This window comes from Chlorogloeopsis fritschii PCC 6912 (genome assembly GCF_000317285.1).
Taxonomy (GTDB): domain Bacteria; phylum Cyanobacteriota; class Cyanobacteriia; order Cyanobacteriales; family Nostocaceae; genus Chlorogloeopsis; species Chlorogloeopsis fritschii.
In genome coordinates, this window is sequence record NZ_AJLN01000051.1 from 1 (window position 1) to 115,343 (window position 115,343).

The window sequence follows — 115,343 nt, forward strand, 5'->3', positions numbered from 1 at the left end:
ACTACTCTAAAAATTTGGTGAGCTGTTTTCGAGGTACACAAGTAGTAAAATTATGCTAAAATCAACGAGTTGTAACCAGGGTTGGCCGAGCGGTTGAGGCAGCGAACTCATAATTCGCCCTAGGCAGGTTCAACTCCTGCACCCTGGATTGATTTTTCATGAACTATAAAAAATACTAAATCAAGTTTATATCTACAAATATAGTCCGGAATTTATGGAAGAGTTGAATAATCGCAAGGGTTTCACCATAATTGACGAAAACTCTTTGATTAATCAACCCCTTAACCAGCTTATTTTTAAAACCAAAGCAGTAAAATCTGTTCAACAGTAAACTATTGACTGTTTTTCCTGACTTCTCTTAGTCGGATTTGAGGCGAGATTGCATCTCCTCAAAACGATACTCGGTTCCTACTTTCAGTTGATTAGCATTCAAACGGGGAGACATTAACAGCGAAGTGTTATAAGGATTTGGTAAATCTGGTGTACGAAGATAAGGATCGCTACTAACCTGTTGGTAGAGGACGTCTTGATAGACAATGTTGATTAATTCAGCATCTCGTGCAATTTTATTTTCTGGGAAGGAGTTTCGCAACAACGAACCAGGGCCGAGTATCAAGTCTATGTCGCTTTTAAAGTTGTTACCGTTGTGGAAATTGGGGGAATTTTCAAAAAAGGCTCGGTCAATTACTTCTGCGGGTATTTCATATTCATAATTGGGTGTTTGCGTCTCCTGTGCCACCACAGATGGGGCAGCGATCGCGCTAGCACACATAACCAATAAACCACCCAAGGCTTTTAATTTTAAAGCCATGTTTATTACTCCTCTTTGTTGGTACGAATTTTAACTTATGCTTATTCTCAGAACTCTTGGTAAGGCTGGTGCAAACAAAGTATGATTTACTGTCGGGCTTTATGTCCTACTGTGATGAGAAACATCACGCACAGAACATCTGAGTGCCTATAGCGATAACTAACTACTTATAGCTAGCTATCATCATAGTGATTTTTTTGTTACACCCTCTTACTTAGTAGTTCAACCTTTGGTTTAACACAATTTTTAAACTTTTGTAATGACTTATCAAGCCAAAACCCTTACTCAGTCTGATTTTTGGGCAGATACTACCGATTTGAAAACCCTGCGTCACAAATTACTAGATTTATTTTGCCAACTGGCATATCAAGAGGGCGATTTTGTTCTCTCTTCCGGACAACCTAGCTCCTATTACATCAATGGCAAGCAGGTAACGCTTCATCCCCAAGGCGCTTTGGCAATTGGTCGTATTCTTTTTTCGCTCTTACCACCTGATACCCAAGCAGTAGCGGGATTGACATTGGGGGCAGATCCGATCGTCAGTGCTGTGAGTGTGGTTTCTGCTTACGAACATCGCCCAATCCCAGCGTTGATTATTCGCAAAGAAGCTAAAGGACATGGGACAAAGGCATATATAGAAGGGCCGAATTTGCCAGAAGGTGCAAAAGTAGTGGTTTTGGAAGATGTTGTCACTACCGGACAATCTGCGATGAAAGCAGTTGAACGACTAAGAGCGGCAAATTATACTGTGAATCGGGTAATTTCACTGGTAGACCGCCAACAAGGTGGAGCAGAGTTTTACCAGTCGGTAGGGTTAGAATTTCAGACAGTGTTTACGATTGAGGAAATACAAGAGCGATACAAACAGCTTTAAGTAGATGGTAACTACTCAAAACTAAACTGCAAACTCATTCAAGATCCGATTAGCCTCCCTTAGCCCGGAGAGATAAGCGCCATGTACAGTAGATGGATACTGCTCTGAAGTTGCTTCTCCGGCGAATAAGAGGCGGTTTGCCACAGGTGCGGCTAGAGTAGCGCGATCGCTTGCTTTAGCGCCTATAGGCATTGTTAAATAGGAACCACAAGCAAAAGGATCGGCAGCCCATTGGGTTCTGATTACTATTTCTGGATTGGGTATATTATTCCCGTACATTCGACGCAGCACTTTCATTACCCGCTCTCCAACTTCTTCCTCAGATAAAGTCTCCAGACTGCGGGCAAATCTTCCGCCAGTTAAAGCCACTAACACAGGGACTTTAATATATCGGCTTAAATTCAAAAAGTCCGAGAAATCATTTGCCATCTGGCTAGCGTAGCCGATCGCGTCATAATTTTGTAACCAAAAAACTTTCGAGAACTTCAAAACTACCTTATTCAAAACTCCCATATCCAGGCGATCGATAGCTGCAAGTTTGCTTTCAGGTAGGGGAGGAGAAAAAGTTACACTAGCAGATTTCAGTACTCCTAAAGGCAAAGTAATCACAACTGCATCAGCTGAAAAAGTTCCAGAATCCGTTTTTACTGATACACTTTTATCGTCATATTTAATCTCAATTACTTTTTGTTGTAGCCGAATGTCAATACCTTTTGCCAATCGCTGGATAATTTCTTCATATCCGTTAGTAATTAGGTAATTACCACCTGAAAAAGTTGCGTATTCATCCCATTCCCAAAGCGAGTAACTGTCTAAATCTGTTCCTTCTTGTACTTCTCGCCCAGTAAAAAACCATTTCATTAGAGTTTTTTGTAGGGGAGAAAATTCTTTTTCTATTAATATACGTTGTATTGCTTCAGCGACTGAAATATCTTGTTTTAAATTCTTACCTAAAGCTTTAGCTTGCCCAAAAATTTGCTTGTACAGTAAACGAGCCTTTTCTAACTCTTTTACTTCCACAAGTTCACCATTGCTGCCGTAAACAGGAATATTTTCAAAGTCAGTATGCTGAATGCGAACTTTAAAATCTTGCGCTAGTTGAGTAATCGGATTTTTATTGATTCCATGAATCCAAGAAGCACCTAAATCGACAGGAAAACCAAATTTTTTATTAGTATAAATTCTACCGCCAATACGATTTCGAGCTTCTAAAATTGTGACTGAAAAACCATGAGAATAAAGTTCGCGAGCAACTGCTAAACCAGCGATACCTGCACCAATTATTAAAATATTTGTCATGCTCAATCTCACCCTTAAAAACGCAGAGGTTAACAGAGAAATTCTCCCTATCCCTCTACGTTATTTACAGCGTTTTTCAAATGATTAGACAACAAATCGTAGGGTGGGCATTGTCGTTAAAGCCCATGTGGTAAACATTGGAGATATTGGTAAGCAATGCCCACCTTACAGAAAACTGCTGTAAAAGGTTAACTTTGGGTTACAGTTTCTTTCGCCAAGAACTTTTCTAGTTCTGTCAGTGCATCAGCATCAACTTTGGTTTGCATGGGGCAGAATTTGGGGCCGCACATCGAACAAAATTCAGCAGTTTTATAGATATCTGCTGGCAGAGTTTCGTCGTGGTATTCCCTAGCTCTTTCAGGATCGAGTGCTAATTCAAACTGCCGATTCCAGTTGAAGTTGTAACGAGCATGGGAGAGTTCATCATCTCTGTCTCTTGCCCCAGGGCGATGTCTGGCAATATCGGCTGCATGAGCTGCAATTTTATAGGCGATTAATCCATTGCGCACATCTTCAGGATTAGGTAAACCCAAGTGTTCTTTTGGTGTTACATAGCACAGCATTGCGGTACCGTACCATCCAGCCATCGCTGCGCCAATAGCGGAGGTGATATGGTCATAACCAGGAGCGATGTCTGTCACCAATGGCCCCAGCACGTAGAAAGGTGCTTCTGAACACTCTTCCATTTGCTTTTTGACATTAAACTCAATTTGATCCATTGGCACGTGTCCAGGGCCTTCGACCATCACTTGTACATCATATTCCCAGGCTTTGCGGGTCAATTGTCCAAGAGTTTTGAGTTCGGCTAACTGTGCTTCATCGGAAGCATCGTGAGTACAACCAGGACGCAGTGAGTCACCTAAACTAAATGAGACATCATACTTCTGGAAAATCTCAATGATGTCGCGCAAGTGAGTATAAAGTGGGTTTTGCTTGTGGTGATGTAGCATCCACTTTGCCAAAATGCCACCGCCACGAGAAACAATGCCAGTGATGCGGTTTCTTACTAAGGGTAAGTGTTCAATCAAAATCCCAGCATGGATAGTCATGTAATCTACACCTTGCTGGGCGTGCTTCTCAATCACATGGAGAAAATCATCAGGAGTGAGATTTTCAACCTTGCCATGAACGCTTTCTAAAGCTTGGTAGACTGGCACTGTGCCAATGGGAACGGGGGAAGCATTGATGATGGCGGTACGAATTTCGTCCAAATTACCGCCGCCCGTAGAAAGATCCATCACGGTGTCAGCACCGTATTTCACTGCCAGTCTCAGTTTTGCCAGTTCTTCTTCTATGTTAGAAGAATTGGGAGAAGCACCAATATTAGCATTGACTTTACACTTGGAGGCAATGCCGATACACATTGGCTCTAAGTTGGTGTGATTGATATTCGCAGGAATAATCATCCGTCCCCGCGCTACTTCATCTCTAATTAGCTCAACGGGAAGATTTTCCCGCTGGGCTACATAGTGCATTTCTTCGGTAATCACACCTTGACGGGCATAGTGCATTTGACTGACATTGCTCTGCCCGCGCCGCTTGGCGACCCATTCTGTCCGCATATTTGCTTTCCTCAATATACAGCTTCCCTTCGCCGGTATTACCCGGATTCAGGTTCTAAGGGTGTAATCTCAGCCTCTAAATGCAGGAGGCACCCCTAGCATGGTAGTGATTGTACCACTTTGTTTATGGCTGGGCGCAAGGATGTTAACAAATTATTAAGAGGTGATGATGGGAGCACCAAGCTTTTTTACTACAAAAGCGATCGCTTTTCTATTTAACCACCAGGTACTACAGGGCGCTGACCTCTCTGAAACCTTTCCCATGACTGCCGCAGGGCTGTAGGGGCTGGATGCTTGGCATCATAAACTACGATCACATTTGTCAGACGGCGTTTAGCAGGAATCAAAATTTTACCACTGGCGGCTAAAGCTCTAGATGTTCCTCCATCTAAGTTCATCGCTTCATAACAACCAATTGCTCTCATTGCTCTTGCTTCTTGCTCTAAAGTAATTGGCTTCTCGAAATGTACTAATATCAATTTTTTTCCACTAGCCGGAAATCCGATCGCTGCACGTGTAGCTATACCTAAAACATGGGGATCTTTGAAACCCTCTAATTTTGGTTTCACCCAGATTTTTCCGCGTCTTAGCAATCGAGGGCCACAAGTGATAGAAAACCAATGTTCTTTCCATTTGGGTTTGCCATCAACCCGTGCTGTTACCATTTCCGGTTTATTTCCTACTCGTAAGCCCAAAGTCGTGCCAAAATTTTCCCACTTACTATACTTAAGAAATCTTCCTCCCGCCACCATGTTGCCCATGACAGTTTTACGGGAGCTTTTAGCAAAAAATGTACCATTAGCAACAACCGCAGCACGAGAGCGAGCTACCATTCGACTAAACTCCTCGTCACCATTACTACGTTGTGCTGAATTAGCAAAAGTTGCATTATTAGCTAAACCAATAGTAATAAAGGTTTTGGGATCGGTGAGGTCAATAATCACTCGATAAAAAGAGATACCATTAATCTTTCCCTTATTTACTTGTATAGTTTTAGCAGCCGCTGGCTGTAACATTGTGAAACCTTTAGCCAAACCAGCACCTGCTAACAACAGGAAAGACCGACGGCACATCTTGGAAATTGCCATAATATAAATTCTCACTCGATTGTCTTAATTGAAATACCTAAACCCTTGCTAATTCTGTCAATGTGGAAGCAAGATGACAGCAATGGGGAGAGGGGGGAGTGGGAGAGGGGACAGGGAACAGGGTACAGGGAACAGGGAACAGGGGACAGGGGGACAAGGAGAGGGGGAGAAATTTTACAGACGCGATTAATTGCGTCTCTACCCAATGACAAATGACCAATGACCAATGACTAACCACTATCGATACATTCTCTTCTACAAACCTTATGGCGTCCTTAGCCAATTTACTCAAGACACTCCGACTCGTAGGACGTTAAAAGACTATATCCAAGTTCCAGATGTGTATCCTGTGGGGCGTTTGGACTGGGATAGTGAGGGTTTGCTGCTGCTGACAAACCACGGACAATTGCAACATCGCCTTTGCGATCCTCGGTTTGGACATGAACGTACTTATTTGGTACAAGTTGAACGAATTCCCGATCAAGCTGCTCTCAAACAGTTAGAAGCAGGTGTGTTAATTAAAGATTACCGCACTCGACCCGCAAAGGTGCGACTTTTGAGCGAAGAACCTTCCTTAAGCGATCGCGATCCGCCAATTAGATTTCGCAAAACTGTACCGACAGCATGGTTGGAGATGAAATTGACAGAGGGGAAAAATCGGCAAGTGCGGCGGATGACCGCAGTTGTGGGATTTCCAACCTTAAGACTTGTGCGGGTAGCGATCGCTCACTTACAAATAGATGGCCTCCAACCAGGACAATGGCGTGACCTCACCTCCAGAGAATCACAATTGTTACAGAATTTGATGTTTTCAGGTCACTTGTTAAAAAAGCATAAATACTGATAGTAAAAGTTATAAAGTTAACTATTCTTTTTTTAAATTCAAAATCAATGCAATTTGTCAAATACCTGAAATCTAATGTTTGGAGTTACTAGTTAGAGCAGTTTACAGGAAATAAGAGATTATGTTCGTTACATAAATTTTTATTCATGATTTTGCCCAAAAATTACGCTATAAGCAGTATAATGATTTTCTCTTTTTTTTGCCTAGTTAACACCAGCGCTTGGGTGCAAGTTTAAGTCTTATGAGCCTTAATCAGCCATCTAGCTGGCATCATTCCTGCCAAGAACAACATAATATAGTGCCTGTACCACCTGCACGCTTGGAACTTGTACCTGAACGAGCCTCCGATGTAGAACTTTGCACAGCAGAAATTTGGCGTCGCACTCAAGAGGAACTCTTCTGGTATCGGAATTTGTATGAAAATATTCCTTGCGTATACTTAACTTTGGATCGAACAGGGATAATTTTATCTGTGAACAAGCTGGGTGCAAACAGCCTCGGTTATTCCCCAGAAGAACTAATACAAAAGCCTGTTTTTAACTTATTCGCTCAGTCTGAACAACAGAGGTTATTTCATGCTTTGATGGGATTGTTTAAGGGAGCGCCAGAGAGTGAAGCTAATTGGGAATTTCGGTTGAACTGTCCTGCCAGTAAAATGCAATGGGCAAAAGTGGTAGCGCGGATATTAGATTCTGGAAAGGATAATCAACAGATCCTAATGTTATTTGAAGACATCACTGCTGAGAAAATTTTTGATCGTGGCTGCCAAGAAAATGAACACCACCTGCACGTCATAGCCAATACATTACCAGTAATGTTGTGGGTGGCTGGCTGTGAAGGTGTATGCAATTTTTTAAATCAATCATGGATAGACTTCACCGGAATTAGCAAACAGCAACAAGAATTTAGCTGGTTAGAGCAAGTTCATCCTGAAGATAAAGACTTTTGTAAGCAAACTTTTGAATCTGCATTTAATAAACGTGCAAAATTTCATATAGAACATCGCTTAAAGCATATAGATGGAGAGTATCGTTGGATTTTAAATACAGGTGTTCCATGGTTTACTTCCAGTGGTAATTTTATCGGTTACATAGGGTCTGCAATTGATATCACAGAACGTAAGTTAGCAGAAATTTCTTTGAAAGAAAGCCAAAAAGCAGCACAAAAACAATTAGAAGAAATAGAAAAATTCAATCGTCTTAAAGATGAATTTCTTAGTACAGTTTCCCACGAATTACGTACACCTCTAACTAACATGAAAATGGCGATCCAAATGATGGGAATTGCACTAGATAAAGAACATAATTTATTATTAGAAATGGCAAAGCCATATGCTGAACGCTCAAAATTTGCTCGTTATTTCCAAATTTTAAATAATGAATGCGAACGAGAAATCAATTTAATTAATAACTTTCTAGATTTACAGCGTCTAGATACCACCACTAAACCTTTAGTGTTGGAAAAAATTCAAGTCAATGAGTGGTTGGAGCGAGTAGTGGAGCTATATAAAGCACGTAACCGCAATAGCTGTAAACACAATTTAAACCTGAAGATTGCTTCCAATCTTCCTCCCTTACTGTGCGATCCATTTAGTCTAGAACGCATTTTGATAGAATTACTGACTAATGCTTGTAAATTCAGTCCACCAGATGCAGAAATCATCGTTGCTGCCCAAGCAAAATTCAATAGCATTCAACTACAAGTAAGCAATTATGGTGTAGAAATACCTGCATCTGAATTACCGCGTATTTTTGAAAAGTTTTACCGCATTCCCAGTAATGACCCTTGGAAACAGGGAGGAACAGGATTAGGACTAGCATTGGTACAAAAGCTTACTAAGTATTTAGGAGGAACAATAGAGGTTCAAAGTGGGTCAAACTGTACCTGTCTAACTGTGCAACTACCACTTTGAGGTGAGAATCCAATAGGAGCGGAAGCTTTTAAAAAATAAAGCCTCACCAATAAATATTACAATCCAGTCCCAAACTCCAGAGGTGGTTACAATTATCGGTAAGAACTTGTCTAGTCTAAATCTAACTAGACTATGCGTAAAAATTAAGACTGCCACAAAAACCTACTTATGAAACTACAATCATTTGTAGATCTACGACAAGTAGTAGTGTCAACTGTGGCACCTTAGATTGTAGTGGTTAAAAGCACCTTGGAGCGGGAATTAAGGAACTTCCACAATGCTGATTTGCCCTCAGTGTAAATTTGAAAACCCCAATACTAACAAATTTTGTCAAAACTGTGGGGCGTCCCTAACCCACAAGGTCTGTCCTGAATGCAATGCTGATGTACCTTTGAATGCACAAACTTGTCATAACTGCGGTGCAGAATGTGGCACAATTTGGTGGGCTATTATTGCCAAAGTTGAGAATTTTGTCATCGGGGAAGCAGATTTTGATAATATCGAGAAACAAAGACAAGATGAGCCAGAATCTTCGCTTTTTGCGCTCGATGGCATTCACGAAGCGTGTCCGGAGAACGTAGATTCAGAAAGTATTTCCCCCGTGGGAGATGGGAAACAGCTTCTGCAGCCAGAGAGTGGCGGGCAAGTAATGAAGCCGGAGGAAGAACTGGAGAGTGAAAATGTTCCCACCTTACCTACTCCCCCCGTCTCGGTGTCTACTTCAGCCTCATCTTCTTTCCCAGAAGGTTCTTACTTAGATTTACAGCAACGCTATAAATTGCTAGAACTGCTACCAAATTTGGAGGAAATGCCTGCTAATACTCAGTGGTGTGTACGGGTATTAGACTGTCAGCCTTATCAAATTTCACTCCTAGAGGCAATGGCAACAAATCAGTATCAGGAACTAGCAACGTCATCACAATCGGCTGTTAGTCTTCCTTACCTTGCTAAAGCTTATGTTGCCCTCCAACCCTACACAAACCAAGGTATACCCCCAATTCACGATGCATGGCAGCAGGGGGATATACAGGTAGTACTGCTCGAAGATCGCGATCGCTGGTTGTATCTACTCGACTTGTGGCGCGATGACAAAACGAGTTCTTTGCAGCTCGTTAACTATTTGTATCAGATGACCCGACTCTGGGCATTACTAGAACCATTTAATTGCCGTCAAAGTCTTTTGGAGTTGCCGAATCTGCGGTTAGATGAAGACCAAGCACTAGCATTACAAATGTTGTATGTGGAGCCATTAAAAAATACCCCAGCAACTCCATTAACAAACACCACATCTGGAGAAGATTTCAGCATCCAAACTTTAGGGCGTGTTTGGCAGAAACTCTTTAAAGAGTCTCAACGTACTCAATTTGGCTCTTTATTAGAACTTTTAGGAGATTTAGAGATTGGCAATATTCAGACCTTGCTAGAATTACAATCACGTTTGCAGGCGATCGCTTCTGAACTGCAAACTCCCTCTAGTACAAACAAACCAAATATGACATCTGCGGCAAATCAAGATCATGACTCACCGCCAATTCTGCAATTAAATGAACAAGAAGAGGATACTGCCACAAAACTTATTGATGACTTGCCAACGGTGGTACTGCCAATGCAGTTAATCAGCCTGGAACACGCTGGACTTACCGATGTTGGAAGGCAAAGACATCACAACGAAGACTACTTTGGCATCGACACCAAAATTGCCAAGCTAGAATTGCCCAATACTCGCAATTTACAAGCACGTGCTTTGTACATTCTTTGCGATGGGATGGGAGGGCACGCTGGTGGCGAGGTAGCCAGTGCTTTAGCAGTAAACACCGTGCGCCAATACTTTAAAACTAATTGGATTGCTAGCGAATTGCCTACAGAAGACCAAATCCGCGAGGCAATACGACAAGCTAACCAGGCAATTTACGATGTCAACCAACAAGATGCCCGCTCTGGTATCGGACGCATGGGTACTACTTTAATCATGCTCTTAATCCAAAATACTCAAGCAGCGGTGGCTCATGTTGGTGATAGCCGCCTCTACTGCGTAACTCGCAAAAGAGGTTTAGAACAATTAACCGTGGATCACGAAGTAGGTCAACGGGAGATTTCCCGCGGGGTAGAACCTAACGTGGCTTATGCTCGTCCAGATGCTTACCAGCTTACCCAAGCTCTTGGGCCGCGAGATGAAAACTTTATCATTCCTGATGTTAAATTTTTTGAAATCTCTGAAGATAGTTTGTTTGTCCTGGCTTCAGACGGTTTGTCGGATAATGATTTACTAGAAACTAATTGGCAGAATCATCTACTTCCCTTGCTTAGTTCGGGTGTGAATTTAGAGGATGGCATCCGAGATTTAATTAATGTGGCAAACGATTACAATGGTCATGATAACATCACCGTTGTGCTTGTACGGGCCAAAGTACGCCCCGCTCTGGAAAGTCAAAAGGAAATAGTTACTGGTTAATCGTGAATGGTAAGCAAGGTAAAGCAGGAAGAAAGCCACTGCACAAGTGCCATGCACGTGATGGGGGCAGCCATATGATCAGGCAGTCGCCCTTGGAGAGCCAATACTGCCCTCCTCTAAGGGCGACTGCGTTCAGCACAAGGGTTCAAGGAAGAGTAGCCGTAAACGCACGTAGCCTTGCTTTTCATAGGGTTAGTGATGTTGCTAACTACTATCCTCTAAGTACGGGCGGGTTGAGAAGATAATTGGTTTTAACCCAAAGATCGTCAACAACACCCACACACCAGTTGCTACAACGCGGGAAACCCGCAAGGACGCACTGGCTCCCCTACTATCTACTAAGTACTATCTACTAACAATTCTCAGTAATGTGGTTATTCTCACCCTGCTAGAACCGCAAAAAAAAACGCCTCTCAAACAATGGCACTTTGAGAACGAACCTGTCATCCGAGTTGGTCGTTCTATGGATAATGATGTTGTTTTAAATGATACTCTAGTGTCTCGTCACCATCTAGAGATCAGACAATTCGGCTCTACCCAAAATGGTGGTTCGTGGCAGGTAATTAGTAAAGGTACAAATGGAACTTTTCTGAATGAGGTTTTGGTAGTTCAAAGTCCTTTATCGAATAATTCCTTACTACAGCTGGCGCGGGGAGGCCCAATTTTAAAATTTCAAATTGAGCAGGAAACATCTCCAAACCAAACAAATACTTCATCCGACAGTTGCACTCACGAAGGAAACTCTCCCAACAATCTATTTTGTATCCATTGCGGTCAACCCATATCTGTGCAACAGACAATCCGCAACTATCAGGTGTTACGAACGCTAGGACAGGGAGGTATGGGTACAACCTATTTAGCTTGGGATAAGACAGGAGAAATCGCCGGACATCCGCAGTTGCTGGTTTTAAAGCAAATGAATGCTGATATGGCTAAAATTGCCAAAGCCCGCGAATTATTTGAGCGGGAGGCGCACACCCTCAAATCTCTTCACCATCCAGGCATTCCTTTGTACTACGATTTCTTTGTAGAAGGCGGAAAGAAGTATCTAGCAATGGAATTAGTTCATGGACAGGACTTAGAAAAATTGATTTTGCTCAAAGGCCCTGTCATCCCATCTGTTGCGATCGCTTGGATGATCCAAACCTGTGACATCTTAGATTATCTGCACAGTCAAGATCCTCCACTCATCCACCGCGATATTAAACCCGCTAACCTTATGGTACGAAATTCTAACAATCGCATAGTTGTGTTAGATTTTGGGGCAGTCAAAGAAATTGGTACTGCACCTGGTACTCGTATTGGTGCAGAAGGTTATTGTGCACCCGAACAAGAAAGGGGGCAGCCCTTAACGCAATCAGATTTGTATGCCATCGGCCCAACACTAATTTATCTACTAACTGGCGAAAATCCTTTTAAGTTTTATCGCCAACGAGGACGCAACTTCCGATTTGATTTGACGAAAGTCCCCACCATTACTCCCGAACTACGAGAGGTAATAGAACGCGTCACAGAACCACTGCCACGCGATCGCTATCAAACTGCTAAAGAGCTAGCAGCAGCATTAGCAGGTTGTCAATAGTCATTGGCCATTTGTTAACGGTTAGTAGTTGGTTGTTTAATTCATGAGTGGGTCTAGTTATTCTTCAGTAGACATCATAGATCTAAAAATCCAGTTAAACTCACACCTTGGATACTACAACCAGGGAAACACGATACCGTTTGCGATAACCGAGCAAAGCCAGAAAATGCTGAAGTTGAGATAAACTTCTAAGTGCGCGCTGGCTTTGCTAACAACTACTATCTACTCTTACTCTTCGTCCCAAGCTTCTACTGCCAATAACTCACTAACTGGATCTTGCATACTAAACCCAAAATCTAATAATTCCTGTTTCCAGTGTTGCCATTCATTGCCGTAAAGCAAAGCTATTTTCCAGATACTGTCAGTTGGCTTGATAATTTTTGAGTCTACGAGTGATTGCACGTTACGCTGCAATTTCACCATTGGGTGAATCACTTGCTGATTCATAACTTCGATTTAATTCAGATTTGGTTTCCTAAAATACTTAATCAAAACTGCTTTCCGCGTGGAAGTTATCGCTTATGCGTAGAGTAGATTACTTTGGTAAAGCAAGTCTTAACCACTTTACTATATCATAACCAACTCTACTTAGTTGCTCTCAAATTCGGTTTTGTACGGTAATCACCACCAAAACTTTCAAATTGGGTCTACCTGTCTTTACAGGTACTCATCAAAAATGGTCATGAGTGATAAAGAAGGTAGCTATAGGCAAGTGAGCAAAAGAGCATAGGCAAGAGAGGGGAGAATCGTTAATTACGTTATCCCGTACATCTGAAGCTTTTGTGTCTTCTGTCTCATTCCTTCTGAGTGCTGATGAAGTCGCTGCTCACAAAATATATTATGTTTTCGGCATAACTTGCAAAATATTGCTTGTGTTTTTTCCTGCATTGGTGCTTTATCTGACAAACCCATAGTTTGAAAGAGGGCTTGATAAAAGGTGGTTAAGATAAAAATAAACTCTGCAAGCTAGAGATACCACTATCTCTAGCAAATTGCTATATAGAATATCGCAAACATCTGAAATATGATGAAAAAAACTGCCATTTTTATAAAAATTTAATGATTCCCGCTACAAGTAATATCTAAAAGAAACAGGCAGATAGCATTTTTTTACTTAGATGGTACGGTTAATGTTTATCTGTTGCGCAAGCAAAACTTTTAAGATGTCAAGTTATATTTTGGCAGCACATAAATAAAATACCCAGCAGTTAGAAAGCTAATATAGTCACGTTATTTTTGACGTAAGTGTGTTACTAAGTGTTGTATAAAAAAATTAAAACCAATTTTATATTTCAATTAGTTATGGTATTTATATTCATGTAGAATTGATGCACGTGATATGAAGATAAAAAGATGATTAGTTTTTCTTACTGTTTTAACAAACAGGACTGATGAATCATGTTTTCTCTCATGTCCAGCAGAACAAAAATAATTTGTATAGATAATTATTATCGGTTGATTTGCTTCCCAACAGGAAAATCTGTACAAATCCTGAGCGTGGCTGGTGCTACTTCACTAACAAATAGCCAATCAACCCCACAATAACAGTAGAATTGCTTAAGTATTAGAATTATTGAAAAATTTGAACTGCGAGCAGCCATAGGGCACTCTCACTTGCAAGGGACGCACGAGGAAAAAGCGTGAAAGTTTTAGTTGTAGGTAATGGAGGGCGGGAACACGCCCTTGCTTGGAAGCTATTGCAATCAAAGCAAATTGAGCAAGTTATATGTGTGCCAGGTAATGGCGGTACAGCAACTATGTCAAGTTGCCGTAACTTGTTGTTAGCAGTAGATGACTTTGAAGGAATCAGCCAATTTGCCAAACAGGAAGGAATTTCTCTGGTGGTAGTAGGGCCAGAAGTGCCTTTAGCTAGGGGAATTTCAGATTATCTCCAAAATAGTGATCTTAGAGTTTTTGGCCCAAGCAAAGCAGGAGCGCAAATTGAGGCGAGTAAGACATGGGCAAAAACTTTGATGCAAGAAGCAAAAATTCCTACTGCTCATGCTACGGTATTTACGCAAGCAACAGCGGCAAAATCCTACGTCAAAGAACATGGGGCACCGATTGTTGTCAAAGCGGATGGATTAGCAGCAGGTAAGGGTGTTACGGTTGCCCAAACAGTGGATGAAGCGATCGCCGCAATCGAGGCGATTTTTGAAGGGCAGTTTGGCAGTGCTGGGAATTTTGTTGTCATTGAAGAATGTTTGAAGGGGCAAGAAGTTTCTGTTCTCGCTTTAACCGATGGGTTAACAATTCGTCCGTTGTTGCCAGCGCAAGATCACAAGCGTATCGGTGAAGGCGACACAGGAGAAAATACTGGCGGCATGGGAGCTTATGCTCCAGCACCGATCGCGACTCCAGAATTGATGGAACGCGTGCAAAAAGATGTATTAGAAAAAGCGATCACGGCTTTAAGAAATAGGGAAATTGACTACCGAGGCGTACTTTATGCCGGATTGATGATTACTCCCGATGGCAATTTTAAAGTTCTAGAATTTAACTGTCGGTTTGGCGATCCAGAAACGCAGGTAATTCTACCTTTGTTGGAAACTCCTTTAGAGGAATTACTGCTTGCCTGCGTAGAGCAGCGTTTAGCAGCAATGCCACCCATTACCTGGAAACCAGGAGCAGCTGCCACTGTTGTTGCTGCCTCAGGAGGTTACCCTGGAGTTTATGAAAATGGTATGGTAATTACAGGAATTCCAGAAGCTGAAGCTTCAGGAGCAATTGTATTTCATGCAGGTACTAAACTAGAGGGGCAACAGTTGCTCACAAATGGTGGTAGAGTACTAAATGTTACAGGAACAGGGGAAAACTTTGAGCAAGCGCTAGCCCAAGCCTATGCCGGAATTGAGCGCATTCATTTTGAGGGAATATACTACCGAAGAGACATTGGGCATCGAGTCAAGGCATTTAGAAATGGTTAGTAGTTAGTCAATAGTCATTGGTCATTAGTTATTGGTAGGGGCGGGTTTGCCGATGATCTTTGGGTTTAAACAGATAACTTATCTTCTAAACCCGCCTGTACTGGTTTATCTAAATAGAATACTTTGCGGGTAGACACGTAGACGAACGTAGTCCGGCTTCTCGTAGAGTAGTGGATAAGCGAAAGTAGCCGCTGTTACGTCTACAGAAGCCAGAAGCCAGAATATTCTGTATTCTTCTTCAATACTCCCCTTGTCTTGTTGTTCCCCTTTCTCCCCATCTCCTGGTGCCCCTAAAGTCCCCTGCTCTCCTTGACGGGGCGATTTTAATCCTTAAATTTGGAGTTGAATGAAAATCCTACAGGTTTTGAGCTTTACCTTATCTTTAGGGCGGGTGTTTGGTAAATTGTACACTATATACTTTGACTTTACTTACTTAAACAAATTCGTACTTGATGCCAACGACTACCGCCATAACAACCTTTTATTAAAATGCTGGCTCCTTTAAAAACAATCCGAGAAGCGATCGCTAATTGGTGGTCAGAGTTTACCCTCCAGACTAAGCTTTTGGCTGCCGTAACCTTGGTGGTATCATTGGTGATGAGCGGTCTGACCTTCTGGGCTGTAAATACAATTCAGCAGGATGCACGTCTGAATGATACTCGCTTCGGTCGTGACTTGGGGCTGCTGCTTGCAGCCAACGTTGCCCCACTTATTGCCGATCATAATCTGACTGAGGTGGCACAATTCTCCCAACGCTTCTACAGCAGCACTTCGAGCGTGCGTTATATGCTCTATGCTGATGAAACTGGGAAAATATTTTTCGGCATTCCCTTTTGGGAACCAGAAGTGGAAACTTCACTAACAATTAAACGGCGGATACAACTGCCAGATGATTATGCCAGTGATGCCGACAAGCCGATGGTACGGCAACATCTATCTCCAGACGGCATAGTCACCGATGTATTTGTGCCTTTAACGGTTGATAAAAAGTATCTGGGGGTTTTGGCGATCGGTATCAACCCCAATCCAGCCGCGGTAATTTCTACAAATTTCACCCGTGATGTCACTATTGCTGTATTTATCTCAATTTGGGTAATGGTGATTTTGGGGGGGGTAATTAACGCTTTGACAATTACTAAGCCAATTAAAGAACTTTTACTAGGGGTTAAGCAGATTGCAGCTGGGAATTTTAAGCAGCGTATTGACTTGCCATTTGGAGGTGAACTCAAAGAATTAATTTTCAGCTTTAATGAGATGGCAGAGCGTCTAGAGCGGTATGAAGAACAAAATATAGAAGAGCTGACTGCCGAAAAAGCCAAGTTGGAAACCTTGGTTTCTACGATCGCTGATGGTGCAGTTTTAATCGATAATAATATGCAGGTGATTTTAGTCAACCCGACAGCGCGGCGCATTTTTGGCTGGGAAGGAGTTGATGTAGTGGGCGAGAATGTTTTGCACCACTTGCCGTCAGCGGTGCAAGCTGAAATCACCCGTCCTTTGTACCAAATGGCAACAGGAGATTGTGAAAGCGCGGAGTTTCGCATTCACCTCACCCAAGGGATTCATCGCACGATCCGCATTCTCCTGACAACAGTACTCGATCAGCAAAGGGAAAATGTCAAAGGCATTGCCATTACTGTGCAAGATATTACCCGCGAAGTAGAATTAAACGAGGCAAAAAGCCAATTTATTAGTAACGTTTCCCACGAACTGCGCACACCTTTGTTTAACATCAAATCTTTTATCGAGACTTTGCACGACTACGGTGAAGAACTCAGTGTAGATCAAAGGCAGGAATTCTTAGCAACTGTCAATCACGAAGCTGATCGCCTAGCCCGCTTGGTGAACGATGTTTTAGATTTGTCTAGGCTAGAATCTGGGCGGCGCTACAACTTAGATGCAGTAGATCTAGGACAAGCAATTGAACAAACTTTACGTACTTACCAACTCAATGCCAAAGATAAGGGTATTGAAATCATTCAGGAAGTAGAACCAAAATTGCCTCTAGTAGTAGGCCATTATGACTTATTACTGCAAGTTCTAGCTAATTTGGTTGGTAATGCCCTCAAATTTACCAAAGCAGGGGGCAAAGTTGCGATTCGTGCCTATAAGCTCACACCGCATTCCCACAAAAGCGATCGCCCGGATCGTGTCCGTGTAGAAATCTCCGATACAGGCATTGGCATTGCCCCAGAGGATCAAAAAGCTATTTTTGACCGTTTTTTCCGCGTAGAAAATCGCGTTCACACCTTAGAAGGCACTGGTTTAGGGCTATCAATCGTCAGAAATATTATTGAAGACAAACATCATAGTAAAGTCCATTTGGTGAGTGAAGTCGGTGTAGGTACAACATTTTGGTTTGATTTGGCAGTTTTTGAAGAAGAAACAGCAGTGCCAGAAAAACTGACTGTTGTTGAATCTGTTACGGAAACACACACTATTTCGGCAAGTTAAAGGTTGAAGTTATTAGATATTTAGTCTTCAGTTATCAGCCTTCTATGATTGATAACTGATAACTTTTCACTACTAACTGAAATTTAACAGAGTAATCAGCAAACACACCAAGAATAAAGCAAGTAGTAGAACCAAGGTCTGATTGCGTCTAATCCAAGTTTTTACAGATGTATTAAAGCTTTTCGCTTCTCGAATCTGCTGCAAATCTAACCTGCTCTGTTCTATATTTTGATACAGCGTACACTCTTTAGCATAGGGGCGCTGAGGAAAATTGCAAGTGTCGTCAGCATGGTAAGTACAACTGTCACAAAGATATTCGTCTTTGCCAGCGCGGTGCAGAGGAATACCAGGATGTCCGTAAGCTTTTAGCTGAGTACGACAATAGGGACAGGTGATAGCCTGCGGGCTAACTTTTTGATGACAGCGAGGGCAAGTAGCAGTATCCACAGCCTAGATGTCAAGAAATGAACATTATGATTTTAGCTATTTACTAGAAGAATGGTTGACACTTCCCAAATTTAGAAAGAAGGCTTTACACCAGAGCGCTGCAGATGGGATTGGTATGTGTAACCGCGAATTCTCTTTATTCACATCTTGCACCAGTTGTTTGATTGCGATTTTTGTAAGGTGGGCATTGCCTGTAACGTCAAAATAAGGTTTTGAGTCAAATCGAAGCAATGCCCACCCTACGGTGATTGAGAAAGGTGCAAGATCTCTGTTTACCAGCCTGCCTCCTCTAGAAATTGGTAGTCAAATATTGTTAAGTAATGTAACAATAAAGATGAGATATATTTTTCTAAACAAAAGTTCAGGCTACAATCACGAGTTCGCTCATAAAGATTGACAAAAATAAGCAATCTACTTGAGTAGACTTGAGCTATCAGCCAGGAAATCCATTTCTTGGTTAAATTTTGCTGATGAGAAAACATCAAAATTAACTGGCATCTGCTGTGAAAGTATTTCGCACATTTGATACCCAACTGCAGCATAACCTGCTGATTTTATTTGCAGCAGGTTTATTATTCTGGGCTAGTTTGTCTTCTTTGTTGCCTACTTTACCGCTTTATTTGGAAAATGTGGGTGCAAGTAAGCAACAAATCGGGGTAGTCATGGGCAGTTTTGCCATTGGAATGTTAGTGTTCCGTCCGTGGCTAGGGCAATTAGCAGACAAACGTAGTCGTAAACTTGTATTGCTGATTGGTATTTTAGTAGAAGCGATCGCTCCTATTGGTTACGAGCTAGTCACATCCATCCCTCTGTTAATGGTGCTGCGTGCTTTTCATGGCATCAGTATCGCTGCCTTTGCCACTGGCTACATGGCACTCATAGCAGACTTAGCGCCTCCCAAGCATCGCGGTGAAATCATTGGCTACATGACTCTAGTAAATCCGATCGGTTTGGCGATTGGGCCTGCTTTAGGCGGTTATTTACAAGCTATGGTTGATTATACTGCTGTTTTTTTATTAGCTGCGGGATTGGGTGCGTTGGGGGCACTATGTGTTGTCCCGATAGTTAATCCACCAGTTCAAACATATCAACCAGCCGAAATTCAAAGTACTAATTTTTGGCGTATATTAATCAGTCCACGAGTGAGAGTACCAGCTTTAGTAATGTTAGTGGTTGGTTTGGCTGTGGGAACTTTGCATACTTTTGCGCCCTTATTCATCAAATCAACCGAAGTTGACTTGAATGTTGGATTGTTTTATACAGTTGCAGCAATTTCAAGTTTTAGTGGCAGGGTATTTATTGGTCGTGCAAGCGATCGCTTCGGTCGGGGATTATTTGTCACCATTGGCTTAATTTTGTACTCTGTATCAATGGCATTGATGTGGCTAGCAAACGATAGCACTACTTTTTTAATAGCTGCCTTGATTGAAGGTGCAGGAGGTGGTACGCTGATTCCCATGATTTCTACTATGATGGCAGACCGCTCTTTTCCTCAAGAAAGAGGGCGAATTTTTGCTGTTTGCATAGCTGGATTCGATTTGGGAATAGCGATCGCCGGGCCTGTTCTTGGTTCTTTTGCCGAACAAGTCGGTTACCGCAATATGTTTGGTATTACCGCAGGTTTAACCGCACTTGGCATTCTCATCTTTGTTACTAAATCCAGCAAAGACTTAGTCACCTCAATCCGCTTTGCCTTCGGGCGTGCTCAAGATGCTTACGCCTTAAACAAAATCTAAAGATAAAAAATACAAAGACGCGCAACTGCGCGTCTCTATAAATAACGGGCGAGGAGGGATTCGAACCCCCGACACCGTGGTCCGTAGCCACGTGCTCTAGTCCACTGAGCTACACGCCCTTATCGGTCACAAGAGTCTATATTAACATAACATTACCAAATGACACAAGAAAATTCTCACATTTTATCTGCCAATCTCACTCACTTAGATCGCGAGGGGCAAGCTCAAATGGTGGATGTTTCTGAAAAAACACCCACAGTTCGACAAGCTGTAGCTGCTGCCCAAGTGCGGATGTTGCCAGAAACCTTTGCAGCCATCCAAGCAGGTAATGCCCCCAAAGGCGATGTATTGGGAACGGCAAGACTAGCGGGAATCATGGCAGCTAAACAAACGGCTAATTTAATTCCCCTATGCCATCCCTTGCCATTACAAAAAGTAGAAGTGCTTTTAACACCGGATGCCCAGCTACCTGGTTATCAAATTCAGGCTACAGTCAAAACCAAAGCCGAAACTGGTGTGGAAATGGAGGCTTTAACCGCTGTTTCTGTTGCCGCCCTTACCTTATACGATATGGCAAAAGCCTTAGAAAAGTCGATTCAAATAGAATCAATTCAATTAATCAGTAAAACTGGGGGTAAATCAGGAGATTATTATCAATAAGGAGTCAGAATTCAGAAGTCAGAATCCAGAATTTGAGAATATTCTGAGTTCTGACATATTATAGACGCCAAAGGCAGTTTCCCGCAGTGTATTCTGAGTTTTTTAGTAGTTTTTTGGCAAAACACTACTAAAACTTATTCAATATCACCTACAGCTTCACTAACATCAGTTGGAGCTTGATACTCGCGATCAGGAATCTGCTGCAAGACAGAGATAGCATTCTCATCAGCGCCTTGCTGTTGTGCGCGTTCAATTAACTGTTGTTTGTTAGCCGGATAATCAACGCCTTTCAAATGTTTTTGTAGTTGAATCGGATTTACTTTAGCCATTTTACCTACCTCTAACCTTCCACCTTTATAAGTCATTTCCATATTTACAACCCGATAGATTTATGACCTCTGTCAAATAGATTAAGCACAAAGATTCAGCAGTTTTAATTATTGAAAACAAAGGTCATCCATTTGGCTGATGAGGAGACTTTATCCCTTTGATAGGTTGAAATTGAAGCAAGAGAATTATAAATCTTGCATTGGATAGATATCGGAGGGTAGAAGTATGGTGATGTCGCGTTGGGATCCATTCCGAGAAATGGAACGTTGGGATCCTTTTCGAGAAATTTCTGGCTTGCAACGCGAAATGAATCGCCTGTTTGATCGCATGATGACTACTAGCGGCGAGAGTGGCGAAATGACTGGTTATGCTTTTATACCAGCAGCAGAAATGCATGAAAATCCCGATCGCATAGAACTGCGAGTTGAACTTCCTGGTATGGAAGCAAAAGACTTAGATGTAAAAGTTACAGCCGAAGCTGTTTCAATCACTGGAGAGCGTAGATCTGAAACTAGTGCTGAAGAAAAAGGAATGAGACGTTCGGAATTTCGTTATGGCAGATTCCAACGGATAATTCCTTTACCGACTAGAATCCAAAATGATAAGGTGCAAGCAGAATTTAAGAATGGCGTTTTGTGCCTGACAATGCCTAAAGCTGAGGAAGAAAAAAATAAAGTTGTAACTGTTAACCTCGGCGGACAACAAACTCAGGCGATCGCTGGAGATTACGACAGACAAACTCAACAGCAATTACAATCCAACCAACAATCACAATCTGGGCAACAATTACAATCTCCAACCAGTTAATTTAATTAAATTTTGTAATTGCTGAAGTTTATGTCTAGCTGTTATTTCTGGTGATTAAACTAGTAATAGCATCAGAACAATTAAAAGCAGGATTGACAGGACAATCTCTACAAAAAATTGTGCTGTCAGTCCTATTTTTGCTTGCTCAAAATGATAGGAGTTGAGCATTATGGCAAAAGTAGTTGGAATTGATTTAGGAACAACAAACTCTTGTGTTGCTGTGATGGAAGGTGGACAACCCGTTGTCATTCCCAATGCTGAAGGGCAACGCGTTACTCCTTCTGTTGTAGCTTATACGAAAACAGGTGACCGTTTGGTTGGTCAAATTGCCCGACGCCAAGCAGTCATGAACCCAGAAAACACTTTTTACTCGGTCAAACGCTTTATCGGGCGCAAGTATGATGAAGTTACCAGAGAACTCACAGAAGTTTCTTACAAAGTTCTGCGCGACAGTAATGGTAACGTGAAGCTTGATTGTCCAACTGCACGCAAACAATTTGCCCCTGAAGAAGTTTCTGCTCAAATCCTGCGGAAGTTAGCAGATGATGCTAGCAAATATTTGGGAGAAAGAGTTACTCAAGCTGTGATTACAGTTCCCGCCTACTTCAACGACTCTCAACGCCAAGCTACCAAAGATGCTGGCAAAATAGCAGGTTTAGAAGTTCTCCGTATTATTAATGAACCCACCGCAGCAGCTTTAGCCTACGGTTTAGACAAAAAGACTAACGAAACCATTCTCGTTTTTGACCTTGGTGGTGGAACCTTCGACGTTTCCATTTTAGATGTGGGTGAAGGTGTTTTTGAAGTCCGAGCTACCAGTGGCGATACTCACTTGGGTGGTGATGACTTTGATAAAAAGATTGTAGATTGGATTGCTAACGAATTTCAGCGCAGCGAAGGCGTAGACTTGCGTAAAGACAGGCAAGCACTGCAAAGACTCACCGAAGCAGCCGAAAAAGCCAAAATTGAACTTTCTAGCGCTACTCAAACTAATATTAACCTGCCATTCATCACCGCCACTCATGAAGGGCCGAAACACATTGACACAACCTTGACGCGGGCAAAGTTTGAAGAAATGTGTGGGGATTTGTTGGATCGCTGCCGCATCCCTGTGGAACAAGCTCTCGGCGATGCCAAATTGAGCAATGCAGATATCGATGAAGTAATATTAGTGGGTGGTTCTACCCGGATGCCTGCCGTCCAACAACTAGTACGACGCATGACGGGTAAAGAGCCTCATCAGGGTGTCAACCCCGACGAAGTGGTAGCAGTAGGAGCGGCGATCCAAGCAGGTGTTTTGGCTGGGGAAGTCAAAGATATTCTCCTATTGGATGTTACACCTTTATCTTTGGGCGTGGAAACTCTCGGCGGTGTAATGACCAAAATTATTCCCCGCAATACTACTATCCCCGTCAAGAAATCGGAAATCTTCTCCACCGCCGCTGACGGACAGACGAACGTAGAAGTTCATGTCTTGCAAGGCGAGCGAGAAATGGCAAGCTATAACAAGAGCTTGGGAAATTTCCGCTTGGATGGTATTCCCCCTGCTCCCAGAGGCGTACCGCAAATCGAAGTTACCTTTGATATCGACGCCAACGGCATTCTCTCTGTCACTGCCAAAGACAAGGCTACAGGTAAAGAACAATCAATTTCGATTACTGGCGCTTCTACTCTCGATAAGCAGGATGTAGAGCGCATGGTGCGGGATGCAGAAATTCACGCTGAAGAAGATAAAAGACGCCGCGAGCAAATTGATACCAAGAATAACGCTGACTCCTTAGCATATCAAGCCGAAAAGCAATTGCGAGACTTGGGTGATACAGTTCCTGCTGCTGACAAAAGCCGGGCAGAAGCGCTGATTAGAGATTTGCGTGAAGCCATCAATCAAGAAAATTATGATCGGATGCGATCGCTAACTCAAGACTTGCAACAGGCAATGATGCAAATTGGTAGCGCTATTTATGCCCAAGCTGGTGGTGGTACAACTGGAACTACCGGAACTACTGGTACTACTGGTACGCGTGACGACGGTGAAGATGTAATTGATGCCGATTTTGTGGGGTGAAAATCTGTTTGAGGGTAGGTAAGCTGAAAAACATTTAGTTTGCATATTGACATGAGACTAAACTCTTGTGGGTGGACAAGATGTCCACCCATTTTATGGCAGTGTCACTAACGGTACTGCGTGGCGATTTCTTCAATTAATAGAGCAAACTGTCACTATTGATTTAACAGATTATCTCCTTCCTCCAGTAGATTTAATATTAGGAATTTTAGTGTGGATGGTATCTTTTGCTCAATAAAGCGATCGCATTTACCAACTCTCTGACAAATTGATAATGCCATACTGACGACAGATTATTACCAGCCATACTTTAATTAAACTAAAGTCAGGTTTTTCGATTCAGCAATAAAACAGCTATGCCAGCGGCAAGCGACTTCAAGGACTATTACCAAATTCTAGGGGTGAGCAAAAATGCCACACCGGAGGAGATTAAGAAAGCCTACCGCAAGCTGGCACGTAAGTATCACCCCGATATCAACCCTGGAAATAAAGAAGCGGAGGAACGCTTCAAAGAAATCAATGAAGCTAATGAAGTACTTTCCGATCCAGAAAAACGCCAAAAATACGATGCTTTTGGACAATATTGGCAGCAAGCAGCGACAACTGGAGCAGCACCGCGCAGTCGGGGTACAAGAGTAGATGTTGGCGGCTTTGATTTCGATCAATACGGTAGTTTTGATGATTTTATCAACGAGCTGCTAGGTCGTTTTGGTGGCGCTGGTAGAGGTGGCAGAACTTACAGTTATCGCACTTATACAGACGCTCAACCTGGGTTTGGCGATTTTTATGAAAATGTTGCCACTGAAGCACCTGCTCCGGATACAGAAGCAGCGATCGCCCTTAGTTTCTCTGAAGCGTTTCACGGCACGCAGAAGCGGTTGCAAATCGATGGGGAAACGGTTACTGTGCGCATTCCTCCTGGTGCTAAACCCGGAAGTCGCCTCCGCATCAAGGGCAAAGGGCGTACCAGCCCGTTTTCTCAACAACGGGGAGATTTATATTTAACAATTGAAGTTTTGCCCCATCCATTCTTTCGATTTGAAGGCGATAATATCACTTGTGAGGTTCCAATTCGACCGGATGAAGCCGTATTGGGAGCAGAAATTAAAGTACCTACGCCCGATGGTAGCGTCACGATGAAAATTCCTGCGGGCGTGCGTTCTGGACAATCTTTGCGGTTGCGCGGTAAAGGATGGAAACAGCCCAAAAACGGGCGCACTGATTTAATTATCAAACTACAGATTGTATCTCCTAAAGATTTGAGCCAGGTGGAACGCGAGTGCTATGAAAAAATTCGCGACACTAGCAGTTTCGATCCGCGTGCAGCTCTACAAGAGGTGAAATTATGAATTCAGCTGGGCTATCACGGGTGGTTGTCTCCGAAGAAGGCGATCGCCTCTACACATTTGAATATGCGGCTTTAGTTACACAAACATCAACTGTGCTGATCGAACGCTTTGCCACACTAGGATTGATTTCACCAATTAATTCCATGTTGCGATCGCGCGATATTGCTCGGATTAGTCAAATTTTGCGTTTGCGCCGAGATTTAGGACTCAATTTAGTGGGAGCCGCAATGGTATTAGATATGGCTGAAGAAATCGCCCAACTGCGGGCGCAATTGCAAGCCTACCAATCACGCTCATCTTAAAGGCTCAGAGGCTCTTTGGCAGATGGGAATTTGAATCACAAACTCAGTTCCCTCACCAAGAGTGGAAAAACATTCCAACCTGCCCTTGTGGTTTTTGGTAATAATTTGATAGCTGATAGACAAACCCATACCTGTTCCCTTGCCTACAGGTTTTGTTGTGAAGAACGGATCGAACACGCGTTTGCAAACTTCTTCCGTCATTCCTTGCCCGTTATCAGCGATGTGGATCGATACAAAATTTCCTTGCATTTCAGTCTGAATGCTAATTTGGGGATTAAGTACTGGGAATTGGGGATTGGGAAAAGTTCTTCCTAGTCCCCAGTCCCTAGTCCCTAGCGCCTCTTCCAAAGCATCAATCGCATTAGCCAAAATATTCATAAATACCTGGTTTAAACTACCAGGATAGCACTCTATTAGTGGTAGGTTGCCATAATTTTTTATCACTTCAATTTGCGAGCAGCCTGGTTGATGAAGACGATTTTGTAGAATTAATAATGTACTGTCAATCCCCTCATGAATATTAGCTTCCTTTATTTCAGCCTCATCCAAGCGGGAGAAATTTCTCAGGGATTTGACGATTTCTCTAATTCGTTCTGTGCCAACTTTCATTGATGAAAGTAACTTCAGCAAATCTTCACTCATAAAAGCCAGATCGAATTCTGCTATTTTGTCTTTTATTGTGGATATAGGATGAGGGTATTGAGATTGATAGAGTTGTATTATTTCTAAAAGATTCTGAGTATACCCATCTAAATGGGCAACATTGCCATGAATAAAATTAATAGGATTATTAATTTCATGAGCCACACCAGCCACTAGTTGTCCTAGTGATGACATCTTTTCAGTTTGAATAAGTTGAGTTTGAGTCGTTTTAAGTTCATTTAGAGCATTCTCTAACGCTGCTGTTCGTTCCGCAACCTTTTGCTCTAGATGGGCATGAGAGTCTGCAAGCGTATCTGACATATGATTGAAGACTTTCGCCATTGTGCCAATCTCATCAGCAGAACTATCGATAATTCTAAGATTTGAATTGGGATTCAACCCGATTTGACGCATAATAATTGCGACTTTACGAATCCGGCGATTCACCAATTTCTCGAACAGAATAGAGATTAACCCAAGCAAAATAATTGTCAAACCCAAAAATACGATCAACACAGTTACCCACATTGCCCTTTGATGAATTCGCAGATCTTGAGTGGGAATATAGATGATCAAAGCACTAATAATATCTCCCACACGCCAATGATAGCCTTGTGTTTTTCCATAGCGCTCTACAACTTCTTTTGGAGCAGTTTCAGGATTACTGTGACATTTTAAACAACTTGCTTCTACCTTAATTGGTCGAGCAACATAAAACTGTTCTTGATTATTTATCTTTCTATAGCCAACCAAGTCTTTAATATTTTGAGAATCTCTAAACTTATTAATAAGTTGAATTTCTAACTCATCAGCTTGATTATGAGGATTCAAAGGATTGAGACTGGGTTGTTTGTAAATATATTTTGGAAATCGGTTGTTAAAATACTTAAATATATTATTGGTTGCGAAAGCGGCAGACATTGCCTCTAAAACAAATTCCTTGGTATATTTTTGAACTGATGGGCGTAATTGTTCATTAACATAAAGGCGATTTGCTTCTCCAAATTGAAGAACTAATTCGCTGCGGGTTCGTGCTTCCTGCTCAAAGATTTGAGTTTGGAGATGGTTTATGTAACCCGCACCTATACTCATAAAAATAACTAAACTAATCGCAATCGATATGATAAATTTTATCTGGAGAGATAAACCTCTATTTTTTAATAAAATCATAATCTTACATATTAATATTCAGTCATGGATGTATCCACACCGCAGATGAGATGAGCTAATTATTAACTCTCTTGATTTGCAGATGTTTCAAAATAGCTTTGATTGAGTGTATTGAAGCCTGATTTCAGTATTCCCCAGCCAAACTATATTTTCATCACTATGAGCAGAATTTTGGAGTAAGTATAGTAACGCACCCAGAAATGCAGTGCCTTAAAGCAATGCTGAAGTAGGTGAACATAATTAAACGTAAATAAACGTAAAATGCCTATGCCCAGTAACTAGATAATATAAACTTTTTTCCTTCTGCCTACCTTTGGAAGCCACTACCTTTGGAAGCCGCTAGCTAACGCAACGCCTTACGGCGAACGCGTCTACGTGTCTACTGCCCTCTGCTCTCTGCCTTATACTTAACAACTCTACAAGTTGAGGTTTAGTTTATAAATTATTTCTAAGTTCGGATATGGCTAATATGCGGCTATATCATTGATGAAGTGAAAATAGCTTCTCCAGTTCACATTTTATGACTTTGGTTCACACCGATACAAATCTGAGACTCTTACAAAATCTATGTTCAAAATAATTGAATTGCTATAGATTCATTCGTCTGATGAGATTGAATGCAAACAAATAAAAAAAGGGATAGGTGATTAACCTATCCCAAGGCAATAGCCTTAGAAAACCTAGTTCTAGCTTAAGCTTTTATCCTATTGCCGTAATTAAATTCTCGGTAAAGATTAGGTGCCAGAAGTCCAAGAGTTCATGTACTCGATTTGCTCTGGCGTCAGGGTGTCAACTTTAATTCCCATTGCCTGCAATTTCAAGCGTGCAATTTCTTGATCTACTTCTGTAGGAATTGCATGAATACCGGGTTCCAACTTACCCTTATTCTTAATTAGGTATTCGCAACCAAGAGCTTGGTTAGCAAAGCTCATATCCATTACTGCACTAGGATGTCCTTCTGCAGCAGCAAGGTTAATCAAGCGTCCTTCACCCAGAACTACAACTGATTTACCATTTTGCAGGCGATATTCTTCAGTAAAAGGACGTACTGTTTTTACTTCCTTAGCTTTATCACCCAGAGCCACAAGGTCGATTTCGATATCAAAGTGGCCGGAGTTACAGACAATTGCACCGTCTTTCATTACGTCGAAGTGCTCGCCGCGAATAACGTGCTTGTTGCCTGTAACGGTGATAAATAAATCACCCAGAGGTGCTGCTTCTGCCATTGGTAGGACGCGGAAACCATCCATCACTGCTTCAATTGCTTTGATGGGGTCAATTTCGGTGACAATCACATTAGCGCCGAGTCCCCGTGCGCGCAGGGCAGTACCTTTACCGCACCAGCCGTAACCAACAACAACAACTGTTTTACCAGCCAGTAGGATATTCGTAGCGCGGATAATCCCATCGAGTGTAGATTGTCCTGTACCGTAGCGGTTGTCAAAGAAGTGCTTGGTATCAGCGTCGTTGACGTTAATAGCCGGGAAGGTGAGGACGCCATCTTTGAACATGGCACGTAGCCGGACAATTCCCGTAGTGGTTTCTTCGGTGGTGCCGATGATGTCAGCAAGTTGCTGCTGGCGTTCTTTGACTAGGGTAGCAACCACATCACAACCGTCATCAATAATGATGTTGGGACGGTGATCTAGAGCAATTTGAACATGACGGCTGTAAGTTTCGTTATCTTCACCTTTGATGGCAAAGACAGGAATTTCATAATCAGTGACGAGACAAGCAGCGACGTCATCTTGAGTGGAAAGGGGATTGCTGGCAATTAATACAGCGTCTGCACCACCAGCTTTAAGAGCAATTGCTAAATTTGCTGTTTCTGTTGTGACATGACAGCAAGCAACAAGACGAATACCCGCAAAGGGTTTTTCTTGAGCAAAGCGATCGCGAATTTGCCGCAAAACAGGCATCTCGCGTCCAGCCCATTCAATGCGCTGTCTTCCCAAGGGAGCTAGGGCGAGGTCTTTAACCTCGTGCTTTAATCGGGGAGATGTTGCAGTCATCAAATAGTTCCTCAAAAAAGTAAAAAATTTGCGTAAATGCTTACGCACTCTACTAGATTATTCTAAGACTGGCAAACTCAGCTAAGATTTAAGCTTCTTTCTTAAAATTCATCTTTAAGGCAGAGGAAAGAACCGTAAGGTGGAGAGAAGTCCTGCAGTGAGGCAGTGCGTTGCGGAGCCAGTGCGCCCTTGGGGGTTCCCCCCGTTGTAGCACCTGGCGTCGGGTTAAGAGCGTTGTAGCAACTGCCGTAGACGCCGTACCCCGAAGGGGTTCCCGTAGGGTAGGCGGATAAACGTAAGTAAGGGTTTCCCACGCCCAGGGAACTTCGGAGCACTGTTCACAACGTAAAAATAAGGGTTTGAGGAATTTTAGGCAGTGCCCACCCTACAAACATTGCTTGATAATTTTAATGATTTAGAAAAATTTAATAAATTTTTCTAAAGTCAAGATTAACAGACACTCGACTATGGGCAGGTACAATTACTTAAATTGATTTGCCAGCATGGATTGAAATGAACTAGTAAAGATAGGGAGAGTCGGGGAATAATTGACGCGGAGAGTGGGGGAGTATGAGAGATAAAGAGAATCCTTTATTCCTTTTCCCTGTACCCTATCCCCTGTAACCTGTACCCTATCCCCAGTATTGTAAAGCTCAAGGAGGTGCCCATTGCGCTCTAAATTTGTAGCGATCGCTTTTTCTTCAATGGTTATAACTATTGGAGTAATGCCAAAAGCTACAGCGCAGTTTCCTTTTATCCCTAACCTACAACCACCTGCTTTAAGACCAGCCGATCCAGAAAGCAGAATAGTTACAGGATGGGTTTATTTGGATGGTAGGCGCTTGTTTCAGGTATCCGCTCCAAGAGCGAATTTTACTGAGCGTTTGGAGAGTATCCAGAGTAATTTGTACAGAGCAACCCAAAATTATTTGAATTCGTCTTCCCAAGAAGTCAATGTAGACATCGACGCTACCAAGGGACTACCTATCATCACAGTCAATAATCAATATCTAATGACTGTTACTGCCCAAGATGCCAATCTGCGACAGGTAGATCCTTTGGCGGCGGCAAACCAAATCTCCGAAATTTTAAAGGAAGACTTAAAACAGGCGAGACAGGAACGACGAACTGAGTTTCTACTTAGCCAAGGCGCAATTGCTACCGCGACTGGACTCGGCGTGATCGTCATCAGTTGGGGGCTTTATCAGTGGCGGCAACGCTCAAAACGGCATTCACTACAGCTAGCCTCCCCGACTTCAAGCGCAGCTAGACCAATTACTTCCCAGCTCAATCAACAACATCATCAACATCTTGAAGAAGTAAAAAGACGGCTGCATCAGCTAGCTCAAACGACGCTTTGGGGAGGAGGAACTTTTTTCATACTTGGCTTATTTCCCTATACGCGATCGCTGCAATTAGGAATTTTCATCGGTTTACAAATTCCTTTAAAATTGGCTGCTGTGGGAATTGGAACTTATGTAGCTATCCGTCTTAGCTATGCCCTGATTGATCGCTTCACTTCTGCTTTTGTCAGTAGTAGTGCTTTGCTAACTCCAGAAAGTTCTGAAAGGTTGCAGTTACGAGTTTCTACCATTTCTGGAGTCGCTAAAGGTATTGTTGGGGTTGCTTTATTAGGAGTTGGTACTTTATTTGCTCTCATCTCTTTGGGTATAGATATTGTTCCATTGCTAGCGGGTGCTGGTTTAGTGGGTGTAGCTATATCTCTAGCTTCCCAAAGCTTAATTAAAGATGCAATTAACGGTTTTCTAATTATCTTAGAGGATCAATACGCTCTTGGTGATGTAATTAACGTGGGCAATGTGGGAGGTTTGGTAGAAAATTTGAATCTACGCATGACTCAACTTCGAGATTCGGAAGGACGCTTAATTACTATCCCCAACAGTGAAATTAAAATAGTTGCCAATCTTTCTAGTCGTTGGTCGAGAGCCGATTTAACTATTCCGGTTGCCTACGAAGCTGATATTGACGAAGCTTTGCAATTAATCAAAAATGTTGCCCTAGAAATGGATCAAGATCCGAAATGGCAACTTCCAATTGTAGAAACACCGCAAGTTTTGGGAATAGATAATTTTGGCGATCGCGGTTTATTGATTCGTGTATGGATTAAAACACAGCCACTCAAACAATGGGATGTGGCACGCGAATTCCGCCGACGCTTAAAAATAGCCTTCGACAAAGCTGGAATAACCATTCCTGTACCACAACAAACTGTCTGGGTAAATGATGCTCACCTGCTCAAATCTCAAGCTGATGGAAAGACAAACTAGTTAGTGGTGGGGGAGACAGCAGCCCACAAACTAAACCCTTATCTACCCTCGTAACCAGCTCTTTCCTCGTTTTCTTCGTTACCAGGTTGAACCTGGTAACGAAAACTAGAGCAAGAGTGTTCTCTTGTCCACTAACCACTATCTACTATCTTTATAGTACTTTTGTACTATAATAGAAAAATAGCGTCTACAGAGCCTGCTCAAGTATAAAGCGGCTCTGTGACAGTCCTCTGGAAGATAGATTCAAGGGTTCTGTTCAATGAAAAAGCACTATATTCTCAGCCTCAATCCGACAGCCAAGCACGATTGGGATCGGTGTATTTTACGCGATCCACTGACTGCCAAGCGCCCAGATCTTGCAAAATTAGTTTCTGAAGCAGTCGGTGCTGACACAGGCAGTTATTTGGTAAGTGTAAATATTGAAATACAAGTTTTAGAACAAGCAGCAGTGCCTCAAGCTGAACAACTGTCTTTAAATGTTCCAGAGCTGAATGAAAAGCCACAATTAAGAGAAGTAGCTTAGAACAAATATAAGCTGAAGGTGTTAAAGCAACTTAGGGAAGGTGAACAAGGATAATGGTTAATTGTAGAGACGTGACACGCGCATCTCTACTAAATATCCTTCTTTTGTATAAATTCCCATGAACGTTGCAATCATTGGTTGTGGTTATGTAGGTTCTGCTGTTGCTCGTCATTGGCAACAAAAAATGACTTTAGTTGTCACTGCTACCACAACAACTCCTGAACGAGTTCCAGAATTACAATCACTAGCTCAACGAGTTGTAACAGTCCAAGGAAGTGACTCAGAAGGGCTAAAATCAGTCTTAAAAAATCAAGATGCTGTACTTTTGAGTGTTGCTACAAAAGGGAGTGGCACCTACGAAGAAACTTATTTACAGACTGCCCAGGCGTTAGTTTCAGTCTTAAAGCAGACACCAAGCGTTCAGCAACTGATATACACAAGTAGTTGTTCTGTGTATGGTGAACAACACGGCGCATTGGTAGATGAAGAAACGCCAGTTGCACCGACAACTCCTAGTGGAACAATTCTCAGCGAGACTGAGCAAGTACTGCTTTCGGCATCTAGTGAAAATCTCCGCATTTGTATCCTACGTTTAGGCGGAATTTATGGCCCTCGTCGAGAACTGGTAAAAATATATCAAAGACTTGCTGGTACAACTCGTCCGGGTAGTGGTAATGAACCAGCCAACTGGATTCATCTTGATGATATTGTTGCTGCGATCGAGTTTGCCCGCCGCCACCGCTTTCAAGGTATTTATAATCTTGTGGATGACGACAATCTCACAAATGGTGAAATTGCTAATCGCGTGTGCGAAATCCACAATCTACCCAAAGTTACATGGGATTCTTCCCCAAGCAGTAAGCGTTCCTATAACGCTAAAGTGTCAAATAAAAAAATAAAAGAAGCCGGATACAAGTTTATTCATCCACAAATGCTTTTTAGCTAGTCATCCGCTAACAGAATTTCAGATTTTGGTTTATCCCACAGATAAATCTGAAGCTTTTTCCATCAAGACATTATCAGTCATTAAAGCTAGAGATGATGTAAGTACTTTCTGCTTTTCTCTAAGATAAAATGACAGTTGTTTCCGATAAATTCCCATGATTACTCAAGATAAACTAGCATCTTCTACTCAGTTTTATACCTGGCATAATTATTATTGTGCGTATGAAGTTTATAATCCAAGCAATTCAACACCTACGGGTATTCATTTACTGTTAATTCATCCTATCGGTGTTGGTTTATCAAGACAATTTTGGCAGCGATTTTGTCGGGAATGGTATCAGCAAGGAAATAGCAATCAAATTTATAATCCTGATTTACTCGGTTGCGGCGAGAGCGAGAAACCCCATGTCGCTTGTACTCCAACTGATTGGGCAGAACAGTTACAACATTTTTTACAAACAGTAGTACAAAAACCTGTAGTTGTCGTAGTACAAGGTGCTTTATTTGCAGTTGCAATCGAATTAGTTAAAAAAGAACCAAATTTAATTGCTGGATTAGTACTTGCTACTCCTCCTGCTTGGCCATTAATTAAGAAAGAAGCACCAGAGTGGCAAAAAAAAGGTGTTTGGAACTTTTTAAATTCTCCTTTGGGTAATCTTTTTTATCGCTATGCCCGCAGAGAGAAATTTTTACGTGATTTCTCAACTAAACAGTTATTTGAATCTGCCGATGATATTGATTCAGAATGGTTAGATACTTTACGTAAAGGTGCAGAAGATATTACCAGTCGCTATGCAGTTTTTTCTTTTTTGGCTGGCTTTTGGTTAAAGGATTATAGTAGTGCAGTTGTCTCTATTCAGCAACCAACATTGGTAGTTATAGGTGAAAAAGTATCGAGTATTTCTCAAGAAGGGAAAAAACTTACAGCAGATGAGTGGTTAGCTGACTATCTCACAGCTTTACCTCAAGGGCGCGGGAAAAAAGTTCCTGGTCGAAATATTCTACCATATGAGTCTACAACTGAGTTTGTAAATACGATATCGCCATTTATAAATGAAATAGATTCCGATTAAATTGTGTTCTTAAATATTAAATTAACCCATTGCTTGTAGTTACGATTAGCTATTTTTGTAGGGTAGACACCGTCTAACTTGTCTGAAATACCTATTTTTAGATTTTGGGCAGTGCCCACCTTTTATTGAGAATTGTGCAATATTTTAATCTAACCAAACAATAAATCAGCAATTTATAAAAGATAATACAGGGAAGAAAACATAAGTTTTCCCCCTGTATTCAATATGTTTGATGATTGCGTTTAGGAAGCAACGAAAATTTTACAACTTTCACCAAGATTTTTAAATTTCAGCACCTGCTTTTGGTTGAGCACCCATCGGCGATACATAGTCGCGGAAAAGAGTAATCTGTTGACCAAAATCTAACTGTTTAATCTTGTTAAAAAGTTCTTGAGCTTGTGAGGAAAGTTCGTAATTAGCAGGCATTGGAATGATTGTAGCGTTCTCCATTCCTTGGGCAAGGCGATACCAAAATAGTAATTTGGTAGTGTCGCTAAAAGAGCCGTACTCACGAGCTAATTGATTATCTGCTTTATTAATCAAGTCTCGCTGAAGTTGTAGTTGTTCTTCATGAGATAATTCCTTAACTTGATTAAACAAACCTTCAGCAACTTCTGGCGAAACTGTGCTAGCACCAGGAGCAGCAGGAGTAATAGAATCACCCATTTCTTTGTAGATAAACCAGAACAATGCTAGCTGTTCATCTACTGGTAAATTTTGAAAAGCCTGTACGTGTTCGCGAATATTTGGATCGTTAGATTGAGTAAATGTCATTATGAACTCCGATTGCAATTACATTACTTAACACTACTAGCAAAGTTATCAAAGTAGACTTTGAAATCGAACCCTACTGAAGACAGATGTATCTCAATCAAAGAGAAGAACAATTGAAAAATAAAAATGGCTAATGGTTAATAGCTAATGGTGAATGACTAATGAGAATAAATAATTTGCTATTAGCAATCACATCGCTAGCTAAATATTCATAAGGTGATTAATGATGGATAGACGTTTAGAAGGCAAAGTGGCTATTATCACAGGTGCTGGTGCTGGTATTGGAGAGGCTATTGCCCATAAATTTGCCAAAGAAGGTGCTTCTGTTGTTGTCAATGGACTAGCAGACGATCCAATTGAAGATGTGGCGCAAAAAATTAAACATTATGGCGGCAAAGCGATCGCCTATGCAGGTGATGTTTCACAAGAATTTCACGCTCAAAACTGCGTGCAAACAGCAATTAACGCCTACGGTAAGTTAGATATTCTAATTAACAATGCTGGAGTATTTCTCGCTACAGCCGAAACTCAAGACTATCCTGTTGAGGTATTCGATGAAACCATCCGCATGAATCTACGTTCAGCATTTTTAATGACAAAATACGCACTGCCACACCTGCAAAAAACACGGGGTAACATTGTCTCGGCTGGTTCGGAAGCAGGCTTTAATGGTTTAGCATACAATACACCATACGGCGGCACCAAAGGCTGGATGCATTCATTTATGAAGGGTGTTGCTGTAGAACAAGCCAAACATGGTGTTCGAGCTAACTGTGTATGCCCTGGCGCAATTGATACTGCTTGGACACACAAAGAAGAAGGGCCAATGAACACCGAGATGGAAAAGACTCTCATTCAAGCCACACCAATGGGGCGACGCGGTACACCAGAAGAAATGGCAAATGTCTACGCTTTTATCGCTTCTGATGAAGCAAGTTACGTAACGGGTGCATTATGGCTAGCTGATGGTGGTGTCACTGTCGCCAAAGGAGCTGTTGGCAAAGAAACTCCATTCTGGTTGCGTTCTGAACCAAAGGGTGAATTACGCCTCGATCATTCTCGCGAAGGTTTGGAGAATAAGGAAACACAGTCACGGATGTAGGCAGAAAGAGGACACGGGGACACGGAGAAATATGTTTGATAATTTCTCCGCGTCTTCACAAGCGTCACCGCCTCTCACCCTCCCCGCGTCAATCATTCCCCTCGCTTCTCATAATCTTCGCTAGATGTAGGATCTAATTCCCAACGCCTGTCGTCGCGCTGCTCTAAAATTTCGTTTGTTCGCAGGAATGCCTTATCATCCATCTCTAGTCCGACAGCAGCACCAAGTTCATCAACAATATCTTGATCGGGAGTAGGGGCAGTGCCACCAACTGCTTCATCACCTACGTCTGCCTCTAGTTCCCAAGCTGCATCTATATCACCCCCTGTTATTTCTGGGCTAGCTTCTGCGTTCCCCTGTGTCTGATACCGTTGTTTGCGATCGCCTATGTTATAACCTGGCTCATCCTTCACACCAGTGCCGTAAGATTCTGTAATTTCCTGGGGTAAGTCAGAAATTTGCGATCGCAAATCTTCCTGTTGGGGTTGCTTGTCTGGATCTACTTGATTGAGTTGAGCTTCTAAATCTTCTTGAGCTTGATAATCTTGTTGAGATTGTGGATTTACCATAAATACTTGTCCTTTCTGCACCCTCACGATAACGCTTTATTTTCCAACGTTTGTCGTCCTAAAGTTCTATCCCTTTAGGATGAAAAGAATTTCACTCTTTGGAGCGAAGAGCAAATAGAAATTTCTGCATAACCTTAAAAGAGTGAATCCACGCTATAGCCACTTCATCTAAAGTTATGAGTTATGAAACACAGGCATAAATTATTTTTCTTTTGCCTTAGAAAAATCATAGCTCATAACTATTTTTTTAATCTAGACTTCAAGCAAAAATATTTTTTGTTTCTTTCCTAAGACATATCAAATTCATATTAATGAATATTTCTATTGAATGAAGAAATCTAAAATATCAAAATCCAAAATGTTTGTATAACTAAGAGTTCATGGTCAAGTCACATAGGATTGAGCTAGGGTTTATAAAAGGAGTCTCCTCTGTTCAATTAAATAATCTTTAATAGAATGTAGTAGAGCTTCATTTTATAAATTCTAGCCATTTTTTAATTGAGACAGCTATTATTTTATTTTCATCTATCTTTCTAAAAAAGTTGTATCAATTTTAGATATTGTCAAATTCATAAAAATTAATTTTAGTATCCTAGTTAAACTAAACAGCTAACAAATAAATATTAATTTAATATCGTTAGCGGAGGTAGAAAGGTGAAATATGACGAGTTTGTTAAACACGTTGAAAGTGTTGCTCAATTAAATTCTCGTGAAGAGGCAGAACGTGCTACCCGTGCAACACTAGAAACAATTAGAGAGCGGATAGTTGGCGATGAAGCTAATCACTTAGCTGCGCAGTTACCAGAAGAGTTGGCAGGATACTTACGTGGTCGAGAAGGTGAGAGTGGTCAAGCATTTTCTATGCAAGATTTTATATCTAAGGTAAGTGAAAAAGAAGGTGTTGACCCAACTGCGGCAGTGATACATATCCGCTCTGTATTCACAGTCTTACAAGATGCAGTCACACCTGGCGAATTTGCTGATTTTCAACATAATTTTTCAGAAGATTATGCAGAACTGTTTCCTATTTCTCCAAGTAGTGAACTACCTGCATAAAAGTAGGGGTTTAGACGCACTCTGCAAAGCTTTTTACAAAGTACGTCAAGTCGCCCGTAGAAGAAGTTATGAGTTTGGAATGAATACAGTATCACTCGTAACTAGAGGTCAATAACCTTTACTGAAATAACTAATATCAAGTTGTAAAAAAAATACAAGGAAATTCAATGGCACTTAACAATTCCAACAAGAAAAAAGTCGCTATCCTCATTGAAAACGGTGTAGAGGATTCAGAATTTCAAGTACCATACAATGCGCTCAAACAGGCGGGGATGGAAGTAGTTGTCCTTGGTTCCCGCATGAACGAAAAATATCATGGAAAAAACAATAAAGTTTCCATGCAGCCTGATGGAACGGCAACCGAAGCAGTGGCTGCTGAATTTGATGCTGTCATTATTCCCGGTGGCATGGCTCCCGACAAAATGCGACGGAACCCCAACATGGTACGCTTTGTCCAAGAAGCGATGCAGCAAGGAAAATTAGTAGCCGCAGTTTGCCATGGCCCGCAACTTTTAATTGAAGGTGATTTGCTCAAAGGTAAACAAGCTACTGGCTTCATTGCAATTCGCAAGGACATGATCAACGCTGGTGCGAATTACATAGATGAACCCTTGGTAATTGACGGTAACTTAATTACATCTCGTCAACCTGGAGACTTAGCTATATTTACCACAGCTATTTTGAGCCGTTTGGGATATGGCGGTAAAGAAGCTGCATTACCTCAGGAAAATGACCAAACAGCAGAATGGTGGAAACTGGCTGATGCTTGGGGTGGTTCTACCAAAGGTGAGATAACTAAAGCTTTGAATACTGCCTTAGCTGGTGAACGCTATGCACTAGAAGCACTAGAAAAATACATTGAAAAAGAATCAGATACACAAGTAAAATCTCTGTTTCAAGAGATGGTTCCACTGAGACAACGTCATATCCAAAGATTGGAAGGACGACTGAACGAACTTGGAGAAAAACCTTCCTTAGCTGCCAATATTGCTGACAAGTATGCCAAGGTGAAAACTACTTTTACAGGTAGTGACGATATTTATCAGTTACGTTCCGCCTTGGGTGATTTGCAAACTGGTATAGGTGATATTGGCAATTTATGTGCAGCACTTACCGATCCAGTATCAACTAGGATTTTCACAGAAATTCACCAAGATTTGTTGATGTACGAGCAGCGTCTAGCGGATCTGTATCGGGCACGAATGGGCGCACAGGTGAAGCCGACTCAGCCTACTACAGGGGCAGCGGTGAGCTAGGTAGGGACTAGGGGCTAGGGACTAGGGGCTAGAACGTGAATCAGAATTCTCCGCGTCCCCGCGTCTCCATCTCCCCGTGTCCTCTTCCCAATCCCCGATACCCTTTTCGCTTAGTGAAGGAGATATACAAGTGACATCAACATCTGGAAATGAGTTGAGCGGTGGTAAAGGTGAAGCTAGTGAAGCCGAACGTTGGGCTTCTTTAATTGGTGGTGGTGCCTTGGTGCTAATGGGCTTAAGAGAACGATCGCTCAAGGGCGCATTGATGGCACTGGCGGGTGGAGGTTTAATTTATCAGGGTGCGACTAAACAAAGCACAGCAAAACAAGTGCAGGAAGCAATCGGCATGAGTCAAGCTATCAGAGTTGAAAAGACGGTAACAATAAATAAAGGGGCAGATGAACTTTACCGCTTTTGGCACAATTTCGAGAATCTACCTAGATTCATGAAACATCTCAAGTTTGTAAAAGTGTATAACGATAAGCGTTCTCATTGGATAGCCAATGCACCCTTAGGTCAAAGCGTAGAGTGGGATGCAGATATTCTAGAAGACCGTGAAAACGAGTTTATTTCTTGGGCATCGGTAGAAGGGGCAGATGTTGACAACTCTGGTTTTGTCCGCTTCACAAAAGCACCAGGCGATCGCGGCACTGAAGTAAAAGTTGTTATGGAATATAATCCACCTGGCGGAGCGTTGGGAGCCGCTGTAGCCAAACTCTTTGGTGAAGAACCAGAACAACAGATTGGTGATGAATTACGCCGTTTCAAAATGCTGATGGAAGCAGGTGAAATCGCTACAACCGAAGGGCAGCCAACAGGGAAATAGGGAATAGGTTACAGGTGACAGTTTTTCCCTATAACCTGTAACCTGTCCCCTGTCCCCTATACATTCCTAGTCCCCAGCCAAAATCTAGAGTCTAAATTGATATGAAAGCAGCTTGCTGGCACGGTGCCAATGATGTGCGGATAGAAACAGTTCCCGATCCGAAAATTCTTAATCCGCGTGACGCTATTCTCAAAATTACATCAGCAACTATCTGTGGTTCTGACCTGCATATCTATGACGGCTATATCCCAACAATGCAACCTGGTGACATTATCGGTCACGAATTCATGGGAGAGGTAGTTGATATTGGCAGTGAAGTCAAGCTTTTAAACAAGGGCGATCGCGTTGTTGTCTCTTCAATTATTGGCTGCGGTCAATGCCACTATTGCCAACATCAAATGTGGTCGCTTTGTGATAACTCCAACCCCAACGCTTGGATGCAAGAAAATGTTTATGGGTTTGGAACATCAGGTATCTTCGGTTATTCCCACGCCTTTGGTGGTTATGCAGGAGCCTTTGCAGAATACGTGCGCGTGCCGTTTGCTGATTTCGGTGCAATCAAAGTTCCAGAAGGGATTTCTGATGAAAAATTGCTGCCCATTTCCGATGCTTTCCCCACCGGCTACATGGGAGCAGATTTGTGCGATATTCAACCTGGAGATATTGTAGCGGTTTGGGGTTGCGGCCCTGTGGGATTGTTTGCCATGCGTAGTGCCTATATGTTGGGTGCAGAACGAGTGATTGGTATCGACCGTTTCCCCGAACGCCTGCAAATGGCCAAAGACTTTGCCAAAGCGGAAACCATTAACTATGAGGAAATAGATGCAGGGGAAGCCCTTAAAGAAATGACGGGAGGACGAGGCCCTGATGCGTGTATTGACGCAGTTGGATTAGAAGCTCACGGCACAGGTTTAGAAGGATTTTACGATGAAGCCAAGCAAGCGGTACGACTGGAAACTGATCGCCCGCACGTACTGCGGCAAATGATGCTTGCCTGTCGTAAAGGCGGCACTCTCTCAATCATGGGAGTTTATGGTGGCTTTGTAGATAAACTTCCAATGGGCGCAGCCTTCAACAAGGCTTTAACTTTCAGAATGGGGCAAATGCACGGTCAGAAGTATATGCCCTTGTTATTGGGTTATGTCTTGGAAGGCAAAATCGATCCGTCGCAAGTTTTTACCCATCGCTTACCTCTAGAAGAAGCGAAGCAGGGCTTTGAAATTTTCAAACATAAAAAGGATAACTGCATCAAAGTTCTGCTGAAACCGTAAACAGATTTGGTTGGTTGTTAATGGTGAATAGTTAATGGTTAATTGCAATTAGCTATTAGCTATTAACAATTAGCAGTCAACAACTATCTACTATCTACTAACAATTAAACGATTTAATCGGAGGATATTTATGAACAAATTAATTTCTGTACTAAAAAATCTGCGCTTGCATAAAATTCTCACAATTTTTGTGTTAGGATTAGCTGTTTTTATCATGCAGGCTTTTGGTAACACAGCGCAAGCTCTAGCTGATGAAACCGTGAAATCTCCATACGGTTATTATTACAAAGGTACACCTGATGAAAACATTTCTACTCAAGATAGAAATATTTTCAATCAAGACAGAAATATTTCCAACCGAGATAGAAACATTTTCAATCAAGGCAGAAACGATAATCAACAGTTAGAACGTAGCGATAGATATTCACAAGGTAGTCTTAATAATAGTGGTGAAACTGTGAAGTCTCCCTATGGCTACTATTACAAAGGTACTCCAGATGAAAACGTTTCCAATCAAGTGTTAGATAGTGCGAAAAGAAATCTGAAAGATACTGCTGAGAACGTTCGCGATCGCCTTAATCTTGATGAGCCAGCACCCAAAGCTACAAAAGACTTTATCCAGTCAGCCAAAGAAAAAGTTGGAGAGGCAGTTGAGTCATTAACTGGTGGGCAAAATCAACCAGATTATTCCCAACGGCAAGAGTATCGAGATCCAAGATATTACCAAAAACCACTCGATAAATAATGCCGTTTCTGAATGAAGTTGGGTCTATATAATATATACCCCCAGCTTTACTGTACCTCCGCTAGAGCAGGCTAGGGTGTACACACAAGTCTATTTTTTCTCATTACCATGCTCTGCATGGTGATGAAAACTGTGAGGCTCCGCCTCTTCATCAGGCAGAGCCTAAATCAATGCTTTCCCAGGCTCCAGCCTGGGAAAGAGAAAAAAGGGATTTGCGTGTACACCTTAGCTAGAACAGGGGGGTCAAATGTTGAAATTTACATATTGATTATGAAAGCAGTTTGTTGGAATGGTGCCAAGGATGTTCGAGTCGAAACTGTCCCAGATCCAAAAATTTTAAATCCCCGTGATGCAATTATAAAAATTACCTCCACAGCGATTTGTGGTTCCGATCTGCATCTTTATGACGGCTTTATCCCCACGATGGAAAAGGGCGATATCCTTGGCCACGAATTTATGGGGGAAGTCGTTGAACTGGGTAGCGAGGTCAAGAATATAAAAATAGGCGATCGCGTGGTCGTTCCTTTTACTATTTCTTGCGGTAATTGCTTTTTTTGCAACCGCGATTTATGGTCGCTATGCGATAATTCCAACCCCAATGCTTGGATGGCTGAAAAGCTGATGGGACATTCGCCGGCGGGTTTATTTGGCTACTCTCATATGTTGGGTGGCTATGCAGGCGGACAGGCAGAATATGCCCGCGTACCCTTTGCTGACATTGGCTTGTTCAAAATTCCCGATGGTTTAACAGACGACCAAGTACTCTTTCTCACTGATATTTTTCCCACTGGCTACATGGCAGCAGAAAATTGCCACATTAAGCCAGGAGACATTGTTGCAGTTTGGGGTTGCGGCCCGGTCGGACAATTTGCCATCAAAAGTGCTTTTCTTTTGGGTGCAGAACGTGTGATTGGTATTGACCGCATTCCAGAACGCTTGCGTTTAGCTGAGAGTTATAGCGGTGCGGAAACTATCAATTATGAAGAGGTCGATCCAGGGGAAGTTCTCAAAGAAATGACTGGCGGGCGCGGGCCTGATGCTGTTATTGATGCAGTCGGTATGGAGGCACACGGTACCAATTTCGATGCTTTTTACGACCGGGTTAAGCAAGCAGTACGCCTGGAAACAGACCGACCAACAGCACTCCGGCAAGTACTCCTTACCTGTCGCAAGGGCGGTCATGTATCGATTCCGGGTGTTTACGGTGGTTTCCTTGACAAAATTCCAATGGGTGCAGCTTTCAACAAAGGGCTGACATTTAAGATGGGACAAACCCACGTCCACAAATACTTGCGCCCCTTACTAGAGCACGTTCAAAAAGGTGATATCGATCCATCATTCGTGATTACTCATCGCCTACCCCTAGAACAAGCACCTCACGGTTACGAGATTTTCAAGCACAAAAAAGACAACTGTATTAAAGTAGTGCTCAAACCATGAGGCAACCCCCCAACCGCAGAATTGGAACTCTGCTAGCTCGCAATTGGTGGACGCTAGCATTACGTGGTGTGTTGGCAATTCTCTTTGGTGTGGCAGTTTTTATTTGGCCAGCAATTTCCATTGCTGTGCTGGTAGCGTTATTTGGTTTCTTTGTGCTGTTGAGCGGGATTCTGGCTGTAATCGCCGCCTTAGGGAGTCGAGAGCCAGAAGAAAATAAATGGCTACTGTTGTTTGAGGGAATAGTAGGGATTATCGCTGGTGTGTTGGTCTTTTTCTGGCCTAGAATCACGGCTTTAATACTGCTTTACTTCATTGCTGCTTGGGCTATTGTTACTGGCATTCTCGAAATTATTGCTGCTATTCAACTGCGCAAAGAAATTGAGAATGAGTGGTTGTTAGCGATCGCTGGTATTGCCTCGGTACTCTTTGGCATTTTAGCGGCAATTTGGCCTGGTGCAGGTGCTTTAGCAATTCTCTGGGGGATAGGAGCTTACGCAATTATATTTGGCATTACGCTCTTAATTCTTGCTTTGCGGTTGCGAAATTGGCAAATACCAGGCCCGCCAGTCATGTAGTTAGATGAACGCAATTTAAAAACAAGAGGAAAAAATATGCCTGATACAACTGTTACAAAGATTGACTCTGCTCATTCTCCCAAAGGTGAACATGGAGAAAAATATCTCGCCTCTGGCAAATCTATTTCTATGCGTCTTTGGGAAGATGAACAACCCGGCGAACCAAAAGAACAAACAGCACGAGAGTATGAAACTGTTGGTTATGTAATTAAGGGGCGTGCTGAATTGCACATTGAAGGTCAAACAGTGTTGCTCGAAACAGGGAATTCTTGGGTAGTGCCAAAAGGAGCTTCTCACACCTACAAAATCTTAGAACCATTCACTGCCGTAGAGGCAACCAGTCCGCCTGCCCAAGTTCACGGACGAGATGAAAATTAACTTGTGAAATGTGCGCTGTAAGATCCCCGGCTTCTAGTCAAAGTCGGGGATCTGCGTTTTTTCTGACAAAGCCAAAAAGCGAAATAACCTCAGTCAGGATGATTATTTTTACGTATTTTTTTATGTAACTAGAGAATGATGTAAAGCAACGATTTAGTAGGTTTCCTATAAAGAATAGGCAGCACAAACCTAAGAGCTTGTATTTGTGCTAGCCCTGATTGTAATTAATTAAGGAATAATAATGTTTTACCACACCAAGAAGCTACAGTACTTCAAACCGCCAGAAAAACCAGACCCGATCTACGCGAAGAAGATTCAAGAACTCATTGGTGGTACCTTTGGGGAAATGACCGTGATGATGCAGTACCTGTTTCAGGGCTGGAATTGTCGAGGCCCTGCAAAATATCGGGATATGCTCCTCGATATCGGTACTGAGGAAATCGGTCACATTGAGATGCTGGCCACAACGATCGCTCACCTGTTGGATAAAGCGCCAATCAAACTGCAAGAAGATGGTGCTAAAGACCCAGTCGTGGGTGCGGTTATGGGCGGTAGCAATCCACGGGATATAATTACCGATGTAATGGCGGCGGCGATGAATCCCCAACACGCCATCGTTTCTGGTTTGGGTGCCATGCCAGCTGATAGCGTTGGTTTTCCCTGGAATGGTCGCTTTATCGTTGCTAGTGGTAACTTAATGGCAGACTTCCGATCAAATCTCCATGCAGAGTCTCAGGGACGTTTGCAAGCAGTACGTCTGTATGAGATGACTAACGATCCGGGTGTGAAAGATACCCTGAGTTTCATGATCGCTCGCGACACTATGCATCAAAACCAGTGGCTAGCAGCTATTGAAGATTTGAAAGCAGAGGGACTAGAAGATACTCCCGTTCCCAGTGCCTTCCCATTGGAATTAGAAAAGCGCGAGTTTGCTTACCAGTTCTGGAATCATTCTGAAGGAACTGAAAGTGCTGAAGGACGCTGGGCAAAAGGCCCTTCAATGGACGGCAAAGGCGAGTTTGAGTACGTTAAACATCCCCAACCTTTAGGGCCAGAACCTACACCACCCGCTCAACCCGAACCACGATTGTACGGTACGCCCCAATTTCGACAGACACAAGATCAAGGGCAACAAAAGGCGAGTGATCGCAAGATTATCGGTTAATGATTGGTGGATAGTATCGCCGAAATCCAAAATTGAATAACGCATTTGCTCAACACAATACCCTATAAACTGGCACTTACTCCTAGCTGCCAGTTTTCTTATTGCTCTTGTATGAAGATATTTTAGTCAAGGCTCATTCTTATTTTTTAAGATAAAATATTAGTAAATAGACATAAATTACTAGACCAAGTACTAAACTGATGTGAATAAATTGTAATAAATATTATGTCTTTTCTTCACAAAAGTTGAATATTGTCAACTATTAGTGGAGTGGAAAGATACCTATATAGGTAGTTATTTGAGACTCAAGTTTAACAGATATCAGTCTAAATTTAAGAACCAAAATACTATACGTGATATTGGCATCACGACAAATATAATTAGCTTAATCTGAAACAAAAATATTTACAGTAGTAAATATAAAGCTTTACATTGACTATTTAGCTGACAATTAACATCAGCTTACGAAGGTCTATGTGTTTGTGTGGCTATACTTAAGATTTTTATCAAAAATTTAATGGAGTATAGAAATTATGAAACTCCAAAATCAATCTGTATATAAATATAGTATAGAGTCAAAAATTTCCTTGCATAGTATCGTTCTCAACTACTATCAACTAATAGATGAGCAAAAGATTAATGAAGTCTTAAATTTATTTTCTGAAACTGCATCCTATGCACGTTGCGAGGAAGTTTTTAGTGGAATAAAGGCGCTTGAGAACTTTTATAAAAATGAGCGTAAAATCACAGGGCATCATGAAATCAAAAACCTTTGGATTATAGGTCGAACTGCCATTGTGGAAGGAATATTTAGGGGCAAAGGAGCAGATGGCAAACCTAAAAAGGTAAGCTTTGCTGATTTCTTTACATTCAATGATGAAGGCAAAGTACAAAACAGACGTACTTATCTTATGTTAGGTGGTAGTTATGTCAAGGCATAGATGTTAAATCAATTCAAAATTACAATCAGTGGGAGCAATAAAGCACCACTAATTGTAGGCTGCTGAATCAAAATTTAGCGAGAGCTTGTACTCAAAATTAATTAATTCAAAATTAATTTTCTTATTAATTTTGTATTTTGAATTAAACTCGATAGTTTACTTGCAGACAGCATTCGGGAGGTAAGTAAAAATGCCCCAACTAGCGCCGCATATATTTGAACTATTACACAACCAGGGCGTACAACACGCATTTGGCATCCCTGGCGACTTTGCACTAACGCTATACGATGCGCTGGCAGAGAGCAAAATTAAACCAATTGTAATGACTCACGAGCCATGTGCTGGCTTCGCTGCTGATGCCTATGCTCGCATCCGTGGTTTAGGATTAGCTGTCGTCACATACAGCGTCGGTGGATTGAACATGGTAAATGCTGTGGCGGGTGCCTATGCTGAGAAGTCGCCCTTAGTTGTCTTGAGCGGCAGCCCCGGTGTGCGGGAAAGACGAGAGCGAGACTTGCTGCACCACAAGGTAAAAACCTTTGATACACAGCGGCGCGTTTACGAAGAAGTCAGCCTTTATGCCAAGACGCTAGACAACCCCACCACAGCCGATGCCGACATCCACCGCGCTCTTGACTACGCAATCACGTTTAAGCGTCCTGTTTATCTGGAAATCCCGCGAGACATGGTTTACGCGGAGATTGAAGAGGCAGAACATCAACCACCCCCAATTAAGCGTACAGACTCAGATGCACTGACAGAAGCGATCGCCGAAACACTGGAGATGCTAAACCGAGCGGCATCACCAGTCATGCTTGTTGGTGTTGAAGTTCACCGCTTCTGGTTGCAGGAGAAAATTGTGATGCTGGCTGAGAAATTAGGTGTGCCAGTCTGCGCCACAATGTTGGGAAAATCTGTTTTTCCGGAAGGGCATCCTCAGTATATCGGCGTCTATAACGGTGAGGTGGGACATCCCTACGTCAGGAATATCGTTGAAGAGTCAGATTGCCTGCTGATGCTGGGTGCGTTTATGACAGACTTTAATTTAGGTCTGTTTAGTGCTCACCTCAACCCCGCCAGCACAATCTACGTCACCTCTGAGCGTATTGCCATCAAACATCACGAATATCCAAATGTGCGGTTGGAGGATTTCATTACAGCCTTATGCAGCAGCAAGGAACTACCGCATCATAATCCATCTGGCATCACACCCATGAAGCCGCGAGTCGCTCCAGCCAATGGCAAGATGTCGATGAGCAGTCTGCTTTACGAACTCAATCAATTCATTGACAGTAATACAGTGGTAGTGACAGATGCCGGAGATGTTTTGTTTGCGGCAGATGACATCCAAACGCAAGAGGGTACATCGTTCTTATGCCCGGCGTTTTATGCGAGTATGGGGTTCGGAGTACCCAGCGCGATTGGCGCACAGCTAGCAGATCCATTCCGGCGGGCGATCGCTCTAGTGGGTGACGGAGCATTTCAGATGACTGGCATGGAGTTGCTGACAGCTAAACGACTGGAGTTGAACCCAATTGTAATTGTCGTTAACAACAGTTCGTTTGCCTCACTGCGGATGATGGGTCACCAGAATGCAGATTTTGTCAATATCTCTAGTATCAACTACGCGGAGTTCGCCAAGATTTTAGGCGGTCAAGGCTTTGTGATCGAAACAGCCCAGCAACTTCGTCAGGCATTTCACCTAGCACGTGAGAGTGATACTTTTAGCATCCTTGATGTTCGCATCTCGCCCGATGATTTATCGCCTGCCTCGCAACGGGTAGCTTACTTGTTTGCAAAGACGTTAAAAGGGTAAAGCCGCCAAGGCAGAAGGTAGGAATTAGGCAGAGGGACTTCAGGTGCAGGGGGGAAAGCTAATGACTAATTACCAATGACTATGATTGGCGTTTATCGTCGTGATTCAGTTAAATCAACTTGCCTACGCTACCTAATTTAGTTAAAGTCGAGTCAAACTTTAAAGCTACTTTTGCAAGCATTCTGCTGTTAAAAATCTTTGCATACTAAAAGGTGATGTAATAGTTTACACAATAAGTGAATGAAACTCTTTTTCTCTAGCCCCTAGCCTAAGCGTCCCTAGCCCCTATTTTCAAGACACAAATATACCCATGAGCGCTCAAACTATTACCCAACTTCCCATTCCCAGTCATTTCGATGCCCGCCGTGTTGGCGAAGTCTGGCGCGTTCCTTACCAAGAAAGAGCAGCACAAGCAAAAGATTGGGCAAAGCGGCACCAACTCCAACCTGCTGCTGAGGATAAAACTCGCATTTTGCTAATGGCGATCGATGTGCAAAATACCTTCTGCATTCCTGATTTTGAGCTATTCGTCAGTGGACGCTCTGGTATAGGTGCGGTGGAAGACAACGTGCGGTTATGTGAGTTCATTTATCGCAATTTAAATGTAATTACGGAAATTGCCCCAACAATGGATACTCACACAGCTATGCAAATTTTTCACCCTGTTTTCTGGGTGAACGATGCCGGAGAGCATCCCGCACCGATGACGATGATTTCCTTTGCTGATGTGCAACAGGGCAAATGGCAGGTGAATCCAGCAATAGCCTACAGTATTGCTCAAGGTGACTACATGGGATTGCAATCTTATGCTCTGCATTACACCCAACGCTTGAGTAAAGATGGCAAGTACCCACTCACTATTTGGCCTTATCATTCTATGCTGGGCGGCATTGGTCACGCTTTGGTGTCAGCAGTTGAAGAAGCCTGTTTCTTTCATGCGATCGCTCGCCACAGTCAAACCAATATTGAGATTAAAGGCGGTAATCCGCTCACAGAAAATTACTCCGTACTGTGTCCAGAGGTGTTAGATGATGTAAACGGTCGTCCTATTGCCGAGAAAAATACCCGCTTTATTCAAAAATTACTAGAATTTGACGCAGTGATTATCGCTGGGCAGGCAAAGAGCCACTGTGTCGCTTGGACGATAGATGACTTGCTAACAGAAATTCAAGCTCAAGATCCTAAACTAGCCCAAAAAGTTTATCTCTTGGAGGATTGCACTTCTCCGGTAGTTGTTCCAGGTGTAGTAGATTTTACCGACCAAGCCAACGCCGCTTTTCAACGCTTTGCCGACGCAGGAATGCATTTAGTGAAGTCTACGGAGTCAATAACCTCTTGGGGGGGTATCAAGATTTAGGTATTGGAACTGTAATATCCCCGACTTCTCTAATAAGTCGGGGATCTATGTTGGCTAACTCTGCCACGCGTTTAGAAACTTATTCACAACTCTATTGAAAGTTTGTTTGAGTTGATGCTTGCGATACCAATTTTGGAAAGCGATTTCGTACTCTTCGCCTTTAGTTTGAAAAGTATTCCAAGCGTCAAGACCTATACCCAGTCCCCAGAATAACAAAATATACAGTGACCAAGAAAGACCACCACCACCAACTAAATCTACAAGCAGCAAAACACCGTTGACAATACTAAACTTGCCAAAACGCTTTTTGAATCTTTCTGTACGGTAAGCGTTAAAAGCTTGTCGCTGCTGAATTTCTCCCTGAGCCACTTGCCAATCGCGTTCTGCTAGTTTAAGCATTTCTGGGGAAATTTCTAGCTCCGCAGCAATTTCCAACAGTTGTTCGTAAGAAAATTCTTTTTCTTGATCTTTAGATTGATGAGCGATCGCCAGCTTGAGAATTTGCTGTACATCTTCTTGGCTATAGGAAGGGGTGGATTTAGCATCAAATGCCGTCATAGTTCTGTCTCTTTAGTTACTTAAATAAAGTTTTGCTGCCTAGCAGATATCACGTACCTGTGCGATCGCGCCTCATGCGATTTCCATTATTATTAGGCTAGCAAATCTTCCTTGGGGTGGGAGAATTAAAAGGCAGCTATGCTGGAGGCAGAAAGAAGAAATAGTTGATAAGGAATAGGCAGTAAGGGGCGGAGTTGATTAGTAAGCAATTATTGTAGGGTGGGCACTGCTTAACTTTCCTTAAGCCCTTATTTTTACGTTACGGACAGTGCCCACCTTACAGAATTTTAGATTTTTAATGAATACAATCTAAAACCTGTGTAGTAGCGCATCTTCTGGAAGTTGTAGATTTTAAATCTTGTTTAGCCATACAGTATTATATTGGCTAATTGTTTAGCATTAAGTGTATGCAAGAGTTCACTATTTATGTTGATGTGGATGATACACTCGTGCGTACCTCTGGTAATAAGCGTATTCGCATTCCAGCAACAATAAATCACATTCAACAACTCAAACAGCAAGGTGCTACGCTTTACTGCTGGAGTTCTGGAGGAGCAGATTATGCACGACTCATTGCAGAGGAACTTGGTATCTTAAACCTGTTTACAGGCTTTTTACCCAAGCCAAATATGTTAATCGATGACCAAGATGTAAATGATTGGAGGTACTTGATCCAAGTTCATCCTATCTCTTGCGACTCTAAAAGTTTAGATGATTATCGCCAACAACTTCTTGATCAAGCATCAAGAAACTCTTAGTAAACAACTGTTCCTCGTTGAGTACCACACCTACTGCCTGTGTTGACAATGAATATACAAAAAATGTATATTCATTGTGTGGACATTAAAAGTTGTTGAACAATGGAAGCGCGATCGCCACAGCCAACTAATCGAAACCGCGATGTCACAATTAACATTCGGGTACACCAGGCGCAACGTGATTTAATCGACAGTGCGGCAGATGCTCTCGGTAAGAGCCGCTCCGATTTTATGTTAGAGACAGCTTGCCGAGAAGCCGAAGCGGTTTTATTAGAGCGGCGGCTATTTATAGTAGATGATGATAAATTCCAACAATTTTTAGAACTCCTTGATGCACCACCATCTGCTAATGAAAATCTCCGTAAATTGCTGTCAACAAAAGCACCGTGGGATTAAAGGTGGTCAATGAACAGAATCAAAGATTACAACCACCTCAACCCATAAAACCAGAGCATCAACTAGAAGATTTTGATTCTGGTAGTTCTGAATTGAACGATTGGTTGAGGAAACGTGCGCTCAAGAATGAAGCAAGTGGCGCTTCCCGAACATACGTTGTCACTGTTGGACAAAAAGTTATTGCCTACTATTGTCTGGCAAATGGAAGCGTAGTAAATACCCAAGCACCTAGTCGTGTCCGACGTAATATGCCCGATCCAATTCCTGTAATGGTGATTGGTAGGTTAGCTGTAGATTGTAATTGGCACTCTCAAGGAATTGGGCGTGGTTTAGTACGTGATGCGGTGCTTCGCACATTGCAAGCAGCTAAAATTGCTGGCATCAGAGCCATTCTTGTTCACGCTATTTCAGAACAAGCAAAACAATTTTACTTAAAATGCGGTTTTATCCCTTCACCTGTTGCAACGATGACGCTGATGGTAACAATTGCAGATGCAAAAGACGCTTTAGGTATTGTTGAGTAATTCCTGCAACTTAGCAAGCACAACCTGAACGTGATTTTTGACTTTCACATTCGACCAAGCATAAGCTAACTTACCATCAGGGGCAATCAAAAAGGTCGATCGCACTACGCCCATATACTCTTTGCCCATAAATTTTTTTAACTGCCATACACCGTAAGCTTCACATACTTGGTGTTCTGGATCGCTTAATAGCTGGATCGACAGGTTGTGTTTGTTAATAAATTTACAATGAGATTTTTCTGAATCGGGACTGACACCGACAATTTTAGCTCCCAGGGTGCTGAACTGTTGAGAAAAATCAGTAAATTCTTTGGCTTCAGTTGTACAACCGGGAGTGTCATCTTTGGGATAAAAGTAGAGGACAAGCCAATTTGATTGGAAATCACCGAGACTAACCAAGTTACCATTTTGATCGGGTGCGGTGAAATCAGGTGCTTTTTCTCCTGGTTGAGGCATATCTTTGAGCGTCTAACTTCAGCAAAGAAATAGTATCACTTGCCTGGTAGGATGTGAAAGTCGAGAGCAAGCGAAAAAAACCGCAAAGACGCGTTAGACGCGGAGCGGTGAGCAGCGCGTTGGGCGGCTTTGCCGACTTGAAGCGACTGCGAACCCGTAGGGCTTCCCGTAAGGGTAGGACACAAAGGTAAGAAGAGAAGAGAGGGGGTAAGCTGATTGTGTTGCCAAAGCGATAGAAATGGGCATGAAAAAGAATTATGCTGTGAGAGTTGACATCACTCGCTGAACAAATATACTCGAAATGTACTATTGGATAGCATTAGTGGTATGGGGTGGACACCGTTAAGAGAACGAATTAACCAAATACCACTCGTTCTTGCAGGGCCTATTTTACGACGTACCGAACCTAATGCCGTTACTGTCTGGATTGCTTTAAAAGAAAGTCGCACTGTTACTTTAGTTATTTTTGATACTAATAAAAAAGTATTAATTACAGGCAGAAAGAAGACAACACAACTTGGGGTGAATTTGCATGTTGTTGCTGTTACTGCCAAGTCTTCTCATGCTGCACTTTTGTATGGTGAAAATTATCTCTATAATTTAGCTTTTGATCCTGGAGAAACATTGGCTCAGGCAGGTGTTTTAAATCTAGAAGGTTCAATAGCAGAGATTACTTATCCAGGGTATGAATTGCCCAGTTTTGCACTTGTACCAAATAATTTAAAAGATTTACGCCTTATTCACGGTTCTTGTCGCAAGCCCCACGGCGAAAGCATAGATGCGCTGGCTACTGTGGATAAGATGATTAGAGAAGCTTTAGTAAAAGATCCGAAAAAACGACCGCATCAACTTTTTCTGACAGGGGATCAAATCTACGTAGATGATGTGGCTGATGCTTTACTATTCATGTTAATGGATGGCAGCCAAACACTTTTGGGATGGCTAGAAATACTGCCAGTTGTCACAAATCCCGAACAATTAAATCCTGGCAAGCGTAATTATTTAGCAACTTATGTGGCTGGTTTAACAGCTAGTATTAATAAAATAAACAGAATTTCTAATATTGCTAAAAGCCATTTATTCACATTTGGCGAATTCTGTGTCATGTATTTATTTGCCTGGTGTGATGTGTTATGGCCGAAATTAGAAGATTTGCCAACTTTTGCAGATGTGCATCCTAATTCATCACAATTTGCAAGAGGTGAAGCTGAATTTAAAAAAGAACTGAAACATTTACAACATTTTCGGGAAACACTCAAAAAAATCAGACGTGCTTTGGCTAATGTTCCCACTTACATGATATTTGATGACCACGAAATTACCGATGATTGGTATCTAAACATGGCTTGGTGCGATCGCGTTCTCAGCAAACCTCTTGGTAGGCGAGTTCTGCAAAATGGTTTACTAGCATATGGCATCTGCCAAGCTTGGGGAAATACACCAGATGAGTTTGAACAGGGTAAACCAGGAGCGGCATTGCTACAAGCTGCTGAAGCATGGGCAACTTCACACGGGCAAAACCCAGAATCCGAGGATGAGATCACTCGGCTGATTGGTTTACCATTGCCTGCCAATATTCGCAATAGTAATCCCAGGCAAGTATCCCATAGTAAAGATTCTTTAAATTGGCACTATACTGTAACCGGGCCGGGATATGAAGTTTTAGTGCTTGATACTCGTACTTGGCGGGCATTCCCAGGCAAAGACTTCGATTTTCCTGGACTTTTGAGCGAGGAAGGCTGCGATCGGCAAATATCATCGGTGATTCCTCCCAAGGATGCAGAGGTGACTTTGGTAATTTCACCAGGGCCTGTTATTGGTGTACCTTTTTTGGAGACAATCCAAAAAGCTGCCAAAGCTTTCGCTGAAACAATTGGTTCTGCGGCTTGGGGTTTCGATCCAGAAGCTTGGGGTTTGGAAGCAACTGCTTTTGAAAGATTACTTGCTGCTTTGGCTTTACGAGCATCACCCGCAAACAAAGGACGTGTAATTGTTTTATCTGGCGATGTACATTATGGTTTTGCCGCTCGCCTGCAATATGCAGCAACAAATCCTTTTCAACATTCACACAATTGCAATGCAGAAATGATTGTTGTGCAATTTACTAGTAGTTCCTTCAAGAATGAAGTGAGTGGAACTGGTGGTAGCCATTCATTACATAAAAAAGGTTTTTTCCCAATTGAAGCAATTAAACATCTGCCAACAGCAGAAATTTTAGGATGGAACAATCAAGAAGAAAAGGAATTAGAAATTGGTGTCATAGATTTTTTAGCTGATGAGATATTTCAACGCCTTCCTTGGAGAATCAAGAGTACACCAGCTAAGGTAGATTTAGTTCAAGCACGCAGTTGGCATAGATTATTAGAAATTACTAAAAAGCCCGAATGGTGGTATCGAATTGATTTTCTAGTAGGAAAATACGAACAAGTTCGTGAGCCACAAAATTCGGATTATGTTAAACCTCAATATATAACTGCTCCTTTACCTGGAGAAGAGCGCAAGGAGTATTTAGAGCAATATTTAGCGATGGCTAAAAATTATCGCGACTATCATGGTAGACGGGGATGCGGTAAAGAAATTGTCGGATTAAATAATCTCGGTGAAATTACTTTTGAAGTGGTTGATGGCAAGCAAGTAGCTATACAAACCCTTTGGTGGCAACTCGAAAGTTGGGACAAAGGTACATTTTTGGAACCTTTCCCATTAACTAGGTATGAAGTTTCACTAGAGTTTTGCGATCGCGAACATCCGATGAGTGATGTATTAAAAGATTGTTTTAACCGAACCTGAGACGAATGGTTGAAAACAGCATATGTAAACGATTATTCCACTGGCTGCGCTCAGTTTTATTAAGTACTAACAACCATGCCATAATAAGGTAGAGGATTGCAGACACAGCCATTTCAGTAGCTAAACCCAACCATCCCCAAGGAGTGTGGCTTCTGGCAATGTACCAAACGATTAAACCATAAGGTATACCAACTGCCAAGGGTTTAGCGACTGCAAAGAAAAGCTGTTTCAAAGAAGTGCCAAAAACGTTGCGTAGTAATACAGGAAAACACCAAAAACTAAAGGTTACAATCCCGACAAAAGTACCCAAAACAGGCCCGATGATCCCGAAGCGGTAAGTACTAATAATACTAACAGATACATTGATTCCCGTTTCCACAATTGCAGCCATCAGAATTTTAGCTTGCATTCCAGTACCACCAAAACACCAGCGCCAGAGAGTCAAAAGCCCTAACAAAAAACCATTACAGGCAGTAAGTAAACTAAGTGTTTCACCACCAAAGCGATCTTGTCCCACCCATAAGCTAACAAAGTAAGGGTTGTAAGCAGCGATCGCAATCATCAAAGCCAATCCTATCACCGCTACTAACCGCGTCAGTTCAATTAAACGAGCATTAAACCTCTTCATTTCTCCTTTCGCATAAAGTTCAGCCAAAGCAGCCCAAGTAGCATTACTGACGCCTTGTATTTGAGATTGTGCTAGTGCTGCCAGACGTTGCGTAACAAAAAACGGCACAACTATTGCCGGGCCTAATATATAAGAAATAATAATATTATCTGTAAATAAATTTAGTTGACCTGAAAGATTAAGACCAAATATAGGCCAGTTTAACTGCCAAATTTGCTTTTTAATATCAGCTATAGCCTGTGGTTTAACAACAGTGGCAAACAGATTTGGGTAGCTACGTACTCCATCCCAATAAATTAAAAACTGATACGGAATACTACCCAGAATTACAGCCAAATATTGACCGGGTATTCCCATTCCAGCCCATGCAAATAGCAGCGATAAACCAGTAATAGCAATTACTTGAACAGTCAACCAAGCATGGATTAAATAGCTGCGTTGACTAGCATCTGCTAGCATTCGGAATGGTGTAATAAGTACAAATAATAAACCAGTTAATCCTAGCCAGTATCCTATTTGCAGTTCGCTTTTTAGCGCGTCATGGACATGGACTAAATTAGGAATAAACCAGCCAAGTCCAATTCCAACCAAAAGCATGACTGCTAAAATTTGCCAATAGGCTTTAATTCCCGTAATCAGAGTTAAGCGAGTAAGTTCATTGTCATCTTTTCCTAAAGATTTAGCTAGTAGAGGCAATAAAGAACGACCTATTCCTAATTCTAACAAACCGATATAACTTACCCAATTACTTGCAGTTCTAAATGCTCCATATCGCTCATCTCCTAGCCATTTTATCAGTAATGGTGTGCTGAATACACTCACACTCAAAGTTATAGAGTACCCTAAAATTCCTGTAGCAAAATTTTTGATTGAGCGACCAGTACGATTAAATTTCACTCTTAGTTACCTAAATATTTTGTCGTAAAGACTTATTTGCTATTGCCTACATTTTCCTCGAAGTATTTTATATATATTTAATGTTTCTTTTCCAGTTTTTTTCCAATTGAATTTCTGTGCCTGTTGGTAAGCTAAGTCAGATAAAAACATCCTTTTTTCTGGCTTTAACATCTGGAGAATTGTATTGGCAGCACCTGTATAATCATTGGGGTTAATTACTTGTCCAGCGTCACCTGCAACTTCAGAAAAAGCTCCCCATTGACTACCAATAACTGGTACACCACGTTTCATAGCTTCTAATGCTGGTAAGCAGAATGTCTCGCGCCATGACAACGTTACAAATAATTCAGCAGAGTCATATAAGTCAGTTAATTCATCTGTTACATCGACTAAAAAAAGTACATCATTAGCATTTAAATTTAATGCTAAAGCTTTTTGTTTTAAAGACTTAGGAATAAATTTACTACCAGCTATTACTAACATTAAATCAGAACGAGTTTTTTTCACAATTGCGAAAGTTTCTAGAAGCCCAGCAACATTTTTATGAGGTTCATACCCACCGACGTATAGTAGATATGGCTTTTTTATCCCTAAGGATTTCAAAAGAGTATCTCGTTCATTTTCTGGACGAGCAGGCTTTTCAAATTGTTGATGGGCAGCTAAATGTGTCGTTATCACTCGACTGGAGTGGACATTCAAAAAGCGAATAACTTCACTTCGGCAGAAATCGGAAGGGGTAATAATATAATTGGCTCGAAAAAGTTGAAGTCGGAAGAGATGATTCCAAAAACTATAACTGGATGGATTAAAATCATAACCAAGATAGTCACTAACACAACCTGGAAGTAACCCACTCTGAACAAGGTTGTAGTAGCTATTTCCAGTCACACTATGAATAGTAAAGACAACAGGGCACGGGGCAAATAACGGAACGCCACGTTCAGCAGGTGCATGAAACAAGTCAAACTTGCCTTTTAACAAGGCTAGTGGCAAAACAATTTGTTCCCAATGCAGTCCACTATAATCCTTTAATCCAACAATGTTACATCTCAAATTTTTGATATGAGCAAGGTTTAATGGTTCACAAGCTCTATGAAAGAGAGTTACTTGAACCCCTTGATTGACAAGTTCGCTCACTAAACCGACTGTATAGCGATCCATCCCACGCAGCACTTTGGAAGTGAGATGACGAGCATCGAATCCGATATGCAAGTTTGAAATCATATTGAGATTACTTTAATTTTTCCCTTCTGAGTTGCTTGAAGGTAGATAACCAAATATTAATATTTCTCCTCATGATGAGAACTCTACTATTAAAGATTTGACCGTATAAAAATTTCATCTCTAAGTTTGGTAAAGCTTACTCCTTTCTCGTTTGAAGAATACCTAATCGAACTGGGAAGTTTTTTTAACTGATAAATTATACCAAGATTAACAAGAGCACTCTTGCTCTAGTTCTTGTTAACAGGTTGAACCTGGTAACAAGAGTTTGTGGGCTGCTGCCTCGTGGCTGTTGCAACAGGTACAAGATATCACAAGACATCAATTAAACTAACCACAAGAACACAAAGAAAAAAATAGGTAATTTTGTAACGGGAAGAGAGTAATATCCAAGCCTTGAAAATAACTTTCACAAAAATATATGATTTTAGTTTGTGATGAATATATCTAAATCAGATAAAGCTTCTTCATGAGCTTTGATACTAGATTCTAATGCAGTATAGTCAACCTGAAATTTACCTTCTAGCGCTGCATGAAACATTTCATATATTGTAAAATTCCAGTCAACATCCTTTTGAGGATTCAATATAGGATCTGCTATCCAGTCTTCGAGTTTTAAAAATTGGAATAGTCGCTTGATTTTCTTACCATAAGGAACAGCTATTGTAGGGATTCCAGATGTGATGCCAAAAATTGCTGCATGAAAACGTGTGGCAACACAAACAGAAGCCTCAGCAATTTTAGCTTCTCCGTTAACCTCAGAAATGATTTCCATTGGATGATGTGGATATTGCTCAGAAAAATTTTGATACATTTTTTGACATAGAGTCATATCCTCGCGATCGCACAGCGAAATCCATAAAATTTTCATTCCCATTTTTATAGCTGCAATTGCGGCTGCCTGCCAAATTGGTAAATATTTTTCCGAATGATAATGACAGACAATAATTGCTACAGCACCTGCATCTTTGCACCTGCGTTTAAATGGAATACCCCACCACTGATAACGTTCATACAGGGCTGCATCAACTCCTACATATATTTTTTGACGCAAACCAGCCTCTCTTAATAAATCCGCAGCTGTAATAGATCTAACTGCAATCCATACATTAGAATTATTAAATTTATTAATTAATTTTTTTTCTACTGTTGAATGGTTAAAATCAGGTTCAAAATCACCAAAATAATAAATTAACCTATGACAAAATTTGAATGCCCAATGCAACTCTTGATAACGAAATTTTAGATGGTAAATATTTGCACCCAACAACCCACCTAACCAAATGTAATGTCGGATACCTGATGGCATTTGTTCTTTAATTATTTTTTGTGTCTGTACTCTTTGTTGGTGTCCCTTCCAAAAACGATAGCCAATAGCCATATTTGGTGGTGGAATAATACTTTCACCCAAAGATAATAAATCTTGATTAGGAACACCTAATATAGTTAGCTTTTGGTAATTTTTCCTTTGCTGATTAACAAATGCCTGCGCTAAAGCATTATCTCCTACATTTCCCGCTTGCAGACTACCTGTGATAACAGCATGACGACCTTTCATAATAGTATTTCCTTACGAATCTACTTAATTTGTTTCCCAGTTAACTGTAGGTTCATTCACTGTTCAATTATTGTGTGACTTTTAGTCTTTGGAACTACGATATCCTGAGTTATTTAGTATTAGCTTTCATACCGTCATCAGTCTATAGTTTATTCTCCCAAACCTGCCAATACGCTCCATTTTGCTGGAGTTTCCAGCCTAACTTGAGGTATTCTGGTGACTTGGCATTTTGTGACAATGCTACATACTTCACTTGGAATTTTTTGAAAGCTTTTACTGGATCGGCAACTATCTCATCAAAGTATTTTTGACGACTTTGAACACGCTCTTCCAATATTTGTTTATTGCGTCTCCAAGGCCCAAACTTATGTGCCATCAGATCTATCTTTTGTTGTACAATAAAACTTGAACGGTCTATACCTTCAAGGTAAGCATTCAGAGCAATTCTTGCATCCCATTCAGCATTATCAATAGTTGGACTCACCATAACTGAATAGCCAGAGAGGAGACGCTGATTTTCCATAATTACGGCAAAGTCAACAAATTCCTTTTTTCCAGCCACAACCGCTCTTGGCTCCAGGCGAAAGTTTGAATCTTTAAATCTCTGTTGATAATATTTATGATAATTATTAGTTAACTCAACAGACTCTTTGGTTTGCGTTACTTCCACAGATCTCAGCCAAATTCCAGTTGTTATGTACAGGGAAGAAAGTGCGATTCCACATAGTAACAATGGCTTCTTCCAAAAATTAATTAACGGTATTAATTCTGTAACAATAACTATAAGTAAGAGTGAAATAACTGGCCCATAGCAATAGTTCCAGTGGAAATTTTGTATTTGTAACCCCGTTACTATTTGATGATTTGTTAACAGCAACGCAGAGGCTGCTAATGCCCATAAATGAATCAAATCTTTTCGCCGAAAAATTACCCACAAAAAGGTTAAAAACAGTAAAGATAAAGCTAGTTTTGGAATTAAAAGCTCACTAAAATGTGGAATAGGTAGAAAAAAATCAATTCTAGGTAACCATTCTTTATTAGAACTATTTTTTACTAAAGCATTGATAATTACTTGAGGCAAACCAAATATTATACCAAGTATGCCTGTGCTTAAGTATGTTTTGCGATGATTGTCATCTAGTAAGATTCCGATTAATAAAGCAAAAGTTGCAGCTGTCCAAAAATAAAAGTAAACATAAAAAAGTACACCAAAACTAGCTGCTGCTAATATAATGCGATTCCGCGTGGGTTTAGTTAAAGCTAAACGAAATAACCAAATATGAACTAGTAGATATACCATGCTCATACCTGGAGTTATGAGCCGCCACTGATCTAGTAATTTTGGATTGGTTTGTAATAGACCACCTGTATTGCCTACAGCAATATTAGTAGCAGTGATAAAATGATTAAAAATTAGCGAACAAGAATTAATACCAATATCTGTCATAAAAATTACAGTAACTCCCAAGGCAACCCATGAGTTTTTGAGATATACTCTAGTAACTAAATACCAGCCTGTGGAAACACTGATTCCTGCCCAAATACGCCAAATAAAGTTGATGTTTATAGGATTTAAAGCAAATAGTTTTGCGAGAATAACTCCAGGTATAAGTTGAATCCAAGGATATACAGTTGAGCCACCAGTGATAACAACAGGATCGCCCAGAGACATAATATGATTATGATAGGCAGTACTGGCAGTTGAAAGGTAAAGAAGGTCATCATTATCTGCAATCCAGGTAAAATCCCCTGTTTTAAATAACCACAAAATATGTGGCATAATAGACAATATAATCCCAACAATAACTGCTAAAAATATAGCGATAAAATCATATTGATTCAAAGTAATAGATTCGTGTATATTTGCTGAATTTTGTTTTAACGTAAGCAAACTCAGTTTTTGTTTTAACATAAGCAAAATTTATGTAAATTAAGTTTTTGTGAGTAATGTTAAAAGTCACATTTTTGTGCAAGTATGAATGAGGATGCACCAGTTAGATTGAAGTTTGGTATGACATCAAAATACCTCAACATACCTAAGAGAAAGTTGGCAGTATCCGAGATTGCAAAACCTTTGCGAATAATCTCTTCTTGACTGATATGAGGTTGTTGTTGAAGCATAAATTTACGTAACATTAATAAGGGAATATAAATATGTCCCCACTGAACCATCTGCCGAACTTTAAATCCTGAAGCTTGAATTAAATATTTAAAATACTTAGTTGAATAGCGCCGATAGTGACCGTCCGCGCGATCGTAAGCTGAATATAAATGTTGCCTCATAGGTACACCTATAATCAAGAAGCCACCAAGTTTGAGATGCTCACGAACAGCTAAAAGAAACTTATGTTCTTCCTCAATATGTTCAAGAACATCGATCATCATAAGCAAGTCATATTTATTTACCATCTTTGGATTGAGCGTTAATATGTCATAGACATATAGTGTTCCTGGAACTGTTGGACAAAGTCGAAGAGCTGATAAGTTTAATTCCAATCCATCAACTGCTTTTTTATAAGATTTGGCGATATGAGTCAGAATTAATCCATTACCACAACCTACCTCTCCAATTGCTTCTGACTGGCGAATTATCTGGCCAAAGTGCCTATCTAATACAGCATTGCGATGACGTATCCAGAAATGATCTAGTTTGGTATGTTCATACCAAGAATCAGCCATACTAACAGTCATGGGGTTGTTAAGTGTAACAATCTGATTAGTCATTTCCTTGTGATTTTCCTCGATTTAAATTTCCTAATGTTTCAGCAATAATAAACAAAGGTCTTCCTTTACTTTCCTCAAATAATCGACCAAGATATTCACCAATTACTCCTAGCATTAGCATCTGTAAGCTACTAGTAGCAAGAATCATTAATATCAGAGTGGTGAATCCTGGAATATCACGCATTCTCAAACCAGAGAAATGCCAATCATAAAAATATGCAGTTAAGTAGAATACCCCTAAAAATAAACATATGAAAAAAGTAATAAAACCAAGCGCAATTGAGAGCCTAAGGGGTTTAACAGAAAAACTCAAAATTCCATCAAATGCCAGTTTAAATAAGCCTCGAAAATTATAGCTAGCTTGTCCTGCATAGCGTTCAGGACGTTTATATGGCACACCAACCTGGTTCAAACCAATCCATGCTCTTAAGCCGCGAATATAGGGATGCTTTTCTTTCAGCTGTGAAAGAATTTTTATAGTTCTAGGAGAGTAAGCACAAAAATCCCCAGCATCCAGAGGAATTTTGATAATTGATAATGAAGAAAGTAGGCGATAAAAACTCCAATAAGCAAACCTTTTTATCCAGTTTCTTCCCTCTCGCCGCCATCGAACACCATAAGCAACATCAGCTCCATTCATAACATGATGAACTAAATCTAGTGCAATAATTGGAGGGTCTTGACCGTCAGAATCCATAACCACAACTATGGAATTTTCTGGTGCGTAAGAAATTCCAGCCATGACAGCAGCTTGATGTCCAAAGTTACGAGAGAAACGCAAGCAGCTAGCATGACCTCGTTCTGAAATGGCTGTGCGGATACATTCTAGTGAACCATCAGAACTACCATCATCAACGAACAATAAATACGGAAGCGTCCTGATTTCAGCATCAGATTGAAAACAAGCATCTATTTCCTGAATCAGCCTTAGCAGATTAGCTTCTTCATTATGTACTGGTAAAACAATTGTTACTTTGTCACAATAAGATATTTGTTTAATACTCATAATAAATTCTTTCAATTTGTTCTACTGTTACTTGTGGATTGCAATAGTTTTTGAGTAAGTGCCTTGCTTTTAGCCGTCGCTCCTGTTGCAAGGATGGATTATTTAACAATTCCACAGTCCGTTCAATCAAACCTCGATCGTCCTCGCAAATGCCAGCATGAACTCCATCACAAGCTGGGATACCCTCTACACCATCAGATGTAGTTACTACTGGTGTACCTAAAGCAAAAGCTTCCATGACCTTGACTTTCATGCCGCTACCAGCGATAGGTGCATACAACATCACATCTGTATTAGCAAAATAAGGTAGAGTATCTGGTACATTTTGATGAATTTTTAAGTCTTCTATATCTGCAAATACTGCAAGTGCATCTTTAGCGGATCTGCCAACAATTTGCAGTTTGGCATTAGGAACACGGCGTTTGATTTCTGGCCATAGCCTAGTTAAAAGTCTTTCAGCAGCAGAATAGGTTGGTGACCAGTTAAATCCGCCAATAAGACCTACTATTGGTTGCTGGTTTATTTGCTTTTGTTCTAGAAATGGATAAAGCGAAAAATCTATACCTAATGGAACTGTATAAATAGAAGCTTGAGGATTAATTTGATTAATATGTTTGGCTAGACGCCCTGATAATGTAGCTATCTTAGGAAAAGCCTTCAGCAGTTTCTGTTCTGCTCGATCAGTGAAAAACTTCCTGAGGCGAGATTCTAAAGATTTCTGATGCTCAAATGCGCGGTCTAACGAAAATAGATAATGAATATTAATAATTGCTCGTTCCCTATGTTCAAGTCCTAGCCAACCACTCCAAAGCTGTTCGAGATGAAGTATGTCGTAAGGCTTGGCAAGTTCTGATGCTAAATCTTGGCGTAATTCTGGACTGAAGATATAGGAATAAGGTTGCCGTATGGTTTCCATCTTTGCTATCAGTCCATTCGTTCGGTTGGGAATCAGATAGCAGCGTAAATCGTAATCAGGCGTTGGAAAAAGAGCTTGAGCTTTGGTGATGTCTTCTATTTTGCTACAAGCTGTAAATGCAGTGACATGATGTCCTCTTTCAACTAATTCTTTAAGTAAAACATAATACCACCTAGCATCAGCATTTCCAAACGGTAGAGGTGGTGAATTTATTACCAATAGAACTCGCAGAGATTTCATCTACTTAAAAATTTTATTCAATCTTGTTTAAAATATTGCTTGCCATGGTATCCCAAGTATAATCTCGTAATTCTTGCGAAAGAGAAGATACTAAATTAGTGTAATGGTGTTTATTCCTCCACCACTTTTGCAGTCGTTCTGCTAGTTCAGCAGCATCTTCTGGATCGGAAATTAACAAGTCTTGTAACTGTGGGGGATAGCGTTCGGCTACTCCAGCTCTAGCGCTGACTAGACTTGGCAAACCACAACAAAGGGCTTCATGCACTCCTAAACCATAAGCTTCGTAACGAGTGGGAGCAACTAAGCAATCTGCAGCCCGCAACAAATTCGGGACATCAGAGCGAAATCCCAAGAAGTGAATACGGGTATTAATACCAGCAACAACTGCACGTTGCTGCCATAGTTTTAGTTCTGCTCCAACTCCGATTACTACCAAATCAGCATCCCAATCTGAAGAGGTGCATAACTGTTGCCAAGCTGCAAACAGTGTATCGAATCCTTTGCGGCGATCACCTAAAGCACCAATAAAAACTACAATTGGTTTTTCAGTTGCCCATCCCAGTTTTTGGCGAAGTACAGTTCGCTCTTGTTGTGTAGCTGGATGAAAAACTTGTGGATCGATTCCATAATAAACTACGTGCAGTTTGTGCTCAGGAATTTCCAGTTTCTCAATCAAATCTCGTTTTGTGCTATCTGAATTAACAATGATTACTCGTGCAGATTGGAATGCCTTTCGTTCTGCATCCAAAAACATTTGACGAGAAACAGATCCTTTGCACTGACGCAATAACCCAGCTTGATGATTAGGGCGGTAAGCTGCATGAACGTAATGCACCCAGTTAGCATCTCCCCACTGGCAATTACCACCATTGACCAATACTCTACCACCATTGGCAGCAAGATGTTGCGCTTGGAAGCGTCCTATCCATTTGAGCAAAGGACTGCTGAATAGATAAGAATTAGCTACCTTGGGTACATGATGGAATTTGACATTCGGAAAAGCCAATAACTCATTAGCTACCCGATGGGCTACCAGATGTAACTGTTGTCCTTGCCTTGCTAGATAGTCAGCTAAAGCAAAATTGGCTCTATCCATGCCACCTGTTTTGACAAAATCACCTGTTACCAGCAGATAAGACTTCATAGCTGAACAGTTCTTGATGGTTTGTTATCTAGAATCTTGCTATTGGCAGCAGCCACAAACAGTGCAGTATTCAGTAACCAGAATTCCATTCCTCCCTGACTCATGAATATAGGATAGTTAAATGTAATCGCCACTGTTCCAATGTCGTAAGCAAAAATCAACCCACCCCAAAGAGCAAAGTTGCCCAATTTGCGATTAACAGCTATTTTCCAAGCAGTTTGGCACGCTAAGAGTAGCGCAATAATGTAGGCAAATATCAGCGGTACTCCTCCATCCAGAAGCCATCCAGTCCACTGGATTTCTACCCAAATAGGCTGAGACACCAAGTCAGTATTATCGCCAAAATAGTTATTTATCATTCCCCAACGCCCTAAGCCAGCGCCGAAAGGATATTGAGGCAGTAGATTTTCCATCGTGTGCTGCAAAAAATGCCCTCGGTTTTGCTGATAAACTTCCTCAGGAGATTCGGTAAACAAGCTATATATGCGTTTGAGTGTAGACTGTCCGCCAATGGCGATCGCCCAAGAAAATGTTCCCACAAATAAGGCTGTCACACCGGAAGCCATGACCATCAGACGGGCAATTTGTCCGGTTCTGAGTAAAACGACTGCGAAAAAAATTATAGAAATAGCAGCTAATACCAAAATAGAACGCACTTGAGATAGATAAATGCAAAACAAACCAATACCCGCACTACCCAGACAAGCAATTCGTAAAATGGGGTTTTTGTGTTTGAGTGCGATCGCAACACCAAACAAAAGAGCATAAAAACCTGCTGCTGCTGCTCCTCCCGGTCTGTCAGTTAAGCCCATGGGTCTATAGACTTGCTGCCCGTTAGCTAAAGTAATTAATAATTGCTCTCCACCAAAAGTGCTGTTTTGAATAACTGTAGATAGAGCTAGCTGAAAGGTTCCTGGGAAGTAAACTTGTAACACCCCAAAGCCTGCACTTAAAGTGTGAATACCCCACAGAAGAAACATTAAGCTCTCAAAACTGTAGGGCGTTATTTTTAAATTTCTCACCCAAAATAGCGGACTGAAAATGGCAAGATACATGGCACATTGAGCAGCCCCTGCTGTAACAGAATTAATATGGGGATGTAAGCAGAACTGTAACAGCATGATTGCCATCACTATAAATGCTGGATAAGTGGCGGGGTGTCTGCGATGTTCTTTAGGCAATCTCACTAATAACAACAGACCCAGGGCAAAAGAGGCAATCCGCATCGGCATACGTAAAATACTGATTTGCGGAAACAACAGCAATATTTGCAGGATAAACTGTAGCAGGATAAAGGTGTGTGCCCATGTCCAATTTAATTTTGTCCTTATCGAGGAAGAATCTGATAAGTCCTGACTTGCTTTTAGAATCACTGAATTTACCTAAAAACTTTTTTAAAATTTGTATGACCCTCATCTATGTTCGTTTTAATTTAAAAATATTCCTAGTTCATTAACTTTAAAACTTGCCAACCAGGTTTCTGAAACTTACTCATGACACGCTCAACATTGCGGGTAGCAAGAAAACTTGTAGGTTGCCAATGCGTGCGTGCAATTTTTGAGTTAGGAGCTAATAAACCAGGTTTTGTCAAATATCTATGAATTCTAAAAACCCTATAGCCCATTGTTTCAAATAATTCAGTTACAGGAGTAGGATAATCACGATGCTCTTCAAATACACAATCGCGGATTTTACCTTGTTTTAATAAATTTATTGCTCCTTTAAGTACTTGCAGTTCATGACCTTCTACATCTATTTTTAATACTCCTATTTCTTGATTTATAAAAATTTCGTCTAAGCTGCATGATTCTACACGCAAATCTTGGATATTTTTTGCCAATAATTCATTTTCTTTCTCTGGCTTGGTAACAACAAAAGCTAGTCCGCGATTGCTGCAAAAAGATTCATTCATTCTTAGGTTGACAGAACCCCGTGCTGCAGAAACAGCAATATTTTGGATGACAAATTTTGTATCTTTGAACTGCTTTTGCCAATTCTCAACGTTATACTTTAACTCTGCAAATATTTCTGGGTGAGCTTCAAACGACCAAACACATCCACCCTTGATAGAACTAACACGGTCAGCTAAAATTGCTGTCATGTAACCGATATTAGCGCCAACATCGACTGCTAATTCTCCTGGTTCAGTTAAACGCCAAAGAGTTTCTGTAACTGCTAGGTCGATGACTCCTAACTTAGAAAGAATTTGTCCATGTTCTTCAAGGGGACGAATTCTAATATTCATACCCCAGGGTAACTTTCTTTCAACAAATTCAGCTGTTGATATTGGTTGAAAAGGTAACAACCTTTGTAAAGCAATTTTAGGCTGGTAAAGGTATTCTGGCTTGAAAACGTCAAGTCTCATATGGTTAACCTTTTTCAAAATCCTGGAATAGCTTATGAATCAATGGTTTTAATCCAAAATCTAAAATCCAAAATTGGTATGAGCAACAGTAGATTTTTACTGTTTGATTTTTTGCCCTACGCAAAGAATATTGTCACTAAATACCCGTCCGCGAAAACCTAGATTTTCCGGCCAGTGCCAGGGCGTAAAAGGAATACGTCCACAGTTGCTGTATTGTATTTGAATCTCAGTAAGATTACACTCCGTATAAATACGTAAAAGGTCAATTTCTAGCAAAGCTGTTATATGTGCTGGATAAAGACCGGGTGCTTCTTGAAATGCATTGAACTGATTTTTCAAAATTAAGGTTAACTTGCTTAATAAGCTTAATTGATTGGGTGTGGTGACAATTACCAATCCTCCTGGCTTGGTTAACCTGACTAGTTCTCGCACAAAAGCCCGTGGGTTTTCTAGATGTTCCATAGTTTCAACCGCACAGACTACATCAGCGAAATCTTCTGGTAAAGGTGCTTTTCCGATATCTAAATCCAAGGGAATAAATTCTGTCTGGGTTGGTAAGCCAGGATAGCGCACAGCATCTACACCAACATAACGGTCAAAGCGATCGCTCACAAATGACCAAAGCTTACCCTTACCACAGCCAACATCTACCAACACACCACCACCAGAATGCCGTTGTGCTACTGCTCTGGCTACCATTTGGTAAACAGGATCGCTACTACTACCAAGGCTTTGTCGTGCCCTGTTTTCAATATTTTCTACTGCTATTTGCTTACCACCATCAAATGAAATCATGCCACAGCCTCCTGTTCAACAACTCGACAAAGCAGACTATAAAGCCGATTCAGTTGCCTTTGCGGATTGCAAAGATAGTCAGCCCGTGCTTTGCCACCAGATGCTAGAGTTGCTCTTTCAGTGGGATTAGAAATCAGGGAAGCTAAAACTTCACTCAAGGCTTTGATATCATTGGCTGCAACTAAACGCCCACAAGAATCATCAACAATTTCCACAGCCCCTCCCATCGCTGTCGTCACCACTGGCAAACCTGCATAAAGAGCTTGTACAAAAGCAACCCCAAAAGGTTCTGCTCCTGTATTTGGTTGACAGTGAATATCCGCAGCAGCTAACAAACGCGGTACATCAGCCCGTTGCCCCAAAAAGCGCACTCGTTCGGCAATACCAAGTTCCCGTGCTTGCACTTCTAATTCTTGCAGATACTCAGCCTCATGGGAGCGTTGGACTCCTCCAGCTACCCAACATATCCAACCAGGGATATCGCGTAATTGCCCCAAAGCTGACAGCAACATACTTTGTCCTTTCCATCGCTCCAGACGGGATGCTTGGATAATCACTATTGCATCTTCAGGTGTATTGAGTTCGGTTCTCAGAGTCTGACGAATCGAGGCATCATTGCCAAGACATGGAGTGGCTAAAGGATGGTGAAGGACATTACTGTGAGATTTAGGATAGAGTTTTGGCACAGCAGCTTGGGTGTAACGACTGTTAGCTATGACTAAATCTGGTGGCACCAACTTAGCTAAACGCTCCAAAGGATGTTTGCCATTAGGTACGTCATGACACCAAAATACTAGAGGTAGATGGTTTGCTCTCGCAACCGGGCCAAAAACTGCTTGCGGCCAGCAAGAATGACAAATCACAACGTCAAACTTTTCTCGCTCTAATAGTTGTTGGAGGCGCTGCCTAGCTCTCCATACCGTCCAAGGGCGACTGATTTTGACGTTACCTAGAATATGAACCTTGGCATCTAAGCTTCGCAGTTCATTTGCCAATCTACCCTCAAAGCATAAAGCAAAGTGACCGTGCATCTGTGGACATAAAATATCCTCTTTTGCCAGTGATATCAACAGAGTTTCTATGCCACCAAACAGATTTCCTGTATAAATATGCAAGCGTTTCATCACAAATCCACTGGTTTTGGTATAACCCCATAGCTACGTTCTTGACTTAGAACCTTGTCATAGACTTCAAAACTTCTTTGAGCCATATTCATATGGTTAAAATACTCAGCTCGTTTGCGGCTTGCTTTTACCAGGCGATCGCGTAGATTCGGTTCCGAAAGAAGGCGTTTCGCAGCCCTAGCTAAAGCAAATGGATCGTTGATTGGTACAGTCAAACCTTCCTTTTCATCTCGGCTCACCCAAGGAACACCACTACCAGGAATATTGGCATTAATTACAGGACAACCACTAGCCATAGCTTCTACCTGAACTAATCCAAATCCCTCGCTACGTAAGTTAGAAGGAAACCAAAGAGCTGTTGCAGCATGATAAGCTCCGACAAGCTCATCCTCATTTACACGACCTAACCAAACAATGCGGTTTTCTACTCCCAGTTTTTGCGCTAAAGCTTTTAGTTGTGCTTCTAAGGGGCCAACACCAATCACAACCAGTTTTCCTGGCACCAAAGTAAGAGCTTGAATCGCTATATGGAATGCTTTGTAATAGACAAGCCTACCAACTCCTAACCAAATTGTTTCTCCATATTTATCCTTGAAGCTGTGGCTAAAATCAAATGCTTTTTGATTGGGGTTACTGTAGATTCCAAGGTTTAAACCCAGTGGAAGGTCGCTCAATTTATGATGATAAAACTGCAAAAATTTTGAGCCTTGAATATACTGCAAACTATCTGTTAAGATTTGCGAGCTTCGAGTATAAACTAAATATTCAAAAGGACGCAGTGCATACTTCAAAAACTTTTGCTTAATTACGTCACTATGATGTGTAATTACTAGAGGTATATTCCTATCCAGCATCGTTAAAGCCATGAGCATTGTTGGATTAGGAGTATGCAGATGAAATATAGTTGGTTTTGATTCATTAATCAATCGACGTAGTTCTTGGCATAACCCAAAACAAACATCACATCGCGCTAACGAGAAAAGGCGACCAATGCGCGTAACTTTTACATTACCATCCATCTCAAACACGGTCTTTGTTTTGGTAGATACACGTCCTTGTTCATCAAATCCATTCACACAAAATACTTGGACTTCTGCACCCAAAGCAGCTTGAGTTTGAGCCAGAGTTTGTACGTGAGTTTCTATGCCTCCTCTGTCTGGAGGATAATATTTAGATAAGTGAGCAATACGGTAATTTACTATTTTTGCCATAACTAATAGTTGGAAATATGAATAGATAGGCTAATAAATCCAAAAGAATTTAATAGTGTCAAAAATAAGTACCTTTATTTATTAGTAAAAAGAGATTGCCATGCAATGTAATTCTCATTCCAAATCAATTCCAAAATTGGGTAAATATTAGAAGCTGCTACACCCTGCAAAGGGACAGATAACTGAGTCCATATACAACTATCTTCTCTCAGTACTTCCTTACCCAAAACCCAAGGTAATATTCGACTCCAAGTCACGTCATATTTATAGCGATTTTGCATAAATTGAGTCGAAGTCACAGTACTACCCCCACGTGGATTAATACAAGCTGTAAGGTAAGCTTGATTGTTGTCACTGTAGAGCGTATAGTAGCCAACTCCTTTTACATATCTAGGTTGTTTCTGGCTTTCTTTAACTAAGTTTTCACTTTGCTTCTCCAAAAAAGGATTTGACTTACCTCTTGTATTAACGACATACTGCATTTGCAATTTCAACTGCTGATTATTTTTCAGGTAGCTATAATCCTTCCCAGATAGCATTACAGCAGACTTGATAGCATTTTGAGTATCTTTTTTTTGCTCAACCAGAGGTTTGACATTAACTTGTTGCCAGTTAATTACAGCAAGTTTATCCGGCAGAATAGAGACATTTGGCAGTAATTTGTTGGTCATTAAATAAATAGCAGATAATATAATTCCCATCCAAGTAGCAACAAGAAAAAAACCTCGCTTTAACGTAACTGTGACTGTAGTAGCAGGTTTATATGCTTTTGTCTGGGATACAAGTTCTAGTGGCAGTATCCAATTACATAAGGCAGCATAAGTAATAGTTGTAATTGCCATAAAAATAGAGCTGCCCGTGTGGCTGTGCCAATAACTAAACATACTACGGTTATTGACGACAACGGCTAATAAAGCTACACGAAAACAACCAATTAGAAAGCCTGTGGCTATAGCAGAGATAACTAATCCCCATCCCTGTCGCCAAGTTAAGGGAAAGACAACAATTATAACTAAAAAGCTAAGTCTGAGTAGCCATACAATTAAAAGACCACCAGTGCAGTAATAAATAACTTTTACTTGACCTGTAGGTAGTATGACAAAAGTGCCTTGAGCAGTAGCTTTAAATCCTAAATAGTGAAGTGAAAAAGCAGATATAGTTGCTGTGAACTCACTAAAATGCAGTCGAAAAGCTAACAACTCATTGATGTAACCAAAGGGAAAAAGCATGAGGCATAATAACAAAAATAAGCGCCAATTTTGCTTTAATCCTGAGAATCCAAATGATAGTAACCCTAAACCCAAACCAGCAACAATAGGAGCAAATCTAAATAAAATTAAGTCGGAATGCCATAAATATATGGGTCGAAATATAGCGATAAATAGCAATCCTAGACCCAAGCAGCTAGAAATCCAATTTATAGTATATTCTTGATGACGATTTTGCCAAGATATAAATAAAATTCCTACCCAGCAAAGTGCATAATATGTAACTTCCCCTCCTTCAATTGGGTGCTTTCTAATTATGTCTAGATGTAAAACAGCTAAAGTAGTAAAAATACTAAACAAGTAAAACCACTGCGTTTGAGTTAAAGCGATCGCTCTTAGTAATAATGCTTGTTTAGCTTGGCTCAGTTTTTGACTATTGATTAACATTTTTATCAATCATACGTGTCCAACGAGTCAGCTTCCATATAGTAATAAAGCAAATGCCTGATATTATTACTCCTACGTTGATTTTCACAGATTGTTTAATTAGTATTTTCGTTTGTTCTCTTTTGGCTGCATTAGCCGTAAGATAAGCATTTTGAGCGGCAGTTTGAATTGCTTGAGATATTTGATTTTTAAGATTTTTTGGAGATTGACCAACTATGGCTTCGTTTTGAATATTTAAACTAATAGCTAGATTGTTTAACTCTTGAGTTGATGTAATTTGATTTAATGATTCTGTTATTTTTTGAATTTGCTCTTGTTGTTGTGCCTGTTGAATGGTAAACTGATTATTAATACTCTTATAGAGCGTAAGGCTATTATTAATTCCTAAAGGTAACAACAGCAGATAAAGTATTCCAATTGGCAATGCAAACCAAGATAAAACTTGTAAAATTGTGAGTTGTTTGGTACCAACAATGCTAGATTTATTTTGTAAAAATAAAAATGTTAACCCTAGCAAAGGTGCCCACACATGATCTACAAGTTGTCCAATACTTTGAAATTCCCAGCTAGGATCTGTTAACCGAGGAGGAATAAGAATGCCAAGATAATCAATGCAGGAAAATATGAGTAGAATATAGCCTACGAAATGCAATAAGGCAAATGACCTTTTTTCGATAGTTTCTGTTATTTCTATTGGCTTTTTGATAAGTAATGTCTCTCGTTTTTTTTTCATCATTACTTTTAGATTTCAACAAAAACTCTTCTAGGATTTTTATGTTTCGCTTTCCTAGACAATTGCTTAATAGTTTTCACTAACACTTTTACTGCTAGAAGTACAGCGGATTTCTAGTTGATCAAGTACAAAACCTTAGTCTCTAAGTCATATGTAATGCCTATTTTACTTCTGGTTTCTGACTTCTGGCTCCTGTAGACGCGGTAAACGCAACAGCGGCTACTTACCCTACCTAGCCCTTTCAGGGCGGCTACGCCAACGGAACCCCTTTCGGGGAACGGGAACACCAAAGACTGTGGGAAGGGCTTTGCCCAACGGTGTACAGAAGCCACTACTCTACGAGAAGCCGGACTACGTCCGTCTACGTGTCTACCCGTAGGGTATTCTGCTGTATACAGTACCTGAAACTCATGCTGGAAAAGGGAAATCTGTAGATGAGGCAAAAAGCCTGAAACTTAACTACATCTCAAGTCAAGCAATCATCAATGTAAAAGCCATAGCAAATTTTAGCCTTAGCTATTTTGAGCTGAGTTTTTTACAAATCCTCGTTATAGTGTATTGTTTCAGTAATTATGAAACTAATGACCACCTGACAGAAGATGGTATGACACAATGGTATTCAGCTTTTTTTAGAGTTAGTGCCAGCTATCAAAAATCCCAACTCAGGAGGTGGAATAATTTATCCTAGCTAACTACCTTAGTTACAGGATTAGCAATGCAGGTATTTGATGCTATCTTCTTTTTCATTTTTCTCATCAAGCCCAAAGCAAATAGCCCTCCCACACTGGGAATTGTTGCGCCTCCTGGGATATTGAAAGGAATTGGTGTTGCAGAGAAATTTACAGCAGTGATTGCTGTAGAGCCTCCTCTTGTCCTGAACTCTTCCCAACCTGTGGCTGTGCGTCTTATGTTGACATTCCATGGAGCAAAAACAGATCCGATCGGCACCCGGAATGAGAAACCCCTAGTAGTGAGATGCGGAAATGTGCCTGATACTATATTATCAGCGCTATTAAAGGTTGTTGGGGCAGTAGAAGTGATCGCGAAGGTAGACAATGGCGCTGTTGTTCGCGTTCTAGTCCCACTTATTGCTGTAATAAGTTGCCCACTGGAGGTTGTAGTAGTTGTAAAAGATCCACTAGCAGCCACCCCAGCCCCAGAGTAACTCCAACTCCAGGTGAGAGCGTGTGCTGGAGATGCACTGGCAATGACGCCAACAGCACTACAACAACCCAAAACAAGGGGAAAAATACGATTTAGTTTCATCAACACACCTTACCTTTAAACAAAATTGCATTAAAACGAAAACTTGTTGCAAAAAAAATGTAAATCCAATCTTCAGCAGATGTCTGCAATGACTGCACGGCAACAATCAGCATAATATCCAAAGTGATATCACTTAAGATTATGTGAAAAATGTACTCCTACTACTCAGTAGCTTATAAGTCTAATGTATACTATTCTAATAAATTCAAGTTGTAAACCAGTAATATCACTTAACTTTTCCTCCGAGTCATTTATTAAAACAGCAATATTACACATTACGATCGCTCACCAGGTATATGTAATCGCAAGATAGTTGCAGAGGTCGATTGCTGCTTTATGTTGTCATGACAGTCATCTTGCCGTTTTGATCGGGCGATCGCATTGTTGGTTGGAGCATTTCTGAACAGCACCAAAAACAACATTCATTGAGTTCTAGCTTATACAGCTTATTTAAAAAGCATTTCTTCCAATTTATGAAGTTAATTTTTAAATAGTGCTGAATCTATTTTAAGTATTTTCACTTAAATATCTAAAATCAATAAATATCCTGTAAATAAGGTTTTGCAATTTATTTTTAGCTACTTTTATTCTTAAATCCTCACAAGTCTCAAATTAGCGGCTAGTGTAATTACTGAAATGATAGTTTTTTTCTGCTATTTACGTAATTATACTGAGAAAAATCAGTGTTCTTTTGAGAAGATTATAGTAAAATGAACCACAATCAACTTTAACTAGTACGGGATGGAGCTATCTTATCTTCAAAATTTTCTTATTCCTTACTAGAGAAGAAGAAACTATTCAAGTTGTTAAGTAGCTAACAATAGCTAGGTGGATATTGTATGGAAGAATATTTGCAATATTGGTTGATTTTTAAGCGTCGGTGGTTACCTGTTTCTATAGTTTTCTTTACTGTAGTGGCATTGAGTATAGTGAAAACTTTACTAGAGACGCCCATTTATCAGGCAACCGCTCAACTTGTACTAAAAAAGAATGCAACCTCTTCGCTTACAGGCGTAGGTAGCCAATTAGGACAATTGGAGAATTCAGTTAGCGGTAAACCGATGGGAACCGAAGTAGCGGTTCTGCGCTCTTTGCCTATAGCTGAACGGACAATAAACGCTCTTAGCCTGAATTTAAACCCCTTGGTTTTTTTAAAAGAGCTGCAAGTAAAAAATATTGAACAAACTGATATCTTGGAAATTTCCTATGCAGATACAAACCCCAGAATGGCTGCTTCAATTGTTAATACTTTAATGAAAATCTATATAGAAAATGATATCGATATCAACCGCGCTCAAACTAGATCTGCTAGAAGCTTTATCGCTCAACAGCTACCATTGAGTAAAGCTGCATTACAAGCTGCCGAAAAAAAGTTGCAAGATTTTAAACAACAATACAAGGTTTTAGACCTAAAATCCGAAGCTACATCAAGTGTGACCATACTTACTGATTTAGAAAAACAAGTAGCTGAAACTATATCTGAGCTAGCATCTCAAACTGCAAAGATGAAATCCATCAAGCAATTGTTTGGTGTGAATTCCCAAGAAGCTGTAGTAGCAGGTTTCGCGAGCGAGTCGCCATCAACAAGTTTGGTTTTAGGACAGTTAAAAGAGACTCAACAAAAAATTGAAATGGCTAGACTCCGTTTGACAGACAATCACCCCACGGTGATTAACCTCAAAGAACAGGAAACAGTTCTCAAACAAGAACTGAAGCGACATATAGAACAAAGTTTTATAGGTGAAGCAGGACGTTTAAATAAAAGCAAAGATTCGGAAAGTATCGTACAACTTAAACCCCAGGGGCTGCAACAAGGACTTCTTACAAATTATGCTAGCGCAGAGGCAGAACGTCTCAGTTTGCAGGTGCGGCTAAAAGCTTTAGCAGAAATGATTCAATCTTATAGACAAAGGGCTGATACCATACCTCAGTTAGAGTTACAGCAACGTCAGTTAGAGCGGGAAATCAGTGCCACTGAATCTAGCTATCAAACCCTTCTGGCTCGCTATCAAGAACTACAAGTAGCAGAAAATCTGCAAGTTAGTAACGCTAGAGTGATTACACCCGCATTGATTCCTACAGTGCCAATCAAGAGCCGCCAGTATATAAATTTACTGCAAGGATTTATTGGTGGAATCTTGCTAGGTGTAGCCACTGCCTTTATTTTGGAAAAAATGGACAAAACTATCAAAACACCTGAATCTGCTAGAGAATTGCTAGGGTATAACTTATTGGGTTACATTCCACCATTTACCAATAACAGTCCGATTCCAGAGGTAGTAGTCAAAAATAAACCTGATTCCCCTGTCAGCGAAGCTTTTCGGATATTACAAACCAACTTGAGATTTTTTAATTCTAAGCAGCATATCAAAGTCATTGTCGTATCCAGTGCCGTACCTCAAGAAGGGAAATCAACAATTGCTGCTAACTTAGCTTTCTCGATCTCACAAATAGGACGCAAAGTATTGCTAGTAGATGCAGATTTCCGCAGACCTAGTCAAGATAAAATTTGGAATATTATGAATCATGCTGGCTTAACCAATGTTATCAAAAGTCAGTTAGATTTAGATAATGCTATGACTAAAGTTACATCTAATTTGCAAGTTATAACTGCTGGTGAACAAACTAATAATCCATCAGCACTTATTAATTCCACTCAAATGGCTGTATTTATAGCTCAAGTTGCGCAAAAATATGACTTTGTGATTATAGATAGTCCACCCTTCACAGTTGCCGCCGATGCAACTATATTAGGCAAACTGGCAAATGGAATTTTATTGGTAGTGAGACCCGGAGTAGTTGATGCTGATAGTGCTTCTCTCGCTAAAGAACTTCTAGAAAAAGCTGGTCAGAATGTTTTAGGTATAGCTGTTAATGGTGTTGTTGATAAACAAAAATATTATGGCGATTATCACTATGGCAACTATGCAAAGAGTAAAGTTTGAGTATATTAATACTCTTTATTTATATAATCTATGGCTTTTTACTCGTTTTCATAACTGGAAATTTAAACTCAATAGCAGTAAGAAGCAATCTGGAATTTTACAGTCATTTTCAGATCAATAGACTCCATAAGATTGGAAGAGCAGGTTCGGGTTTAATTTGTAGTTAAATCCGAAATAATATCTGCTCAACCCGCTTATACAAACGATTTTTAGCATTGTTGTGGTTATGAACTTACAAAACTATAGTTCTCAAAACAAAAGGCTATTAGGAATTGATCTGTTTAAAGGTATAGCTGCTTATGGAGTAGTTCTCATTCATGGACTTGGAGAACTACCCAGGGATGAAAATGCTTTACTTATATCTAAATTTTTTGTCGCTTTTTGTGTTCCTTATTTTTTGGCAACTTCCTTCTACTTCAGTAGCTATTTGCTTTTATTCAAAACCAATATAAGCTACTTAAAAACTAGAGTGAAAAGAATTTTAGTTCCCTACTTAGCTTGGAGTTTAATTTATTTATTAGCAAGACTTGCGGGCTTTTTAATCGGAAATAAAGAATCTTTTTATAGATTAATATCAGATCCAGTTAATATGATATTTTTTGGCGCTTCTGCTGTTCATCTATATTTTTTACCACTTTTATTTTGTGGTACAGTTGTTGCAATTCCTATAATCAGAATTTCTAGAAAAATTCAAAATAATTTATTAATTTTATTTTTTGTACTAAGTATAGCTATTTATTATTTAGTTGCTGCTTCTGGAAACGATTTTCTTTTAGGAGAAGGCATTGCATTTAAACAAATAATTGATATTTCATTCTTGCAGATTTCTAACTATTGGATGTATCAATTTATTAGAATAATATTTGTTATTTTAGCTTGGATAATTCGATGTATGCCATACATAATATTCGGTATTATCATTCACAAGACAGAAATTCAAAAATTATTCTATACTTTATCCTTAAAAATTAAAAAAAGAACAATTACAAAATCATTAATAATATTTTTAATTCCATTACTTATTTTTGCTCTTTTTATATCTAAAATCAGTTTTTTAGGATTATTCATACCATATTTAACATTGATTTATAGTATTTTAATATCTAATTTAATTTCTAAGTATGTAACTATGACGTGGCTAACAATGAAATTGGGTTACTTGAGTTTTGGCATTTATTTATACCATGCTTTAATTACTGCTGGATTTATGCCAATACTAATTAAGTTATATCCAAAAATTATCAACCTTCAGTTATCACCATTAATTTTAATCATTTCGTCTTTAGTAATATTTTTTGTAAGTTTAGCTATTACATACATCATTTCTCTAAATAAAACTGCTGCAAGGATTTTACTTGCTATTTAAGACAGAGCTATAAACTGCAACAATTTGCTCTCCTAAACGTGTGTGACTGAAGTTTTTTGTGACTGTTTGCCGTGCTTTTTCTGAGATGATTTGGCATTTTTTGGGGTAATTTAGTAATTCAAGAATAGCTGCTGCCAAGGCAGTAGAGTCACTGGGCGGTACACCAATTGCATCATAATTGTGAGTGAATAATTCAGCGGCTCCACCTGCTTGGGATACTATAACAGGTTTACCACAAGCCATAGCTTCTACTATTGCCAAACCAAATGGTTCTGGTTGAGTACTGGCATGAACTACAATATCTAACGAGCGGTAAATTTCTGCTATATCTTGCTGGAAACCAAGAAAATCAACCTTGTCTGCTATCCCAAGATGTAAGGCTTTATCTGTTAACTCTTGCTCAGAAAATTGGGAGCCATGAGTTTTATAAATTGCTCCACCAACAATACAGAAGCGAACATTAAGGTGAGGGTGTGCTTTCAAAATACAAGCTGCTGCTTCTAGAAAAATATCATGTCCTTTCCAACGTGCAAAAGTAGCTACTAGACCTACCCGCAGCGGAAGGTGAGAAGATGCAAATTTGGGTAAAATCGGAGAGAAGTAATTAACATCCACAGCGTTATAAATTACTTCTATTGGTAAACCTGGTAGTGTAGCTTTAGCATCTTGAGCAACAGCTTGAGAAATAGCAATTCCTAAGTTGGCGGTGGCGCTTATCCATTTTAAAACCTGTGCCATTAATGGTCGCGATCCATAGAAATCATGAATGTGCCAAATAACGGGTACACCCTTGAGTTTAGCTAATGCAATTAGTAAGTGAGTTTTAATGCCGTTGGAATGGATTATGTCTGGCTTTAGTTCAGACAAAGAATGGTGAAATTTCCATAGATATGTGCTGATTCCAGGCAAGATTTTTATTAGTCGTAATAGTAATATGAATGCTGTCACAAATTTATTCTTATCTTTTAAGGCACTATCACCAAGTTGGTTTACTGCTGCTGGCAGTGTTTGTATTTGTACCTGCACTCCCAATTTTTGAGCCGCTTCTATTAAAGGCCCTTCTGTACCCACAATTAAGTGCAGTTGAAGGTCGGGTTGGGAGTTTAAGAGGGAAGCAAAGATAGTCAGCAAAACTCTCTCGGCACCACCAATAGCTCCGACTGGATTGACAAAGACAATATTCATGCAGTTTCAACAATTAGCTAGTTGTAAATAAGATTTAGCAATAATTTGGGCATGAGCAGACCAAGAATATTTCTGCGCCTGACTCAAGCGCAGATTCAAAGCAGGAGCGCTTGCTGGATTTACTAATAGTTGCTCTACAGTCTTTACCCAGGCTGACACATCCCCAATTGGGCAATATACTGCGGCTTGTCCTCCTACTTCACGCAAAACCGGAATATCGCTAGCAACAGCGATCGCTCCACAGGCTAGAGCTTCAATCACAGGTAATCCAAAGCCTTCTGCTTCACTTGTCAATAAAACCGCAGATGCTTTTTGGTAAAGACTGGCTATGGTTGAGCGCTGCAAAGCTTGTAAATGAATAATCGACTCACTGAGATTCAACTGAGCTATTTGCTGTTGCTGACTTTGTGTCCATTCACCACTGACTTTGACAAGTCGTAATTCTGGATAGATAGCTCGTAGTTGGGCAAATACTTCTAGCAGAATGTCAATGCGCTTGCGGGGAATACAACTACCAACGTGCAATAGGAAAGGTACTGCACCTATTTTGTCTAATATCTTTTGGTCAGCAATACTAGCATTCTCAGAATTCATGCCAAATTCCAGAGCAATACCATAGGGAGCATAAACGAGGCGGGATGGTTCGACTAGTTGGTAAAACTCTATTTGCTTCCTGACTTCTGCGGTGGAATAAAATACAATAGCGCATGACTGCAAACCACGTAATATTCTGCGAGACATAGCTTGATACCAGCTTGGACGAGGTTCTTGTTGTGGTTCTACAAGAGAGCGAAAGGCATCAATATCATGACAGTATACTCCTGTACGTTCTGGTGGTAAGACATGGGCTAACTGAGCATAGGAGTGATCGACAATGTGATACAAATCAAAATCTTTGACTCTGTTCTTGAGATGCTGGGGATAGTCCCAAAATCTGTTGAGTAGCCGATCTGAATTATAAGCAAAGTGCTTTTTACTAATCCAGGGAATTTTTTGACAACGCCATTTAAAGCTTGGACAGACTTGTATAGCTCTAATAGATACGTTTTGTTCAGTTTGCATATGCTTGAGTAGCATCTGAGCACACAGATCCATGCTGTGCCAGTTTTCTTCTGGGTAATCACAGATAATTGCAAGGTGCATTTGAGCCATGTTATTGATTTGAATTTTTTATTTTTTTGTAAAAATTTAGTTTGTTGCTTGACTCTACGGTAAACTGCTACATATTTATCATTGTTGATGATAAAAATATTACAAATAAAATAAAATCTTTCTGTATTTAATTGATTTTTATCTTCATCGTGTGTAAGATATAGCACAAACTTTACGAGATGGATCAAAAGTGTAATTTATGTTGGCAAAAACTATTGTCTATTGGTTAAAAAGACCAAAGGCAATGCTGTATCGCGTTAAATATTGGATCTGGGAAAAACTTCATCCTGACGCTCCTTGGATGTGTCCAGCAACTGTAGAATTCTGCAAAAAATATCTTTCTCACTCAATGTCCGTACTTGAATTTGGAAGTGGTCGAAGTTCAGTATGGTTTGGTAAGCGTGTAGCTAATTTAACTAGTATTGAATACAATGCCGACTGGTATCAATCAGTAAAGAAAAAAATAGCAACTGCGAATTTGGATAATGTGGATTTGCGATTAATTCTCTTGAACCATCCTTCATCAGAACCCGAACAGGAAAATTACGAAAGATGCCCTAATTACGTGGCAGTATTAGATGAATTTGAAGACGAAAGTTTGGATTTTGTAATTGTTGATGGTCACTATAGAACTAACTGCACCAGAAAATGCCTAAGCAAAATTAAACCTAGTGGATATTTGCTGATTGATGATACTAATAAGTGGAATTCATTAGATGTACTCAAGATTCCTCAAGATTGGTCAGTTGTTCATCAATCAACAAACGGTTTAAAAACGGCGATGATTTGGCAAAAACCACTTCCAACTTTATAGACAACGACAATCTAACAGTTCGGTAAAAAACTGCAAATATTGTTTGGCAACAATCGGCCAAGCATACATTGTCTGTACTCGTTCTAAACCTTTTTGAGCGAGTTCTTGTCTGCGATCGGGACTGTTGAGTAGTTCTGAGATGGCTGCAACCCACCCAAGATTATCCTTTTCGCCAACTACTACTCCTGCACCTTTGATAACATGAGGAATTTCGCCACTGTCGCTACCAATGACAGGAACACCACAGGCAAATGCCTCAATCAACATTCGTCCGAACTGTTCTTGCCAGTTAGATACTGTTTGACTGGGAGCGACAAGTATATCCATCGCATTCAGGTATTGGGGGACTTGGTTGTGTTTGACATCTGTGCAAATCCGCACTTGTTCGGGATACTGTTTTGCCCAACTTCGTAATGATGATTCCATAATTCCTGTGCCGACAAACAAGGCTCGCCAAGGAGTTTGTAAACTATCTAGCACAGACATCAATAAGTCTAATCCTTTTTCGGGAACGAAGCGCCCTAGATAGCCGATCGCAGGTGTTCCTTGTTCTTCCCAACCAAGAATATGGCGAATCTCTTGTTTGGCACTAGCAGAGGGATAAAAATATTTCAGATCTACACCAAGGGGAATCAGTCGCATGGGACGTGAATAACCTGGCCGATTTTTTAGAGCTTCTGCTACTTTTTGTCCACTACATATCCAACCTGCTGACTGACTCATAGCATAGTTTTCTATCCAATTAAAAGGGAATGGATATTCCTTAGATTTGCTTTGAGCAGTTCTATAAACTAAGGGAGTATTTTTTGGCATCCACCATGCGATCTGACCACCAACTAAAATGTAAGGCTCCTCCCAACTATGCACTAAGTCCCATCCTTGCTGCATAATTTCTTGCAGTCGCCAGCCATAAGTCATAAAGTGAATGCGTTGGCTGTTATGTACAGGTACAGCTTCGAGGTGGCAGAGTTCGTTGGAGTCTGATTCTAGATGCAGCGATCGCAAATCTCCGTGCATAAATGCAGGAGCAACAGCTGTTACTTCCCATGTCGGTTGACCTAAACGAGCGATTTCATTAACTAATCGGCGGTTTAACCTGACTACATAGGAGTGACCAATAGAGAGAATTTTTCGAGTACTAGGCATAAATGCAACTCATAAGTGTATATAGCTATAGCATTTTTACTGAAAAATAGTTCATACTCAAGAAAATTAGTGATATTTTTATAACGCTACTGAATCTCATATACAAATCCAAGTGCAAAATATTACAACTCGCATTACTGCAATTGTCCCCCGCTTACCTCCGGCTGTGAATGGAGTCGGAGATTACGGACTGAATATAGCTAAACAAATGCGTCAAGATTTTGGCGTCGATACTAATTTCTTGATTGGAGATCCAAATTGGTCTGGCGAAGCTATTGTAGAGGGGTTTCCAGTCCAACAGGTTAAGGAGCAATCTAGTCAAGCTTTATTACAATTATTATCTAGTCACGAGTACTCAACAAGGGTAGTGCTTTTACACTATGTGGGTTATGGTTATGCCAAGCGTGGTTGTCCGGTTTGGTTGGTAGAAGGCTTGGAGCATTGGCGCAAAGTTGTGACTTCCCACAGTTTGGTGACGATGTTTCATGAAATCTATGCTTTTGGCCCGATTTGGACAAGTCAGTTTTGGACATCACCGCTACAAAGAAATTTAGCTACTCGTCTGGTGCGTTTGAGCGATCGCTGTCTTACCAGCAAACAAGGATATGCGGAAATCATCGCTAAATTAAGTCAAGGAAAACACTCTCAAATTCCGACTTTACCAGTTTTTTCTAATGTAGGTGAGCCAAAAAATCTCACCCCTCTATCAGAACGCCCTCGGCGCTTGGTAGTATTTGGTGGTCGCGGGCGGCGTTCTCGTGTTTATCAGCAGTCACAATTAGCGTTGCAGCGAACCTGTCGCGATTTGGGAATTGAAGAAATTTTAGATATCGGCCCTGCTTTGGATTTTGAGATTCAATCAATAAATGGCATCCCTGTTGTCAAGTTGGGTGTGCGATCGGCTAGCGAAATCAGCAGTTTTTTATTAAGCTCTGTGGCAGGTTTTTTTAATTACCATACTGAATACCTAACAAAATCAGGAATTTTTGCTGCTTACTGCGCTCACAGATTGCTGCCTATAGGTACGTGGAACAAAGGGCAAAATGTAGATGGTTTGGAAGCAGGGAAGCATTACTGGCTGGGAGATAAGTATGAACGCATAATGAACTTATCAGAGGCACAGATAGTTGCAGATAATGCTTATGCTTGGTATCAAAAACATCAGTTATCAGTCCAAGCTCATACCTTTTTTGCTTATCTAGGTGGTAACTTGTCGGGTAGCGATAATATTATCAACCAGGTATCATCGGTTGGATTCAACTGATATATTCTTATGGTGTATCTGTTAAAGATGCTGGCGAAAAATTAGCTTTGTATTTCTAATTTAAATTGCTGAAGATGTGGCGATCGCCTTCAAAACCATCCGAGTAATTTTGTTGGACAAAGGTAGATGAAAAAAAAGGTGTTAGTAACTGGTGGAGCGGGTTACATTGGCTCCCATGTTGTCCGTCAGCTTGGCGAGGCAGACTACGACGTAGTGGTGTTTGACAATTGTTCAACTGGTTCACCAAATTCAGTACTACATGGAGAGTTGATTATCGGCGATTTAGCTGATGTAGACAGACTTTACCAGATACTAGCTCAACATGAATTTAGTGCAGTACTACACTTTGCTGCCAGCTTGATTGTGCCAGAATCTGTTGCTCGTCCCCTCGACTACTACGCTAACAACACCCGCAATACTCTGAACTTGCTTCGTTGCTGTAGTGTGATGGGCATCAACCAATTCATTTTTTCTAGCACGGCAGCAGTTTATGGAGAAGCCCAAGAAAATCCTGTGACTGAGTCTACCCCAACCTTGCCTATTAATCCCTATGGACGCTCAAAGCTGATGAGCGAATGGCTCATTCAAGATTACGCCAAAGCATCTTCTCTACGTTATGTAATTCTTCGTTACTTCAATGTTGCGGGAGCAGAACCGGGTGGGCGATTGGGACAAATGTCACCAAATGCAACTCATTTAATTAGAGCAGCTTGTGATGCGGCACTCAAGCGCAAACCAGAAATGCGGATTTTTGGTACTGATTTTCCCACACCAGATGGAACAGGAATCAGGGATTATATTCACGTAGAAGATTTGGCAGCAGCACATTTGGATGCTTTACGTTACCTAGAGCAAGGTGGAGAAAGTCAAATTCTCAACTGTGGCTATGGGCAAGGCTACAGTGTGCGGCAAGTTATTGAACGAGTGAAAGCAATTTCTGGGGTGGATTTTCCGGTAATTGAAAGCGATCGCCGCCCTGGCGATCCAGCGTGCGTGATGGCTTGTGCCGAGCAAATCCGCAAAGTTTTGGGGTGGCAACCTAAATATAATGACTTAGATCAAATTGTGTATACAACCCTAGCTTGGGAAAAGCGCAAAGATGGTTTGATCTCGATTTAGCCTGGCGACTAGAAGTCGCGGCTATACAGATGAAACCCGCCGACGCGGGTTTGCAAATCTTCATTTTCCGTTAGTCCACGTAGATGGACTTGGTTTTTGTAGTAGCAAATGATATTCGCAAAATTATTTTTTTGCTCAAATTAAATTCTAAACAAAAATTGATTCTGACTCCTGACTTCTGTATTCTGGCTTCTTTTGTGTATTCTGGCTTCTTTTGAAGATTAATTTTTTTCTTGTTTAACGTCTAATTGACGATCTAAGACAGTGCTGCTAGTTGTTTGCGGCAACAGATAAATTGCTCCAGATACTAATGTCAGTACAACAGAAATCCAGAAGGCAACAATAGAAGGCAATTGCCATTCCTGTGGTAAGGGCGCAATTAAAAGTGCGATCGCTACTATTTGGCTAACAGTTTTGAGCTTACCCCAAATATTCGCTCCACTAATCTGAGTTTGACTGACACGCCAACCAGCGATCGCTAACTCCCGCCCCAGAATCAAAAATACCCCCCAAGCAGGAACTTGTCCTAGTTCAATTAAAGCTAGGAGTGGCGCGAGTACCAGTAATTTATCTACCAAGGGATCGAGAAATTTACCCAAGTCACTAACTTGGTTAAGTTTTCGCGCTAAGTAACCATCTAACCAGTCAGTACCAGCAGCAACGATAAAAATTGCCACACACACCCACCTACTGGTTGGCGTAGGATCATGTAAACCGTAAAGCAAAAATGGCAATCCTAAAAGACGGGAGAAAGTAATCCAATTAGGTATAGTCATAAAGATTGCAGTGCAATGCGCCTTTACAGTGGTTATTAGTAAAGATTAACAACCAACAATAACTCAATTTAAATCCCTATGACTCAACAAAAAGATTATCAATACAGAATAGAACGCGATTCAATGGGCGATCGCCAAATTTCTAGTAGTGTTTATTACGGTATCCAAACACTTCGAGCTACAGAAAACTTTCCAATCAGCGGTATTAAGCCTTTGTCTACTTACGTAGATGCTTGTATATTAATAAAAAAAGCTACAGCTATTGTGAATGGCGAACTAGGTTGTATTTCCCAAGAGACAAGCCAAGCGATAGTCGAAGCAGCAGACGAAGTTTTAGCCGGAAAGTTTCGCGATCAGTTTGTGGTAGATGTTTATCAAGCCGGTGCTGGTACTTCCCACCACATGAATGTCAACGAAGTTTTAGCAAATCGGGCATTAGAAATTCTCGGCGATGAAAAAGGTAACTACAAGCGCGTTAATCCCAATGACCACGTTAATTACGGTCAGTCTACCAACGATGTGATTCCAACGGCAATTCGCATTGGTGGCTTACTGGCTTTATCTAGAACATTACATCCTGCATTAGAAAAGGCAACAGCAGCGCTGTTTGCGAAAGCGGAAGAATTTCAAGAGATTGTTCGTTCTGGCAGAACTCATATGCAAGACGCCGTGCCAGTACGCTTGGGCGAGAATTTTCGGGCTTGGGCACACATTCTAAGCGAGCATCAAAATCGAATTTACACTGCTAGTGGGGATTTGATGGTGCTAGGTTTGGGAGGAAGTGCAGCAGGTACGGGGATGAACACCCATCCTCAGTATCGCGCTCGTGTAGTCAGCGTACTTTCAGAGTTGATTGATTGTCCATTAGAACCTGCACCCCACTTGATGGCAGCCATGCAAAGTATGGCACCATTTGTAAATGTTTCTGGTGCTTTGCGTAACTTAGCCCAAGATTTAGTCAAAATCTCTCACGATTTGCGATTACTGGATTCGGGGCCAAAAACTGGTTTAAAAGAAATTCAACTACCACCAGTACAACCAGGTTCCTCAATTATGCCAGGGAAGTATAATCCAGTCATGGCAGAAATGACATCAATGGTTTGTTTTCAGGTGATGGGTTACGACAGTGCGATCGCATTAGCGGCACAAGCTGGACAATTAGAACTAAACGTGATGATGCCTCTCATTGCCTATAACTTAATTCACAGCATCGAAATTCTCGGCAATACCATTGCTGCACTTACGGAACGCTGCATAAAAGGAATTACCGCCAATAAAGAACGTTGTTTGGCTTATGCAGAAGGAAGTTTAGCTTTAGTAACGGCACTAAATCCTCACATCGGTTATTTAAATGCAGCAGCAGTAGCAAAAGAATCTTTAGAAACAGGCAAATCCCTGCGGCAGATTGTACTGGAAAAAGGACTGATGAGTGAAAAAGAATTAGCTCAAGTGTTAAATCTCCAGCAAATGAGCCAAATTGTACCTCTTGAATAAAAATAATTAATCGTTAATTGCCAGTCTTCCATTAACCATTAACCATTAGCTATTAGCCATTAACCACAATGCAAACTCAAACACCCTCTGTCAGCTTAATTCGAGCTACTTCCTACGAATTAGATATTTTAAGAGAGTCAATCCAAACGCTACTCGAACCATTGGGGGGAATAGGGGCGTTTGTTAAAAGTGGCGATCGCGTTTTACTGAAACCCAATTTGCTTACAGGAGCACGTCCTAGTAAAGAGTGTACTACCCGTCCAGAATTGGTTTACGTGGTAGCACAAATGGTTATGGAGGCTGGTGGACAGCCATTTTTGGGCGATAGTCCGGCTTTTGGTAGCGCTAAGGGAGTAGCTATAGCAAATGGCTATCTGCCAATCATAGAAGAACTTAATCTTCCAATTATCGATTTCCAGGGAAAGCGTTACCAAACCATTAGCGCAGACTTTAATCATCTGCTGTTGTCTAAAGAGGCGATCGAGGCAGATGTAGTGATTAATCTACCTAAAGTAAAATCTCACGTCCAACTTGTGCTAACTTTGGGAGTTAAAAACCTTTTTGGTTGCGTTCCTGGCAAGATGAAAGCCTGGTGGCATATGGAAGCTGGAAAAGATGCCAACAGATTTGGAGAAATGTTGGTAGAAACTGCAAGGGCAATTAACCCCGACTTAACCATACTAGATGGTATCGTCGGTCATGAAGGAAATGGCCCAAGCGGTGGTGAACCACGTTCATTGGGAATTTTGGGAGCATCAGCAGATGTATTTGCCCTAGATCGAGCGATGGTAGAAATACTTAACGTTTCACCTGCCCAAGTGCCTACCATCGCCGCATCTATGCATCTGGGAGTTTGTCCAGAATTAGATGCCATTGATTATCCTCATTTACATCCAGACTTGCTCCAGATAGACGATTGGCGCTTACCAGATAAGTTAGTTCCTATCGATTTTGGTATGCCGCGCGTGATTAAGTCTACCTTCAAACATCTTTACATTAGATTTATCAAGGAACCAATGAGTGCCTATGGTAGACGCTAATTGCCTCCTGTCTATTTTTGAATGAGAGATGTAAAAATTCAAAAAAATTATCACCCACCCAACTCTCATATGCTAACAAGATGAGAACATGACAAGCTATTTATAAGTGCAAACTCCGCTACAACAATCTCAAATTTAGCAGAGTAAGCTTTAAATACCCTCCGATTGCTTAACCAGACCGCCCTATTTTACTAGCGGCGGTTTTTTTAGTTTTGATTAGCTAGTTTTTCAAAAAAGTAGTTTTTAATCTACCCAATTATAGATTGACAAATTCAAAAAATTACATAATATAAGTCTTTTTTACTATTTTGATTGCCAATTAATAATTGGGTATAATCACTGATTTTATCATTAAAGGCGGAGCTTTTATCTGTGTTTACTCGGTGTAGATTTATAGATAAAAGGCTTTCTATAGCATCCTTAGATTGAAGAGGCTAAAAATTTATAAACATAAGATTTGAGAAAAATTAGTATCAAAAGTTGCAGTAGTAAAAAATCATCGGGACAGTTGTAAAACTGGTTCTCATCCTTGACTATTAAAGAATTTACGGTTAAAAAATAGCTAAAATAGTAACTAGGCTCTTGACTATAGAGCCAACTACAGCTGAATTTAATGAAATTGATTTTTTATGGACTCAAACAGTCAATCTGCCAATTCACCAGACCCTTACCCCCATCGTTTGGCAGACATTGCAGGAACAGCGATCGCCTTATTAACCTTAACCCTACCTTTGTTTGTGATTGCCAATTTCTCTTCAAATAATGTTCCGATTAACCAGGTACCCATTGTCCATAACATTAAAAACAAGTAAAGAATAGATTATGAGTTTGCAGCGAAAATCTACCATTAGACATAGCTCTCAAGTAGGAAAAAGAATTGTAAGTTTCAGAAGTTGAAAGGCTTTTTAATTACTGCAAAATAAAAACCGTCTAAAAAACAATGAGAATGGTGAGGATAAAAAGCTCCTCACCATTTTCTATTTATAGGTTTCTTCCCCTACACCCTCTTTCAAGCTAGATATGTGATACATCACACAACCAGGAAATCAAAACTGTCTTTGCTAGTCCCTAGTCCCTAGCCCCTAGCCCCCACTTTCAAGACAGGCGGATTTTTTTGGGGATATGTCCCTATTGGCCCTAAAATTCTACACGGGGAGCCAAAGATTGTGGCTCTCTTGATGTTTCGCTGTTAACTCAGGAGTGTTGTTGTGGACTTATCCCGTATTCCTGCCCAACCTAAACCGGGTTTGATTAACGTTCTGATCGAAATTTCAGGCGGGAGCAAAAATAAATACGAATTTGACAAAGAATTACAAGCTTTTGCTCTAGATCGGGTGCTTTATTCATCGGTACAATATCCATATGACTATGGCTTTGTACCCAACACTTTGGCTGATGATGGCGATCCATTGGATGGTATGGTACTGATGGATGAACCTACCTTTCCAGGCTGTATAATTGCTGCACGGCCAATCGGGATGTTAGAGATGATAGATGGTGGCGATCGCGACGAGAAAATTCTTTGTGTCCCTGACAAAGATCCTCGTTACACCCACGTTAAATCTCTAAAAGATGTGGCTCCTCACCGATTGGAAGAAATTGCCGAATTTTTCCGTACATATAAAAATCTTGAGAAAAAAGTAACGGAAATTCTTGGCTGGCAAGATGTGGATCGGGTAATGCCTTTAGTTGACAAATGCATCAAAGCTTATAAATAAAAGGCAAAACAGGACAAGGGGAAGGGGAGACAAGGGGCAAGAATGTAAATCATGATTCTCCTTCCATTTCTCTGTGTCACCTTGTCCTCTTCTGTACGCAGTTCATCACGGCTACTTAGCTAAAAATCAGCAAAGCTAATTAATTTCCATCAGCTTAATATGAGGGCTAAAAGTTGAAGAATACAGACGCCTGCAAGGATTGGTTACCTTAGGTTAAGCTGAAAAAAATCTATCAAAATGAACTCAACTTGAAATCGGGGTGCAGTGTCTTTGTTTTCCTTCCCAGATACATAATTTAGATGTTTTCAGCAAGTCTTTTTGAGTTCATCCTTAGATTCTATTTTCTGGGAACCCGCCTTTCTTTAGGTGGGCGTCTATAAACTTCTATGATTTATTTTTTGACACCCTCTATTCCACAGGAATCTCATAATGCAGCGCACGCTTCTTTTGGCAAAAATTCACAACTGTACTCTTACAGGAGCTAACATTAACTACGTGGGTAGCATCAGTATAGATCAAATCCTGATGGATAAAGTTGGTATATTGCCTTATGAACAAGTACAAGTAGTAAACGTTACCAATGGTCAGCGTTTTATTACTTATGCAATCCCGGCTCCAGCCCACTCAGGAGCGATTGAGTTAAATGGAGCTGCTGCACGTCTAGGCATTACTGGCGATCGCCTGATTATAATGGCTTACGGGCAGTTAAGTTTGGAAGAGTTAAAAAATTACTCACCGACTGTTGTCATTGTGGACGATCGGAACCAAATTTTAGAGGTTCGGCGTTATGATGATCTGCTCAGTACGACTTAGCGATCAGAAAAATAATGTCAAATTTTAAGCTTTCACCCCCGCAAATTAACGTAAGTGAAAACAAAACTCGACCTATTCCTAACCAAGTAAAAAAATTTATAGTGCAATTCTGGGGTGTAAGGGGTTTAATCGCCTCCCCAAGCAACAAAACCAACCGTTATGGTGGTAATACTGCCTGTGTAGAAATGCAAGTAGCTGATAAACGTTTGGTTTTTGATGGAGGTACTGGTTTACGTGTTCTAGGAAAAAGTTGGTTAGAACTGCAACAGCCTTTACAAGCGCATTTATTTTTTACTAATTCCCAATCAAATCGTATTCAAGGATTTCCATTTTTCGGCCCGGCATTTCTCCCAGAAAATAGCTTTCATATTTACGGGATAGCTGCCTCAAATGGAGCCTCAATTAAGCAATGTTTGTGCGATCAAATGCTACTGCCACATTTTCCTTACCCTTTACAAGAAATGCAGTCTGAATTGCATTTCCACAATTTGACGCCAGGTAAAGTAATCAAGATAGATGATCTCACAGTGACAACAGCATTAATTAATCAAACTCAGAAATCTATTGGATACCGAGTTGACTGGCAGAACTATAGCGTTGCCTACGTGACGGATTTACATGACAATGCCAATGAAGTTGAGCAAAAATGCATTCAACAGCTTACCAAAGAAGTTGATTTACTGATTGCCAATCCTACCACCCCCCAAAAGTTTTACAGAACCGATCGCGATTCACACTGGCAAACTGCTGTAGATTTGGCTCATGCATCTAGTGCCAAACAACTAGTAATATCTCACCATCATCCAGACGATCATGATGATTTTCTCGATCACATCCAAATGGAAATAAAATCTGCTTTTGTTGGAGGTTTAATTGCTCGTGAAGGTTTAACTTTAGTTGTTGGTGAGAGTCATTAATTTTCAACAGTCAATAATTTTGAATTATGAACTGAAGAAAGACTTTGAACTACTTGAGTAAGTTGTAGGAGCTTTGCTGCTACCGCACCCTCAATTAGTAATTTTTCGGCTTTGGCTATGCCCAATTGCATACTATCGCAAATACCGGAACGCCACAGGTAAAATCCACCGTTCCATAAAGCTGTTTGCGTTAATTCTGAAGGTATACCTCGCAATACCTCTTGCATCTGTGCTATGAGTTCTTCTATGCCAAGCAAGGGTACATTTTTGCTGCTAAAGCCGTAGTCGCGAGCCATCAAATGTAACCTTTCAATGGGTGCTACTGTCTCTTCGTTGGTAGTACCGAGCATAGATAAGCCAATAATGGCAGTACGATCGCGCGGCAACTCACAGCTGCCTTCTAATCCCTTGATTGTTGTAAATTTTGTTACTCCCCGATCTGCTAAGGCAGCTTGAAACATTGCTTCGGTGGGAGGATGAACAAATCCTGCTATAATGTGAGCGTCACCGGCATAGGGACACCAAATTAATTCCATTGTGGCAAAAGGTGGGCGCTTACCAAGTTGATCGCGGTACTCCCAAATTCTTTTGGTGAGAGGAAAATGTCGAGGTGTGTAAACAAAGCCAATACCCGTTTGCTCAAATACTTGCTGGGTAGTTTCCAATGGTAACTCAGTCCAGTTAACTCCTATACCGTGCCAAATTTCTACTAAGGGTAAGCCATATTTTGTCGGTAGGCGATCGCCTCCATGCATCAGTACAGGTTGCCCAGCTGCAGCTAATAACAAAGCTACAATCGGGCTAATTGGTGCAGTACGGGTTCTGCCATCATAAGGTATACCCAATACTATTATCGGTCGCGGTGAGTCAATTGGTTGCAGTTTAGGGCCGATTTGATCGTAAGCATCCAACATTCCTGCTAACTCTTCACCAGTTGGACGTTTGATACGGTGGGCAATTAAAAACGCTCCAATTTGAGCTGGTGTCGGCTCACCCAGCAGCATCATACTAGTTGCCGTCGCAGCTTCCGCACGAGTCAAATTTTCTCCCGTATGGTTACCACTGCCTATTTTTTTTAGTAATTCCCGAAATATATCACTCATAGGTTTATTTGTCCTTTGTCATTAGTCATTGGTAAATTCAAATGACTAACGACTAATGACTAATTACTAATGACTAATTACTTAACAAGCCGATCGCTCCAAAGAAACTTGTGGTGGTATATTTTCTCGCACTAATTGCCAAAAATGCTGAATCGGAGGAATTTGCAGCCGATCTTGAGTCGTCACCATCACAACTCGCCGAGTCAAAGCAGAATTGTCAGGCACTCCACCATTGCAAGCGAGGGGGCGAACCGCAAGTGTAGGATCTTTACGTGCTTCTACTAATGCTGAATGAGGTAATAAAGCTACCAGTTCTCCCTGACGCACTACTCCTCGGAAAGCATCTAGAGTATTTACTTCCAAAACTGCTTGCAGTGTAGCTTGCAGTCGTTCAAATCTATCTTGTACCAGCCGTTGCATTCCATAACCATCCTTAAAAACCACTTGTGGGTAGCGAATCAGCTCCTGCCAAGGAACGCGTTCATTTTGCGCTAGCGGGTGATTGGCTGCCATTAAGACTTCTATCGGTTCATCATATAGGGTTTCCACCACTATTTCTTTACCGACAGTTAAAAAGCGATTATTCATGACAATTGCCATATCCACCAATCCATCTTTAAGGACTTTTAGGGCGCGATCGCTGCCCAATGATGTAACTCGCAATTGTATATCTGGATAGTCATGACAAAATTTTTGTAATACTGGTGGCAAATAATAAGCACACAGTGAGTGAATTACAGCTATACACAATTCAGGCTGCTTTCCTGCTACTAAATCTGTTATTTCCTGCGTAGCTGTCTGCCACTCTTGGCAAATTTTGCGGGCACGGGGAAGCAACCGTTCACCAGCTAGTGTCAGTTTAGCCTGACTGGTTCTGTGAAACAACTCCAATCCCAAATCTCCTTCCAGTGCCTGGATTTGGCGACTGATAGTCGATTGGGTAACACCACATTTTCTTGCTGCCCCTTGAAAGCTACCGGTTTCCGCGATTGCCAAAAAGGCTTGCAACTGTTCTAGTCGCATTTTTGTGTAGCCTGAATTACATTTATGGCTGGAACTAACTTAACGTATTTCCTGTAGCATTTTAGTAGAGTTTGTTACATCTACTTGGTTCTCGCAGGGCATTAATTTTAAGTTACATATATGCTGAAAGAGCAATCTTCGCGTGTGAGCGGGATTTTTGGCTTGTTTTATCCTCAACAATTTTGTGATGATTTCTAAAAAAAAATAAAAATGAATATTGAAATCTTATCATCTCATAACATTTTGTAGTTAGAGGAAGAAGAAGCGAACACCAAGACATATCTTCTTATCCCCTGTCCCCTATCCCCTGTCCCCTGTCCCCTGTTCCCTATCCCCTGTCCCCTGTTCCCTATCCCCTATCCCCTCCTCTACCACTCAGCTAAAGCAGCGAAGACAGCTTGTTGCAAATCTGGTGCCAAACTAGCACTATTTACTAACTGCTGCAATTTTCGTCGTCCTGTTTCTGGGGCAAGATTTTTTAATGCAGCGATCGCGTGCAGTCTTACCAGCGCATCTGTATCTGCCACAAATTGAATCAGAGGTTCAACAGCTTCTTGTTTGCCTAATTGTCCCAAAGATAGTGCGATCGCTTTTTTAACTGGAGCAATCTCAAGTGCTGGGTGTTTCTGTTGCAAGACAGTCAATAATATTTCTGCTGCGATTGGGGTTAACTGCGCCTTGGTGATTCGCCCCAAAACTGTAACGATTTCTTGCCACAGTGTCACCGCTCCCAGTTGATTAAGTGCAATTTGAAGATATTCGAGAGCCTTAACACTCTCCATCCAGCCCAGAGCGCGGATAATTTCCAATTGCAATTTTTCTGGTGTATTGGGAGATATCAGCACTTCAAATAAGTACTTAGCAGCATCGTTACCACCAATTCGAGACAAGGCTACAGCCGCCGCACTACAAACCTCAAGATTAAAATCATAAAGCTTGGTTTTGAGTTTGTTCGCTAAATCTAACGAGGTGCGCAAATCAGGGCGAAAACCTAAACCCAGCACTGCTTCTCGCCTGACTGAGGCAGCAATATCATCCAGAGCGCGTAAAAGTATCGGTGGTACACGGGGATCGTGAAAACTGCTGAGAGCTTCAATCGCAACGACACGAAGGGCTACTTGTGGATCTTCTACTACGCTCAACAGTGGTGTAATAGTTTCTGTATGTCGAATTAAGGAAAGCGATCGCACTGCCAACAAACGTGTATTTTCTTCTGCTAGCAGTTGTGTTAGGGCATCAATCGCAAGTGTACCGCTTTGACCCAATGCTGCTGTAGCTATAGTTCTTAGTTCTTCATCTTCTTCTGTTTTCAGCAATCCGATCAAAGCAGCTATTGCTTCTGGATGCTGGTACTCTCCTAATACACGTGCTGCATACCAGCGTAATTCTTCTTCTGCCTCTTCATCCCTGAGAATCTCAACTAATGGAGGTATAGCGATCGTTCCCAGATGTACAAATAATTTGGCAATCTCCCAGCGTTGCTGAAAATCTCCAACTGCAAGGACGCATAGTGATAAATTTAGCAGTTTTTCCCGATTTTCTAATTCTTCTGGATTTTTTAAATTCTTTTCTAAAACCAGCTGTTGCAGGCATTGAATTAGCAACTGCCACTCACCTGCATCATATGCTGTCTGTGCTTGCAGTAAAAGCTGGTGGAAATTACTCACCGTTTGTCCAATTCCCTGCGATCCCAAGGTGGATTGTTGGAAGTTTACTCTATGGTTTGCCAATTTAAATAAAAAATTTGAGGGATTACAAATTTATGCCCAACTTCAGAATATCTGCGATCGCTTGTAATCAAAAGCGTTAGCTGTATCTTTTAGCTTATTTTTATGCATTAAACGCATTTTTATGATGCATTTTATGCAATTTTGCTTACATTCCGTAACAACGTATACGAAATTTATGTATTTACAACTTTAAGTTTAACTTAAGCAAATGTAAGTCATCACAAAATCAATATTCAAACTTAAAGATTGATCAAACTTCCCTCATCTTAGGGGGCAGGGTGAATATAACTTTTTCCTTATACCTCCTAAATTTAAATCACCGGGAAGATATGAGGCAAAAGGTTGATCGATGATTAGTCAAAAATCCAGAAGAATTTTCTGGAAGCAGCAAATTGCAATGAGAATCTACTCATGACAAACGCAGCAACTACTACAGCCAGCCTCAATAAGTTCGAGAAATTTAAGGCAGAAAAAGATGGACTCGCCGTCAAGGCTGAGATTGAAAAATTTGCCTCTTTAGGTTGGGAGGCAATGGACGAAACCGATCGCGATCATCGCTTGAAGTGGTTGGGTGTGTTCTTTCGCCCAGTCACTCCAGGTAAATTTATGATGCGGATGCGGATGCCCAACGGGATTCTCACTCATCATCAAATGCGAGTGTTAGCGGAAGTAGTACAGCGTTACGGCGATGACGGCAGCGCTGACATTACTACTAGACAGAATATCCAATTAAGAGGCATCCGCATAGAAGATCTACCAGAAATCTTTAACAAATTTCATACAGTTGGCTTAACCAGTGTGCAATCAGGGATGGATAACGTCCGCAACATCACCGGCGATCCAGTAGCGGGATTGGATGCGGATGAGTTATTCGACACTCGCGAGTTGGTGCAACAAATTCAAGACATGATTACCAACAAAGGCGAAGGTAATTCAGAATTCACCAACCTACCACGGAAATTTAACATTGCCATTACCGGTGGAAGAGACAATTCCGTACACGCGGAAATCAACGATTTGGCTTTCGTGCCAGCCTTTAAAGAAGGGACTGGGGACTGGGGACTAGAGACTAGGGAAAAGCAGGGGAGCAGAGGGGCAGAGGGGCAGAGGAGCAATGTCCAATCCCCAATCCCTGATCCCCAATCCCCAGTATTTGGCTTCAACGTTCTAGTCGGAGGTTTCTTTTCTGGCAAACGCTGTGAAGCAGCTATTCCCCTAAATGCATGGGTATCGCCAGAAGATGTGGTTGCCTTATGTAGGGCAGTGTTGGAAGTTTTTCGCGACTGCGGTTTACGCGCCAATCGCCAAAAATCTCGCCTCATGTGGCTAATTGATGAATGGGGCTTAGAAAAGTTTCGCCTGGAAGTCGAGAATCGCTTGGGTAAGTCATTATTACCCGCAGCACCAAAAGACGAAATTGATTGGGAAAAACGCGATCACATTGGAGTACACAAGCAAAAGCAACCAGGATTAAACTATGTCGGCTTGCACGTTCCTGTGGGTAGGTTAGCTGCCGATGATATGTTTGAAATCGCACGTCTAGCAGAAGTGTACGGTAACGGTGAAATCCGCCTCACTGTCGAACAGAATGTAATTATTCCCAATATTTCTGACTCGCGTTTGGTGATGTTTTTAACGGAGCCACTGCTAGAGAAGTTTTCAATTACCCCCAAACAATTAACGCGATCGCTCGTTTCTTGTACCGGCGCACAATTTTGCAACTTTGCCCTCATTGAAACAAAGCAGCGTGCTTTGGCAATGATTAAAGACTTAGAAGCAGAGTTAGAACTCACTCATCCGGTGCGAATTCACTGGACAGGTTGTCCTAACTCTTGTGGACAGCCCCAAGTAGCAGACATTGGTTTGATGGGAACCAAAGTCCGTAAAAATGGCAAAACAGTAGAAGGGGTTGACATCTACATGGGCGGTAAAGTTGGCAAAGAAGCCCAGTTAGGAACTTGCGTGCAAAAAGGCATTCCCTGCGAAGACTTACAGCCTGTATTGCGAGATTTACTCATTCAGCACTTTGCGGCGAAACCCAGGCAAGAAGCTCTGGTGAGTCATTAGCTAATAGCTAATGGTTAATGATTAATTGCAATTAACAATTAGCTATTAACTATTAACAACCTACTAACCACTGTACGGGCGGATTTATAAAGATAAATTATCAGTTTGAACGGCAAGATTATCAACAAAACCCGCCCCTACTACCCACTATCCACTACCCACCAACACAAATGAGCAGTTTTTCGAGAAGAAAATTTCTTATTACTACAGGTGCAGCCGCAGCAACTTCTGTTTTAGCTCACGGTTGCTCCTCCAGTAACCCTAACTCAGGTACAACAGGTAATGGAACACCTGCTGCTGTACCCGCTGCTAATTCAACCGCTGTAGCTAACGCTCCCAAAGTAGAAACAACCAAAGCTAAGTTAGGGTTTATCGCTCTCACTGATTCTGCTCCCCTGATTATTGCCAAAGAAAAAGGCTTCTTTGCCAAGTACGGCATGACAGATGTCGAAGTGAGCAAGCAAAAATCCTGGCCTGTAACCCGTGATAACTTAAAAATCGGCTCGGCTGGCGGCGGCATTGATGGCGCACACATCCTCAGCCCCATGCCCTACCTGATGACCATTAATGATAAAGTGCCGATATATATATTGGCACGGTTAAATACTAACGGTCAGGCTATATCTGTTGCCAATAAATTGAAAGACTTGAAAGTTGGTTTACAGAGCAAGGCGCTAAAACAAGCTGCCGATCAAGCCAAAGCTAATAAACAAGCCATGAAAGTTGCCATGACTTTCCCCGGTGGCACCCATGATTTATGGATACGCTATTGGCTTGCTGCTGGCGGTATCGATCCCAATCAAGATGTGGCTTTGGAAGCAGTACCACCCCCACAAATGGTAGCGAATATGAAAGTCGGTACTGTCGATGCCTTTTGTGTGGGAGAGCCTTGGAACGCCCAATTAGTGAGCCAAAATTTGGGTTATACAGCCTTAGTAACAGGCGAGTTGTGGAACAACCATCCAGAAAAAGCCTTTGCTATGCGTAAAGATTGGGTTGATAAAAATCCCAATGCCGCCCAAGCACTGTTGATGGCAATTATGGAAGCTCAACAGTGGTGCGACGCCAGTGAGAACAAAGAGGAGATGTGCAAAATCTGCTCCGATCGCAAATACTTTAATGTTGCTGCCGCAGATATTTTAGAACGGGCTAAAGGCAATATAGACTATGGCGATGGACGCAAGCAACAAAACTTCCAATATCGGATGAAGTTTTGGGCAGATAATGCCTCTTATCCCTATAAGAGCCACGATACTTGGTTTTTAACTGAAGAAATTCGCTGGGGCTATTTACCACAAGATATCAAGATTAAAGAAATAGTAGACCAGGTAAACAGAGAGGACTTGTGGAAGAAAGCCGCTAAAGCCCTTGGTGTTGCTGATGCAGAAATTCCTACCAGTAGTTCTCGCGGTGTAGAGACTTTCTTTGATGGTGTCAAATTCGATCCAGAAAAACCAGAAGCATACTTAAAAAGCTTGAAAATCAAGAAAGTCTAATTATCACTTTCAAGGCTAGAAAATTAGCATATTTACTAATGTCCTAGCCAATTTCTTTGGTTTGTAAAAATATCTCAAGAAGACCACTGGATCGCAATTGGAGAAATAGGAAAATGGCTGCTACTCTTGGAAGTCGGACTATCAGAAAAAAGAACCGTAGCAATTTTAATAAATTAGTATCTAGAAAAATCATTCCTCCCTTAGTAGCCATCGCTGTTTTTCTGGTAATTTGGCAATTACTATGCTTAAACCCTAACTTTAAATTACCAGGGCCAATAGAAACAATTTCAGAAACATGGGACCCTTTTATAATTAATCCCTTTTTCGATAACGGTGAAACCGATAAAGGCTTAGGTTGGCAAATACTTAATAGCCTCGGCAGAGTTGCTTTGGGCTTTTCGTTAGCAGCAATTGTCGGTATAGTATCAGGAATTGTGATTGGCGCTAATAAATTACTCAATAATGCAGTAGATCCCATCATCCAAGTCTTGCGGACTGTACCACCTCTAGCATGGTTGCCTATTTCTTTGGCAGCATTTCAACAGGCAAATCCTTCAGCCATTTTCGTGATTTTCATTACATCAATTTGGCCAATTTTGATTAACACCATAGTAGGTGTACAACACATTCCCCAAGATTACATCAATGTTGCCAGAGTGTTACGACTCAAAGGAGTCAAGTATTTCTTTAAAATAGTTTTTCCCGCCACTGTTCCTTATATCTTCACAGGATTGCGAATTGGTATCGGTTTATCTTGGTTAGCAATTGTGGCTGCGGAAATGTTAGTTGGTGGTGTAGGAATTGGTTCATTTATTTGGGATGCCTACAATACGACTACAGAAACCAATTTAAGCGAGATTATCATAGCTCTCATATATGTCGGTTTAGTGGGCTTATTTCTAGATAAATTAGTCGCTTTTATCGCTAGCAAAGTGGTAGCTGCAGAACAGAAATAGTCATCATTAGTCAATAGTCATTAGCTAAAAATAAATGACCAATGACCAATGATAAAGGACAAATGACAAAGGACTAATGACCAATGACTACTTTTGTTGAAGTTGACCACGTTGATCGTGTATTTGATATTCCCAATGGTGGGAAATATATCGCTCTAAAAAATATTGATCTGAAAATTCGACAAGGAGAATTTATTTCTCTGATTGGGCACTCTGGTTGTGGTAAATCCACTTTGCTCAATATCATCGCAGGTTTAGATCAAGCGAGTGTTGGCGGTGTGACTTTAGAGGGGCGGGAAGTCAAAGAGCCAGGCCCAGACAGGATGGTAGTATTTCAAAACTACTCTTTGCTCCCTTGGTTAACAGTTCGGGAAAATATTGCCCTGGCTGTGGATGAGGTATATCAAGATAAGCCAAAGGGCGATCGCCGCAGTATTGTCGAAGAACATATCGACATGGTAGGGCTGCGTCATGCAGCGAAAAAACGTCCCAGCGAGTTATCTGGTGGAATGAAACAACGGGTGGCGATCGCTCGCGCCCTAGCCACACGTCCCAAGTTGTTACTGCTAGACGAACCCTTTGGGGCATTGGATGCCTTAACACGGGGTAGTTTGCAAGAACAATTAATGAAAATTTGTAATGAACACAACGTTACCTGTGTGATGGTGACACATGACGTGGATGAGGCACTATTATTAAGCGATCGCATCGTCATGCTCACCAATGGACCAGAGGCTCATATCGGGCAAATTCTGGAAGTGCCTATCCCTCGCCCCCGTCAGCGTTTGGAAGTAGTCAATCATCCCAGCTACTATAATCTGCGGAACGAAATGATTTACTTCCTCAACCAGCAAAAACTCCTCAAGAAACGTAAGGCTGGGCAGACTCAAGCACCAGCAGTCATCTCCTCTAGCGGTTTAGAAAAAGTCAATTTGGAAATTGGCTTTATGCCTCTAACTGATGCTGCACCCCTAATCGTCGCAAAAGAAAAGGGCTTCTTGGCTGCCTATGGATTAGAAACAGTCACCCTCAACCGCGCAGCCAATTGGACGGAAATCGCCAAAGGTGTTGCTACTGGTAAATTAGATGCCGCTCAGATGCTTGCTGGTATGCCCCTTGCCCTGACTTTAGGCGCTGGTGGCAAAACACCCATCCCCGTAGTCAACGCCCTGAATCTCTCCCGCAATGCTAACGCCATTACCTTAAGCAAAAAACTGTACAGCGAAGGTGTCAGAACCCTAGCTGACTTAAAAGCCGCGATTAACGCCTCTCCCGATCAAATTCTCACTTTAGGAATAGTACATCCGACGGCAATGCAGAATTTAATTCTGCGTTACTGGCTAGCTGCTGGTGGTATAGATCCCGATCGCGATGTCAGCCTAACAATAGTGCCACCAACGCAAATGGTTGAGCAACTCAAAGCCGGAACTATTGACGGTTACTGTGCTGGAGAACCTTGGAACTCTCTTGCTGTTCATGAAGATGTGGGTTTTGTTGCCGCCACCGCTTTGGAAATTTGGTCGGGACAACCGAAAAAAGTGCTAGGAGTACGAGAAGATTGGGCGCAGAAATACCCAGAAACTTATATCGCTCTAGTTAAAGCACTGATAGAAGCCTGCAAATACTGCGACGATCTCCGCAACCGCGAAGAAGTTCTGGAATTAATTTGCCGTCCAGAGTACCTTGATATCAATCCTGCTTACGCTCGTCCTGGTTTTACCGATCCCTACGATCGCGGCGATGGCACACAACCGCAGGAACTAAGAACATACAACCAGTTTTATCTCAATCAAACCAACTATCCAAACCGTACTGAATTGCTGTGGATGGTTACCCAAATGGCGCGTTGGGGCTTAGTACCCTTTCCTAAAAACTGGGTGGAAGTGATTGAACGAGTCTGCCGTACAGATGTATTTGGAGCGGCTGCACGCGAGCTCGGCTTGCTCGATATCGGACAAGATGACCCCATTCACTTGTTTGATGGTAAAGTTTTTAACCCTTCCAAGCCGATAGAGTATCTCAACAGTCTGGAAATTAAACGTCAGATCCGTGTTGAAGAAGTATTTATTTAGTCATTGGTTAATGGCTAATGGTTAATAGTTAATCGCAATTAACAATTAACAATCAACAATCAACAAATTACCTCATGCAAATCATCAATAAAAATACTCAAATCAATCAACAGCCCATCCAGAAAGCAGGAAATTTTCTGGAGATTGAGGGTGTAACCAAAATTTACCCAACTCCGGACGGCCCTCATACAGTACTCGATGGAGTTAACCTCAAGGTTAGTGAAGGCGAATTTATCTGTATTATTGGTCACTCTGGCTGTGGTAAATCTACGTTGCTCAACATGGTGTCTGGTTTCAATACACCTACCGAAGGTGTAGTCTGCTTGCAAGGGCAGCCGATCGCCGAACCAGGGCCAGATCGAATGATGGTATTCCAGAATTACTGCCTGCTGCCTTGGCTGAGTGTCTTTGAGAACGTTTACCTGGCTGTTGATTCTGTATTTCCTAAAAAAACCCAGGCAGAAAAACGAGCGATCGTCAAAGAACATTTAGCAATGGTGGGGCTGACAGAAGCGGCTGACAACAAACCTCATCAGATTTCTGGGGGGATGAAGCAGCGAGTCGCGATCGCCCGCGCCCTGGCAATCCGTCCCCAAGTTTTGATTCTAGATGAACCCTTTGGGGCATTAGATGCCATTACCAAAGAAGAATTGCAAGAGGAACTCCTGCAAATCTGGCGCGAACATCAAGTTACAGTATTAATGATTACCCATGACATCGATGAAGCTATTTTCCTGGCAGACAGAGTTGTGATGATGACTAACGGCCCTGCTGCTAATATCGGTGAAGTCTTGGAGATTCCCTTTTCCCGTCCCCGCAACCGTCGCCGCATCATGGAAGATCCCCAATACTACAACCTGCGGAACTATGCCCTTGACTTTCTATATCGCCGCTGCGCTCACCCCGAAGAGTAGTAGTTTTAACGATTTTTAAGGATTTTTACGCTTTGCTTCTGAAATAAAAATGTAACTTTAAATACACATCTACTATGCAGCTAGGGTAATTGCTCTATCGCTCCTAAATAAACCTGTGTATTTCTTCACTTAGGAAGGCTTTCATGCTTAAAGGATTATTGTCATTTCAAGGCCGTTACCGTATCTTGCATCTGACTTGGTTTGCATTCTTTTTATCATTTGTAGTTTGGTTTAATTTTGCTCCATTTCAAACAGCAGTCAAAGAAGCGATCGGCCTAACTGAAGGACAAGTTAGAACTATTGCTATCTGTAACGTCGCTCTAACCGTACCAGCACGTATAGTAATTGGTATGGTTTTAGATAAATACGGGCCGCGAATTACTTACTCGCTGCTGCTGATGTATGCAGCTATTCCCTGTCTTGCCTTTGCAATGGCACAGAACTTCAGCCAGTTGGTAATTAGCCGCTTGGCATTGAGTATTGTTGGTGCTGGTTTTGTGATTGGCATTCGTATGGTTGCCGAATGGTTTCCACCAAAAGAGATTGGCATAGCTGAGGGAATCTATGGTGGCTGGGGTAATTTTGGTTCAGCCGCCGCGGCTTTTACCTTGCCTTCTATTGCTATGGGAACAGCATTTCTGGCTGCCGGACAAATTAACTGGCGTTTAGCGATCGCTCTGACTGGAATTATCGCCGCTATCTACGGAGCTATTTATCTACTCAATGCCCAAGATACTCCCTCTGGCAAGGTCTATCAACGCCCTAAACGCCACGGTGGGATGGAAGTAACTAGCCGCAGAAGTTTTTGGCTGCTGATGTTGATGAATATTCCCCTCGTCGGCATCTTAGGCGTTTTAGCTTGGCGGATTGCTCAAATTGGCTTACTCAGTCAAAGTCAATTGCTGATTGTCTACCTTCTGTTAGTTGGTTTGTATCTGTTCCAAGCCTATAAGTGCTGGGATGTAAATCATGAATTGATGGCAGGTAAGAAGCGTTATTCTCCTGACGATCGCTATGAGTTTTCTCAGGTTGCTTTACTGGAACTAACTTACTTTGTCAATTTTGGTTCTGAGCTTGCAGTTGTTTCCATGCTTCCCGGATTTTTTGAGACAAGCTTCAGCCTCAACAAAGTGGTGGCAGGAATGATTGCTGCTAGCTATGCATTTATGAATTTGTTTGCACGCCCTGGTGGTGGTTGGGTTTCTGATACCTTAGGCAGTCGCAGATGGACAATGACTGTATTGACTGCTGGCATGGGGATTAGCTATCTGCTGATGAGCGGAGTGAATAGCAATTGGTGGCTACCCTTTGCAATCCTTCTGACTATGGCTTGTTCTTTCTTTGTTCAAGCTGGGGAAGGTTCAACCTTTGCGATCGTACCTCTGATTAAGCGGCGAGTTACTGGTCAAATTGCCGGAAACGTCGGTGCCTACGGCAATGTGGGAGCCGTGGCTTACCTCACCTTATACAGCTTTTTACCTCCTGGTGAAGTTGGCAATCGAATCTTTTTCCAAACTTTGGGAGTTGCTGCGCTGATTGTTACTTTCTTGTGCTGGTTCTTTCTTAAAGAACCAAAGGGTTCTTTTGCTGAACATCATGAAGGCGAAGCACCTGAACTGGCAGCAGAAAGGCTCCCCGTTTTCAATGAGGATTTAAAGTAAGGTAAAAGCGTCAATTTTCAGCTTTAATATGATATGGGGCATACCCTAAAATTCTTTGAAATTTACTTAGGATTTGCTCCTTGTCATATTAATTTTATAAGTTAAACTACAAAAAATAATTTTTTAAAGCAACTAATTAAATCAAGAAAATTTTGTAAAATTTCTTCTTATTTCTTAGTTAATAACTCATCACTCTTCACGTTGTAGTTGTCATTAAATTTTAACTATTAAGTTAGATATAAATAAATAAAATTTAAATTATTTTTAAATTACTAATGACCGATCACCTTTCTACACAAGAGTTTCAAACATAAATTTTACATAAATATACATTTATTTTTAACTACATCTGCTTACCTTATTATAATTAATCATAGCTATCTAAAAAATCAGCAAATTAGATTATTATTTAATTTTATCCAAACTAATTAGTTTTTGCATTCTCATATAGTAAGTAATATATTTTTTAACAATGATTCATAACGAATTTTTATAAATTAAATAACATAAATTCAGACAAAAAATTTACATCAAAGTCGTAAATTGTATCATAGGGAACATTTTATGTTTTTAACTTACCCTTTAATTAAGTAAATATACTTTTGCAAGCAATTAAGCCCCATTTAAATAAACTGAAAATTTGCCAATTGAGTTCTTAAAACAATCAAGTTTTTTAAATGCGTTTTCAAGATATTTTTAAATAAATTGAATTGAATAACAAAGCATTAGAAATACAGCAATTGCTGAAACCTTTTATCTCCAAATCTTGACTTTAATATTTCAATAATCAAGCAAGGAACATGGTGCGATTACCATGACTGAAATTACCAAAACTCTCTGTCCTTACTGTGGTGTCGGCTGTGGTCTAGAAGTCTCCCCACCAGCACAACCAGGCAAAGCAACTCATCGAGATAGTCAAGGAAATCCTGTTTGGCGGGTGCGGGGCGACAAAAGCCATCCATCCAGTCAAGGTATGGTTTGTGTCAAAGGTGCCACGATCGCCGAGTCTTTAGACAAAAACAGACTGCAATACCCGATGGTACGAGAGTCCTTGGATCGGGAGTTCCGGCGTGTCAGTTGGGAAGAAGCTTTTGATCTCATCACCAAGCGCATCCAAACCGTGCGTTTCACCCAGGGGCCAGAAGCCATATGTATGTATGGTTCCGGTCAATTTCAGACTGAAGATTACTACATAGCCCAGAAGCTTTTGAAAGGATGCTTAGGCAGCAATAATTTTGATGCCAACTCTCGCCTATGTATGTCTAGCGCTGTGGCTGGGTACATCCAAAGCTTTGGTGCGGATGGGCCTCCTTGTTGTTATGAGGATTTGGAGTTAACTGACTGCGCCTTTTTAATTGGTACTAACACAGCGGAATGTCACCCCATCGTTTTCAACCGACTGGAGAAATACCACAAAAGGAATCGCAAAGTCAAAATGATTGTGGTCGATCCCCGTCGCACACCCACCGCAGAAGCAGCCGATCTACATCTAGCGATTCGCCCCGGTACAGATATCGACTTGTTGAATGGCATTGCTCACTTGTTAATGCGCTGGGGTCATATTGATGCTGGTTTTATTGATGAATGTACAAGTAACTTCTCTGCTTATGCTGAGGTAATTCGGCACTACTCTCCAGAGGTGGTAGCCCATCAATGCGGCATCAGCATTGAAGATTTAGAAACAGCAGCTAGGTACTGGGGTGAATCGCAGCGGGTACTTTCTCTGTGGTCAATGGGTGTGAATCAGTCCTCAGAAGGTACAGCGAAGGTGAGAACAATTATCAACCTGCATCTGATGACCGGACAAATCGGTAAGCCAGGAGCCGGGCCTTTTTCGCTCACAGGTCAGCCAAATGCCATGGGAGGAAGAGAAGCCGGGGGTTTAGCCCACTTGTTGCCTGGTTATCGATTGGTAAAAAATCCCCAGCACCGTGCCGAAGTTGAAGATGTTTGGGGACTGAAGCGAGGACAGATTTCACCTACTCCAGGCATGACCGCTTGGGACATGATTGTGGGGTTGGAAAACGGCTCTGTCGGCTTATTGTGGATTGCTGCTACCAATCCAGCGGTGAGTATGCCGGATTTGAAACGAACGAAAGCAGCGTTGATGCGATCGCCTTTTACCATTTACCAAGACGCCTATTACCCAACAGAAACAGCTGCCTACGCTCACGTCTTGTTGCCAGCAGCGCAATGGAGCGAGAAAACTGGCGTGATGACCAATTCTGAGCGAACAGTAACACTGTGTCCAGCATTCCGCCGACCGCCAGGAGAAGCAAAACCAGATTGGGAAATTTTTGCCGAAGTTGGACGCAGGTTAGGTTTTGTGGGCGAGTTTGCCTTTGCTAACTCAGCAGAAGTTTACGCGGAGTTTGTTAAATTAACTCGCGATCGCCCTTGCGATATGACAGGGTTGAGCCACGAGCAATTACAGATCAATGGCCCTACTCAATGGCCGCATCCGGAAGCAGGGACTAGGGAAGAATCTTCTACTAGCCCCCAGCCTCTAGCCTCTAGCCCCTCTGGTAAGCGCCTTTACACCGACTTGCGCTTTCACACTCCTGATGGACGTGCTCGGTTTGGAGCATATCACTCGCGAGGACTGGCGGAACCACCAGATCCCAATTATCCCTTTGTGCTGACGACTGGACGGCTTTACGGACATTGGCACACCCAAACACGCACCGGTCGAATTGAAAAAACTCGTCAAATGCACCCTGAACCGTTTATTGAAATTCATCCCCGTGATGCCGCTGTTTTGGGAATTAGTGATAACCAATTTGTAGAAGTGCGATCGCGCCGCTCCAAAGCTAAGTTTCCAGCCAAAATTACTAAGGCGATCGCTCCTGGTACGGTGTTTGTCCCTATGCATTGGGGGGCGCTGTGGGCAGACAATGCAGAAGCCAACGCTCTCACCCATCCAGAATCTTGCCCTGATTCCCTACAACCGGAATTAAAAGCCTGTGCGGTACAACTAGTACCAGCTACTGTTGAGCTAACAGTTGGGGAAATTTCACAGCGCGTTTATCAACAAATTTCTTGAAGAAAGAACTCAGAATATTCGGGCTTCTGGCTTATTTTCGCTCACTTCTGCTACTAAACTTCTGGCATAAAAATTTTTACCTCACGCAGAGGAGCAGAGAAAGAGTTAAAAATCGAGACTTTGGCAAGAGGCAATCGCACTCTACTATTTTTTGCATAGCTACAAGCAAATTTCATGGTCTAGTAAAACGCCTATTAATGATAAGCTGCTAAAGGCACCCCTTCCAACTGAGTAAATATTTTCATTTAAAAACGGGGTCTAGCAGATGCGGAAACTCTTTAAGCAAGTCAGAGAAACTAGCAAAGATGAGAAGTTCATGCACCTCATTGAAAATATAGAGGTGCTGGTATCTAAAGTTCTCTCTCTTTTTATGGTGCTGGTAATTTTAACAGCGATCGGAGATTTAGGTTTTTTTCTTTTTAAAGAGCTATTTACCGCGCCATACGGAAAATTCAATACCACATTATATAAAATATTTGGTTTATTTTTAAATATTTTAATAGCTTTAGAAATTTTAGAAAATATCACAGGTTATCTCAAAAAACACGTTCTGCAAGTAGAATTAGTAATCGTAACTTCATTGATAGCAGTGGCTCGTAAAATTATTATTCTTGACCTAGAGAAAGTATCAGGTGTTGATATTATTGGTCTAGGAGTAGCCATACTTGCTTTATCAATTAGTTATTGGATTATTCGTAGCACGAATGCCAGACATTAATTTGCAAGGGCAAGTTGATTATATAAAAAGTCACTGTTACTTTTTACTAATTCTATTTTGTTTCTGGTTTATGACAGAGTTTTTCCAATTTGAAGCAGATTTTGTTGAGTCCTTGCGCTGTATCCCCATGCAGGTACGTTGCAAACTAGATACTTGTGGAATTAAGCTGAAATTATCAGATTGGAACCACATGACTCAAGTGGAACGCCAAAATTTAGTTGAATTACCTTGCTCAACAGAATCTGAGATTCAAGCTTACCGAAAGTATATTCAAGATTTGATTTTACAACGCAATGGTACACCAGTGGGTGAATTGCCTATTGAGTCTCATCCTGCGTGGATGGATGCTCGGACTGTTCCAACGAGCGTTCATGAAAAAGCTCAGGAAGTAGGTATTATGATTACAACTGAACAATGGGCAAACTTAACTCCATTACAACGTTTTGCTTTGATTAAACTCAGCCGTTCTGGACACGAGAATAAAAATTTTGTACCTGCATTAAAGGAATTCAATCTGCTTGCAAAAGCATAGTTCAGAAATTAAAAATTTGCATAATTTAAATAAGTAGTAATTTACTTATAAATTAATAAAAAGCATATAAAAAATACACAAATATAGAAATACAAAGATAATATAACTTTTGTATCAGCAATTTTTTAGCATCAAATCGAGGACATGAAAATATGGCTGCCAAGAAAATTCTGATGCTTGTTGGGGACTATGTAGAGGATTATGAGGTGATGGTTCCCTTCCAAGCGCTACAAATGGTAGGACACACCATTCATGCTGTTTGCCCTGATAAAAAAGCAGGCGAACAAGTACGAACCGCAGTTCACGATTTTGAAGGCGACCAAACTTATAGTGAAAAACCCGGTCATAACTTCACTTTAAATGCGACTTTTGCAGAAGTAAAAGCTGACACCTATGATGCTCTAGTTATTCCTGGAGGACGTGCACCAGAATATATCCGGTTGAATCAAAAAGTATTAGAAATTACTCGTCACTTTGCCGAAGCGAACAAGCCGATCGCTGCGATTTGCCACGGTTTGCAAATCCTGGCGGCTGCGGATGTGCTGGTAGGAAAAAGCTGTACTGCCTATCCTGCCTGCGCTCCGGATGTTCGTCGTGCAGGTGGCACCTACGTAGAAATTCCAGCAAACGAGGCAATAGTTGATGGAAATTTGGTGACTGCCCCTGCTTGGCCTGCTCATCCTCGCTGGCTGGCAGAATTCCTCAAACTACTCGGCACGAAGATTGAGCATCTCGAAATGGCAGCAGTAAGTTAAGCAATTTTTGTAGGGTGGGCACTGTCCACAACGTCAAAATAAGGGTTGGAGGAAAGTTAGGCAGCCCACCTTACGGTTATTGAGAATAGCGCAACAAGATCTCAGATCGCCCATCTAAGGCTGCAAGCTCCTAAAATTAAAGGAACTGTATCGGCTATTACTGATACATTTCCTTGCTCACACTACAGTTTGCACCTGATACCAAGTTGCAATCATAGGTAGTATTTCTCCCCCAGCTTCCCCAGCTCCCCCTGCTTGCCAAAACTAATATGTTTGAACGCAACTAGGTATGAACGGGGGAAAGGTTTAAGCCAATATCATAACTTTTAGTAGTAAACAGTTAACAAAAAGCAGAAACTGATAGTTAATAACCTTAATAACATTTTTATTTTGATTTCTTTAATTTCCATTTTCTCAACAGAGAGTAAAGCTATAGTTGTATTTAGCAACGCTGCTATTGATGTGGCTAGGGTTAAGTCCTACTGCCAATTATTGTTTCGATATATTTATTACTACCCTGCAACTCAATGACGGGCAAAAACGCAAGACGAAATGCATTTCTGCGGCTAGTGTCTGGTAATGTAACAGCTTACGGATCAGAATTTCGCTACTCGCTGTTTCCCAGTAAAGAAGTAGTAATTGGACGCGATCCCAGCTGTCAAGTTGTCTTAGATGCCATGATGTATCGCATGGTATCTCGTCGTCATGCGGTGGTTCGTCCTCTCTCTTCATCAATCGATAGCGAATCTAACTGGGTTATTTGCGATCTCAATAGCGCCAATGGTACTTATTTAAATGGACAACGCTTGCAAGGTTGTCAGCAATTAATGCCGGGCGATCGCATTACTCTTGGCTATGACGGGCCAGAATTTGTATTTGAGTACACAATTAACCAGCAATATACTGTAATTTCATCTGTTTCTGACGCTACATCATTACCACCAGCAGGATATCAACCACCTACACTCCCTGATTCTTCAGTCAGTTTCACACAACTGTTTCCAATTATTTCTACTGGCAAAGACCTAACTCGTAAAGCTTATCTAATACCGGGAGTTCTCACGGTTGTCTTTGTTGTATTAATGTTTGCTACCGTAGGCGATCCACAAGCGAACCAAGTTATTGTCGGATCTTATATTGCATTCGCTGCCTACTACTTTATTTACCAATTGTGTGGAAAGCGTAAGCCTTGGTGGGTTTTATTAGGTGCAGCACTGACAACAATCATCATTTTGCTCAGTCCGCTGTTAGATTTTTTTATCTTTATATTTCGCGGTATCCTGCCGGGAAATTTGCCTTCAGATCAGGAATCTATTACCTTTACAGAATTGCTGATCCGCTACTTTTTTGGTGCGGGTTTGATGGAGGAATTGATCAAAGCATTACCTATACTGTTAGCATATGCAATCGGTAAAGGAGTGCGATCGCCCTGGCGAGAAAGTGTCGGTGTCTGGGAGCCTTTGGATGGCATTCTTTTGGGAACCGCTTCTGCTGTAGGCTTTACCTTATTAGAAACACTAGGGCAGTATGTACCACAAATTACACAAAATGTTGCCATTCAAGCGGGAGATGGTGCCGGTCAATTGGCAGGATTGCAACTGCTAATTCCTCGTATTTTAGGTTCTGTGGCAGGACATATGGCTTATAGTGGCTATCTCGGCTATTTTATTGGATTAGCTGTTCTCAAACCCAGAAAAAGCTGGCAAATATTGCTAATTGGCTACTTAACTGCTTCTGGACTCCATGCTTTATGGAACGCCACGGGAACTCTCAATGGCTTGTTATTGGTAGTTGTAGGTGTATTATCTTATGCCTTTTTGATGGCAGCAATTCTCAAGGCACGGGCACTATCACCCACACGCGAACACAATTTTGCTACTCGCTTTCTTGGCCCTAAGTAATTAGGTGACAGGGTAGAGGTTATAGAATACACTTTAGCGGCAGTAGCTTACCTACAAGTGACTAGTTTGTAGAAATAAATAATATTTTTTGTCTGTAGGTAGAGCGATGATAGAATTACCATCAAATTTTTTATACTAAAGAAAATGGCGCTTTTATAACTAGTAAATATGTTTCAAATAGCTACTGAAAGTAATACAAGCGCCACTTGCAGGCAGAACTACTGACCAAAAGAATGTAATTGATCCAGATATGGTGGAGTTTGAGTTTAGGCTTCTCCTTGAAGAGTGTTGATTTTGCGAAGTGCATAGTAAGCGATCGCCAAGCTAATTCTTGCTTGCTCGATTTCAGATAAATTTGTCCACTCGCCTTCGCCAACGTTATTAAATACAGTTTCTGCTGTTTTTTGTGGATCGTTGCTGCGCATGGCATAGGCATAAGGACGAGCTAGTACTAATAAATCCTCTTCTCCCCAACTAGGCAGTAAACTCTGAACACAATCCACTAACTGCTCTGCCATTGATTGCTTAGAGTTGATAATTTGAGCTGTTTTCTGAGCGATCGCCCTCAACCACTCTTGTGGTACACGTGCTGCAAAACTAGCTTGCAAACTCTCTTGAAGTTTAGCAGCTATGCTTTGATTCATGCTACAACCATATTTTTCTGTGCTAGCAGCCCACAGCGTATCTAGCTGGCTGTAAAAAGCTTGCGAGCGGACAGTAAGTTCATCTTCCAACACATCTTTGAGAGCAAACTGCTCTTCGAGTTGGATAAAATATTCTTCAGACTGCTCTTCGGATGGATTCCAAGGATAAGTAGCATCTTCAACTTGCAACAGAGCTTCTAAAAATTCTAAATGCATTTGAGATGGTAGGGTTTGGAAATCATCTGAGCCGTTGATTTTGTTATTCATGTGTCGTCTCCCAATCAATTGTTTTGTGGTATTTACAGCTACAACTGCTGGCACATAATTTCCGCACGGGAAATTTAAATTTGTGAGATAAATCTGATATTTTCTGCTGGATACTACAACTGCAAATAACACGTTTTAAGTATTGAAAAGTTTAGGAGTCTTCGATTGTAAACTCCCAAGAATGACTTCTCATGCTACCAAACTTTAATTGCATCCCTGGTTCTAAGGGGACTTCCTGGCGATGGATTTGCTGCCAACCATTAGGGCGTAAAATCCAGGTTGTACCGTAGGTAGATTTTTCTTGTAGATAATAGGTTCGCACGGGAGTAGTTCCTGTGAAAGTATTCCGGCATAAGATTTCGGCATGACTTTTAGACACCGATGGTTCGGGAATGACAATATCATTGTCTGCCGTGCGGCCGATCCGAGTCACACCACTTTGGAGTGTATAAGTATTACCAGCCGACTTTAACCAGGCAGCAGGAAATAAAGAGCCAATCCCAGGTATAGAAGTTTCTGGTAGTTCTGTAATTCCCTCCTCATAACTCCTGAGCAATTCACCATCAAATTCTGGGTGTAGATATAAAACCGGCAAAGTCCAAGCAGGTTGGTTGAATTTATAAACTGTTAATAGATGTTGCCTTGCCTCTGCGACAGCGTGATCTATTGGCAACCGCTTTCGTAAACCTTGGACAAAGGACTGAATAAACGAATGGCTTTCTTGATCGGCAATTTGATCTCGCATTCCCAAAACAGCGGGCACACCATTGCGAATCAGCACCTCCGCCAAACTGCTGGAGGGTATAGCTTGCCCCTCAACAGCAGCAGGTTGCGCCCCCCAGCAAGCATTAAAAACAGCCAGCTTGACACCAGTATGAGTTAATACTTGCGCCAATTCCATACCGTTGAGACGCATTTCGGGGTGCAAAAATAGATATCCTCCATCAGGGCCTGGTAGACCATGCCCCGCGTAAAAGAATATATTGTAAGCTGCTCTAGTTTCTAGCTCTTTAATTAACTGTTGTGGGGTTGGTTGCAAAAGTGTTTTGACAGTGCAAGGTGCGCATCCCTGAAAATTACTGCCAAGCAGAGAGCCATTGGCAAGGGATTGCTCTAAAATCGCAGCTTCTTTGTCTAGCTGGAGTTTTTGGTTTTCATCTTCTCCCAAAACCAGCAAAATATTTAAATCGCGGTCGGGACGTAAACGCGGTAGAGATTCAACTTCGCTTGTAGTACGACTAAATAAAATATTTTGGGACAGTGACATTGCCGACTGACCGGCTTCGCGTTGCATAATTTCCCAAGGCAAGGCAATTAACCTTGGATCGCGAATTTCCAGCCGAAAGCGCAAACGTGTATTCTGACCCATAGCGATACCAGAACTGCGTTCCAGACAGCCCAAGATCGGCCCGTCAAATACCCAGCGCCATAGGCTCATGCCTAAATATTGCATCAGACGACTGGTGTAATTGGTTGTCTGACTAGAACTAAGAGAAAGCAACTCGCTTGGGGGTATGTTTTGGGTTTGAGGTGTGACTCCAAAAGAAATGTCTAAGCGGCTATGAAGAGCAAACATTTGTTGCCACTCTTGCCATGCATGGGTTAAGCCCGGATGCCAAACGCAATCATGAATCACACGACCACTAGGATAAGGAGCTTCAAAAACGCAAATGGCGAAATTGTCAGGGCCGGTATTGACAAGATGTGTAATCGCCAAGTTCAGAGATGGATTCATTACATAAAAAGCGTAAGATGAAAAATTTCAAATAACTCAAATAACAAATAATTATTTTATAAGGCAAAAATTTGTCTTATTTTAAGTTACTGATTTTAGCTTTTACTTATACAACTTTAGGCTTTTACTAGTTTATCGATTTTTGACTCACTGCTGTTAACAGAACTAGTATCTATCTTGATGGTGGCACTCTATTCTCAGGCACAAGCGTAGGATTAGATTCAATGGATGGTTTTTCCCCAGAAGTGACAGCAGTATTGCTCGCCAGACATTGATTGATACCTTCAGGTGTGGGTGTAGATATAGAGGTATTCTGCAATGAATTAAAGTTGGCTAATTGCATCCTGACAACATCTCCGTGCTTCGCCAAAGGTTTTTTAGCTATGGGAGTTGATAGGGGATTGGATGGATTTGTAGATAAAGTTCCTTCTTCGGCTCCCAAGGAGCAGACTCGTAAGTATATCCAAGATTTCGGATTTGTCTGTTCTATACCTGGTTGTTCAATCCGCAAAATGCTACCAGCAGGAACAAGCACCGCTTTTGGAGGTGATGTGGTGGTACTAAATGATATTTCGCTCTTAGCCTGA

The 115,343-nt window shown here is 41.3% G+C and carries 99 protein-coding genes, 2 tRNA genes and 1 riboswitch (1 of these 102 running past the window's edge); of the genes, 58 read left to right on the forward strand and 43 right to left on the reverse strand.

Annotation, left to right across the window (positions count from 1 at the left end):
- Window positions 1-75: 75 nt before the first annotated feature.
- A tRNA-Ile gene (locus tag UYC_RS0107510) sits at window positions 76-148 on the forward strand.
- A gap of 210 nt (window positions 149-358) precedes the next feature.
- On the opposite strand, the gene UYC_RS0107520 is transcribed toward UYC_RS0107510, so the two are convergent.
- On the reverse strand, window positions 359-811 hold the full coding sequence (locus UYC_RS0107520; protein WP_016877433.1) for a hypothetical protein: 453 nt from the start codon (window positions 809-811) through the stop codon (window positions 359-361).
- A 259-nt stretch (window positions 812-1,070) separates the two neighbouring features.
- Between UYC_RS0107520 and pyrE the strand changes: the two genes are divergently transcribed.
- On the forward strand, window positions 1,071-1,685 hold the full coding sequence (pyrE, locus tag UYC_RS0107525) for an orotate phosphoribosyltransferase (RefSeq protein ID WP_016877432.1): 615 nt from the start codon (window positions 1,071-1,073) through the stop codon (window positions 1,683-1,685).
- Between the two features lie 21 nt (window positions 1,686-1,706).
- Here pyrE and UYC_RS0107530 read toward each other — a convergent pair whose 3' ends face one another.
- From UYC_RS0107530 to UYC_RS0107545, 3 genes are all read right to left on the reverse strand, one after another.
- Window positions 1,707-2,984, reverse strand: a complete 1,278-nt coding sequence (locus UYC_RS0107530) for an FAD-dependent oxidoreductase (protein ID WP_016877431.1) — start codon at window positions 2,982-2,984, stop codon at window positions 1,707-1,709.
- A gap of 188 nt (window positions 2,985-3,172) precedes the next feature.
- Entirely contained in the window at window positions 3,173-4,546 is a 1,374-nt protein-coding gene (gene thiC / locus UYC_RS0107535) for a phosphomethylpyrimidine synthase (protein WP_016877430.1), read from the reverse strand.
- A gap of 7 nt (window positions 4,547-4,553) precedes the next feature.
- Window positions 4,554-4,653: riboswitch (TPP riboswitch) on the reverse strand.
- A 108-nt stretch (window positions 4,654-4,761) separates the two neighbouring features.
- Complete coding sequence (locus UYC_RS0107545) at window positions 4,762-5,634, reverse strand: phosphodiester glycosidase family protein (RefSeq protein ID WP_016877428.1); 873 nt, start codon at window positions 5,632-5,634, stop codon at window positions 4,762-4,764.
- 226 nt (window positions 5,635-5,860) lie between these two features.
- Between UYC_RS0107545 and UYC_RS0107555 the strand changes: the two genes are divergently transcribed.
- From UYC_RS0107555 to UYC_RS0107570, 4 genes are all read left to right on the forward strand, one after another.
- A complete protein-coding gene (locus UYC_RS0107555; protein ID WP_016877426.1) occupies window positions 5,861-6,478 on the forward strand; it encodes a pseudouridine synthase in 618 nt (205 codons plus the stop codon).
- A 241-nt stretch (window positions 6,479-6,719) separates the two neighbouring features.
- Window positions 6,720-8,390, forward strand: a complete 1,671-nt coding sequence (locus UYC_RS0107560; protein WP_016877425.1) for a sensor histidine kinase — start codon at window positions 6,720-6,722, stop codon at window positions 8,388-8,390.
- Between the two features lie 277 nt (window positions 8,391-8,667).
- Window positions 8,668-10,842 (forward strand): serine/threonine phosphatase, encoded by a 2,175-nt coding sequence (locus UYC_RS0107565; protein ID WP_016877424.1) that lies wholly within the window; start codon window positions 8,668-8,670, stop codon window positions 10,840-10,842.
- Window positions 10,843-11,212: 370 nt separating this feature from the next.
- Window positions 11,213-12,424 carry an FHA domain-containing serine/threonine-protein kinase gene (locus tag UYC_RS0107570; protein WP_016877423.1) on the forward strand — a complete coding sequence of 404 codons (1,212 nt, stop codon included), beginning with the start codon at window positions 11,213-11,215 and terminating at the stop codon, window positions 12,422-12,424.
- 228 nt (window positions 12,425-12,652) lie between these two features.
- On the opposite strand, the gene UYC_RS0107575 is transcribed toward UYC_RS0107570, so the two are convergent.
- Complete coding sequence (locus UYC_RS0107575; protein WP_016877422.1) at window positions 12,653-12,871, reverse strand: DUF4327 family protein; 219 nt, start codon at window positions 12,869-12,871, stop codon at window positions 12,653-12,655.
- A 1,193-nt stretch (window positions 12,872-14,064) separates the two neighbouring features.
- Here UYC_RS0107575 and purD point away from each other — a divergent pair.
- Complete coding sequence (purD, locus tag UYC_RS0107580; protein ID WP_016877421.1) at window positions 14,065-15,351, forward strand: phosphoribosylamine--glycine ligase; 1,287 nt, start codon at window positions 14,065-14,067, stop codon at window positions 15,349-15,351.
- A 489-nt stretch (window positions 15,352-15,840) separates the two neighbouring features.
- Complete coding sequence (gene nblS / locus UYC_RS0107585) at window positions 15,841-17,805, forward strand: two-component system sensor histidine kinase NblS (protein ID WP_016877420.1); 1,965 nt, start codon at window positions 15,841-15,843, stop codon at window positions 17,803-17,805.
- 72 nt (window positions 17,806-17,877) lie between these two features.
- On the opposite strand, the gene UYC_RS0107590 is transcribed toward nblS, so the two are convergent.
- Window positions 17,878-18,252, reverse strand: coding sequence for a zinc ribbon domain-containing protein (locus tag UYC_RS0107590; protein ID WP_016877419.1), 375 nt, complete (start codon window positions 18,250-18,252; stop codon window positions 17,878-17,880).
- A 503-nt stretch (window positions 18,253-18,755) separates the two neighbouring features.
- On the opposite strand from UYC_RS0107590, the gene UYC_RS0107595 reads away from it, so the two are divergent.
- Window positions 18,756-19,988, forward strand: coding sequence for an MFS transporter (locus UYC_RS0107595; protein ID WP_016877418.1), 1,233 nt, complete (start codon window positions 18,756-18,758; stop codon window positions 19,986-19,988).
- A 45-nt stretch (window positions 19,989-20,033) separates the two neighbouring features.
- Here UYC_RS0107595 and UYC_RS0107600 read toward each other — a convergent pair.
- Window positions 20,034-20,107, reverse strand: a tRNA-Arg gene (locus UYC_RS0107600).
- A 40-nt stretch (window positions 20,108-20,147) separates the two neighbouring features.
- Between UYC_RS0107600 and moaC the strand changes: the two genes are divergently transcribed.
- Window positions 20,148-20,648: a cyclic pyranopterin monophosphate synthase MoaC gene (gene moaC / locus UYC_RS0107605; protein ID WP_016877417.1), complete on the forward strand. Its 501-nt coding sequence runs from the start codon at window positions 20,148-20,150 to the stop codon at window positions 20,646-20,648.
- A gap of 134 nt (window positions 20,649-20,782) precedes the next feature.
- Here the strand turns inward: moaC and UYC_RS0107610 are convergent, their stop codons facing one another.
- Window positions 20,783-20,977 carry a DUF2795 domain-containing protein gene (locus UYC_RS0107610; protein ID WP_026087653.1) on the reverse strand — a complete coding sequence of 65 codons (195 nt, stop codon included), beginning with the start codon at window positions 20,975-20,977 and terminating at the stop codon, window positions 20,783-20,785.
- A 226-nt stretch (window positions 20,978-21,203) separates the two neighbouring features.
- Between UYC_RS0107610 and UYC_RS0107615 the strand changes: the two genes are divergently transcribed.
- The 5 genes from UYC_RS0107615 (at window position 21,204) to UYC_RS0107635 (ending at window position 25,501) form a co-directional block, all read left to right on the forward strand.
- Window positions 21,204-21,785, forward strand: coding sequence for an Hsp20/alpha crystallin family protein (locus tag UYC_RS0107615; protein ID WP_016877415.1), 582 nt, complete (start codon window positions 21,204-21,206; stop codon window positions 21,783-21,785).
- Window positions 21,786-21,954: 169 nt separating this feature from the next.
- Window positions 21,955-23,850, forward strand: coding sequence for a molecular chaperone DnaK (gene dnaK, locus UYC_RS0107620; protein WP_016877414.1), 1,896 nt, complete (start codon window positions 21,955-21,957; stop codon window positions 23,848-23,850).
- 67 nt (window positions 23,851-23,917) lie between these two features.
- Window positions 23,918-24,088, forward strand: coding sequence for a hypothetical protein (locus tag UYC_RS38830; RefSeq protein ID WP_016877413.1), 171 nt, complete (start codon window positions 23,918-23,920; stop codon window positions 24,086-24,088).
- A 118-nt stretch (window positions 24,089-24,206) separates the two neighbouring features.
- Complete coding sequence (locus UYC_RS0107630; RefSeq protein WP_016877412.1) at window positions 24,207-25,199, forward strand: DnaJ C-terminal domain-containing protein; 993 nt, start codon at window positions 24,207-24,209, stop codon at window positions 25,197-25,199.
- Entirely contained in the window at window positions 25,196-25,501 is a 306-nt protein-coding gene (locus tag UYC_RS0107635; protein WP_016877411.1) for a chaperone modulator CbpM, read from the forward strand. Before UYC_RS0107630 ends, UYC_RS0107635 begins: the two co-directional genes overlap by 4 nt.
- Here UYC_RS0107635 and UYC_RS0107640 read toward each other — a convergent pair.
- Together UYC_RS0107640 and ahcY are read right to left on the reverse strand one after the other, a co-directional pair.
- Window positions 25,493-27,313, reverse strand: coding sequence for a c-type heme family protein (locus tag UYC_RS0107640; protein ID WP_016877410.1), 1,821 nt, complete (start codon window positions 27,311-27,313; stop codon window positions 25,493-25,495). The genes UYC_RS0107635 and UYC_RS0107640 overlap by 9 nt on opposite strands.
- Before the next feature lie 734 nt (window positions 27,314-28,047).
- Window positions 28,048-29,325, reverse strand: coding sequence for an adenosylhomocysteinase (gene ahcY / locus UYC_RS0107645; protein ID WP_016877409.1), 1,278 nt, complete (start codon window positions 29,323-29,325; stop codon window positions 28,048-28,050).
- A gap of 668 nt (window positions 29,326-29,993) precedes the next feature.
- Between ahcY and UYC_RS0107650 the strand changes: the two genes are divergently transcribed.
- From UYC_RS0107650 to UYC_RS0107660, 3 genes are all read left to right on the forward strand, one after another.
- Entirely contained in the window at window positions 29,994-31,613 is a 1,620-nt protein-coding gene (locus UYC_RS0107650; RefSeq protein WP_016877408.1) for a mechanosensitive ion channel family protein, read from the forward strand.
- A 259-nt stretch (window positions 31,614-31,872) separates the two neighbouring features.
- The gene (locus UYC_RS0107655; protein ID WP_016877407.1) at window positions 31,873-32,136 is read left to right on the forward strand and encodes a hypothetical protein; all 264 of its coding nucleotides are present in this window, start codon (window positions 31,873-31,875) and stop codon (window positions 32,134-32,136) included.
- Window positions 32,137-32,254: 118 nt separating this feature from the next.
- The gene (locus UYC_RS0107660; protein ID WP_016877406.1) at window positions 32,255-33,082 is read left to right on the forward strand and encodes an SDR family oxidoreductase; all 828 of its coding nucleotides are present in this window, start codon (window positions 32,255-32,257) and stop codon (window positions 33,080-33,082) included.
- Between the two features lie 30 nt (window positions 33,083-33,112).
- Here the strand turns inward: UYC_RS0107660 and UYC_RS39860 are convergent, their stop codons facing one another.
- Window positions 33,113-33,238, reverse strand: a complete 126-nt coding sequence (locus tag UYC_RS39860) for a hypothetical protein (protein ID WP_268744639.1) — start codon at window positions 33,236-33,238, stop codon at window positions 33,113-33,115.
- On the opposite strand from UYC_RS39860, the gene UYC_RS0107665 reads away from it, so the two are divergent.
- Window positions 33,237-34,154 carry an alpha/beta fold hydrolase gene (locus tag UYC_RS0107665; protein WP_016877405.1) on the forward strand — a complete coding sequence of 306 codons (918 nt, stop codon included), beginning with the start codon at window positions 33,237-33,239 and terminating at the stop codon, window positions 34,152-34,154. The genes UYC_RS39860 and UYC_RS0107665 overlap by 2 nt on opposite strands.
- Before the next feature lie 282 nt (window positions 34,155-34,436).
- Here the strand turns inward: UYC_RS0107665 and UYC_RS0107670 are convergent, their stop codons facing one another.
- Window positions 34,437-34,928 carry an orange carotenoid protein N-terminal domain-containing protein gene (locus tag UYC_RS0107670; RefSeq protein WP_016877404.1) on the reverse strand — a complete coding sequence of 164 codons (492 nt, stop codon included), beginning with the start codon at window positions 34,926-34,928 and terminating at the stop codon, window positions 34,437-34,439.
- Between the two features lie 223 nt (window positions 34,929-35,151).
- Here UYC_RS0107670 and UYC_RS0107675 point away from each other — a divergent pair, with 223 nt between their 5' ends.
- Window positions 35,152-36,030 carry an SDR family NAD(P)-dependent oxidoreductase gene (locus tag UYC_RS0107675; protein WP_235083038.1) on the forward strand — a complete coding sequence of 293 codons (879 nt, stop codon included), beginning with the start codon at window positions 35,152-35,154 and terminating at the stop codon, window positions 36,028-36,030.
- Window positions 36,031-36,122: 92 nt separating this feature from the next.
- On the opposite strand, the gene UYC_RS0107680 is transcribed toward UYC_RS0107675, so the two are convergent.
- The gene (locus tag UYC_RS0107680; protein WP_016877402.1) at window positions 36,123-36,599 is read right to left on the reverse strand and encodes a DUF6335 family protein; all 477 of its coding nucleotides are present in this window, start codon (window positions 36,597-36,599) and stop codon (window positions 36,123-36,125) included.
- Window positions 36,600-37,253: 654 nt separating this feature from the next.
- Here UYC_RS0107680 and UYC_RS0107685 point away from each other — a divergent pair.
- From UYC_RS0107685 to UYC_RS0107740, 12 genes are all read left to right on the forward strand, one after another.
- Window positions 37,254-37,655, forward strand: a complete 402-nt coding sequence (locus tag UYC_RS0107685; RefSeq protein WP_016877401.1) for a DUF2267 domain-containing protein — start codon at window positions 37,254-37,256, stop codon at window positions 37,653-37,655.
- Between the two features lie 167 nt (window positions 37,656-37,822).
- Window positions 37,823-38,911, forward strand: a complete 1,089-nt coding sequence (locus UYC_RS0107690; protein WP_016877400.1) for a DJ-1/PfpI/YhbO family deglycase/protease — start codon at window positions 37,823-37,825, stop codon at window positions 38,909-38,911.
- A 130-nt stretch (window positions 38,912-39,041) separates the two neighbouring features.
- A complete protein-coding gene (locus UYC_RS0107695; protein ID WP_016877399.1) occupies window positions 39,042-39,737 on the forward strand; it encodes an SRPBCC family protein in 696 nt (231 codons plus the stop codon).
- Between the two features lie 101 nt (window positions 39,738-39,838).
- Complete coding sequence (locus UYC_RS0107700; protein ID WP_016877398.1) at window positions 39,839-41,008, forward strand: zinc-dependent alcohol dehydrogenase; 1,170 nt, start codon at window positions 39,839-39,841, stop codon at window positions 41,006-41,008.
- A 130-nt stretch (window positions 41,009-41,138) separates the two neighbouring features.
- Window positions 41,139-41,753, forward strand: a complete 615-nt coding sequence (locus tag UYC_RS0107705) for a hypothetical protein (protein ID WP_016877397.1) — start codon at window positions 41,139-41,141, stop codon at window positions 41,751-41,753.
- 270 nt (window positions 41,754-42,023) lie between these two features.
- The gene (locus UYC_RS0107710; protein ID WP_016877396.1) at window positions 42,024-43,193 is read left to right on the forward strand and encodes a zinc-dependent alcohol dehydrogenase; all 1,170 of its coding nucleotides are present in this window, start codon (window positions 42,024-42,026) and stop codon (window positions 43,191-43,193) included.
- Entirely contained in the window at window positions 43,190-43,768 is a 579-nt protein-coding gene (locus UYC_RS0107715) for an HdeD family acid-resistance protein (RefSeq protein WP_016877395.1), read from the forward strand. Before UYC_RS0107710 ends, UYC_RS0107715 begins: the two co-directional genes overlap by 4 nt.
- Window positions 43,769-43,804: 36 nt before the next feature.
- Window positions 43,805-44,146, forward strand: a complete 342-nt coding sequence (locus tag UYC_RS0107720) for a cupin domain-containing protein (protein WP_016877394.1) — start codon at window positions 43,805-43,807, stop codon at window positions 44,144-44,146.
- A gap of 241 nt (window positions 44,147-44,387) precedes the next feature.
- Complete coding sequence (locus tag UYC_RS0107725; protein ID WP_016877393.1) at window positions 44,388-45,311, forward strand: manganese catalase family protein; 924 nt, start codon at window positions 44,388-44,390, stop codon at window positions 45,309-45,311.
- Window positions 45,312-45,844: 533 nt separating this feature from the next.
- Window positions 45,845-46,252 carry a nuclear transport factor 2 family protein gene (locus UYC_RS0107730; protein WP_016877392.1) on the forward strand — a complete coding sequence of 136 codons (408 nt, stop codon included), beginning with the start codon at window positions 45,845-45,847 and terminating at the stop codon, window positions 46,250-46,252.
- A 190-nt stretch (window positions 46,253-46,442) separates the two neighbouring features.
- The gene (locus UYC_RS0107735) at window positions 46,443-48,068 is read left to right on the forward strand and encodes an alpha-keto acid decarboxylase family protein (RefSeq protein WP_016877391.1); all 1,626 of its coding nucleotides are present in this window, start codon (window positions 46,443-46,445) and stop codon (window positions 48,066-48,068) included.
- A gap of 310 nt (window positions 48,069-48,378) precedes the next feature.
- Window positions 48,379-49,425 (forward strand): cysteine hydrolase family protein, encoded by a 1,047-nt coding sequence (locus UYC_RS0107740; protein WP_016877390.1) that lies wholly within the window; start codon window positions 48,379-48,381, stop codon window positions 49,423-49,425.
- Between the two features lie 54 nt (window positions 49,426-49,479).
- Here the strand turns inward: UYC_RS0107740 and UYC_RS0107745 are convergent, their stop codons facing one another.
- Entirely contained in the window at window positions 49,480-49,983 is a 504-nt protein-coding gene (locus UYC_RS0107745) for a 2TM domain-containing protein (RefSeq protein WP_016877389.1), read from the reverse strand.
- Between the two features lie 407 nt (window positions 49,984-50,390).
- Here UYC_RS0107745 and UYC_RS0107750 point away from each other — a divergent pair, with 407 nt between their 5' ends.
- From UYC_RS0107750 to UYC_RS0107760, 3 genes are all read left to right on the forward strand, one after another.
- Window positions 50,391-50,741 (forward strand): DUF705 domain-containing protein, encoded by a 351-nt coding sequence (locus UYC_RS0107750; RefSeq protein ID WP_016877388.1) that lies wholly within the window; start codon window positions 50,391-50,393, stop codon window positions 50,739-50,741.
- 102 nt (window positions 50,742-50,843) lie between these two features.
- Window positions 50,844-51,137, forward strand: coding sequence for a type II toxin-antitoxin system TacA family antitoxin (locus UYC_RS0107755; protein ID WP_016877387.1), 294 nt, complete (start codon window positions 50,844-50,846; stop codon window positions 51,135-51,137).
- Between the two features lie 2 nt (window positions 51,138-51,139).
- A complete protein-coding gene (locus tag UYC_RS0107760) occupies window positions 51,140-51,661 on the forward strand; it encodes a GNAT family N-acetyltransferase (protein WP_235181605.1) in 522 nt (173 codons plus the stop codon).
- On the opposite strand, the gene bcp is transcribed toward UYC_RS0107760, so the two are convergent.
- The gene (gene bcp / locus UYC_RS0107765) at window positions 51,644-52,117 is read right to left on the reverse strand and encodes a thioredoxin-dependent thiol peroxidase (RefSeq protein WP_016877385.1); all 474 of its coding nucleotides are present in this window, start codon (window positions 52,115-52,117) and stop codon (window positions 51,644-51,646) included. The two genes, UYC_RS0107760 and bcp, sit on opposite strands and share 18 nt — an antisense overlap.
- A 327-nt stretch (window positions 52,118-52,444) precedes the next feature.
- Here bcp and UYC_RS0107770 point away from each other — a divergent pair, with 327 nt between their 5' ends.
- A complete protein-coding gene (locus UYC_RS0107770; RefSeq protein ID WP_016877384.1) occupies window positions 52,445-54,907 on the forward strand; it encodes a metallophosphoesterase family protein in 2,463 nt (820 codons plus the stop codon).
- Here the strand turns inward: UYC_RS0107770 and UYC_RS0107775 are convergent.
- The 18 genes from UYC_RS0107775 to UYC_RS37615 form a co-directional block, all read right to left on the reverse strand.
- Window positions 54,894-56,432 carry a polysaccharide biosynthesis C-terminal domain-containing protein gene (locus UYC_RS0107775; RefSeq protein ID WP_016877383.1) on the reverse strand — a complete coding sequence of 513 codons (1,539 nt, stop codon included), beginning with the start codon at window positions 56,430-56,432 and terminating at the stop codon, window positions 54,894-54,896. The two genes, UYC_RS0107770 and UYC_RS0107775, sit on opposite strands and share 14 nt — an antisense overlap.
- A 39-nt stretch (window positions 56,433-56,471) precedes the next feature.
- Window positions 56,472-57,593, reverse strand: coding sequence for a glycosyltransferase family 4 protein (locus UYC_RS0107780; RefSeq protein ID WP_235181606.1), 1,122 nt, complete (start codon window positions 57,591-57,593; stop codon window positions 56,472-56,474).
- 487 nt (window positions 57,594-58,080) lie between these two features.
- Window positions 58,081-59,211 (reverse strand): polysaccharide pyruvyl transferase family protein, encoded by a 1,131-nt coding sequence (locus UYC_RS0107785; protein WP_016879326.1) that lies wholly within the window; start codon window positions 59,209-59,211, stop codon window positions 58,081-58,083.
- 142 nt (window positions 59,212-59,353) lie between these two features.
- Complete coding sequence (locus UYC_RS0107790; RefSeq protein WP_016879327.1) at window positions 59,354-61,123, reverse strand: hypothetical protein; 1,770 nt, start codon at window positions 61,121-61,123, stop codon at window positions 59,354-59,356.
- Between the two features lie 38 nt (window positions 61,124-61,161).
- Window positions 61,162-61,935 carry a class I SAM-dependent methyltransferase gene (locus UYC_RS0107795; RefSeq protein WP_016879328.1) on the reverse strand — a complete coding sequence of 258 codons (774 nt, stop codon included), beginning with the start codon at window positions 61,933-61,935 and terminating at the stop codon, window positions 61,162-61,164.
- The gene (locus UYC_RS0107800; protein ID WP_235181607.1) at window positions 61,928-62,956 is read right to left on the reverse strand and encodes a glycosyltransferase family 2 protein; all 1,029 of its coding nucleotides are present in this window, start codon (window positions 62,954-62,956) and stop codon (window positions 61,928-61,930) included. The genes UYC_RS0107795 and UYC_RS0107800 overlap by 8 nt, the downstream gene beginning before the upstream one ends.
- On the reverse strand, window positions 62,931-64,097 hold the full coding sequence (locus UYC_RS0107805) for a glycosyltransferase family 4 protein (RefSeq protein WP_016879330.1): 1,167 nt from the start codon (window positions 64,095-64,097) through the stop codon (window positions 62,931-62,933). The genes UYC_RS0107800 and UYC_RS0107805 overlap by 26 nt, the downstream gene beginning before the upstream one ends.
- Before the next feature lie 13 nt (window positions 64,098-64,110).
- Window positions 64,111-65,241, reverse strand: coding sequence for a glycosyltransferase family 4 protein (locus UYC_RS0107810; RefSeq protein WP_016879331.1), 1,131 nt, complete (start codon window positions 65,239-65,241; stop codon window positions 64,111-64,113).
- Window positions 65,238-66,614 carry a hypothetical protein gene (locus tag UYC_RS0107815; RefSeq protein ID WP_235181608.1) on the reverse strand — a complete coding sequence of 459 codons (1,377 nt, stop codon included), beginning with the start codon at window positions 66,612-66,614 and terminating at the stop codon, window positions 65,238-65,240. Before UYC_RS0107815 ends, UYC_RS0107810 begins: the two co-directional genes overlap by 4 nt.
- 71 nt (window positions 66,615-66,685) lie before the next feature.
- On the reverse strand, window positions 66,686-67,606 hold the full coding sequence (locus UYC_RS0107820) for an FkbM family methyltransferase (protein ID WP_016879334.1): 921 nt from the start codon (window positions 67,604-67,606) through the stop codon (window positions 66,686-66,688).
- A 96-nt stretch (window positions 67,607-67,702) separates the two neighbouring features.
- Complete coding sequence (locus UYC_RS0107825) at window positions 67,703-68,401, reverse strand: class I SAM-dependent methyltransferase (protein WP_016879335.1); 699 nt, start codon at window positions 68,399-68,401, stop codon at window positions 67,703-67,705.
- Complete coding sequence (locus UYC_RS0107830; RefSeq protein WP_016879336.1) at window positions 68,398-69,525, reverse strand: glycosyltransferase; 1,128 nt, start codon at window positions 69,523-69,525, stop codon at window positions 68,398-68,400. Before UYC_RS0107830 ends, UYC_RS0107825 begins: the two co-directional genes overlap by 4 nt.
- Complete coding sequence (locus UYC_RS0107835) at window positions 69,525-70,736, reverse strand: glycosyltransferase (protein WP_016877371.1); 1,212 nt, start codon at window positions 70,734-70,736, stop codon at window positions 69,525-69,527. The genes UYC_RS0107830 and UYC_RS0107835 overlap by 1 nt, the downstream gene beginning before the upstream one ends.
- Before the next feature lie 74 nt (window positions 70,737-70,810).
- Window positions 70,811-72,391, reverse strand: a complete 1,581-nt coding sequence (locus UYC_RS0107840) for a cyanoexosortase A system-associated protein (RefSeq protein ID WP_016877370.1) — start codon at window positions 72,389-72,391, stop codon at window positions 70,811-70,813.
- On the reverse strand, window positions 72,378-73,127 hold the full coding sequence (gene hpsJ-A / locus UYC_RS0107845; protein WP_235083037.1) for an HpsJ-like protein, cyanoexosortase A-associated: 750 nt from the start codon (window positions 73,125-73,127) through the stop codon (window positions 72,378-72,380). The genes UYC_RS0107840 and hpsJ-A overlap by 14 nt, the downstream gene beginning before the upstream one ends.
- Before the next feature lie 110 nt (window positions 73,128-73,237).
- The gene (locus UYC_RS37610; protein WP_127011336.1) at window positions 73,238-73,567 is read right to left on the reverse strand and encodes a hypothetical protein; all 330 of its coding nucleotides are present in this window, start codon (window positions 73,565-73,567) and stop codon (window positions 73,238-73,240) included.
- A 241-nt stretch (window positions 73,568-73,808) separates the two neighbouring features.
- Window positions 73,809-74,390 carry a hypothetical protein gene (locus tag UYC_RS38835; RefSeq protein WP_200862362.1) on the reverse strand — a complete coding sequence of 194 codons (582 nt, stop codon included), beginning with the start codon at window positions 74,388-74,390 and terminating at the stop codon, window positions 73,809-73,811.
- 275 nt (window positions 74,391-74,665) lie between these two features.
- Window positions 74,666-74,812, reverse strand: a complete 147-nt coding sequence (locus UYC_RS37615) for a hypothetical protein (protein WP_157171223.1) — start codon at window positions 74,810-74,812, stop codon at window positions 74,666-74,668.
- Window positions 74,813-75,229: 417 nt separating this feature from the next.
- Between UYC_RS37615 and UYC_RS0107860 the strand changes: the two genes are divergently transcribed.
- Both UYC_RS0107860 and UYC_RS0107865 read left to right on the forward strand, forming a co-directional pair.
- Window positions 75,230-77,335, forward strand: coding sequence for a GumC family protein (locus UYC_RS0107860; protein ID WP_016877366.1), 2,106 nt, complete (start codon window positions 75,230-75,232; stop codon window positions 77,333-77,335).
- A 226-nt stretch (window positions 77,336-77,561) separates the two neighbouring features.
- A complete protein-coding gene (locus UYC_RS0107865) occupies window positions 77,562-78,701 on the forward strand; it encodes an acyltransferase family protein (RefSeq protein WP_016877365.1) in 1,140 nt (379 codons plus the stop codon).
- Here UYC_RS0107865 and UYC_RS0107870 read toward each other — a convergent pair.
- A complete protein-coding gene (locus UYC_RS0107870) occupies window positions 78,687-79,886 on the reverse strand; it encodes a glycosyltransferase family 4 protein (RefSeq protein WP_016877364.1) in 1,200 nt (399 codons plus the stop codon). The genes UYC_RS0107865 and UYC_RS0107870 overlap by 15 nt on opposite strands.
- Window positions 79,887-79,892: 6 nt before the next feature.
- Window positions 79,893-81,038: a glycosyltransferase gene (locus tag UYC_RS0107875; RefSeq protein ID WP_016877363.1), complete on the reverse strand. Its 1,146-nt coding sequence runs from the start codon at window positions 81,036-81,038 to the stop codon at window positions 79,893-79,895.
- A 199-nt stretch (window positions 81,039-81,237) separates the two neighbouring features.
- Here UYC_RS0107875 and UYC_RS0107880 point away from each other — a divergent pair, with 199 nt between their 5' ends.
- The gene (locus UYC_RS0107880; protein WP_016877362.1) at window positions 81,238-81,852 is read left to right on the forward strand and encodes an O-methyltransferase; all 615 of its coding nucleotides are present in this window, start codon (window positions 81,238-81,240) and stop codon (window positions 81,850-81,852) included.
- Here the strand turns inward: UYC_RS0107880 and UYC_RS0107885 are convergent.
- On the reverse strand, window positions 81,847-82,998 hold the full coding sequence (locus UYC_RS0107885; protein ID WP_016877361.1) for a glycosyltransferase family 4 protein: 1,152 nt from the start codon (window positions 82,996-82,998) through the stop codon (window positions 81,847-81,849). The genes UYC_RS0107880 and UYC_RS0107885 overlap by 6 nt on opposite strands.
- A 112-nt stretch (window positions 82,999-83,110) precedes the next feature.
- On the opposite strand from UYC_RS0107885, the gene UYC_RS0107890 reads away from it, so the two are divergent.
- On the forward strand, window positions 83,111-84,262 hold the full coding sequence (locus tag UYC_RS0107890; RefSeq protein WP_016877360.1) for a hypothetical protein: 1,152 nt from the start codon (window positions 83,111-83,113) through the stop codon (window positions 84,260-84,262).
- Window positions 84,263-84,388: 126 nt separating this feature from the next.
- Window positions 84,389-85,381 (forward strand): UDP-glucose 4-epimerase GalE, encoded by a 993-nt coding sequence (gene galE / locus UYC_RS0107895; protein ID WP_016877359.1) that lies wholly within the window; start codon window positions 84,389-84,391, stop codon window positions 85,379-85,381.
- 221 nt (window positions 85,382-85,602) lie between these two features.
- Here the strand turns inward: galE and pgsA are convergent, their stop codons facing one another.
- Window positions 85,603-86,157: a CDP-diacylglycerol--glycerol-3-phosphate 3-phosphatidyltransferase gene (pgsA, locus tag UYC_RS0107905; RefSeq protein ID WP_016879337.1), complete on the reverse strand. Its 555-nt coding sequence runs from the start codon at window positions 86,155-86,157 to the stop codon at window positions 85,603-85,605.
- Between the two features lie 78 nt (window positions 86,158-86,235).
- Between pgsA and UYC_RS0107910 the strand changes: the two genes are divergently transcribed.
- From UYC_RS0107910 to UYC_RS0107935, 6 genes are all read left to right on the forward strand, one after another.
- Entirely contained in the window at window positions 86,236-87,651 is a 1,416-nt protein-coding gene (locus UYC_RS0107910; protein WP_016877356.1) for an aspartate ammonia-lyase, read from the forward strand.
- 68 nt (window positions 87,652-87,719) lie between these two features.
- Window positions 87,720-88,691: an Npun_F2552 family protein gene (locus tag UYC_RS0107915; RefSeq protein WP_016877355.1), complete on the forward strand. Its 972-nt coding sequence runs from the start codon at window positions 87,720-87,722 to the stop codon at window positions 88,689-88,691.
- A gap of 629 nt (window positions 88,692-89,320) precedes the next feature.
- The gene (locus tag UYC_RS0107920) at window positions 89,321-89,503 is read left to right on the forward strand and encodes a TLTLP motif-containing protein (protein ID WP_016877354.1); all 183 of its coding nucleotides are present in this window, start codon (window positions 89,321-89,323) and stop codon (window positions 89,501-89,503) included.
- 396 nt (window positions 89,504-89,899) lie between these two features.
- Window positions 89,900-90,409, forward strand: coding sequence for an inorganic diphosphatase (locus tag UYC_RS0107925; RefSeq protein ID WP_016877353.1), 510 nt, complete (start codon window positions 89,900-89,902; stop codon window positions 90,407-90,409).
- Window positions 90,410-90,838: 429 nt separating this feature from the next.
- The gene (gene panD / locus UYC_RS0107930; protein WP_016877352.1) at window positions 90,839-91,222 is read left to right on the forward strand and encodes an aspartate 1-decarboxylase; all 384 of its coding nucleotides are present in this window, start codon (window positions 90,839-90,841) and stop codon (window positions 91,220-91,222) included.
- Between the two features lie 14 nt (window positions 91,223-91,236).
- Window positions 91,237-92,139, forward strand: coding sequence for an MBL fold metallo-hydrolase (locus UYC_RS0107935; RefSeq protein ID WP_016877351.1), 903 nt, complete (start codon window positions 91,237-91,239; stop codon window positions 92,137-92,139).
- On the opposite strand, the gene UYC_RS0107940 is transcribed toward UYC_RS0107935, so the two are convergent.
- The 3 genes from UYC_RS0107940 to UYC_RS0107950 all read right to left on the reverse strand — a co-directional run bounded on the left by UYC_RS0107940 (window position 92,136) and on the right by UYC_RS0107950 (window position 95,932).
- Complete coding sequence (locus UYC_RS0107940; RefSeq protein WP_016877350.1) at window positions 92,136-93,242, reverse strand: anthranilate phosphoribosyltransferase family protein; 1,107 nt, start codon at window positions 93,240-93,242, stop codon at window positions 92,136-92,138. The two genes, UYC_RS0107935 and UYC_RS0107940, sit on opposite strands and share 4 nt — an antisense overlap.
- A gap of 81 nt (window positions 93,243-93,323) precedes the next feature.
- Window positions 93,324-94,265: a LysR family transcriptional regulator gene (locus UYC_RS0107945; protein ID WP_016877349.1), complete on the reverse strand. Its 942-nt coding sequence runs from the start codon at window positions 94,263-94,265 to the stop codon at window positions 93,324-93,326.
- Window positions 94,266-94,633: 368 nt separating this feature from the next.
- Entirely contained in the window at window positions 94,634-95,932 is a 1,299-nt protein-coding gene (locus UYC_RS0107950; protein WP_016877348.1) for a HEAT repeat domain-containing protein, read from the reverse strand.
- A gap of 474 nt (window positions 95,933-96,406) precedes the next feature.
- On the opposite strand from UYC_RS0107950, the gene UYC_RS0107955 reads away from it, so the two are divergent.
- From UYC_RS0107955 to UYC_RS0108010, 11 genes are all read left to right on the forward strand, one after another.
- A complete protein-coding gene (locus UYC_RS0107955; protein ID WP_016877347.1) occupies window positions 96,407-98,062 on the forward strand; it encodes a ferredoxin--nitrite reductase in 1,656 nt (551 codons plus the stop codon).
- Between the two features lie 170 nt (window positions 98,063-98,232).
- Window positions 98,233-99,558 carry a CmpA/NrtA family ABC transporter substrate-binding protein gene (locus tag UYC_RS0107960; protein ID WP_016877346.1) on the forward strand — a complete coding sequence of 442 codons (1,326 nt, stop codon included), beginning with the start codon at window positions 98,233-98,235 and terminating at the stop codon, window positions 99,556-99,558.
- 113 nt (window positions 99,559-99,671) lie between these two features.
- A complete protein-coding gene (gene ntrB, locus UYC_RS0107965; RefSeq protein ID WP_016877345.1) occupies window positions 99,672-100,514 on the forward strand; it encodes a nitrate ABC transporter permease in 843 nt (280 codons plus the stop codon).
- 83 nt (window positions 100,515-100,597) lie between these two features.
- Complete coding sequence (locus UYC_RS0107970) at window positions 100,598-102,586, forward strand: nitrate ABC transporter ATP-binding protein (RefSeq protein ID WP_016877344.1); 1,989 nt, start codon at window positions 100,598-100,600, stop codon at window positions 102,584-102,586.
- Window positions 102,587-102,660: 74 nt separating this feature from the next.
- Window positions 102,661-103,500: a nitrate ABC transporter ATP-binding protein gene (locus UYC_RS0107975; protein WP_016877343.1), complete on the forward strand. Its 840-nt coding sequence runs from the start codon at window positions 102,661-102,663 to the stop codon at window positions 103,498-103,500.
- Between the two features lie 143 nt (window positions 103,501-103,643).
- Window positions 103,644-105,161: an MFS transporter gene (locus UYC_RS0107980; protein ID WP_016877342.1), complete on the forward strand. Its 1,518-nt coding sequence runs from the start codon at window positions 103,644-103,646 to the stop codon at window positions 105,159-105,161.
- 814 nt (window positions 105,162-105,975) lie between these two features.
- Window positions 105,976-108,204: a molybdopterin oxidoreductase family protein gene (locus UYC_RS0107985; RefSeq protein ID WP_016877341.1), complete on the forward strand. Its 2,229-nt coding sequence runs from the start codon at window positions 105,976-105,978 to the stop codon at window positions 108,202-108,204.
- Between the two features lie 265 nt (window positions 108,205-108,469).
- Window positions 108,470-108,922 carry a phosphate-starvation-inducible PsiE family protein gene (locus UYC_RS0107995; RefSeq protein ID WP_016877339.1) on the forward strand — a complete coding sequence of 151 codons (453 nt, stop codon included), beginning with the start codon at window positions 108,470-108,472 and terminating at the stop codon, window positions 108,920-108,922.
- A 70-nt stretch (window positions 108,923-108,992) separates the two neighbouring features.
- Window positions 108,993-109,454 carry a nitrate reductase associated protein gene (locus UYC_RS0108000; protein ID WP_026087651.1) on the forward strand — a complete coding sequence of 154 codons (462 nt, stop codon included), beginning with the start codon at window positions 108,993-108,995 and terminating at the stop codon, window positions 109,452-109,454.
- A gap of 152 nt (window positions 109,455-109,606) precedes the next feature.
- Complete coding sequence (locus UYC_RS0108005) at window positions 109,607-110,209, forward strand: DJ-1/PfpI family protein (protein ID WP_016877337.1); 603 nt, start codon at window positions 109,607-109,609, stop codon at window positions 110,207-110,209.
- Between the two features lie 527 nt (window positions 110,210-110,736).
- A complete protein-coding gene (locus tag UYC_RS0108010; RefSeq protein ID WP_016877336.1) occupies window positions 110,737-112,110 on the forward strand; it encodes a PrsW family glutamic-type intramembrane protease in 1,374 nt (457 codons plus the stop codon).
- Window positions 112,111-112,376: 266 nt separating this feature from the next.
- On the opposite strand, the gene UYC_RS0108015 is transcribed toward UYC_RS0108010, so the two are convergent.
- The 3 genes from UYC_RS0108015 to UYC_RS0108025 all read right to left on the reverse strand — a co-directional run.
- A complete protein-coding gene (locus UYC_RS0108015; RefSeq protein WP_016879340.1) occupies window positions 112,377-113,021 on the reverse strand; it encodes a hypothetical protein in 645 nt (214 codons plus the stop codon).
- Window positions 113,022-113,172: 151 nt separating this feature from the next.
- The gene (locus UYC_RS0108020; RefSeq protein WP_016877334.1) at window positions 113,173-114,756 is read right to left on the reverse strand and encodes a CHAT domain-containing protein; all 1,584 of its coding nucleotides are present in this window, start codon (window positions 114,754-114,756) and stop codon (window positions 113,173-113,175) included.
- A 172-nt stretch (window positions 114,757-114,928) separates the two neighbouring features.
- A protein-coding gene (locus tag UYC_RS0108025; RefSeq protein ID WP_026087650.1) for a protein phosphatase 2C domain-containing protein crosses the window boundary here: on the reverse strand, window positions 114,929-115,343 show its end. 1,928 nt of this gene lie beyond the right edge of the window; only the last 415 of its 2,343 coding nucleotides appear in the window; the start codon falls outside the window, past its right edge — the gene reads right to left on this strand; the stop codon is at window positions 114,929-114,931.

Bases quoted from the DNA above. Each gene is read 5' to 3' on its own strand.
- UYC_RS0107520 (WP_016877433.1), bottom strand. From the start codon at position 811: ATGGCTTTAAAATTAAAAGCCTTGGGTGGTTTATTGGTTATGTGTGCT.
- pyrE (WP_016877432.1), top strand. From the start codon at position 1,071: ATGACTTATCAAGCCAAAACCCTTACTCAGTCTGATTTTTGGGCAGAT.
- UYC_RS0107530 (WP_016877431.1), bottom strand. From the start codon at position 2,984: ATGACAAATATTTTAATAATTGGTGCAGGTATCGCTGGTTTAGCAGTT.
- thiC (WP_016877430.1), bottom strand. From the start codon at position 4,546: ATGCGGACAGAATGGGTCGCCAAGCGGCGCGGGCAGAGCAATGTCAGT.
- UYC_RS0107545 (WP_016877428.1), bottom strand. From the start codon at position 5,634: ATGGCAATTTCCAAGATGTGCCGTCGGTCTTTCCTGTTGTTAGCAGGT.
- UYC_RS0107555 (WP_016877426.1), top strand. From the start codon at position 5,861: ATGACTAACCACTATCGATACATTCTCTTCTACAAACCTTATGGCGTC.
- UYC_RS0107560 (WP_016877425.1), top strand. From the start codon at position 6,720: ATGAGCCTTAATCAGCCATCTAGCTGGCATCATTCCTGCCAAGAACAA.
- UYC_RS0107565 (WP_016877424.1), top strand. From the start codon at position 8,668: ATGCTGATTTGCCCTCAGTGTAAATTTGAAAACCCCAATACTAACAAA.
- UYC_RS0107575 (WP_016877422.1), bottom strand. From the start codon at position 12,871: ATGAATCAGCAAGTGATTCACCCAATGGTGAAATTGCAGCGTAACGTG.
- nblS (WP_016877420.1), top strand. From the start codon at position 15,841: ATGCTGGCTCCTTTAAAAACAATCCGAGAAGCGATCGCTAATTGGTGG.
- moaC (WP_016877417.1), top strand. From the start codon at position 20,148: ATGACACAAGAAAATTCTCACATTTTATCTGCCAATCTCACTCACTTA.
- UYC_RS0107610 (WP_026087653.1), bottom strand. From the start codon at position 20,977: ATGGCTAAAGTAAATCCGATTCAACTACAAAAACATTTGAAAGGCGTT.
- UYC_RS0107615 (WP_016877415.1), top strand. From the start codon at position 21,204: ATGGTGATGTCGCGTTGGGATCCATTCCGAGAAATGGAACGTTGGGAT.
- dnaK (WP_016877414.1), top strand. From the start codon at position 21,955: ATGGCAAAAGTAGTTGGAATTGATTTAGGAACAACAAACTCTTGTGTT.
- UYC_RS0107630 (WP_016877412.1), top strand. From the start codon at position 24,207: ATGCCAGCGGCAAGCGACTTCAAGGACTATTACCAAATTCTAGGGGTG.
- UYC_RS0107635 (WP_016877411.1), top strand. From the start codon at position 25,196: ATGAATTCAGCTGGGCTATCACGGGTGGTTGTCTCCGAAGAAGGCGAT.
- UYC_RS0107640 (WP_016877410.1), bottom strand. From the start codon at position 27,313: ATGATTTTATTAAAAAATAGAGGTTTATCTCTCCAGATAAAATTTATC.
- ahcY (WP_016877409.1), bottom strand. From the start codon at position 29,325: ATGACTGCAACATCTCCCCGATTAAAGCACGAGGTTAAAGACCTCGCC.
- UYC_RS0107655 (WP_016877407.1), top strand. From the start codon at position 31,873: ATGAAAAAGCACTATATTCTCAGCCTCAATCCGACAGCCAAGCACGAT.
- UYC_RS0107660 (WP_016877406.1), top strand. From the start codon at position 32,255: ATGAACGTTGCAATCATTGGTTGTGGTTATGTAGGTTCTGCTGTTGCT.
- UYC_RS0107665 (WP_016877405.1), top strand. From the start codon at position 33,237: ATGATTACTCAAGATAAACTAGCATCTTCTACTCAGTTTTATACCTGG.
- UYC_RS39860 (WP_268744639.1), bottom strand. From the start codon at position 33,238: ATGGGAATTTATCGGAAACAACTGTCATTTTATCTTAGAGAAAAGCAG.
- UYC_RS0107670 (WP_016877404.1), bottom strand. From the start codon at position 34,928: ATGACATTTACTCAATCTAACGATCCAAATATTCGCGAACACGTACAG.
- UYC_RS0107675 (WP_235083038.1), top strand. From the start codon at position 35,152: ATGATGGATAGACGTTTAGAAGGCAAAGTGGCTATTATCACAGGTGCT.
- UYC_RS0107680 (WP_016877402.1), bottom strand. From the start codon at position 36,599: ATGGTAAATCCACAATCTCAACAAGATTATCAAGCTCAAGAAGATTTA.
- UYC_RS0107690 (WP_016877400.1), top strand. From the start codon at position 37,823: ATGGCACTTAACAATTCCAACAAGAAAAAAGTCGCTATCCTCATTGAA.
- UYC_RS0107700 (WP_016877398.1), top strand. From the start codon at position 39,839: ATGAAAGCAGCTTGCTGGCACGGTGCCAATGATGTGCGGATAGAAACA.
- UYC_RS0107705 (WP_016877397.1), top strand. From the start codon at position 41,139: ATGAACAAATTAATTTCTGTACTAAAAAATCTGCGCTTGCATAAAATT.
- UYC_RS0107710 (WP_016877396.1), top strand. From the start codon at position 42,024: ATGAAAGCAGTTTGTTGGAATGGTGCCAAGGATGTTCGAGTCGAAACT.
- UYC_RS0107715 (WP_016877395.1), top strand. From the start codon at position 43,190: ATGAGGCAACCCCCCAACCGCAGAATTGGAACTCTGCTAGCTCGCAAT.
- UYC_RS0107720 (WP_016877394.1), top strand. From the start codon at position 43,805: ATGCCTGATACAACTGTTACAAAGATTGACTCTGCTCATTCTCCCAAA.
- UYC_RS0107725 (WP_016877393.1), top strand. From the start codon at position 44,388: ATGTTTTACCACACCAAGAAGCTACAGTACTTCAAACCGCCAGAAAAA.
- UYC_RS0107730 (WP_016877392.1), top strand. From the start codon at position 45,845: ATGAAACTCCAAAATCAATCTGTATATAAATATAGTATAGAGTCAAAA.
- UYC_RS0107735 (WP_016877391.1), top strand. From the start codon at position 46,443: ATGCCCCAACTAGCGCCGCATATATTTGAACTATTACACAACCAGGGC.
- UYC_RS0107740 (WP_016877390.1), top strand. From the start codon at position 48,379: ATGAGCGCTCAAACTATTACCCAACTTCCCATTCCCAGTCATTTCGAT.
- UYC_RS0107745 (WP_016877389.1), bottom strand. From the start codon at position 49,983: ATGACGGCATTTGATGCTAAATCCACCCCTTCCTATAGCCAAGAAGAT.
- UYC_RS0107750 (WP_016877388.1), top strand. From the start codon at position 50,391: ATGCAAGAGTTCACTATTTATGTTGATGTGGATGATACACTCGTGCGT.
- UYC_RS0107755 (WP_016877387.1), top strand. From the start codon at position 50,844: ATGGAAGCGCGATCGCCACAGCCAACTAATCGAAACCGCGATGTCACA.
- bcp (WP_016877385.1), bottom strand. From the start codon at position 52,117: ATGCCTCAACCAGGAGAAAAAGCACCTGATTTCACCGCACCCGATCAA.
- UYC_RS0107770 (WP_016877384.1), top strand. From the start codon at position 52,445: ATGGGGTGGACACCGTTAAGAGAACGAATTAACCAAATACCACTCGTT.
- UYC_RS0107780 (WP_235181606.1), bottom strand. From the start codon at position 57,593: ATGGATCGCTATACAGTCGGTTTAGTGAGCGAACTTGTCAATCAAGGG.
- UYC_RS0107785 (WP_016879326.1), bottom strand. From the start codon at position 59,211: ATGAAAGGTCGTCATGCTGTTATCACAGGTAGTCTGCAAGCGGGAAAT.
- UYC_RS0107790 (WP_016879327.1), bottom strand. From the start codon at position 61,123: ATGTTAAAACAAAAACTGAGTTTGCTTACGTTAAAACAAAATTCAGCA.
- UYC_RS0107795 (WP_016879328.1), bottom strand. From the start codon at position 61,935: ATGACTAATCAGATTGTTACACTTAACAACCCCATGACTGTTAGTATG.
- UYC_RS0107805 (WP_016879330.1), bottom strand. From the start codon at position 64,097: ATGAAATCTCTGCGAGTTCTATTGGTAATAAATTCACCACCTCTACCG.
- UYC_RS0107810 (WP_016879331.1), bottom strand. From the start codon at position 65,241: ATGAAGTCTTATCTGCTGGTAACAGGTGATTTTGTCAAAACAGGTGGC.
- UYC_RS0107820 (WP_016879334.1), bottom strand. From the start codon at position 67,606: ATGAGACTTGACGTTTTCAAGCCAGAATACCTTTACCAGCCTAAAATT.
- UYC_RS0107825 (WP_016879335.1), bottom strand. From the start codon at position 68,401: ATGATTTCATTTGATGGTGGTAAGCAAATAGCAGTAGAAAATATTGAA.
- UYC_RS0107830 (WP_016879336.1), bottom strand. From the start codon at position 69,525: ATGAAACGCTTGCATATTTATACAGGAAATCTGTTTGGTGGCATAGAA.
- UYC_RS0107835 (WP_016877371.1), bottom strand. From the start codon at position 70,736: ATGGCAAAAATAGTAAATTACCGTATTGCTCACTTATCTAAATATTAT.
- UYC_RS0107840 (WP_016877370.1), bottom strand. From the start codon at position 72,391: ATGTTAATCAATAGTCAAAAACTGAGCCAAGCTAAACAAGCATTATTA.
- hpsJ-A (WP_235083037.1), bottom strand. From the start codon at position 73,127: ATGATGAAAAAAAAACGAGAGACATTACTTATCAAAAAGCCAATAGAA.
- UYC_RS38835 (WP_200862362.1), bottom strand. From the start codon at position 74,390: ATGAAACTAAATCGTATTTTTCCCCTTGTTTTGGGTTGTTGTAGTGCT.
- UYC_RS37615 (WP_157171223.1), bottom strand. From the start codon at position 74,812: ATGTTGTTTTTGGTGCTGTTCAGAAATGCTCCAACCAACAATGCGATC.
- UYC_RS0107860 (WP_016877366.1), top strand. From the start codon at position 75,230: ATGGAAGAATATTTGCAATATTGGTTGATTTTTAAGCGTCGGTGGTTA.
- UYC_RS0107865 (WP_016877365.1), top strand. From the start codon at position 77,562: ATGAACTTACAAAACTATAGTTCTCAAAACAAAAGGCTATTAGGAATT.
- UYC_RS0107870 (WP_016877364.1), bottom strand. From the start codon at position 79,886: ATGAATATTGTCTTTGTCAATCCAGTCGGAGCTATTGGTGGTGCCGAG.
- UYC_RS0107875 (WP_016877363.1), bottom strand. From the start codon at position 81,038: ATGGCTCAAATGCACCTTGCAATTATCTGTGATTACCCAGAAGAAAAC.
- UYC_RS0107880 (WP_016877362.1), top strand. From the start codon at position 81,238: ATGTTGGCAAAAACTATTGTCTATTGGTTAAAAAGACCAAAGGCAATG.
- UYC_RS0107885 (WP_016877361.1), bottom strand. From the start codon at position 82,998: ATGCCTAGTACTCGAAAAATTCTCTCTATTGGTCACTCCTATGTAGTC.
- galE (WP_016877359.1), top strand. From the start codon at position 84,389: ATGAAAAAAAAGGTGTTAGTAACTGGTGGAGCGGGTTACATTGGCTCC.
- pgsA (WP_016879337.1), bottom strand. From the start codon at position 86,157: ATGACTATACCTAATTGGATTACTTTCTCCCGTCTTTTAGGATTGCCA.
- UYC_RS0107910 (WP_016877356.1), top strand. From the start codon at position 86,236: ATGACTCAACAAAAAGATTATCAATACAGAATAGAACGCGATTCAATG.
- UYC_RS0107915 (WP_016877355.1), top strand. From the start codon at position 87,720: ATGCAAACTCAAACACCCTCTGTCAGCTTAATTCGAGCTACTTCCTAC.
- UYC_RS0107920 (WP_016877354.1), top strand. From the start codon at position 89,321: ATGGACTCAAACAGTCAATCTGCCAATTCACCAGACCCTTACCCCCAT.
- panD (WP_016877352.1), top strand. From the start codon at position 90,839: ATGCAGCGCACGCTTCTTTTGGCAAAAATTCACAACTGTACTCTTACA.
- UYC_RS0107935 (WP_016877351.1), top strand. From the start codon at position 91,237: ATGTCAAATTTTAAGCTTTCACCCCCGCAAATTAACGTAAGTGAAAAC.
- UYC_RS0107940 (WP_016877350.1), bottom strand. From the start codon at position 93,242: ATGAGTGATATATTTCGGGAATTACTAAAAAAAATAGGCAGTGGTAAC.
- UYC_RS0107945 (WP_016877349.1), bottom strand. From the start codon at position 94,265: ATGCGACTAGAACAGTTGCAAGCCTTTTTGGCAATCGCGGAAACCGGT.
- UYC_RS0107955 (WP_016877347.1), top strand. From the start codon at position 96,407: ATGACAAACGCAGCAACTACTACAGCCAGCCTCAATAAGTTCGAGAAA.
- UYC_RS0107960 (WP_016877346.1), top strand. From the start codon at position 98,233: ATGAGCAGTTTTTCGAGAAGAAAATTTCTTATTACTACAGGTGCAGCC.
- ntrB (WP_016877345.1), top strand. From the start codon at position 99,672: ATGGCTGCTACTCTTGGAAGTCGGACTATCAGAAAAAAGAACCGTAGC.
- UYC_RS0107970 (WP_016877344.1), top strand. From the start codon at position 100,598: ATGACTACTTTTGTTGAAGTTGACCACGTTGATCGTGTATTTGATATT.
- UYC_RS0107975 (WP_016877343.1), top strand. From the start codon at position 102,661: ATGCAAATCATCAATAAAAATACTCAAATCAATCAACAGCCCATCCAG.
- UYC_RS0107980 (WP_016877342.1), top strand. From the start codon at position 103,644: ATGCTTAAAGGATTATTGTCATTTCAAGGCCGTTACCGTATCTTGCAT.
- UYC_RS0107985 (WP_016877341.1), top strand. From the start codon at position 105,976: ATGACTGAAATTACCAAAACTCTCTGTCCTTACTGTGGTGTCGGCTGT.
- UYC_RS0107995 (WP_016877339.1), top strand. From the start codon at position 108,470: ATGCGGAAACTCTTTAAGCAAGTCAGAGAAACTAGCAAAGATGAGAAG.
- UYC_RS0108000 (WP_026087651.1), top strand. From the start codon at position 108,993: ATGACAGAGTTTTTCCAATTTGAAGCAGATTTTGTTGAGTCCTTGCGC.
- UYC_RS0108005 (WP_016877337.1), top strand. From the start codon at position 109,607: ATGGCTGCCAAGAAAATTCTGATGCTTGTTGGGGACTATGTAGAGGAT.
- UYC_RS0108010 (WP_016877336.1), top strand. From the start codon at position 110,737: ATGACGGGCAAAAACGCAAGACGAAATGCATTTCTGCGGCTAGTGTCT.
- UYC_RS0108015 (WP_016879340.1), bottom strand. From the start codon at position 113,021: ATGAATAACAAAATCAACGGCTCAGATGATTTCCAAACCCTACCATCT.
- UYC_RS0108020 (WP_016877334.1), bottom strand. From the start codon at position 114,756: ATGAATCCATCTCTGAACTTGGCGATTACACATCTTGTCAATACCGGC.